We start from the raw sequence: 115,343 nt of genomic DNA, 5'->3' as shown, positions 1-115,343 counted from the left end.
ACTCTACTAAAATAAAAAGGGTCTGCGATTCCAATAGCTTGCGCAATTTGTTGTACAGGCACACCACTTGTACATAACATTTTTTGAGCCATCTTTATACGATAGTTCAATAAATATTCTGCTGGCCCCATACCTGCATGCTTTCTAAACACGTAAGAAAGACGATTTCGATTTACATTATTTTGTTCTGTAAGCATATTTATTGTAATATCTTTATAATAATATTTATGAACGTAACTAGATATCCGTTCGAATAAAGTATGCGACTCATAGTTGTTATCTCTATTGACAACACTTAATAAAGCTTCATTCAACGCTTCGCGAAACAGCATTTCGGTCTGAAACATTGAAATGCCTCCACGCTGATTATACACATCCCAAAGACGCATAAGTAATTCGACAAGACGGGGAGATTGTCCTGTAAATAATTCAAAATGCTGATGAGTAAAGCCAGAGTCTTCTCGTTCCAAATTGCTTATCCGATATAAAACAAGAATATATTCCCAGTTTATTTCACCAAGCATTCTATGGGCTAATGTCATTTTTGCACCCCCATGTATAACTTTTCCTGGGGAGAGGGTATACGGCGTACCATTAAATTGAAATTGCGTCTTCCCTGCAAGTGGAAATACAAATCCCGGGAAAGAATCTGTAGACTCAGCACAAGGCACACCTGGATTTTTAGCATAACGATATACTCCTTCTACTCGGAAAGGATTATTGGCAAGATACTCTGCTAACTCACTCACGTCCAACTTCACAATGCACGCCTCATTTCAATAATAGTTTTCTTGTAATTCGCGAGATTAATTGGTGTACATTCTGGGCAACGCTAAACTAAAAATAGTACATACGACTTAACAAGATTTGGTTACTAACCTATAAATATATTTTTTTCATTTATTGACAAAAGTATCCTCCCTATATTATTGATAATGATTTTCATTGTAGTTTGATAAAAAAACATTTGTCAAGTTAGATGACCTAGAAAAATGACGAAACAAGGGGTACAGAGGGACGGTTCTGTTGCAAATAATACCTGGTCTTTGTTAACTAATTCCCCTCAAAACTGGAATGATCATGTACACACCGGGTTTCATCAGCCGATTCGAATAATGGTACAGCAGATCAACGAAGCTAAGTCGAACTCTGATCTAATACAACTTAGTAATTCCCCCTATTGCAAATGAAACAAAGTATACAAGAGTTAGCTAATGAGATAGAAGCGTTTGGATATGAAGAACCAAAAGTTTTTTTGCACTACGTCAATCTATTAGTACATACTTAAAATCTCATGGCATAAAAGCATCACCTGATTCTATTCTTATCGTTTCAGGTGCTCTACAAGCTCTAGATCTTATATCTGTAGGTTTATTGAAACCTGAATCGACAGCTTTACTTGAAAGGCCATCTTACCTTTATTTCTTACATGTATTTCAATCTGCCGATATGGATTTTTCAGGATTACCCATAGATAATGAGGGCATAATAACAAAGTCAATTTTAAATCAAACGCAAAAATCTCAGCAAAATATTCTATACACTATTCCATCTTTTCATAATCCTACGGGATTTATTATGTTAGATTCTAGAAGGCCTGAGCTTTTAAAGGTTTGCAAAGAAGAAAGAATCCCCATTATAGAAGATGATATTTATAGAGAATTATGGATTGATAAGGAACCTCCTAACAAAAGACATGCATGGTCTGGTTCTTTATCTTGGAAGTCTTTCAAAAAACCTCACTCCAGGATCACGAATTGGATGGATTGTAGGTCCACAATCTGTTATTCATTGTCTAGCTGATATCAAGATGCAATCTGATTACGGATCGAGCACTTTATCCCAACGTGTTGCATTTAAATGGATGAGTAGTGGCTTATAACAATAACATTTATCATAATTTTCAATAGTATTTCATCAATAAATAGAGAATTTTTTTCTGTACAGCTGCGTAGAATGATTCTACCTAAAATAAAAAATAGAGTCTCAAGACTGGGATCTTGAGACTCTATTTTTTATTTTAGACAGGAAACCATAATTTTCTCTAACTCTTCTCTACTTAAATTATCTGCAAGAATTGTGACTTGATAAGTATTATTCTTTCCTTTTGCAGGAACAATCATTCTCATCACTTTAAATTTATCCTTTGTGCTTTCAGATAAAGTTATTTTTGTACCAACTAATTCATAATTAGTTATCTTTTCACTAGTCCCTACTATCCCCTTCAACGACTCTTCTCCTTGATCTCTAACTGCAGATTGATACACCATATATACGGAATCTTCATTTCGATATTCATAAACAATAGTGGGATCCATTTTTTTAATAGCCAATGGTGTTTGAATATCTTCTCCAGTGAATTTATACCCTTTTACTACATACGTTGGTCTCTTAATTTGAAAACCAAGATATTCCTGTGCTTGCTTTTTAGTCAATTTTAAAGACGAATAAATTTTCTGTCTAAATGGTCCAATTTCTTCAACATTTTTCTCATATTTTTTTTGCTCTTCTGGTTCTAATTTTTCAGGACTTCCTGCTAATTTTACTTTCTTATACAAAATCTGTGATTCTGTTTCTAAATTAATAAATCGCTCAAATTCTTCCTTCGTAAACAGATCCCTCGCCACTCCAAGCTCTGTAAGTAAAGTATTATATTCTCCTTCTGAAACAAAAAATTCTGATTCCGCCTGTTCTTTAGTACCAATCATTTTTTCTACAATTTGCTGTATAGAAATATCAGGTTGTGTTTTTAATTCTTTCATATTATCTTTTACTTCTATTTGTTGTTTCTCAGAATTTTTCGGTATATCAGCACGGGCATTTAATAAGGATACAGATGATACAGCAATAACTGCCACAGCTCCTAGCGCAGACCAGCGATATGATTTTTTTTGGAATTTTTTAATCATTAGAATTCTCCTTTTTAACATTCTTTTGTTTTTACTAAAATTCGCCACACCGGGTACTTGATAATAACCTGAGTAATGTTCCAAAAGACTAATAATAGTATGGCCATATGCAATTTGTTCCTCTGAATCTATACATGTAAGAGCTAATGCATCGCATGCTAGTTCTTGATCTTCCCGCATACATGAGTAGGCATACCAAAGAATAGGATTAAACCAATTTAAAATGAGTAAGCCATGCATTATCCAGTTCACACCAACATCTCTTCGCTTGATGTGAGCTAATTCATGATGAAAAATATACCGTAATTGTTGTTCCTCTAATATTTCCATATGTACTGTTGACAACAGCAACTTAGGCCGAATAAATCCGAACACTGTTGGGCTGGAAACCTTTCCAGATACAAGTAGAGCGATTTCTTGTCGAACAGACATAGATTGCTTACACTCTGCAAAAATCTGGACAATCTTTTCATCTGTAATAACAGGTTGTTTTTTTATGTAAAGTAATAAACGCCTGTTCATAATAAATGTAGCAAAGCTTAGAAGAATAACGCCAGTAAGCCAGATGTATATACAGATTGTATAGAATGAAACCGTCCCATCATCCTGCTTTTCATTATTGTGTGTTTGTGTCTTGTTTACCTGATTAGTTTGTGTTGAACTTGAGGTATAAGTATCTTCTTTTGTAAGAACCTTTGTATCGTCTATACCTTTCAATTCTTGCATACGTTCTTTTGGAGGAAAAATAGCTACAGGGGTTCGGCTAGAAATGAATGCATCATTATTCTTATAAGTAAGAACAGAATAGATACTATAGGAACTATCTGGCGACCAAGGTAATACAAGTCTTATTATTAATATAATCCATAGCATGTATTGCCAACGTGGAGTTAACTTATTTCTAAACAAAACCTTGATACATAAGATTAGACCCACTAATATGCTCGCCATAATAGTGGTTTCTATCAACCAATCGAAAAAATGAGGCAGATAGACATTAATAAACATTTCTATCATTATGATCTATCCTTCCTGTGATTTTCCTCAGTCTTCTCATCCAGGATACGTTTAAGTTCGTTAATGTCTTCTGAAGACAGCTTTTCTTCTTTCAGGAAATTTACTAGTAAGGGCTTAAATGCGGCACCATAGAAACGTTTAAGTAAAGATTTCGTTTCTACTTGTAAATAACTATCTTGTGAAACTAAGGGATAATAAGCGTACATACGCCCCTTATCTTGATGGTAAGCAACTGCTTCTTTTTGAACTAATCGATTAATCAGAGTTCGAATCGTTTTAGGTTTCCAATCCATTTTCTTCTCTAACTCTTCAATCACTTCATTTGCCGTTTGTGGAGATTTTAACCACAATACTTTCATTACTTCTAATTCAGCTTCCGAAATTTTAGGTAATTCTTTCATTCGTTTAAATTACACCTCCCGTGGATTACATTTGTAATCCACAACTGAATATTACACTTGTAATCTCTCTGTGTCAATCTTATTTTATATTTGTGAAATCCTTTCCTATGCCCATTAACATAAGAAAGAGGAAATTAACATCGCTCAGATTGCTCCATCTCTTCCTAGCTGATAGCTATCTCTCTCATTTATACAGTGTTACAAGATTTTTCTTCTAGTGGAATGTATTCCGCCTCTTTTAGCTGATGAAAAGGACGTAATTGTACACTGTATATCGTGTTTCCCGCTGCTCTCATTCCCGAGAAAAAATAAATTTCTCCTTCTATTTCGTAGGCAGGACGTATGATTAGCCCTTTTTGACTTTCATATTGGACATGGCCACTTTCAACGATCCCTTCATTTAACAAGGCATCTCGAGCATTTGTATAGTCATTTCGAAAATCGGTATGAATTGTTCTATAAGACATTGTATCCCTCCAGCGGTTTGATGAGTTGCGTTTAGCTGTGTGCAGCCAGGTGTTTGGCATCTATTTTGAATGACATGTACGTTTAAATTCGATGTAGGAAAACATAATTCCTAGTTGGTTCCTGTTCTTTTATGGAAAAGTAACATTTGTCATATTGTGTTTATAGAATCAAAAAAGAGTAACACCCTTTCTCAGGTACTACTCTATCTTTGTGTTATTGTATATACGGTTTAATATCCGAGTATGCCGACAATTTGAGTTGCTTTGTTGTTACGAATTGAATAATAAATTTCTAAGCCTTTACGTTCAGCTTTTAGTACTTTGCCCTTCATTTTCGATAAATGTTGTGAAACAGATGATTGGGGTATCTCTAAAATTTTTGTTAGTTGGGAAACATTAAAAGTATTATGTTTACTTAGTTCGTTTATAATACGTAAACGAATTGGATGCGCCATTATTTTCAAAATTTCAACATCTTCTTCTGTAATATTAGTTTTTTTTGATTCTAGAACCGTGATTGTCATCGTTATTCTCCTTTATTATTTTCTTATGAAAAGTTATTTACCCTAGTATCCTATGTTTGATTTTATATTTTATATATTTTAATAGATAAAAATTAAAGTAACATTAATAAACTCTATAGTTATTATATAACGCATTTTGTATTCGAGTGTGAAGTTCATCTGGAGTTTACGTGATTTTTATATATTCTAATGTGCGATTAAATAAATTCGCATCTGATATCTAATGTTTCAAAATTGTAAATAATAATAGATAGGCTCAGTCATAAATGAAGGAATTTTCTACAATTCTATTACATATACTTACGTTCATACACTATAAAATTAATTACTATTTTCACGTCTTTCTATAAATGTGAGTTGTAGCATACATCTGTCACAATTTGAGTCATAACTTTACCCTTTTGGCAAGATTTGTGATTTGAACCATAACTTTGCCGTTCTGGCAAGGTTATGGTTCTTTTTATTTGCGGCAAACTTATGCTTCCGGGATTTGAAGAATATTTTTAATGTAGCTTTTAAATAAAGGCTATTCATTATCTATAATGGGTTACTGTATCATGGTTTTTATTCTTTAATTCCCTCCATTTATAGTTTTAAATTTTGACCCATTGCAGAAATGTAAGATGATAATAAAGTTATTAAATTTTAAAAGCTCAAACAAGCATAACCCCGTTCTAAATGTAGGACGGGGTTAAAAATATAGTTGTTTCTGTAGTGTTTAAAGTAAGATATTTCATTACACTAAAAAATGTAATAATAAAGTCATTTAAAAATCTAAGTTTTATTCAACAATAGCTGCCGTTTGTTGAAAAGAAAAAATATTGCTTTTTGAAAAAAGTGATAACATATATTTCTTTCTTTTTGTTCAATTTAATCTTATTTTTCTAACAATAAGGCTATAGTTTGACTTCCTCCGTTGCCAGTTTCACCAGAAACATCATCGTAAATTTCTTTTACAGTAAAACCTACAGCAGTTACCTCTTTGATGAATAATTCTTTTGTGAAGAATTGATACCAAATGTTATAAGTTTCTATTTTATTATCGGTTACCACTGTTGTTTGTTCTAATGTTACTCTATCAGGATATTTAAGATTTCTACCGATAGCTACATAGCAATCCTTTGACCAGAAACCACCATTTTCATTAATACTCCAATATTGTTCTTCCTTGAACTGATCAAATTTATTTTGAGAGAAAACATCCAATAACAACTTTCCACCTTTCTTCAGACTGTTCCAAATGTTGAAAAGTAATTTACTACGATTTTCAGGCGCAAGAGCACCATAATCACAATATATCAATAGGGCCAAGTCATAGATATTTGAATCATTTAATTCCAAATAATTTTCATAGCGATATTTAATATTATAATCTAACTTTTTTGCTTGTTCTTTAGCATAACGAATTGAGTTTTCAGAGAAGTCTATCCCTGTTACCGTATAACCTTTTCTAGCTAATCGCTCACTATAAAGGCCTGGACCACAACCTAAGTCTAATACTTTTTGATAAGATTTTTTGGGAGCTATTTGTTGGATAAAATCAATAGATTTATCAATAAACGGAAAACTCCTACTAGCTCCTTCAGTATCAGGGCTTAAATGAGCTTCTAATAATTTTTTAGCAATATAAGGATCTTGCCAAAAAACATTATCAGTTTGTTCGAATTGTGATGGTACCTGCAATTGATTTAATAAATTATTCATAAAAACTTCCTCCTAAAAATTTTAAAACACAAAAAACCGCAGAGCTTTACTCTGCGGTTAAAAAAGAGAATAAGTCCGTAGAGTAAAAAATCAAATGGGCATACCGAATAAACACATAAAAATGCGTATTTCAGTTTGCTTCAAATTGATTTATTTACTCTTTTCCAGTCATAACAAAGTTCGCGAAAATCAAACTTCTGCTATGCCGAACTTCTTCACCTATCCTTTTAGTGTTTTTATAAACATAACAGACAATAAACTACGAGGTCAACTACTAGTTTAACCCATTATTCAATGGATATAGCCCGATTGTAGAATAGAATGACTTTCATTTTTTAATAAATTTGTTATTTTTCAAACAACTTTATTTTAATTTAAAAAACTTTTTTGTCACTTTTTACCCTACTTCTATTATTGAACTTGTCTTATAAAAGTTCTAATGAATAAAATGATAAGGTTAAATGCCTCATGCTGATAATAGATATTTTTTATTTGTCTCGTTATAACATTCACGGCAAGTTTTTGAGTTAATAATTAATCCACGGCAAAGATACGCTTCCTTTAGAGGCAACTTTATGGGAAAAGTCACAAGATTATGTTTCAAGTAACAAAGAACAAGAAAATGAATACTAAATGTTACAGGTAATATAAAAAGATTATAAGACCAATACTCTTCAAACAAATTAACCAGCTCCTCAAATTCAAGAACTGGTTAATTTGTGTTTAAGTATTTCATTAAACAATAAATATATATAAATTATAAAATTTACTATACACTTGAAACAATACATATAGAGTTACCTGCCAAATCGTATCTTCCAAAGCAATTAGGTATTATAAAGTGGTCTCCTTTCTTAAAGAAATAATGCTCACCTTCTTTAATTAGCTCACCTTCCCCCTTTACTACACTAACAAGAAGGAAAGTTTTTTGTTGTTCCAAACGAACTGATCCATCTAACTCCCATTTTTTAACTGAAAAATATGGACATTTGATAAAGTTAGTTATACTCAAATCATCTACTTTTTCATGTTTAACCGTTAACTGATTCGATTTAAAGGGAGCTTCTATTACATCAATACTCTTTTCAAGATGCAGATTACGTAAATTCCCATCAGAATCTCTTCTATCATAATCATACAATCTATAGGTTGTATCAGAGTTTTGTTGTGTTTCTAATACTAAAATCCCTTTACCAATTGCATGAACAGTTCCACTCGGCACATAGAAGAAATCTCCAGGTTTCACCTTCACACGATGTAACAGTTGGTTCCACTCTTTTTGTTCAATCATAGACATTAATTCTTCTTTTGTTTTCGCATGATGCCCATATATAATTTCTGCGTCTTTAGTGGAATCGATTACATACCAGCATTCTGTTTTTCCTAGTTCTCCATTCTCATGCACGCTAGCATATTCATTATTAGGATGAACTTGAACAGATAGATCTTGATTGGCATCCAAAATTTTTGTAAGAAGAGGGAAACGCTCCCCCTCCATATTTCCAAATAAATCTCGATGGTTATCCCACAGTTCACCCAAGGATAGCCCTTTATACTTTCCGTTCTTAACAATACTTTGTCCATGTTGATGCGCTGCAAAAGCCCAACACTCTCCAGTTTGATTTGATGGAATTTCATATCCAAAAGAAGTTAAATGTGTCCCACCCCAAATTCTTTCTTTAAAAACAGGTGCAAAAAATAATGGTTCAGTCATGATTTGAATCCTCCATTCTATGCAATTTCATCTAGTAGTTTGTATGCTTCTGCTTTTGTTTGAACAGATAATAACTGCTCTCTATAACTATCATCCATTAGTTTTCGAGAAAGCATTTGAAGGATTTTCAAATGTTGATTTCCCTCATTTTCTTTTGGTACTGCAATCATAAATATTAATTTTGCTTCCGTTCCATCAAGACTCTTCCAATCTATCCCTGATTGTTTAATTCCAAATACCACGCTCGGTTTCCTAACAGCATCTGATTTTCCATGCGGAATAGCAATGTTTACACCAATCCCTGTAGTACTTTCTTGTTCACGATTCATAATAGCTTGTTTAAATTCTGTCACTGAATGCAATGCACCTACATGCTTTAATTTTTGAATCATCTCATCAATGATGTCATCTCGTGTTTCTCCTTTTAAATCCGTTTCAATTAATTCTAAATTTGTAATATCTGTTAGCTTTTTAATTTTCATCTTCTCTACTTGTGAACTTTTGCTTTGTGCTTCTTGCTCCATTTGTTGCACTTCTATTGTTGCTGATACTTCTTTTATTTGTTCATTTTCTTGTTTTTCTAACTTTGAAACGTCTTTTTTCAATACATTTACTACAACAGCTGTCACAATAGAGCCTACAATTACAGCTACAAAAAACATAAACACATTATCTACTGCCCCTAACACTGCAACAATCGGACCACCATGTGCCACTCTGTCTCCTACATGACCGATCATCGCAATCACAGCACCTGTCATTGAACCCGCCATTATACTTGGAATAACACGAAGTGGATCTTGGGCTGCAAAAGGAATTGCACCTTCCGTAATACCGAAGAGCCCCATTGTAAATGATGCTTTACCCATTTCTCTCTCTGAATCTTGAAATTTCCCCTTACTTATAAAAGTAGCTAGTCCCATACCAATTGGTGGGATACATATTGCCGCAGCTATTGGACCCATAATTTCATAGTTTCCTTCTCCAATCATTGCTGAACCAAATAAGAATGCTACTTTATTGACTGGACCACCCATATCAAATGAAATCATTGCACCTAAAATTAATGCTAAGAGAATTGAACTTGACCCTTGCATACCTGCTAACCAAGCTGTTAATGATACGAAAACTTGTGCGACAGGGGCACCAATAATAAATACAAATGCTAAACCTACAATAAGGGAAGCAAATACCGGAATAATAATAATCGGCATAATTGGTTGAATCGCTTTTGGAACTTTTAATTTTTTAATTCCTAATGCTATGTAACCAGCTAAGAAACCAGCGATAATTCCACCGAGAAAACCAGCACCACTTTCACTTCCGTAAAAGCTTCCTGTTGCTGCAATATATCCACCAATCATCCCAGGAACAAGTCCAGGTTTATCCGCTATACTATATGCAATATATCCAGCCAGTATTGGAACCATGAACGTAAATGATGCACCACCAATTTGTTCAATGGTTTTCCAAAAAGAACCCTCTGGAATCACTAAACCCCCAGGAGTTTTTTCTCCCCCAAGTGTTAAGGCAATAGCAATTAATAATCCTCCAACTACGATGAATGGGACCATAAAAGATACACCATTCATTAAATGACGATATATCGGATTTTGCTTTTTTTCCTGTTGGTTACTTTCTACTTTTTTTGACTGTGAATGATAAATAGATACATCCCCGCTGATTACTTTCTCAATTAATTCTCCTGGTTTACGAATACCATCCTGTACTCCAACAACCAACAATTTTTTTCCTACAAATCTATCTTTATTTACGACTCTATCCGCAGCTATAATAATGCCGTCCGCCTCGCGAATATCTTGTTCAGTTAACTCATTTTCTACCCCTATTCCACCTTGGGTTTCAACTTTCATTTGGACTCCTAATTTATCCGCTGTTTTTTGTAAATTTTCAGCTGCCATATAGGTATGGGCAATCCCATTTGGACATGATGTAACCGCTAACAATTTCATTCTTAATCCTCCTCACACTTTTTACTAAGCGCCTACATTTACTATAAATTAATATTAAGACGTCAAAAGTTTCATTTTTTACCGTAACTTCCGGAAAATAAATCTTTTACCTAAGCAAATAACAGTTATTTGGGTCTCTACTTTTCGGTTAAGTATGTAAAAAGGACAAAAATTTCATTACGTTTGTTTCTTTCGTAAGTTTTTGAATAAAGGATGGTTGCTCACTTATAAAGGATAGTTCCTGAAACAATTGTTTCGTTACCTCTTGTCCATCACTTTTAACTGCTAGCATAAATACAAGTGATACCTTCTCTGCTCCCCAATCAACTGGTTCTTTTAATGTAGCGATTGCAATTACTGATTCTTGAATAAATTTCGGATTTCCATGAGGAATTGCAATTCCTCCCCCAATTGTTGTTGCTGACATTTTTTCTCTTATAATTGCATTTTCTGCATACTCTTTATCTACATAACCCTTACTATGCAAAGCATATGCTAATTTTTCAATTAACTCATATGGATGTTGTATATCCTGTTGTAAAAACACTAAAAATGGAGATGTATAATTGAGCATAACAAAGTCTTTTTGTTCTTTATAACTTGGCTCATCACAATTTTGTATAAATTCTCCTAGCTTCTTTTCTTCCGGTCCTTCTAATAATGGGGATACTACTATATAAGGAATGTTTAATCTTGAAAGAGTAGTAGTTGAAATAACAAGATCTACATCACGATGTTTCAAAATATAACCTTGTAAATCAGCTTTTGAAATACAGTCCATCACATGGATATGACGGAATTTACGCTCAATTTTTGTACGTAACAATTGCGACATGCCAATTCCCATATGACAAACAATAATTACATTTTTAGATTTCCCCTGGTAATCTAATCGTTCAACAGATGCTTCAAAGTGTAGCGTAAGATAAGCCGCTTCTTCTTCTGGAATATATATAGTTAGAGATTCATTTATTTCTTCTAATACTTGTATCAATACATTAAACGCATAGGGATACATTCTTTTTATATCGTGTAACATTGGATTCGAGACAGAAAGGTCATAGTTTAGACGATTCAATGCGGTATATAGATGAATAGTTAACCCTTCAATTAAAATATCGTCTTTACTGAAATCAATTCCATACAACTTCGACATACGTTTAACTAATTGTTGTATAACCATAGCAAGCATTGGATTACTTTCAGTAAGTGTGCTATCCTTCATTGGTTTATCTTGATAACGGATTTTTCCACCTAAAATATGAGCTGTTAAATATGTAACTTCCTCCTCTGTAAAATGAACAGAAAAAACACATTCCAGCTGTTTTAAAAACTCCAATGTCCATATATATTCTTTTGTTTCTTTCAGTATTTTAATTTCCTTTTCAGCATTTAAAATAGGTTGCTTAAGCTTCATTCTTCGTACCATAAGCAACGTATGCACTAATAAACTTTCAAATGTATCATCTGTAAAAAACAATGCATTTCGTTTTTGTAACGCTTTCAATTCGTTCGTAACAAATTCAACCTCATGATATTGAAATTGTTCTTTAATAAATTGATTTGTAAGATCAGAATTACCAATCAAATCTGATAATCTAGCCAATGCTCTTCTTTTTTTCTTTTCATTTCCATCAATAATAAGTCCAACTCGCTGCTTTGAAACAATGGTTAAATCAAAATGATGTAACCATACTTCAATTCTATCTAGATCTTTTTTTATAGTAGTTCGACTTACAAAATGTTGGGATGCCATTTTCTGTGCAGTAACTGCCTTTACATTCATTAATAAGTTGTATGCAATTTGTAGAATTCTTTCTTCATCTGATTCATACTTTGTGCGATTATTAATACAATAAAGTTTATTAAACAAGTCCACCTTTTCATATTCCTCAATCTCTAAGTACACACCTAGTCCCGGTTTCCTAACAAGAATCGCACTTGAATAACCCGCAAGGTGCTCCTCAATTATTTTAAAGTCATTACGAATTGTTTTTTCAGAGCAATTCACCTTATCCGCAAGGTCTTGTACTAATGAATAGTCGTTAGATTCAGATAATAGCAGAAATAAAATTTCTTTTTGTCTTGTATTCATAAATTTCACCTATCTCTTATATCTTTCTATGTTATATGCATTACTTTACAAGATACTTTTACCCTCTCTTATAACTAGCACTTTCGATTATCTATAACCACTTTCAAATTTTAACTACCTTACGTTAAAAAATCTTATTTAGAATTAATTACTTTTCTCGATACTCCAGCATCTAAGAAGATAATTAATTCCAATATACAGTATAGTAGCCCGATTAAAAGTTTAATTTATTACCGAGGCTCCGGAAAAGCTGCTTTATTTCTGTAACGAAATAAAATTAGTTAAAACTAGTAGTGGGAGCGATAATCTAAAATAGATTATCGCTTTTTTGTTAAAATTCTATAAATCAAAGGGCGGAATAATTCATTTATTATAATGATACAAATTTTGATAGCAAAGTACTTGCACTATGCATACCTCATCCTTTTTTGTTTAAATACATAAAACTCATATAACGCTAACTATTTTAATTTACGAAGACTGTAGTAATAACGAAAATCTTTAATAAAATAAAGTCGAAAAAACATTCAATTTTTAACTTTAATAATAAAATCCTATATTAGTAGTTTTTTTATCTACATAATTAATTTTAATCTCTCTTCTAGAACTTCCCTATCTGATTGTGATTTTGAAATTATAAGACATGTATCATTCCCACAAATACATCCTACTTTTTCTTTCCAGTCTAAAGAGTCTAATAACACACCTATAACATGTGCATTACCCGGTAAAGTTTTAATGATGGTTAATTGATTTATATAATCAATCTTTACGACAACTTCCCCTAATTTTTTCTTTAACATCATATCAGTTTGTATACTATCTCCTGTGAAGTTTTTATAGATAGTTAAACCATCTGAAGACACTGTCTTTATTATATTTAATTCACGAATATCTCGCGAAATAGTAGCTTGTGTTACAATTTCCCCCTTTTTTGCTAACAGCTCTACTAACTTTTCTTGTGTATCTATTTCATGCTCTCTCACCGCTTGTTTAATTAGCCTTTGTCTTTTCTCTTTTCTCATAAAAGACGCCCCTTATATCGTTATACTTTTATTATATCTTCCTATAAATTTTATCCGAAAGAGGCAAAGGGGAATGTTGCGGAAACGTTCATAGTTTTGAGCACTTTAAAGTAAACCTTTTTCTCTTGTATATGGGGTACCCCCCCCCATCGCTATCAAGTTAAGCTCATACAACGTCAATTATAGTTGGCGTTGTTTTACATGTGAGGGAAATTAAAGAGTTGCATACGAAATAAACCCTAAAGGGTTTCATTTTTTTAATTTAAGCCGCTTGATTATCAGACATGGTGCAATTGTAAACGACACCTAATATATCAAAGACTGTTTTCTTCTCATACCTATGGGATTTTCGTCCGTTTTTCTGTAAGAGATTGAACAGACGCAACAATATCTTTGTTAATTCTTCGGCGTCTTTTTGTAAAGATTGATAAATAAGTGAGAAATAATCTTTTATGATATAAGTTGCTTTATATTCGCTTAATTCTCGTTTCTTCTTGATGAGGAGTAATTGGCGCATTTGAAACATGGTGGAGGAACAAAGAAGGATACTTATTAATTGTCCGTATAAGTGACATTCTAGTCTTTCTAATTTTACAGAACTACATTGATGAATACGAAAAAATGATTTCCATGTTTTAAAAATAAGTTCAATTTGCCATCGTAAGGAGTAAAAATCGTATACTTGCTCTTTTGGCAAATATTCCATTGAAATATTTGTAACGTAAAAGTTAATTGCACTAAGCCGCTTACTGCGTTCTTTATAGGCAATTTGCTTTTTATGTTCTTTAGATGCTAAATCCTTTTGTCTACGCTTCATTTGCGTTTCAGTTAATTTATACAGAATAAGTCTTGCAGGAAGCTTTTGATACATTCCAATATAGATTTCAGGAATTTCATATGTTTCACCTGACTGTAATTGATTAATAAATTGCTCCATATCTAATTGGATGTACTCAGATTGCTTTTTTATGGTTCCATTTTGAAAGTATTCAGGTTCTTTATTCTTCTGATATATACGTGTATTAAACTTTAATCGTGAAATAAAATAAGCACCACACTCACTTATAGTATGTAAATCTTTTAAGTCGAAATATCCTAAATCACGTATACATAAATCGTTTGGTTGAAGGGATGTTAAACAAGTAGAAGCATACGTTTTATCATTGTGTTTTCCTGATCCTACATGAATATGAAAAAATTGACCACTTAGTAAATCATACTCTAGTTGAATTTTTACGCCAGCACTTTGACCGCTACCACCTGAACCTTGATATGTAGAAGTGAATTTATCTGGAACCTGAAAATGTGTAGAATCCAATATACGGATACGTCGAAAATAGTTTGTATAAAAAGTTGGAATCTTGCTAGAAGAACACAATTGTTGGTGAAGTAAATGCGCTAAGAGTTGTTGTAAAAACTGAACAGCCTGAGGGTTAAAAGGTTGATTGAGTCCCTCTGGACTCATAGAAATACAGGTGTTAGCTCCTAATTGACTACATAATTTTGTCAATGAAGTATGAGCTATGTTTTTGCTTAACCAAACACAAAGAGCCACTAAGTCTTGTGCACGATATTTACTCCTTCGTTGTACAAACCCTATCTTTCTAGCTAACTGATCCAAAGTATGTGGTGACATATGTCGCTGTAATTCTTCAGTAAACAATTCTAATTCATCAGAAATCCATAAATCCATACTAAAAACGCCATCCTTTCTGTATGTTTCTACAAAAAGAATAGCGTATCTTTGCATTTTGAGGAAGTTTAGTTTTGTTAGCTTGATAGCGATCTGGTGCTACCCCATTACTATCAAGCTAAGCTTATACAAAGTCAATTTTAGGCTAGATTGTTTCTTTTTTCTAAAGGATAAATTTAGTTGATTGAAAGATTTGCATACGAAATAAACCCTAACGGGTTTTACTTTTTTGAATTAAGCGGCTTGATTATCAGACATGGTACAATTGTAAATGACACCTAATATATCAAAGACCGTTTTCTTCTCATATCGATGAGATTTCCGCCCGTTTTGCTGTATGAGATTGAACAGGCGAAGTAACACCTTTGATAGCTCTTGGGTGTTTTTTTGTATAGTTTGGAATAGAAGAAGAAAATAGTCTTTAATCATATATATGGCTTTATACTCACTAAGCTCTCGTTTTTTCATGAGGAGCAATTGGCGCATTTGAAACATGATAGAAGAACAGAGTAGAATGGCAATCAATTGACCATATAAATGACACTCCAATCGTTTTCTTTTTATCTTTTTACAATGATGAATTTGAAAGAATGACTTCCACGTTTTAAATAAAATTTCAATTTGCCAACGCAAAGAATACCAGTCATGTACCTGTCCCATCGGGACAATATCTGTAGGGATGTTTGTCATATATACATTGATACCACTGAGTCGTTTACTACGAGGAGAATACTTCATTCCTTTCTTTTTTTCTCTTATAGCTTGATCTTGTAATCGTTTTTGTTGCTGTTGTTTTGTTAATCGATGAACAATTACACGAGTTGGCACTTTATCAATCATTCCTACATAAGCATCAGCTATTTCACATGTTTGTCCTGGTTGAAGGGAGTTCATTAACGTCTCCATACCTATCTGTATATACTCTGTACCTTTCTTAATTCTTCCATCTTGAAAATAATCAGGGTTAGGATTTTTTTGATATATACGTGTATTCGACTTGATACGAGAGATATAGTAGGCCTCTTTATCTTGTATATATTGAAGGTCTTTTAAATGAAAATAACCTAAATCTCGGATACATAAATCATTCGCTATCACAGTTGGTGCACACAGAGAGCCGTAAGTGCGATCATGTTGTTTACCTGGACCTGTATGAATATGTAGAAACTGTCCACTTAACAAATCATACTCAAGTTGAATTTTTATCCCAGCTGTATGGCTGCATCCTCCTGCACCTGGATAAACCGATGAAAATACATCAGGGAGTTGAAATGCAGTTGAATCTAAAATACGAATACGCTTGAAAACAGAAGTGTATGGATAAGAAATCGGCATAGATGCGGCCAATTTTTTGGTTAGTAGTTCGGCCAGTAGGTGTTGTAAAAGTTGGACGGCCGCCTTATTAAATCGTTGATTCAGTCCCTCAGGACTGATAAGTACTGCTGTTGATGCTTCTAAACAGCTAGATAACTGAGCTAAAGAAGTCATAGCTATATTTTGGCTCACCCATACACATAAAGCTACTAAATCTTTTGCTTGATACTTACTGCTTCGTTGTACAAAACCAACATCTCTAGCAAGATCTCGCAAGGTATTTGGAGATAACAAACTTTGAATCTCTTGAGCAAATAGTTGTAATTCGTCAGACACAGAAACAGACATAAAAAACGCCATCCTTTCCTATGATTCTACAGAAAGAATAGCGTATTTTTTCATTTTAGGGTGGCATTTCTTTTTATTAGTTTGATAGCGAGGTGACGATACCCCTTTATTATTTTTCAGACTTCGCTTGTTCTAAAATGTATGCTTCTTCTTGTTCCGGTGTCGCTAATTTGTATGCTTTACCAGTGCTGTTATTGTCCCATTCCCATAATAAATTATGCTCCTCAACCGATTGAGAGAAATCGCCTTCATACCAACGAACCAACATCTTAAGGTACTGTTCTTTATGTTGTAAGGTTCCACTATTACTTTCATCAATCGCTCGACGTACTTTTCCGATATTTTCTGGAGTCATTTTGATAAATCCTTGCTTTTCGTGAGATAATACTTTTTGATGAGTCATTTTGTGCATTGCATTGATTATATGACGATCAGAGTTGAGGTCAAGTATTACCTCTTCCCCTTTAATTCTCTCAGTCTGCTTTTCCTTAACGTCTGAACCTGCATACGTACCGACTTTGTAACCAGTAAAAATACCAACTGCTATAGCAATAACTAAGGTTGATGTGATTTTAATCCACTTTTTCAAACCTCTTACCCCCTTTTATTGAAGTGTACCATAAAAGAAGAACTGTATACCCATATCTATCTGTGAGGTCTACATAACGCATCATTATCAGTAGTCAATGATGCATGAAATTGTCGTTCCGGGGGTAATTAAAAATCTTAGCTTGATAGCGATGTGGTGCTACCCCAGATTTGAAATTTAATGTTCGTTCAATATAATCTACTTCTGTCTGTTAAAGATGGATTGATCATATCCGTTACTGCACGATATAGATTTTCCGGATATTCAGCTATTCGATGACATAAATACAAGTACCACTCTTTTCCGTAAGTTAAATATACTTTACAGTTGTACCCCTTACTTTTTAAATCCATTAACAAATCCGGACGGATTCCGTAGAGCATTTCCATTTCTACGTTGGATCGATTAAGGTATTGACGGTTTTCTATTTCTTGAATAAGCATTTCATCATGTGTGGCTATGGATACTGGGTGGTTAGATTCTATTATTTGTTCTACAAGTTTAAGATAACGATTATTTAATTCCTTTGATCTAGACATAGCAACATCAGCTGTTTCTTGATAAGCCCCTTTGACAACTCGTATTTTCCCAGGATAATGAACTAATTCCTGAACATCATTGTTGGACCTATATAAATGTGCCTGTATAGTGATCCCTACATTAGGATATTGCGTAGTTGTTTTTTTATAGATATCAAGAATATCGTCAGTTTTTGATGTTTCTTCCATACTTATCATAAGTGTAACGCCGTACAGATTTGCTTTCTTGGCTAACTCAAGTAAATGAATATAAGCTGTTTCTGGATCCACAGATAATCCAATATGTGATAAATCAAACGACACAGTCGACTTCATGGAGAACAAACCCATTTCTTCAATAAGATTCAAAAACTCGTTTTTGGCGTTTCGGCATTCTTCTAAATCTGTTGTATTTTCACCAATGTATTCCAATGAAATAGAATAACCTCTTGAAATCAGTTCTTTTGCTGTTGCAAGCCCATCTTGCCTATGCTCTCCGGTTACAAACCGTTTGGCGGCTTGCAATAATAAAGGATAGAGTTCATTGGACTGCTGAATATAAGATTTAATATGTTCATTTCGTGCAACCGATTTAAGTGCTTGGGTGAATTGAACCTTTGGATTAGTCATAACTTACATCTCCTTTTTCATATTTATATAAACTTTATCATGGTAAAATGGTTTATATTAGTACCATTTATAATGAATTTTCAAAGTACCAATTTTAGATAAGGAGTAAATTTCAATATGCTTTGGATACCCATTGACCGGTCATTAGATATACCATTAACTAGACAAGTTTATCAGCAAATACGAGAACAAATTTTAAACGGGGACTTACAATCAGGAGAAAAACTACCGTCGACACGTGAACTATCTTCTGAGTTGAATGTATCCAGGAATGTGATTTTGGAAGCGTATGATCAATTATTGGCTGAAGGATTTTTAGTTGCAAAAAGGGGTGCTGGAACATTTGTTGCCGAAGGAACTTTTTTAGAACAACAGAATATAACCCCTTCATTTCATTCTGTGAATTGGAGTGAAGATAAAAATAAAGATGATAACATCATCAACTTTCGTTCAGGTATACCAGCACTGGATTTATTTCCGCGTAAGACATGGGCAAAAATGTCTTATACCATATGGAATGACATTGCACCTTCTACTTTTGGATACGATATTCCCGAAGGACGTCCGGAATTACGACAGGTTTTATCACGCTATTTACTGAAAACAAGAGGTGTTGATTGTCATCCAGAACAAATTGTGATTACATCTGGTGCAACCCAAGCTATGACACTTGTTTCTAAATTACTTTTATCGCACGATGATACAGTGATAATGGAAGATCCAATTACAAATGATATTCAAACTATATTTAAAAATTCAGGTGCTCTTCTTTACCCTATACCTGTTGATGAATATGGAATGAAGACATCGTTGCTGCCATTAAATAATTATCCAAAGTTTATCTTTGTTACTCCGTCCCACCAGTTTCCGTTAGGAGGAACGTTACCAATTCAACGAAGGATTCAATTGATTAACTATTCTAGAAGAACAAATTGTTATCTTGTTGAGGATGATTATGACAGTGAATTTAGATATGAAGGACCGCCTGTAAGTTCATTACAGGGATTGGATTCAGATCGTGTATTATATATTGGTTCGTTTAGTAAAATCTTATCACCAGCCCTTAGAATGGGATATTTAATTCTTCCTTCACAACTTATTGAAAAATGTCGCAAGCTAAAATGGTTTTCGGATTTACATACCCCTTCTTTAGAACAGCTTATCCTTGCCCGTTTTATTGATGAAGGCTATTTGGAACGACATATTATGAAGATGAAGAAAATGTACAAAAAACGAAGAAACTTCCTTATTCATTGCTTAAAAACAACATTTTCGAATAGGGTTAATATTTTCGGTTATTCAACAGGCTTACACCTAATTGTTGAATTAAATGAATCCCATTTTTCAAAAGAATTACTCGAATGGATCGAACGGTTTGGAGTTAAAGTATATCCTGTAGAAGATCATACTATAGAAAAAGGAAAACATCATAATCGCATTATTTTAGGTTATGGGCATCTAAAAAATGAAGAAATTAAAGAAGGTGTGACCAGACTACATAAAGCAATATATAATTTTAAATCCAAAAATTAAAGCCGAGCCGTCCTTAGCTTAGCATGAGGACAACTCGGCTTAGTTTTCTGTCAGGATCCCATCACTATCCAGCTAAAATTTTATAGTACCTACAGAACGAAATTTTGTGTTAACTTGTAACAAAAAGTTCATTTTTTCGTTTTGGGAAAGAACGTATCTCTTAACTTGATGGTCATGGGGTGGTACCCCATATATGTTGAAGATCTTTTAAGTAAAAATACCCTAAATCACGGATACATAAATCATTTGGTTCCACAGTTGAGACACACAGAGAACCATAGGTTCGATCATGTTGTTTACCTGGACTTTGTATGGATATGTAGGAATTGTCCGCTTAATAGGTCATATTCAAGTTGAATTTTCATTCCAGCAGCATGGCTACATCCTCCCGCCCCAGGATAAACGGATGAAAGCTGAAATGCAGTTGAATCTAAAATACAAATCCGCTTGAAAACAGAGGTGTATGGAGAAGAAATTCGTATAGATGAAGTTAATTTTTTATTTAGAAGTTTAGTCAATATATGTTGTAAAAACTGAATGGCCGCTTTATTAAACCGTTTATTCAATCCTTCCGGGATGATGAGTACTTCTGTGGATGCTTCTAAACAGCTAGATAACTGAGCTAAAGAGGTTGTAGCGAGATTTTGTACAAAAATTTGGAGATAAAAAACTTTGAATTTCTTGAACAAATAATTGTAATTCATCAGATACAGAAATAAACATACAAAAACGCCATCCTTTCCCATAATTCTACAGAAAGAATAGCGTATTTTTACACTTTAAAGAAGAGTAAGAAAAACATCCAAAAGAAAAGCAGATATTTAAAAAGGATTTTGAATCTTGATTATATAAAAATCTAAAATTTTTTATTCTTTCTGAATATTACTTATCCCTTTTACTAATCCTGTCTCTGTTCCTTTTTCTAATTCTTTCTCGGTTTCTTTTTCTAATCCTTTTACCAATTCTTTCTCTGTTCCTTTTTCTGTCCCTTTCTCCGCTTCTTCATTCTTCTTACTATGCCCCTCTAACATTCCCACTAATATTTCTGTAATCATTGACATAGGTACACCTTTATCCAATAACATTTTAAGAAATTCAAATATACTGAGACCCTGTGAGTTAATTGCATTATATTTGTTATTGATATGTTGTTCTATATTTTTTTCGGAAAGTTGATTATCCCTAGTCTTACTTTCAGGAATATATTTTTGATTATTGCTCACTATACGTGAAGTTGTAGTACTTAGAGAATTATTATTTACAGCTGTAGTATTTAAAGGATAAAACCTGTTATTTATGTTTGAACTGATTTTCATCTCTCATTTTCCTCTTTCTTTTTTGATAAATTTAATATGAAATTTCATCCCACATTGTTATATCACATATCCATTTATTATAAGTATAATATAAATTTCGTTTAAACTAAATAGAGCGTTATATATATGTTCTATTTTGCAATTCTTAAAAATCACTATAAATAGGTAAAATTCCATTCTTCTTTGTAGGAAATCTATAAATCTGAAATACATTTGAATATTAAATATAAATTTAGGCATAAAAACTATAATCTATTCTTATGTTTTGATAGAAAGAATAGATCGTGTTTTTTCATTTTTAAAAAGTGTACTAAATAGACAATTTAAGTAATGAATTTGTTTCACTTTAAGATGAGGAACAAATTTGAGCTTATCTGATAACGAAACAGAAACGGTAATAATGGCACAACAAAAAAATGGAATTTCATAGAAAATTCATTTTTAGCTTGATTGGCATGTGGTGGTACCCCACATCCATCGACTTAAGTGATTTTAATACGCCTAAGTACCAAAAAAACGTTATTCTTCCTAAACAAGCTAGACTAAAAAGGATAACGTCTATTTGGCTTTATGAGTAGTGAAAAACCTTAGTTTTATAACGATGTATCGGTGCCTTATATTTCTGTCTAATCATTATTTCTGTTACCTTTATATATTTACATAATCTTCATTATCAGTAGTCAATACTGCATAGAATTTTTGTTATGGAGAGATTTTATTACTTGGAGATAAGCTAATATATGTTCACCTGTGTTTTTAAGAAATAGCCTATTCTTGGTCCATTGGAGAAGTAATATTATCTTTATATGTGTCAATATAAATGTTTCCATTTGCTGCAAGTACAGCATACGTAACATCTTTGTAGCTAAGGTTACGTTTTTTTAGCTCACATTGTAATTCTAACTCCGGGTGATTGTTTTGCCTTAGGTTTTCTGTCATAATTTCTCCATCCATAATTAGCTCGATGGGAAGTTTACACTCTTTTTTTGTTGGTATATTTAAATCTTGTTTTGTAACAGTACGATATTCAGGTTTTTTCAAAACAGATATTTTACCATTTGTTTCAACTACGACATAAAGAACTTCTTCAATATTAAAAATACCATTCTCTCTTAATTGTTGGTTTAAATAATCTAGAGAATAGCGCATTTTCCGCATATTATTTTCTAAAATTTTTCCGTTTTCCATAATGACTGTTGGATTTCCAGCAAATACCTTTCTGCCTATCCGACTTTTCATGGATATATAGCTAACCATTAAAATGACAAATACTAAAATAAGAAAAGCTATAACTGCATGATGAGTTTTTACATTTAAATTAAATGCTAAATTTGCAATAATACTTCCGATAGAGATAGCACCAATAAAATCAAAGGTATTCATTTCAGCGATAATCTGCTTTCCTAATATTTTAGCTCCGATAAATAAAATCGAGAAAGATAACAGTGTTCTCAAAATAATCTCTATATGTTCAGACATAAGTAGCTCCTCCTCTTAGGATTGCGTGTTCGTATTATAACGATTTATATAAGGATAGTATGTATCATTGTAAAAGAATTTATTATGTTCAATGACATTAAATAATTCTTGTAGATGAATTAATCTTGGTTCTGTTGTCAAGTTTCTCAAGAAATAAAAAGAGACATGAATGTAAGAGGAAATATAATGATGTTAAATGTTTTGATACAGAATATATCTTTTGAAATCGAATAAAATATGAATTATCAAAAAGAGATTGGATTCCCTTAAAGAGTAATAACTGGATAAATATGAACTGATTTGAATTACCGGAATATGTTTTCTAACTACAAAATCCTGTATCACTCTTACCTGTCCAGAAAATGATAAATTTTTCAACTGATGATTTCTTTGAGGAAAAGCAATCATGTGCCGACAAGTATTAATATTTTAAGAACATCATAAGAATATATTTTTGGTGTTTTTAAATTAAATGAGAAGTGAATATGATATGCATTGTTTTCTTATTATCTAAATAAGAATTTCTTAAATTACTTATATAAAAGCTAATGGACGAGTTTTAATACTTATGTAATAACTTTTATCTGATAAGAAAGGGGTATCAGATTTATGAACAACCTTAATTTTCTTTGTGAACAATTTGCTAAAATTCTTAATGGAAAAAGCAACATAAATCAGGGTGTTTGTTCTGTCTCCTTGCGCCGTAATATTAAAGTGCTGGTTCAAGGACGACCAAGCACCTCAGTGATACCGGTTGGGATATCTTTTGAATCGTTAGATCAAAATGGCAATGCGTTGAACTTTGGAGAAATCGCTATTTTACAAGAAGAAATTCCTTTATTTATGCAATCAATTGTTCAACAAGGGATTATTGTTAGCGCCTTACATAATCATTGGTTATATATGAAACCATTGATTATGTATATTCATATCCAATCTGTTGAACCACCATTGAGTTTTGCAAAAAAATTGGCAAATTCCTTTTCGGTTTTAAGTAGTTATCCAATTGCTGATAACGGGAGCTAATGTTCAGCAGATCCTATCTATTGATTTTCTATATCGAGAATTATGAGAATAAAAAAAGCCCTCCAGTTAAGCAATCTGGAAAGCATTTTTATAAATTTCTAGATACATTGAATTGCGACCTATTGTATTTTTCGCTTAGCGTGAGGGGTTCCGAAATGCTGGAGGTAGCCCCTCGCCACATAGTTATCAAGTTCAAATTTTTTAGTACCCCAAAAACGAATTTTTGTGCTAGCTTGTAACAAAACAGCTTATTTTTTGGTTTTGGGGCAATCTTGAATTCTTAAGTTGATAGGAATGTGGCGGTACCCCTTGTATAAGAGTTTGTTTTTAAACAAATCTGCCTCAATAGTATCCTGATATTACAAAAAAGAACTAAGATATTTCATCCTAGCTCTTTTTTTAGCATTATCAACTTATTATTTACATTCCTCAATCATTATTTTACTTCATTGGCAACAAAGAAATGTTCACATACACTTGAAATACGTTTTAAATCCACATTGCCACCTGAAATAACCGCTACTACTTTTTTACCCTGTACATATTTATCAACTTTGCCTGCCAGAAGTGCGGCTGTGGCTAATGCTCCCGCCCCTTCTACGACAGCTTTTCCGCGTTGCAGTAAGTCTTTCATCGCTACTTCTAATTCCTCTTCCGATACAGTTACAATGTCATCTACTAGTTTTTTTACAATTTCAAAGGTTAAATTTCCAGGTATTTTAACTGCACAACCATCTGCTATTGTTGGGGCATTATAATGTGATACAATTTCTCCAGCATCATAAGAAGCTTTCATACCGTGTACGTTTTCAGCTTGAACTCCAATAATATTAATGGAGGGATTAAATGATTTCAGTGCTACAGCAATTCCTGAAATAATACCTCCCCCACCAATAGGTACTATGACAGTATCAACATCCCACATATCATCTAGAATATCTAAGCCAATTGTCCCTTGGCCAGCCATTACTTCTACATCATCATATGGATGTAGATATGTTTCGCCTGTTTCTTTTATAATCTCTTCACATTTCGCTTTTGCATCATCAAACGTATCACCGTATAAAATAACTTCAGAACCATATCCTCTCGTCGCATCCACTTTAGCTTGCGGTGCAGAGGTTGGCATTACAATTTTGCTTTTAATTTTGAGTAAATGGGAAGATAATGCAACACCTTGTGCATGATTTCCAGCTGAACAAGCGATTACACCACGTTCTTTTTCTTCATTTGTTAGTTGGGAAATTTTATTAAATGCACCACGAAATTTGAATGACCCAGTTAACTGCATGTTTTCTAACTTTAAATAAATTTCTCCACCGGTTTTACTGGTTAAATAGAAAGATTTAACCAAAGGCGTTTTTCTAGCATTTCCATCTAAAATTTTTTGTGCTTTTTTTATATTCTCAATGTTCAGTGGTAAAATCTCATTACTCATACTAACACTTCTTTCAATGGCTTATAATCTAATTCTAGTGTTGTACCTAAATTCTCATAAGTTATTGTACCCTTATAAATATTTACCCCCGTCGCCAAAGCCGGTTTATTTTGGATTGCATTCTCTAATCCATTTTTAGCTATTTCTAGTAAATACTCAATATTTCCATTTGCTAAGGCCATGGTAGAAGTACGTGGAGTAGCACCAGGCATATTGGGTACTGCATAGTGGATCACATCATGTTTAACAAATACAGGATTATCATGAGTTGTATAATGATCAACTGTCTCTACCGTACCACCTTGATCTATTGCAATATCCACAATGACACTTCCTGGCTTCATAGATTGAACCATATACTCTTTAACAATTTTAGGAGGGCGAGATCCTGGTATTAAAATTGTTGAAATAAATAAATCTGCTTCTTTAATCGTTCGCTCTAAATTTTCAGTATTAGATTCAATTATATTTACTTCTTCTGTTGCGTATTGCTTTCTTAAATATGCAATTCTTTCTTGATTAACCTCTAGGATTGTAACACTACATCCAATTCCAATTGCCATATCACAGGCATTAGTTGCAGCATTTCCTCCACCTAAAATAACTACATTTCCGGCAGGGATTCCCTCAATACCTGATAATAAAATCCCTTCTCCTTGATGTTGTTTTTCTAAATAATATGCTCCCATAAATACAGCACGACGCCCAGCAATTGCACTCATTGGCTTTAATAATGTCAAAACACCATCTTCGCTAATTGTTTCTCCTGCAATTGCAGTAGTACCAGCATTTCTCATTGCTTCTACGCATTCTTTCGACGCAGCCAAGTGTAAAAAACCCCAAATTATAAGATCTTTTTTAAAGTAACGATATTCTTCAGGTAATGGTTCTTTTACTTTAACTACCATATCGACTTCCCAAGCTTCTCCTTGTGCTACTAAATTTGCACCTGCGCCTGTATATTCATCATTGGTATATCCTGATCCAATACCTGCATCTTTTTCTACTAAGATTTGATGCCCTTCTTCAACTAACTTCCGAACATTTTCAGGAGTCATTCCTACACGTGCTTCTCCCTTTTTTATCTCTTTAACTACTCCAATTCTCACTTCTAACACATCCTTTTGTAAGCAATATAATACCTGGGATTAAAAAAGTAATACATGATTTACCAAACTTATTATGTCCATTCATGTTATTTTTATCGCCTAACTAGCTTTTAAGGTAGAAAACATTCAATATCAATTATTGTTATAAGGATATGTAAACATTTTGAAATCCTAGGTCATATTTCTCCTTCCAAAAGTATCTGGAATTGATTCGGCGACTAAAGAGACGATGCACTGAAAGTAACTATGTCTCTTGAAGGTTCACAAACACTACTTAAGAACGCCTAATCAAGCGATTCTACAAAATAAAAGATAGAGATTGCTATCAATTATGATATGGTATTGATGAGATTCGAATCGGTAATAAATAGATTCCTAAAAATACTTCTATTACTACAAAAACCTTTTAACCATTTAGTGCTATAGAAATACCACTAAGGAATATATATACTGAAATTGTTGGGATAACAGCATTGCTATTTGTATTAATAACCGAAACTGTATTAGAATTCACATTGGCAAAATAATATACGAACTGATTCAGTCAATGACGACCTCATAAACGTAGATGTAAATTAAGAAACCACTTTAGAGAAAAAATCCCTGATTAGGGATTTTTACTGTGCTTTTACAGCAAGGCTATTTAAGAAATTACTAATTGAAGAAGCTTGAAAAATACGTAGGCTAAAAGAGCTGATATTATAATACTTTTCAGTAATAATAAGTATTGATGGAAAGAATTTAGATTCTTTTGGCTGCCAAGATTCGTTATGCCATTCCTGACTGTGGAAGTATAATTCATACCTATTTATTTTATCTTGCATAACTTTTTTGCTGTAAACTGACTTCTGGACTTCAATGAAGAATGGAGATTTACGCCAAATTGTAAATGCATCAGGTTCCATGAATTCTTTACCATACTTTGGCTCCACTTTAAACAGTTTAGGTTTTTCATAATAGATAAGCTGTTTATACACATCTACTATGCCTAGAAAGTGGGGAATCTTTTGGCTAGTTTTGCGAAGTGTGCTGGATTGAGGGAAGTAAATGTATGGCTGTTGCGAGATATTGGCATCCACATGACCATCTCTTCTTAATCGCTTCATCACTGTATTACAGCATGTCACCGCGTTCTTTAATCCTTGAAAATGCAAATCAATAATGTCATCACGAGACATGCATCTAAAACGTTTCAAATTGTTTAGTATGGCTTTGTCTCTATTCCTCATAATCTAACACCCCGAATAATTGATTTTCTTCTTGTGGTGGGTTTTGCAACTTTATATTCTCTTTCGGAACACGATAAGGTTCAACTATCTTCTTGGCTTTACTTAATTCTAAAAAAGGAGATTGTACTTTCTTTAATCCATTTAACTTTAATATCATTTGGCCAGATTGCTCCAAGCGTTCTGAACCAGGAGTACCCATAATATTACTGTTAATTGTACTATCACATTTAAAGCCCATTCTAACCGTCATATTGAGCTTTAACTTACCATCCATCACTTTTGCATCAGGGCGTTGCATACTTAGCATTAAAAAAACTCCAAGTGCCCTTCCGACTGCCGATATTTTTTCAACTATAGACATACATTCTTTTTCATCTTGCAACATGACCACTTCGTCGATAGCAAGTAAGATATATGGTTTCTGATTATCAGGATTTAATTTGTTGTATTTGTCAATATGATCTACTTCATACTCTTCCATCAATTTTCTACGTTCGCGTATTTCCTTCCACACTTTCTGCAGCATAATCTTCATTTCGATTTCTTCCATGCAAACCTCTTTTACGTGTTTCACCCTTCGCAAGAAATGAAATTCGGAATTCTTCAAATCGCCCAGGTACAAATGTAATTTATCAGGAGACATATATTGAATGAGTGTAGACAGTACAACGCGTACCATACTACTTTTTCCGCTCCCTGTCTCTCCTGCAATTAGAAGATGCGGCGTGTTTGAAGCAATCATGTCATACGTAATCATATTTCCAAATTGGTCACGCCCTACAATTACGGGAAGATGATGTTGTATAAGTAATGGATGCCACTTCTTATAACTGTAATTGTATGCTTGTAGCCCAGCATCCGAATGAAATACATTAAGTACAAACCTTTTAATATCACCTTCAATTGCTACATTACACCCTAATATTTGTTGAAAGCAAAACCACTTCTTTTCAATGTTTTTCGGATCTAATCCGTTTGGAATGGTAAATATGTATCGAACCTTTTCTTCCGAGGAAAAAATGTCATGTATCTTCGGGTAAATGGGTACTTTTCCACCTCTTGTTTGATGGTCTACATATAAACCTGCCTTTACAAATACCTCTATAAGTCGATTCTTCAAACTTTGTTTATGAAGCCAATTCTTTAAAATCCCCATGTAATTTCCTCCTTAAAACATCTCTACAATTTGAATGAATACATAACCAATGAAACAAACTCCACCTATCCTCATTCCATGATATATTCCATCACTTAATAGTTTCGCTGCTGCAACATGATCGTTTTTCACAAGATGCTTTTCTAACAGCGCCCCTCCAATTGTCATTACTCCTAAAGCTCCTAAAGAGATAAATGTAGTTAACATATAAATTTCCCCTTTATAAACAGAATTTTGAATGTTGATGATACATGGGCTTACAAACTTAGAAATTTGGTAGAGTTACCTTGATAGCTACTTTGGTAGCAACCTTGATACATCTTATTGTGAATAGCTTGTACAATATGCAAATTTTTCTTGGCAATTGCGTATAGTTTTTTGCATTTTGGACAAGGATGATTAAAAAAGATTATGGAGGAGATTAGCGTGTGGGGTAGAGGTATTGGGAGACATAGAACAAAGCTAGCTAAATTTTTAGCTAGCTACGATTACTCAATTCAGGATTTTTCTAAAGCTAGTAAAGTAAACAGAAATACATTAGGCCAACTGTGTAATGACAAGGATTATGTACCATCACCAAATACAATGCAAAAAATAATGAAGATTGTTAGAAAACATGATTCTCGAAAACAAGTAACTGACTTTTGGCATATATAAAGAGAATAAACTCTTTATATATCATTTCTTATGCAAGCTTGATATTAATTTTTATAGGGATACGGTAACGATTCCTTATAGGCATTTCCTTACTGCCCTCTCGTTCTCGCACAAAGCCTTAATTAATTTTTTAGTAGTGGAAGATTGTTTTCTTTTATTAAATCATAAATGAATTTTTCTAATACACTTTCAGCTGCTTCTCGCATTTGATCCGGTGTTGAATCATTAAACACCTTTTCTATCTCCCTAAGTAGTTGTTTTAAAGAATGGTTTTCCTTGCTATTTTCCAGGAATTCCTCACCTAACCCTTGAATAAGTGTACTAATAACAATTACCTTTTCCAATTTAGTTAGTTCCATCTCTATGTCTCCTAATCAGATTATCATTCTCATCAAACACGACCTCTCCCCTAATTAATAAAGAGTTACAAAAGTCTTGTTGTTATGACAAGATATGCATAGATATTGTCGATTCTCATGATTTAAGTATTATATATATATCCTGTGGTCTAATCTTAACGATATGCTCAGAAACTTCCCTAAATCGTATAATTTTCATAATAGACAAGTAAAAGTCTCTAAAGGTATTACTTTAAATTCAAATCACACGTTTGTTAGGATCTATAAATCCACACTAGAGATAAAAAGTGGATTTATAGATCCGTATTTTTGGACAAATTTACCGGCTGAATTAACAGAAACTTTGTGTTACTCTGAACTTGTTGAATATCCCAATACATTCAACAATGCTCAAAATTGCATATTTACTATGCAACCATCCACCCAGATACCTTAGTTAATACTTCTCCCTAATTGTCGTTATTGCTAAGGTATCTTTTTAGATGCCCTGTGTGTAGGGCTTTTTTCTCTCAGTGATAAAGCTATTTCCCCCTTGATATAATCCATTTTTTTAGTACACTTTCTTAACAAAATTCAGATTTGGTATTTTTACTACCATTTACTTTATATACAGATTTTAAGTTTTGAAGTTTTCCTCTTACGATTTTGAAATCTTCTGCTAAAATCTAAACATATTTTTGCGATCACTAAACTAATATATAAAAATTAAGTAAAAGACTTTTATATCACTTTAAATGGTTGCCATAAAGATAAGGCAAATATCCAAGTAGGATCTCCATTTCCTTGATAGCTTTGAACCGCTTCATAAAATTTCCCTTGATACTCTACTTTATCGCCCTTTGTATATGCCTTCTTTGGATCCCATTTTTCATAAGATACATTTTGATCTTTTGTTTTAATTAGAAGAATATCACTTTGAATCGATGTATTTCCAGCTGCATCTACAGCCCTCACTGCATATTTATATTCCTTATTAGCTGTTAAGTTTTGATCAGTAAACGTCGTTCCTTGTACCGTTTGAATCAATTGTCCATCACGTAACACTTGATATTCTTTTACACCCACATTGTCTGTAGAAGGATTCCATTTTAACTCTACACTGTTTGTTGTAACATCACTTGCATATAATCCTAATGGCTGTGTAGGAGCTTCTGTGTCCGGTTTAGGAATAACAATTTGATTGATTTTCTTCAGACCATCCTTTGTAACTTCATATATTACTTTTTTATCAAAGCTTTCGCGTTTATTATTATCTAAATTTGTTAATATTGCTCTCTCTGCACCTTCTAGGTGTGTAAGTTCAATAAAATTGCCCACTTTTACTGGGACTGTTTTTGATTCAGCATTTTGTTGGGTCTTCCCATAAACCTCTTTTTTATATACCACTTTACCTGATGTATCTTGTACTTTAATACTTGCATACGTACTATCAAAATAATTGTGTGGTGTACCTGCTATTAAACTAACTTGCAATTCTTCTGTTGATTTATTTAAATTAAGTTTTGCAAATTCAAAATCTCCTATACCCTTCATCGACCATGCAAACCGATCACCTTCTAAAATGTTTGGAGATTCATTTTTGATTTTTACCTTTTTTTCCACAGTTTGATCAAATATATCTGTTAATATAATTTTTGCATAAGTATTTGTTGGTAATGATATAGATTGACTGATTCCATTTTGATAAGATTTAATATCATTAATTACGTTAATCGGTTGGCCCGTCATATTTTCATTATTATAAATTTCAATTTTTCCCTTAAATTGAGGTGTACTACTATCTTTTAGTTGCCAAGATATATTTAATTTTTCATTTTCATAATACATAGACTTTACATCATAATCTAGTTTTCCTATTTCAGGTTGGCTAGGTTGATTTAACGTAAATGTTTTTCCTGTTCCAATAGTCGATCGAGAGTCTCCTCCAGCCTTAAACCAAAGATATTCTGAAGTAGCTCCCCCATCCCAATTATTATTCAATGGCTCTTGCCCCTCTATCGATTGAGTATTCCAAGATATCCATTTTTTATCTGAGATATTTCTTCCATATCCATTTTTTACACGTGCCTCTCTTACATCTTGTCCATTACCAGCCCAATCTTCTTGAAACAGCGTTTGTCCATAGTTAAATGTAACGTTAGGAACTGGAAAGTCCATAATCCCAATAAGCTTCCATTGGTTTTTTGAAACATCTTTTAACCACTGTCCAAATTTTGTATGTCCATTCTCTTGCCAAGAACGCATTGTCATACGATACCAATTAAAATTCTTCCAATCATATGTCGTCTGAATTTTAAGACCTGTTCCTTCTCCACCAAAATTACTTGCAACTGATGTAGGTGATACATATTCTGCTTTTATTGCTTCCTTAGAGGAAATAGGATCCCAAACTGCAAAGTGTAAAGTACGCTTTCCATTTTCATCAAAACCGCTTTGTTGTTGGAATCCAGCATAACCACCAGCTTCTCCCCCCTGGTTCCAGTTATGTACAGCCCAATATGTATAAGATGCTGTTTGAACAGGAGACCAGTCTATACTAATAATATCTGAAGAAACACTATTTTTAGGTGTAACATAAACTCCTGGAGCAGACGCCGCCTCTATGATAGAAATTGATGAGCCAAACATCGAAAACATCGTACTAGCTGCTGTAATTGCTAGGATTTTTTTGACGCCATTTCTTGTTCTTTGATTGAACATAATTTCCCCTCTCCTCCTTCGTTATTAATAACTATTTAAAATAATATCTCTCTATATACAATTGAACAAATTTCCCATGAATGTAGTACTATCTTAATGAAATGGATATATTTAAGTTTACTTTCACTGTTATTTAATAGGCAATTGTAGTATCTTATTATAAATTTAAATTACATATCACCAAATTCATCCTATTAACAATAGGAAAAATTCATAAAAATAAAAACATTTCATAACTTTTTAAGCACTTATTAATAAAAAAAACCCATTTTTCTAAAAATGAGGGCGTAATGAGTTAAAGATCTTATAGTTGAGTTTCTATATCTTACTTGTCTAATAAATATTGAATTCATTTTTAAGTATTTGATGATATTGTTTCTCTGTTATTTCTTTTTTAGTTTTCTTTCCATGCCGGGTTTCTGTAAAACTTTGCTTAGTAAGCGCAATGTGCCCATGTTCAATTAATTTGCATATAATATTCCCCTTATTTACTGGCGATTCTGGATGCTCTATAACCATGTTTTGTATAGCATTTACTTTCTTTTCATTAATTGCATTTAAATAAAAAGCATAACCGATAGACCAGGTATCACTAAGATCTGAATCAAAAAAATGTGAAGTTTCTCCATTTTTTCCTTTTTTCATTTCTAATACATGGGTTCCTTTCTCCGTATTTTGTTTACGAACACGATATTCGCCCGTTACAGAAGTCACGCTGGCACCATTAAAAGGTACAGGATATAAAGGAAGATAGGATGCGAAACCCGCATCTATTATATAGTTTTGATTTTGATGTTGTAAAACGATAAGTGCGTGGCCATCATCAGGGTTCCACTTTCTTGTTTTTGGATCATAAAGAGTTCCAGCTATTCGATACACATTAAATCCACAATCACACAAAAAATAATATAATAAAGAATTAATTTCATAGCATAATCCGCCACGTTTCTTTAAAAGTAACTTTTCTTCAATGTTTTCTCTAGAAAATTTTTTCGTATTTCCTTCCATAATGTCTATGTTTTCATAAGGTAATAAGTGCCCCATCTGTAAAAGAATTGTATGTAAATCTTCAAATTTCACATTTTCTCTTGGTGGAATATTTAATTTTGAGAAAAAATTTTTTTGTAATTCAGTTAACATTATATATCTCCTCCATTTACAGAAATCATATATATACCTATATATTACGACCATTAATTATTTGTGGCGTACAGCTTGAATAATACACTTTAGAAGAGTGTGTAGCACTAAATATTAGCAGACATTAAGGATCAAGTGCTCAAAAATCCCTTAATATTTATTCAAATGTATGTTTTTAATATTTTGGTATCTGTACTAATCCCCCAAAGCTGAGTTGATAAGAATTTTAAATGTAATGTCTAAAAGTGTACTTTATGATAAATCGAAAAATAGAGATTCTTAGATGCAGCTATTTTTCAGATAAACAACTATATAGCCTTTAACCCTTCTATTTATACATATAATACTCTTTATATCGTTCAAACCTCGATTTTTTTGTTTTTGCTGGTATTATGGGTGATCTTAATGTTTTAGAGGGTGCTGCTTGCTTTGGCATTTCTAATACTCCACGTTTCTTCAGCTCTCTATACAAACTACTCACTTTGCACCCTACTATTTTCGCAATATCTGGATATTCAGTCCCTTGATTAAATAATTGAACTGCTTGTTTACATCTTTCATCCCATTTTTCTTCTGTCGTTCGATTTTTAACTGATTTTTTGTCTAGCTTGATACACTTTCTTTCTAGATTCCCCTGCTCGGCATTATACTCTTCTGTATCTCCTTGACGATTACAATGCTCCTCCCTCTGTAATCTTATCATTTGTGCTTTTTTCGCAACTTCTTTCATGTTTCATTCACCTCATTTTGTTTGATAAATTTTCACACCCTACTGCGTTATCTGCAATTCCTACTAGTATTTCAGATAATTCTTTTAAGAAAGCCATTAATACTTCTATTCCATATCCCTTCTATCACAACTTTTAATTAATTATTTACAATCCAAATTAAATTAGCTGTTTACTCAAACTACTTACGTAACATCCAAATTGGTATACATTTTTTATATGTAAATATCCATTCCTTCTTGATGGCAAATAAAACAAAAATTTCTTTAAATCTTTATTAGTGATAAGTTTTAAAGAACAGTCCATCTTGGTTATAGTTTTACATAATTGTAAACTATAGTAAATTGATATTATTGATATTGAATATTCTTAATATTAATTCTATTTATAAACCTCAACAAACAAAACATTATTATTAATTTCTACCAGTTTTTGTAAACATACTAAATTATCGCCTTTTTATGGATTTACACACCTTAAATTTATATATTGTATTTTTATAGTATTAATACCTTTTTGTATTTAATATTTCTTTTACGAATACAGGTAATCTATCAAATATAGTGAATCTGAATAAGGGATATGCAGTTTATACATCTTCTTTAATTTCTATAATTACTAATTCAGAAAATATATAAGTAACCAACTATTTATCAATGTGTATAACAATTGCCCTCGACTCTTCAAGTAACCCATCAAAATTAATTTGTCTTTCAATAATTCCCTTTAGGCGTTCACCTACTTTTTCAAAAAGCATCTTTATCTTGAATAAATCCTTTTTACGTTCAAATAAATATTTTGTTCAAACTTGTGCGTGCACTAAAAAAATACAAGTGATTTTATCAGAGTCACCTTGAATTTCTTGCACACCTAGTGGAAAGAATCCGTTTTTTACTAACGGGTTCTTTTCATTATTCGTCATACTACAACTAGATTGTTACATTTTTTTACAGCTCACCCATACTTGAATAAATATTCCGTTCTTATAGATCCGTAAATCCTCTTTTCTTTAATGTTTTTTCGTTATTTGAGTCTATTCATGTAAATGTATTATTTATTTTCCCCGTATTCAATCGCCTTTGAACCTGTTGGTATAAGGTTTCTCTAGAAGTATAGTCTAGGATACATAGGATTTTTGTGTACGAAAGAAAGTATCGTAATTTCAACCAAAAACCATTTATTTACCTATGTTAAGTTTCTAAATTTGTATTGATAATTCTTGGCTTTAGAAGTATTCTATACATATTCAAACATTTGAAGATGTATAGAATACTTCTGAAATGTTAAATGTAAATAAATACTAGAGGTGTTTTAATGGGAACTGAAATGCAACAATTTAAAGCAGATTTCTTTAAAGCTTTATCGCATCCTTTACGAATAGGGATTTTGGAAGTTCTATCAGAAGGGGAAAAAAGTGTAAATGAAATTCAAAGCATTCTAAAAAAAGAAGGTTCTGCAGTTTCTCAACAATTAAGTGTATTACGAGCGAAAAATATTGTTGTTGGCACTAAAGATGGAAAACGAGTATTATACTCCCTTCGAGATCCTATGATTATGAATTTATTGGTGGTTGCGCGGAAAATTTTTAACAATCATTTAATTGATACAATTTCTATGTTAGAAGAGCTAGATGAAGCAAAAAGCGAAATGGTAAAGGAGGAATACATTGAGCAATGAGGCTAAAAGAGAAGATATCATCCAACATGGAATTGAGATATTTCACTCTATAGGAGCTCATCACGTTTGTAATGTTTGCATTAAAAGTGGATATTCTTGTTGCTTTTCATGTCAACATTTACAAGATGGTATTGGATGTCAAAAAAGGAATACAGCTTGTACAGCATGGTTATGCGGCATTCAGAACTTTTTGTTTGATCAAATAGGATTATTAGAAGAATGGAATCGTTTTTGGACTGAAATTCCAGGACAGATGTTTCGTAGAGATATTACTCCAGATAAAGTAAAAGTCACTACGTTTATTGATACGAAGAAGCTAGATAGTCGAGCTGGAGAACTTCTAGCGGAAAGATTACAATTCCATGTACAACAAGGTGGAGATATAGGAAAATTAGAACGTCATTTAAGCAAAACCTATAGTAAATATTAGGATGTCGTTCTCTTTTATGAAAATAAAAATCTCCTGTATAAGCAAATTGAAAACACATTTGTAATCCGGGTTTATTAAAAATAGAAAAGAAGGGTTTGTAATGAGAGGTTTATTTACGGGAAGGTTTAAAGGATATTCATTAGGGCATTTTCAAAAAGATCTTCTTTCAGGACTGATTGTTGGAGTTGTTGCGATTCCTCTTGCTATGTCTTTTGCTATAGCTTCTGGTGTAAAACCAGAGTATGGAATATATACAACATGTATTGCAGGAATACTTATTTCTCTATTTGGTGGTTCAAGGTATCAAATTGGAGGACCTACAGGTGCTTTTGTTCCCATACTTTTAGGAATTGTCATTACTTATGGGTATGAAGATTTACTACTTGCTGGTTTACTTGCTGGAATTATCTTATGCCTTATGGGAATTTTCAAATTAGGTTCGCTGATTAAGTTCATCCCACGTCCTGTAACAATTGGTTTTACGTCAGGTATTGCTGTTATTATATTCACTGGGCAAATTGCTAGTTTTTTAGGTTTAACAGGCATAAAAAAACATGAGGCTTTTATAGCAAACTTGAAAGAAATCAGTACTCATATCGGTACCACTAATTTTTATAGTGTAGTGACTGCTCTGATTTGCTTTTTTATTATACTCATAACACCCAAAATTTTGCCAAAACTACCCGGTTCATTAGTAGGTATTGTGATTTCAACTGTAATTGCAACTATATTTTTCTCAGGTCATGTGCCTACTATTGGTACAGCATATGGTACGATTCCAAATGCACTACCGCAATTCAATATACCTGAGATTACAGTAGAACGTATCCAACATTTAATTGGCCCTGCATTTGTTATTGCTATGTTGGGGGGCATTGAGTCTCTTTTATCTGCTGTTGTTGCAGATGGTATGACAAATAGTAAACATAACAGTAATAAAGAGCTTATTGGTCAAGGAATTGCTAATATTGTTACTCCGTTATTTGGAGGAATTCCGGCAACTGGAGCTATTGCGCGCACAGCAACTAATATTAAAAGTGGAGCTGTTTCACCCATGTCCGGTGTGATTCACGGATTTTTTGTGTTATTTACACTTCTACTGCTAGCTCCATACGCTTCGCACATCCCACTTGCTACCATGGCTCCTATTTTAATGGTTGTAGCTTGGAACATGAGTGAGCAAAAGCATTTTGCTCATATACTTAAAATGAAGACAGGGGATTCTCTTGTATTATTGGTAACTTTTTTCCTCACTGTATTTACCAGTTTGACAACAGCTGTGGAAATCGGTCTTATTTTAGCTATTATTTTATTTACAAAACGTATGAGTAATATGCTTGTCATGTCAAAAGTTCTTCCTGATCATACAACAAAGAATGAAAAATTATTACCGCATGTGGTAAATAAAGCTCATGATTGTCCGCAAATTAGTATTTATACAATAGAAGGCCCATTATTTTTTGGAGCTGCACAAACTTTTGAACAAAACATTTTAGCAACGATTCATTATAACCCTAAAATATTAATATTACGTATGGGCAAGGTTCCTTTTATTGATACAACAGGCGAATCCTACTTTAGAAATATTGTTCAACATTTTAAAAACCAAGGTGGCGTACTTCTTATTTCGGGGACACAATCAGAGTTGAAAACAACACTAACTAAAAATGGATTATACGCTGAGATTGGAAAAGAGAATTTTTTTGATCATACAGGAGACGCAATTAACTGTGCTTTAAGACATTTGAATACAGCAAAATGTGAAGGGTGTAAGCATTTTGCTTTTCATGAATGCGCTCAGCTCTCCCAGCAAGGCCAGGATATTAATACAATCAAAAACAAATCAAATGCATTAGAATTTTAAAAAATATATTTTATATACAAATTTACTTGTTTTGAATTACTCTTTTAAATATTTTATTACAAATAGAAAAGGATAATATTTAATTTAGTGAATGCGAAGAAAATTTTTATAAAGTTTGAACAAGAAGGATTTTCATACATTCAAAAAATGATCATTGCACAGCAAGAAGAGAATATATTCCTTACATTTCAATGCAAAAAAAATTGTACAACTAGTACCCTTTCAATAGATGATAAAAAGAATTACGAAAAAGCTATATTGTTTTTTTCTCATGTTTCTGGTGGTGTAATTATATGGGGAATAGATTCAATTAAAAATAATAATGGTGTTCACATAGCTAAAAAAATTCAACCTATCTCTAATGGAAAAGTATTTTTTAGTAATCTAAATGATTTAGTATTTAAAAATTCTAACACTACAAACCAGGATGTTAAGAATATATATATATTCCTTTTCCTAAAAAAATAAACCGTGGACTTGTAATCACCTATGTCCCCAGGAAAGACTATCTGTTAAAACTTAATGACTACTATACAAAGACCAGGGATAACTTTGCAATGATGATGGGACAGATTCTATTAAATGATATGTTAGAAAATAGAAAATTATTAAGGGAATCACTATAAATCATGCATATAAAGGAACCCTCTTGCTTTTACAAGAGGGTCTCACTTTACATTATTTTATTTCGGTATAAAGATAAATAAAAAACTGTCATTTGAATAAAGAAAACACTAAATACAATGTATAAGGGATATCCTGGAATATACATATTAAAAATAGGAGAAAGCACTAAAAATCCAATTGCGATGATTAACACATACCATACTGAAACAAATGCTGTACGACAAGCTCTTTCAGTAATTAACTTTTCACGTTCGTCTTCTAGGGGAAACAATAGTGGATACATCAGATATGAAAGGGCGTTATATTTCTTCCGCTGTATTTTATAAAAAATTGTTATTACAATACCTATAACTAATAAGAATAAGACTGGTGTAATATTTAATGATACTTCAAAGGCTACTTTCTTAGCTTCAATAATATTGGCAAGTTCTATAATGCTGTAATAAAGTTCTATGAATACCCAACATGCTAATGCCATAATAAGTACATTAATCACATAAGAAATCATCAATCTATTCATCCTCTTCTTCCTCCTTATTTAATACAAACACTTCTTCCATCTTCAAATCAAACACATCACAAATTGACAATGCTAGTAATAATGAAGGGACGTAATCCCCTTTTTCAATTGCTGCGATCGTTTGCCTCGTCACTCCAACTTTTTCAGCTAATACACTTTGTGTGAAATTAAAACGAGCTCTAATTTCCTTTACTTTGTTAAAAATAGTCAAGTTCACCACCTCTTACCCTCAATGTATACCATAATTAACAAAATGTAAAGTTAACTTAACATTCATTCCGCTAAAAATCCAATTTTATAAAAAGCGGTACTACCACATATTCATTAATTTAAAAATTGTATAGTGGTCCTAAAACAAAACGCTGATTCCGTGCTCTAAGACTAAATTATTTGATATAGCAGTAAACTTCAAATACTCCCCACCTTCCAATAGAATCAATTAATAACGTGGAAAAATCAAGTGAACTCTTGCAGTTCGAGTCGTTTAGGTACCTGAAGCTCACAAGAAAAAGAAGGAACCATATTTAAGTCTTAGGAAAGACTTAAACATTAGAAAAACTGTCATTAAAAATTCAAGTAAACTCTCTAAAAAGTTTTACAATTAAAGCACAGAGACTTTAAAATAGGAGGCACCAATTTATGAATCGAATTGAACGTGAAGAGAAAACAATTAGCATTATGATTGATATGTATTGTAAAAACGAACATAAACAAAATACTGTATGTGAAGAATGTCAAAAATTAAAAGATTATGCTTATTTTCGTTTATCAAAATGTCCATTTCAAGAAAAGAAACCAGCATGTCAAAATTGCAAAATTCATTGTTATAAACCAGATATGAAAGGTTTAGTTAAGGAAGTTATGAAAAAAAGCGGACCGAGAATGATCTTAAAACATCCATATCTCACGCTCATGCATGCTGTTGACACAATGAAGAATCCTCCTAGCTTACCAAATAGAAAAAAGTATAAAAAGAAAAAACGGTTTGTCTAACAAATTAGTTTTTTCTTTTTAGTCCTTTTCGACTAAAGAATTCTATATAAGTTTTAAACAATCTTCTTTTTCAAAATGCATTCATTTTATGTACCAGAGAACAAGGATTTGTAGACTATATTTAATCAAATCTTTTTTCAAAGCTACAAAGTCTAATAGAGCTTATCTATCACTATATCAAAGTAACATTTGCATTCTTTATTTTGACCATTTAATCTAATTAGATTAATATATTGATATAAATATTTTAAATTTTTATAGGAGGTCATATCTTGGCAAAAAAGAAACGTTCTTCAAAAACACAAAATGTTCAAAGCTGTAACCAAGGAAATTCAAACACTTCTTCTGTATCAACTGAAAATACTAACTCAAAAGAAAGCAATATGATTCTTACCACATTTAATCAAGCTGCTATTATAGTGCTAGTATTTACAGCTTTAGCCTACGCTTATGCTGCTTTATTTAAATATGGATACCATAGTTATTATGATTTAATCGATTATTCTTTATTAAAAATAGATACAAGTGATTTAACTCGATATTTTTTGGAAATATTTCCTTGGTTAGCAACTACTTTAGCTATTTATATTTTTGCAAGATATGTTTTCCTTATACCAGAATTACTGTTAAAGCGGAAAGGAGTTAAAAGTAAAATAATTCTATCATTGATGATTTTATTCTTTATCAGTCCTCTAATAGGGTGGGTCTTTATAATAGATATATATAGTAACTGGTACATATCAATCTGGTGTATTATTTATGTATTTACATTGGCATATTATTATCTTCCTCCCATTGTACAAAAATATATACAGGTGATTTTATCACCATTTAAACCATTTAAAACAATTGCAATTATAGTTTTTATTTTGGTGTTAGGGTTCATTTCTTTTAGATTAGGTGCAGAATCTGCTGAAAGACAAAGGAGATATTTAATCTTCAATCAAAACAATCAAGACCAAATTGTAATTAGCAGTAGTGGTAATTACTTAATAACCGCTCCTTTCAATAAGGATAAAGGAACAATAGAACCAACATTCTATGTTATGCCTATAAAAAATCAAATAATCTTAAAAACAAAAAAACTATCTAAAGCTCTAAAAGTTGCCTCAGTATATGAGAAATATTAATACGTCAAAAACACCTTAATGCAAATAAGGTGTTTTTCATATATTTCTTACTACAAATATGAACGATATTATGCTTTTTGCAGTTTTAAATTTAATCAAGTCTATTGTAATTACACAGATTAAAATATCTATTCGATTTCAAAAATAGTATAGGGAATGTATACAAAAAGATCACTTGTCTTGGAAACAAGTGATCTTTTTCATTAGATAAATTGCTACTTGCCAACAGCAGGTAGTTGTTATCCTATTCATATGTTCAATAGATATTATAACACATATTCTATTTATGTAGTCGGACTTGTTTCTAATGAAATGAAACAAAAAATATTTCAAAAGGTACCATTAATTATTTAGTAATTTAAAAATGCATTTTGTTACGTGAGAGGATTAGAAAAAAGACAACATGTATATTTGATTGTGGGCTATGCATTAAGTTAATCGTAGTTCTTTATGAATAAAAATAAATATTCTGGCAATGATGTAGACACATGGTTATCTTTCTCCGATTTCCTTATATGAGCAGTTAGCTTTTGCTAGCTGCTCTTTATTTGTACAAGATACTTAATTAACTGACTCACATATTAATATCCTGAGTTCCTGTCTTTATAAAATAGTCGTTATAAAATTTGTCCCGTCACGAGAGCGCTTTACTAAGTGCTTTTTTATGTTCCAACTTAATACAAAATGAATTTTTTGTGATGTTTCTCTACAATCCAATACACTTTTTCCTATCTACTATAGTTAGTGAAAAAATTTAAACCTCACTAACCATACTTGAAAGTGTTATAATTTAAATATTTTAAATATTTAAATTGCGGAGGGTTAGAAAATGAAAATTTCAATAGTTTGTTTCGATAATTTCACTGATATAGATGTTTTTTTACCATGGGATTTATTAAATCGTGTACGTCTAGTTGGTGGTGTTTCTGATTGGGAGGTCCAACTATTAGGAACAGAAAAAACTCATGTATCTATGTCTGGTTTACGTATACCCATGACAGGAAGCATATCCGATATCCCTTCTGCTGACGCTGTAATATTTGCAAGTGGTAAGGATGTACAAAATTTATATAAAAATCAACAATATCTTAATAACATTCATGTAGATCCTCAAAAACAATTAATAGGCTCTATGTGTTCTGGTTCACTACTACTAGGAGCTAAGAAATTATTAACTGGCAAAAAAGCAACTACATATCCATCCGTAGTAAAACAACTTAAAGAATTTGATGTAGACGTTATTGAACAAAGTTTCGTAAACGAAGGCAATATTTCGACTGCTGCAGGTTGCTTTGCTGCACAAAATCTCTCAGCTTGGATTATAAGAACCCTAATTAATGAAGAAATGGTTGATACTGTGCTTGAAACTGTTCAGCCCGTGGGCAAAGGTTTATATTTTTAATTTCAAATCATTTCATTACCCATTTGGACGAATTTACCAGGTTTTCTACCAAAAGATTCATGATATGGTTAATTAGTCGAGTACGTCATTACTTGACATTTACCCTTAGAAGCCCCGTTGATAAACGGGGCTTCTTTTATTCATGTAAAGATTTTAGTTTACTTTTGCTAGCTACCTTTCTCTTGTATAAACGCACCCTTTTTACATACAATATTAAAATCCAAATTAGTTCCTTTTAGGACGGTACCAATATGAACAAGATATTTAAATACATTTTAATCTTCTTTTGTGCAGTGTTTTATATTGCAATAACACCACATCACCATCGAGCAAAAAGAATGTATTCCTAAAAAGTAAAAAACGCCATCCTTTCTTATGATTTCTCAGAAAGAATAACGCTTTTTTTTAGGGGTTATTTTGTCTTGTCAAAAAGAGCTTATCTATCATTTTAGAAAGTTTTGGGACTTTGAGTATATTGCTTTATAGAAAAAAGGTTTGGGCTTTACAGGACTAGAAGAAGCAACTTTTAATTATAACATGCATAAATCTGATGAGAATTTAAAATTTCAAGAATGTTGGGTACATCGTGAATTTGTGGATGGAGAGGAATTAAGAACAGTTCAAATCACATATGAAGATAGTAAGATCAATAGAGCTGTTCGTTTATGGGGTTCTAAGAGAGAGAGATGGAAAAGTTCTTGCAATGACAATGGACTTTTTAAATATAAAAACCAAAGAACTTGAATGTGAAATTGATCTAATGAAAGATAAAAAATTTGAAGGTAGGAACCATAGAAATAGAGCCCTTTTTAATTAAGACTCTATTTCTATGGTTTCATTATAAACTTTTATATCCCACTACGTTTAAATAAACCAGATCGAAGCAAGCAAGAGTTAAAACGCTGGGTGTAGTTTATATCCCACACAGTTCAGATAAAACAATCTATCGATTTGCCAATATAGCATACGAACGCTACTTTATATCCCACTACGTTTAGATAAAACTTTGTAATTGCTAAATCTATTGAATGGGCAATTTTCTACTTTATATCCCATACAGTTCAGATAAAACCACAAGGGAAAAGATATTATGATCAATGATAATTTTATATCCCGTATAGTCCAGATAAAAAGCTACCTTGCTTACAAAGGTGGGTTAGCGCGTGGAGTCTTTATATCTCACATAGTTCAGATAAAACCTCTAAATCTGTTGATGTGAATGATAAAGCCTTTGCCTTTAAATCCCGCACCGTTCACATAAAACCACTTTATCCAGCTTGTGAGACATCAAAGAATAGCCTTTAAATCCCACATGGTTTAGATAAAAATGAATCGTCTTTTTTCTTTAAAGTTCTGTTATGATGTTTTATATCCCATACGGTTCAGATAAAACAGGACACTATGACCATGTACATGTAGGCTGGAAAGAGTTTACATCATACATAGTTCAGATAAAACGATATGAATGGAGCGTATGCGTTTTATATTTTTCACAATTTTAAATCCCACATGGTTCAGATAATACTTGGCATTTATATGGGTAATAACATAATGTTTAATGCCTTTAAATCCCACTAAGTTTTAATAAAACCTGTGCCGGTGCTGAAAATATACCAAAATCAGCAAACTTTAAATCTCGCATAGTTCAGATAAAACTCAACTTGAACAATGGCTTTACACCTTATATTGTATCCTTTATATCCCACATAGTGTAGATAAAACCTTCTCTATATACGGATGATACACATTATGTTAGCAATATTTTAACATATGTAGCAACTAACATTTTGCAGCGAATCATCGATCATGTTTTATAAAAACGAGGTTCACTGAAAATTACGGAAGTACAATTCCTATTCCCGTTATCTTTTCTTTATCAAAGTCATACTTACAATTTAAAGTGTGTATGTATTGAAGTCCGGGAATATCAATTTCCTTTATTTCAATTCCATATCGTTGAACCTGTTTTCTAGAAATAGAGGTTGTAAGCTTTTCGATTTGCATTCGTAATACTTTTCGCTGTTTTGAATCTTTTTCCTGTTTAAATGTAGTAAATAGCTCACGATTCTCTACATATATGGACCAGGGAATAACTTGATAATTATCAATATCACGCAGCAACCTTTGTGCTTCTGTATTTCCCATATCGTTTAGGGGAAGTGTATCCAGCACCTTTAAAGCTTGATAGAATTCATCTAAGTATTTTTTACTTAGATTTTCTGTTTTATATAATGTTTCGACGAGCTCCATTTTTGTTTTCTCACGTAGTTTTTGTCCGTTAAAAGACTCTAATAGTTTTAAACTGTTATGAACAATATCCTCATCGTAAACGAAACCGATCCCTTGTGCTTCTGTATAAACAAAGACATTTGGTTCTATACCTTCATAGGATCTTCCACGATAACAACGACCTAAACGCTGAAATAAGCTATCTAATGTAGAGATTTCAGTAAATAACAAATCAAAATCAATATCTAATGAAGCTTCTACAAGCTGTGTGGCAATCCAAATTCCACTTTGTTCTTCTCGGTTTTTATCATTTGGTGCGAAGTTCTTAATTTCCTCTTCTAATACGACGCGATCCTTTTGAATAAATTGTGTGTGTAACAGCCTTATATTTTCATTATTAAACAACGCATATATGCGTTTTGCCTCTTTTACGGTATTAGCAATAATCAATACACGTTTATTTCGTCCAGCTTCACGAATATGTTCTAAATCTTCGTCAATGATTGTTTTGCGTACAGATATGCGGTGACGAATTAAGTCATTATAGAATTCCTTTTTTACAAAATCACTTACCTTGATTTTGCCTCGTTTCTCCATTGTTTCCATAAAAACAGTAGGAAGTGTAGCGGTCATAATCATAAACTTCCCGCCTATCTGGTATATCATTTCCAATGCTTTGAGTAAAACAGCTAAGATTTTCGGAGAATAACCTTGTATTTCATCTAAAACTATCTTAGAGTACGCCATTGTGGCCAAGTATTTCTCATATCCTCGAAATAAAAATGGAAACTTCAAAATTTGATCAATTGTGCTAAATGTTAATTTTTTACTCAATAAACGAGACTGTTCATAGATAAGCTCATTGGTTTTGTGATCATTGTTTAATGTTTGTAGAAAATCCACACTACCACTGTGTAGCAACCCAGCAATTGCTTGCCCCTCTTCATCTACATATCTCATTCCATTTGTTACACGCTCATACAAGGCATTTAAACTTACACGGATAGGGAGTGTAATAAAACCTTTAGCTTCATCAATCCAAAATAAAGAAGCTTCTGTTTTTCCCATACCAGTTTGTGCGACAGCCACAATATTCTTGTTTCGATTCTCGTAAGAAAAGAGTTGTAGATTGAGTGGTTTATGGCCATTCTTTTTTAGGAATTTATCGACATAAGTCCCAATTCCATTGTCCGCATGATATTCCACAAGTTCTCCTGCAGAAGCCGCATGATCTACACGATTTAAAAGTCCCTTTACAAGCACAAGAAGAGGATATTCTTTATCTTTTTTCTTAATTGGCTTCCAACCTATAGTTGTAGTATCAAGATCTTTATTAATAGAACAGCACAATTCTTGCTCCAAACGGTCTATTTTCCCTTTTAAATCTGGTAAAACTGTATTTAGTATTTGAGCATCAAACATTACGTTTCGTACATGATGATGTGCAATTGCCTCTTTCACAACCCGTTCTGTACTTTTGGAATAATGTAATTCTAAAAATGGAACACAAAGCAAGGAAATAAAAGCATGAGGAACATTAGGATACTTTTTTTCTATTTCTTGCTTTGTTAAAGGAGATAATCCCATATTAAGTTTAATAATTTGTTGGAATCCCTCATAAATCTTTCCCGCATCATGGTATTGGGCAGCTACATGTGCAAGTTGCCAAATCTCTTCTGAAAACAGGGATTCATACGAGTGTTTTAGTAGAGATAAATTTTCTAATACCCGTCCTGTGTGTTCTTGTAGTGTTTCAAATTCTCCTGTTTGCTGGTCCCACTTTGCATAAATGTAATCCTCCATGTTTCCCTCCTTAAAAAAATCCATGCCTACTTATAAGGCATGGAAAAATACAAAATAACCATCTTCATCTTCCAAATACTTTGGTGAATTTAATCCTTCTCCTTTACGGAATAACTGCGTTTGAACCGTCTCCCAAGTACGAATTCCTTGTTTCACTTGATATACCGTATTTAAACGATAGGAAACCCCTTTATAATTCATATAATCAAGGCGATCAACAATGCAATGACGTGGTATATAAAAATCATTTTTGAGTTTGATAATTTCTTTTGTATGCCTTTCGTTCAACGTTACCAATTTCACGTTTTCAATGACTGCTAAATCTTCACGTCGGCCAAGGCTTGGTGCTTCATTGATATTTTCTAATGCTATTTGTAATTGTTCCATTACATCTTGTGCGGCACGTACATGGAAAATAAGGGAGATTTCTTTTAGCATATGAACATGCATGGGCATTGTTGTAACTTCTTTTGACTTGTAAAAATGGTGTGTTTGCAAATCAAACAGCTTTCCCTCATGAGTACCTTGGATGCTAATTTCCATTGGAATTAATTCATTTGCACCTAATACATAATGTAAGAACCCCTTTACCGTACTGTATGGTGGGAGAGGATAAGTTTCCTTTGCTTTTTGTGCCATTGGTTTCTTATAACAAGCGGTTTGTTGGTACAACTTTACTTGTAATGCTGCACTAGCCGACATAATAATTCTCCACTTGTTGCAATAGATAATCGAGCATACCTTGAATTGTATGGGTTGAGTCGCTTGAAACAAGGTTTCGTAGCTCCTCTTCATTCGCGAAAACACCAGATAACAGACCAACATGCGTTTGTTCTTGTACAGTATGACTTATACTGCGGCGCTCTAAAATTTCTTGTAGCATAATAGAGTCTAAACGGTATTCACGTTTTGCCGAAACTAATTGTGTACGACCTAAGAAATAGGGTTGATTAATAGCATATAGACCACCAATTACAAACAAAGGGGATAAATCCTCTTGTCGCCCTCGGATATTACGATTTAAGGAAAATACAATTTCTAAGAATTCTTTGATTCGTCTTGCCTTTTCTTCAGGTGGTAATTCAATTTCTCCATCTACACCAATTTTATCTAAATCAATAGTAATGGTATAAGAATACAAACTCGTATGCCTCTCAGATGTTGCAATATTTGGGTTTTCTTTGATACGTGAAGCATGTCCTAAATTTGTTAAAAATTCTAAGTCTCCTCGGTATGGTTCAAGAGAAACAGCATGAGACAAACGAACGCTAGCTGGACGTTTGTTCCCCATATCACCTTTTACAGTTTTCATGTAACCGAATAAATCCATTTCTTCTGATTCCTGAATAGTAGCACTAGGAGAATATTGAACTACGCTTTTGTTTTTTCCTTCCCCTTCCCCTTTGTCACGGCCAACTGTATCTAAGTTCCAAGCATAACGTTCAGCGCCTAAACGAACCATATCGTATCGAATAGCTTGTCGTGAAGCAAATGTATGAATATCTCCATTTCCACGATTAAACTTCTTTAATTCTGAGACGTTACCGATCCCTTCTCCATAATTTAATGAATCTCCTTGAAACACGATTGTTAATGTTAATCCAGTCATTAGTTTGTTTCCTCCCCTTCTTTTTTATAGGGTTTGTCATTTAATCCGGATAGTAAAGCACTTGCAATACCTTCAAATTCACTACTATGTTCCCTTGTAGCATCCACATACATAGAAGTGTTCTTTTCCACTAATAAAAAGGTGCGGAATAATGTTTCAAAGAATTGTTGACGGTTATTGGTAGTTAAGGCATTTAACAGACGGTAAGTAATGCCTGGAATCTTATTCTCCATTCTACGTTCAGTAAGCCTTCTACGTACTTCGCGTCCATCCATTAGCGCATAATGGATTCTCTTTTGCATAGATTCATATTGCGCTTCTCGTGTTTCGTTAGACATGCCATAACACTCCTTTATCCTATTTAAATGAAACATAGCCAAAGTGGCCGCATACGTATCATAACTGGAATAATTGTTATCTACGTTTTTCCTCAATTGAATAGTGATATCACGAAAAAAATGCTCTCCATTTAATAATTTACGTAGGATTACGTTCCGAAACTGTGGATATTTAATATGATCGATCTCTCTTCCTCCACGCTCTTGAAGGTATTGAATGGCATGTTCTGATAAAAAATTCTGTGTAAGGGTCGTCTTTTTTCCACTATTTTGGAATTCAACAATTAGCATATTTTTAGAGATCCACTTTGCTTTATCTTTAGCTTCTTTTAATGTGTCGTATAAAAACACTTCAAAAGGATTGTTTTGCTTTTTATTGGTAACAAATAAATCATTTACTTCTGCTAGCGCATCGAAATCTTCGTCTGTTTGAATGAATGAATAGGTTTCCCCATCTTTGTAAAGTCCAAAAACAGAACAAAACATAATCAACCGGTACAGATTGGATATAGGAAACGTTTTTTGATTATTCCACGTGTAATTCGTTGCATTTGCTAAACTGACTGCATTTGGGAGAAATACCGCTTCAGTGTAATCTGTAAGAGCAAATTGTCCCTCAATAACAGGACAATACAGTAATTCATCCTTCTTCAGTTTCGTGATTGTTTGTTTCCCTAACTTTTTAATATCTTCATCATTAGATTGTTGTATCATTTTGTTTAAGTCTTCTATTTCTTCGTTAGGGCTGTTAGAAGACTGAAGAACAGCAAGAACCTCTTGTTCTAGTAAAATAGGTTGAACAAAGTCTTTTGCAAGAAATTCTTCATGTTCTGAGCGATTCAGGGTACTGCGTGATCTTTGTAAAAAACTTGTTTGACCATGTAATTCTCCTAGACGAAACCGAATCATATTTAATGTTAGTACTTCATTTACTTGTTCTTGCTTTAACAACTTCAGATAACCTTTTGTGATTGTCTTTAATTCTTCAATGGTTGATACATCTTTTTTTCTGTTGAACAGTTCTTTTAGGGTTCCACCTTCAATTGGCAAACGTTTACTTAACTTATTTTCTGTACCTTTAATATCAGCAAAGATAAAGTCTTTAAAGCGTTTGAAATTGGATGTAGCGTATGTCAAATAAGTATTAATCTTATTTTCTTTTTCATTAGTAACAGAAAACATATCAAAAGCATAATTGAAAAACCATTCGGGAAAGTCTTGAAGTAATTTTGGATCAAAGTCTATATATGTCTCTTCGACTTCAAATAAATCTGTTTTAGCATGCTCTAAAATACGATAAAACCCCAAAATACCAGTGTTCGTAGCCCAATCTTCTAAATATAATCGAATCATTGGTACTCCACGGACAAGCAGCCGTACCCTTGTGATTTTTTGAAGGATGTACCAATTTGACGAAGGATTTCTAAGTCCTTTTGATCTCCTTTTAACAAGAATGTACCTTTATAAGCTTCAAAGTGCTGGTGATTAGGGGTATTATCAAATTTTTCTTTTACAACTTGTTTTGTTAAATTCATAGGTATAAATTGCAAAGGTCTTTTCAAGCCTTCTCCATGATAATTAAGTAAAGTCATATTACAAATATAATTGAAACTCTCTTCATAACCTTCTTCTGTTGGAGCAAGAGGTTTCCCAGCTCGGTCTTTAATAAAAATAGGAGAAAGGGTGCGGAATACTACCGTATCGCTTTTCACTTTAACTTCCGGTAGTATAGATATGTTCTTTTTCTGTAGTTTGTATCCTTTGTACTGAAATTCTTTAATTTCGTTTAAACCATCTACTAAGTAAGAAATGAATTCAGGATCAGGTGAACTAATAATCCAGTCCAATCCGTTCTGAAGGAGGAATTCATCATTTTCTAAAATATAGTCTTTAAGATAAACAGAAAACGTAAAATTCTTGCTTTTTTTATTCGGTTTATTCTCAAAGATATATAGGTTCTCTGCATATACTGCGTTTGATGTTTTTAGAGCTTCTTTGATAAAGCTCACAAACATAAAACGATACGAGAGAGGAATTACTTTGCAAGTAAAGTTTACTTTAAACCTCATCATTTCCCTCCTTAATCTTCCATATAGAATTATTATAATGTATATAAAAATCAGAATTCAATAAATGTATAGAAAAGATAAAAACTATGCAGTACTTCCGTAATTTTGCAGTGAACCTCGTTTTTATAAAATATGTAGAAAACCTTACTATGACAAGGTCTTTCAGCATGTTTGAAGGGAATTCAAAAACATGATCGATGATTCGCTGCAAAATATGGATTGATACCCATGGTAACATGTTGCTATCATAAGGTGTATCACCTGTATATAGATGGGGTTTTATTTGACTATATGGGATATAAAAGTGTCATTTAGAGGTTTACCGTCAACCCTATGAGGGTTTTATCTGAACAATGTGGGATATAAAGTATTGTTGCGGTGATATAACTTATGTTGACAAGGGATTTTATCAGAACTACATGGGATATAAAATTGACACTGACCGTAAATAGATTAGAAATTGTGATATGTTTTATCAGAACTATATGGGATATAAAAATGGATGTTATGTATTTTACACAAGGTGATGGCGGTATTTTATCTGAACAATGTGGGAGATAATGTGTTCAACAAATATTTCTAGCATTTTGTTTTCAGTGTTTTATATTGACTATGTGGGATATAAAAGGCGGAGATGCAAATTGTAAAGGTGAGATTGAATTTTTTTACCTGAACAATGTGGGATATAAAATACAATATTCTAGCTGCAATAGCACGAATTTTTGGTTTTATCTGAACAATGTGGGAGATACTGAAACAAGAGTAATACAAAAGGAACTTGTAGCAATCACTACAAGTTCCTTTTAAGATAATGTTAATAAGACAAATTAGTATTTTACTTTTTCTTCATACAGTTTAGCAAGTTTATAAAATCAAGAACGTTTGATGCTATACTTTTTCATGGCTTCTACTGCTGTAATCATTAATATCATCCGGTTTATTTAAACACAGTGGGATATAAACCGCGTTATACGTTTTTTATCAGATAGCTGTTCTTGTGTGTTTTATTTCAACAATGTGGGATATAAATGTTTCATGTGCTACAATGAAACCTATCCGCGGTCTTGTTTTATCTGCACTTTATGGGATATAAAGCAACTTATTATTAAATCGGTTATATGAGCATTTAGAGTTTTATCTGAACGATATGGGATATAAAGATTTGAGTTGTTGCACCGAACATACCTTGCGCTAAATTTTATCTAAACTAAGTGGGATGTAAAAATCGGAGCATATTTTGGACCGATTGTTTCAGGAGTAGCTTTATCTGAACAATGTGGGATGTAAAGTTCATGTCATAAACTTTAGCTTTCAACATAAAAAAGTTTTATCAGGACTATATGGGATGTAAAGTACCATAGCACAGTAAAGGTCTTTGTCGCGTGCATTGTTTTATCTAAACTATGCGGGATATAAAGGAGCAATATGAAAGTGATGGTTTAATCAATTTAATAGTTTTATTTAAACTATATGGGATATAAACAAATCAGCGAAGGCCAAAGTAATATCAAACGCATTGTTTTATCTGAACGATATGGGATATATAGTACGTATGGGCTGGAAGGGCACCACCAAATTTTGATGTTTTATCAAAACTAAGTGGGATATAAATTCGGGTAGCTTGTATATGTGACTATGGATTAACTTGTTTTTATCAAAACTATATGGGGTATAAAGCAATAAGAGCAAAAACTACAAAAAGAGTATAACAAAAGGAACTTGTAATGATTACTACAAGTTCCTTTTTTAGATAATGTTAAAAAAGGTGAAACAAACTATCTCATAATTTGAATCGGAGCAAACACTATAACCACGGGTAATTTTATTATACACCAAATATTAATATATACACTTTTAATGTTTGGAAATTATGTTAATTGAGAAGGTAAGATATTACAATGGGCTGTAAGTTCCTAAAAATACTAATTACTCATTTTATACAAAACACTTTAAATCAATATCTATAGCATAATAAATTAATAAAAATGTTTGCATAGGTAAATAGAGTAGAATGTAGGGTTCTTACAGAAAAACGTATAATAATATTCAAGATTAATTAACTATAAGAAAATGAATTTTACGTTATAACTAATTATAATTCCTGAATATATGTAAATGGGGTATTCTTATTTTTTTATTTATGTGATGAAGAATTTTGGCGTAGGAGAATTATACAAACGTTTGTTTTAAATATTTTAGTTATGAATCAATGTATGAGGCATGGATGAGTTACAGTATTCAATTGTCTGCTTAGTTAATTTCTCATTTATTATATAAATTTTATATAGCAAAGAAAAAAACATCCTCTATGGATGCTATTAAGTCTTTTCTATAATATAAACCAATGTCTTTTTTGATGGTGCTACCCCAAAATATAAATGTTATTATAGTTGGAGATCTAGTATTAATGATTAAAACTGAAATAATTATTTTGATGGAGTTGATGTATTGTTCTATAAAGTTTTAAACATGTTTAGTGTTATAGATTTTAAGAAAGAAGAATTTGAATTAATACAAAAAAATATAGAAAAATCTAGAGGATACGTATCTTATGTTGATGTTCAAAAAGGGACAAGAAAGAACAATCCTAGATATGAAAAATATTTAGCAATCAAACAAAATCTTTATAGTCACTATGCGCCGCGAAGACCTATAGAACAAAAGAGTGGCTTTAAACATATGTACATATCTCTAGATTCTAAGGATTCTGATAAAGAAAAGTTAGAAAAAATAAAAGATAAATATGGAATACTTAACGATTACATAATTGAATATGAAATACTCAACGGCGAAATTGAAGGAGAATATATTGCAAAGCATATATATAAGCCTCTTGAATATGTAGCACACGAAAAGTTAATTAGTATGGATGATAATTTGATGAGACTCGATAAGGCAAATTTAAGAGATGAATTTATAATGAACAACTATAAGCGTTTTTTACTGCTTCCTTTTTTAATAAAGGATGGGGATAATTATACGGAGGCCTATGTGATTGCAAACATATATAAAGAAGGAGTTATTACGCTACAAGTTACTTTATCTTTTGAACACGACAAAGTAATAGCAGTATCAGATAATTCACCTAGACAGCAAATAATATCGGAGGTACATTTTTACAAGTCAAAACAGAGTTACAATACCCATGATTATTGGGAAAAAGATATTCAAAAGAATATAACGATTGATCAAATTATGCGTCATTGCATCCGACAATTATGTGAATTATGTAAAACCGAATTTAAAGAAAATGATTATGAACGGAAAATCACCTGGATATTTGGTGATTATGAGATGAATAAAAGAGCAAATCATCAAGAATTTATAGAAAAGAATAAAAAGCTATATGTGAGTCATCTTGAAAATGGTGGTAAACAATTTATTGATATGATGCATTCAGATGATATTGATAAAGTATTACAAGAATCCAAAGTTTTTAATCGTAGAGAGTTAGTATATATGTGTAATTCTACATTTTCAATAATTAGTAATGGCTCTAGGATTTATCGTACACAAATAGAAAAATACCTTAAGCAAGAGGAAAATCATTTAAAAAAGATGAGAGTTTATGATGACCGAATATTACAAATTTACAAAGACCTTACTTTAAAACAAATGTTTGATTTTATAAGGTTTTACGAATTAAGCCTTATCAAGAAGCATTTTGTTAGCCAATTGCTTAGCAGTATGTCCGAGAAAAGTGTTAAGACTACCAGAGATTATAATTTATTAAGAAGAGATTTTAATTTCTTAAAATTAGATTATAACGAGGAAATTTTGTTTAAAGATGAAGGAACAGCAAAAGTTCTGTATAGCGATATATTAGATAAAACTAATACCTCTTCATTACTTACTAAAGCCGAAGAACTATTTAAAAACATACGAGAAGATGTTCTAAATCACAAAGAGATGGAAGTTAAGTCAAACGAGACAATAATTCTCATTATTTCATCCATAATAGCAGTAGTTTTGGGTTATAATGGGATAAAATTAATTGTAAATGACATATTAATGAATCTACCATTTATAGGGGCATTTGTCTCGCTTCATCCTTTACGTTATACATTAGGGATATGGGGCTTTTTAGTATTTATCATGATTTATTTAAATATAAAGCGATGGTTTAAGAATCAACAATGATATCTTCTTATTTATCAAACATCCTGTATTGATATACAGGATGTTTTCTTGTTCAGTAATAGGGACGCATTTTCTCAAGAGAATATATTAGAATATTAGGGGTACGAAAACTATTCTAGGTATAAGAGAGCCCTCTTGTTTCTTATTCCTCTAATCGTTTTAGTAACCAATTTTCAACAAATAAAAAAGAATCAAACTTAAATTAGATTCGGAATGTATCAAGTACATTATCTTTTTCTTCTTTATTAATTCCAATGTATCTTAGTGTAATTTGTGGTGTACTATGATTCAATATTTCTTGTAACATAGCAATATCTTTTGTTTGCTTGTAAAACCAATATCCAAATGTTTTACGCATGGTATGAGTACCTAAAGATTCTACCCCGGCAAAATCTCCGGCTTTTTGTAATTGTCGATAGGCTTGAATTTTACTAATGGGTTTATCCCCTTTTCTAGAAGGAAATAGCCAGGTACTTTTTAGATTTTCAGCATATGGAAGTACTTCCTCAAAAATGGATGTAATATTTATGATACGCTCCTTGTTTGTCTTTCCTTCTTTCACTTTAAATTCTTTCCGTTTTTTTCGCTTTAGTTTTAAAATTCCACTCGTTTCCATTTTAAGTAAATCACTTACGCGTAACCCCGTATTAATACCAATTAGAAATAAAATGTAATCACGATCTGAACAATGACGTTTAAGAGACCATTTCATGTCTTCGAGCTGTTCTTTGCTTCGAATTGGTTGTACATCAATTAAATGTTGCTTTTTATCCATCTGTTTTTCAATCCCTTTATTTTCAATGATTTGAATGTATACTTTTTTGTCTGTTTTTATAATATCAATGAAATAAGACGGAAGTCAATGTTTGAGGGGAAATGAAAGTAAACTTTTGGCTAAAAGTTTACATTGGAGTTTTGAATCATTTATAACTAATTTTGTAATAAATTTCTCAATATAGATATACTTGTTAAGTATGGTTCTAATATTCAAAATTAACAAAAAATAAATTATAATAAAAATATGATGGTTATCCTTTTGTTTACTCCTTGTGCTGAAGATAAGATCGTGTTCGCCGATCTTATCTTTTTTTATTTGTGATTTTTGATAGGCGTATCACCAACATTTTAACGAAAATATACGCTAAGCAAAATTCAACATGAAAAAACGTTGATTTTACTACTCTAAGAGAATCATCTGATCTCAAAAACGTATGTATTTGACAAGTGCGTTCCAATGTAAAAGGTGCTGAAAAGAGCCTAAATAGTGTCTCAAAACTCATCCTTAAATCAAAAACTCAATTCAAATCGTGTTATTGAGTTTTGAGAATCCCTTAGCGTATAAAAAAGTTAAAATGTGCGTGCTACCCCTTAATAAAAAGTTAGAGGTTGCGATTTCGCAGCCTCTTTCGTAATTTTTGGAGAATGCTGGTTTTTGGATAAGGAACAAAAAACCGACACCTAATATTTACTAACAACTAAGGGAGGAAATATAAATGATGAACCAAGGGGTAGCACTACAAACGAAAGAAGAAATCAGTGTGGAGGACAAGTTACATATCATCTTAGAAAAAGCGGAGAACGGTGATCCACAAGCGATTGAAACGTTAGCAGCAATCAATCGAACGTTATTAGAAGAGGAATTTATTTTTTAAGAGCTTCGGCTCTTTTTTTATTTTAAAAATAAAAAGGAGTAAATAAATTAATTATCTACTCACTTTAATAAATATTATAATCTTGTGAGTACATCATCACAGTTTTTATCAAGTAACTCATAAGGATCACGTGGGTATTCTTCAGCGTGCCATTGTCGACATTTATCTTCTGCACGAAACTTAAATATTTCTCTGAAACCTCTTTTAGCAACGTATGGTTCTCCTAATTTATAAGGTATTTCGGTGCCAATTGCACAACAATAATGTTTTTCAATACTAATGTGTGGCAGTTCTATTTTAGGCCAAAATGATGGATTTTCTTTTTGAGCCTTTCCATGTATATCAACAATCATATCACGCAGTTTATCAACATAATCTAAAATCTCATTCATTGTATTTTCAGGTACTATATAATTTCCATCATCATCAATTTTTACTCCATGCTCTAATTCTTTCAATGTACACCCTCCTTTTTGCACTCATCAATAATATGTGTGATTTTTTTAATAAATATTTAAATGATTAATTGTTAATTTTTAACACAAATAATTCTTGATACTTAAATTATGAAGTATGTAAGTCTTCGATTCCTGCGACTAGTTGTCGTTTTTCTAAGCACGCCACTGGTTATCTTATACATCTCCTAAATAACCATATTTATTTGAGAAATCATCATCTTCTAAAACGTTCTTTTTAATTCTTCATCTTCTTATGAGAAAAGACCAAAATCAGTCATATTAGGACCAGTATACTCATCACTTTCTAACCAGTTTTGAAAGCGTGTTTTTAATAAAAAAATATGAAGAACATATTATAAAAAGCATAAGCATATTAATTTTTTAAGATTTTTGTTATAATCTTTTTAGTACTACAGTAATATTTGTTTGTCCATAATAAAAAGAGAGATGTTGGCGCATCTCCCTTGGTAACTGATATCGTAAATCGATCGGTTGCTAAATATTATTTTCGTTTAGAAGACTTCCCACGCTTCGCAGGCTGACGGGAAGTTTTCTTTTTTTTATTTTTAGAAGTAAGTTTCTTAAATACGAAAATTACTACTTCTTTAGCAATAGTTTTTAAAACTTCTAAAGCAATCAATATAGCGATCTCCATGCAAACACCCCCTTCCCCTCTTTAAATAATCGAGAAAGGATAACAATCCGATCGCCTAACGTTATCAGTTGATTTCATCATAACATAAAAAAGAATTAATTTTATAATCCTTATTATCAAAATTAAACCTAATTACATTTTTATAGAAAATAAATTTATAATTAACCCTTGCTATTACGGTCTTAGTTATATTTTGGTGCCCATTATTGTTCTTGCTAGCTATCAAGTTACAAGGACGCGGTCCACGTGCGAAAAACATTTCTAACTTCTCATTTTTTGTTTTAGAATAAAATTTCACATGTCATAATGAAAGTACTTTTAAAAGCTTTTCAGTAAACTGTTTAAGAAATTTTATACCGCATATTTTATGCCATTTTTTCGTAATAAAATATAGTGAATTCTCGTGACTAAAAAGTGCTCAATTTTATGACGCATTTTTTTTACAACAAAATTTGTATTTTTTATCGATTTTGTTATACTTAAAGTATCACATTGACGAATTAACGTATGACTTTGGTAATACCGAAGAATAAGTTTGTTCATAATAAAAAAGAAGAGATGCGCTAACACCTCTTCTGGTAACAAATATCTTAGGATAATTGGTTGCTATATATTATTTTCCTTGAGAATCGTCTTTTTGCTGGCCGGCATTTGGGACGGTTCTTTTATTTGAATCATTGTCATTTTTATCTAATAATTTATATGCAAGTCCAATGAAATATACTCTTAAGCCTTCCTGCATTGGATCATGCAACAAACTCAATGAGTAATCAAACAAGTCATTTATCTCCATGTGTATCCCTCCTCTCCCTCTAAAAATATCAGAGAAAGGATAGCCACTCAATTGTCCTTCGATATTGGTTAATTTCATCATAACATGAAAAATGATAAATTTAATAATCCTAATTAATAAAATTTCTTACGCTAATTCTTACAAAGTTATTAACTTTCCAAATTTAAAAAGGTTTTCATTTTCTATTACCGAAAGTATAGTGCGGTAGAGCGAAATTTATTTTTTGTAGGTTAGAAGTATGTCTAAAATTAAAAAGCCTGTTATGACTTCTTTACAAACAACAGTTGAAAAAATGGTGAAGGATTTAAATTTTCCTGTTGCTTTAATATAAGGGGTACCGCCAGCATTTCGGAAAAAAAACACGCTAAGCAAATTTGAAGATGATAACATATTAGAATTACTCGCATATAACAAACGTAATATATTTATTGATATGTATAATCTTTTCTTAGATTTTAAGAAAATGGATCCACAGAAATTCTACCAATATTTAAAGGAATTAACCGAAGAATATCATGCCTATTTTAAAAATATAGCAAGCGAATAACAAATCCCTAAAGTTTCAGTACCTGAAGGCACATTTAACAATATTGTTTTCTATTCTTATGTTCATAAAATTAATGAACATAACGAAAAACTACAACAGATATACAATCAAATAGAAGATGTTTGTGATGAAGTGTTTTTATATCTAGCTATTCTTTAATCTTTCTTAAAAAACGTATTAGATGACACTGAGCATATTTATTGGTTCGACAAAATAATGCCAATGTTCAAATATGCACCGATCTTAAGTTTTGATCGCGGGCGTAACCAACAAGGTTTATTTATATATCAAACCTATTTAAACTATATAGCTGGAATTATTAAAACTCCTATGTTACCTCGACAAAGGATCTGGTCAGATAAAATCATTATCATTAACAATAAAGAAAAAATTCTTGAAGAGCTTGATTTTATGGGGATTAATGAAAAATTCATCTATGGAGATTATGATCATATTGCTTCTTACATAAGAAACAAACGTCGATAAAATATAGATTTTGTTCACTTCTACGATACATTTATGAAACATTCATATGTTACGTTATAAAAGTCCTTTTTTTGAATCATTTTCATTCTGTTAAGAAGTCCTAGCCCCTCTAGGACTTTTTACGTTTAAATAAAGAGGTATACCAAATTTCTCAATGACTAACATTACTTAACGTGGTAAAGTAATATTTGGATTGGCGTCCAATACATATTATTAAAATTAAGATGGTTCAAGTCGGAGGAAGGCACCTTAGGGTGTCTTTTCTTTATTTACAAAAGGACCTGCTCAATTCATCCTTAAAAACATAAGGTAAAGTAAACCCATTAAACGCATGGAATGAACCCTAGTTTTACCCTCTGATCTAAAGGAGGAACTATTGTTATGGGATATGGTGGTACTTGCGGTGAAGGCTGCGGTTTTGCTGGAGGATTTGCGTTATTAGTTGTATTATTTATTCTATTAATCATTATCGGATGCAGCTGTTTCTGCTAAAAACTATGGGAAAAGACACTCTTATTTGGGTGTCTTTTCTTTATAAAATTTACATTAAATTAATTAAACTTTATAAAGAGATGTAGTAAAATATAAATTGGGTGGAACCCAGATATATTTGTGCTGTAAGAAAAGTCTTATGTAGATTGAGTAGAGGAAGGCACCTTAGGGTGTCTTTTCTTTTGTCCATTATATCCATTACGTACGCATTGATTTTTTATGTGCATTTGATATAATTACTGTATTAGTATTACAGTAATACAGTATGTATATAATAAAAGAAGAGATGCGCTAACATCTCTTCAAGTAACTGCTACCGCAAGGTGAGTGGTTGCGACTAAATACTACTTTTTAGATTTAGAAGACTTCCCACGCTTGCGAGGCTGACGGGTGGTCTTCTTCTTTTTATTTTTAGAAGTAATTTTCTTAACCACGAAAACTATAAGTTCTCGTACGATCGTCTTAATTACCTCTAATACTATTTGAAGAAATAGATCCATTGGCTACACCTCCTTTCCTCATTAAATGAGAAAAGGACAGTCGTAACCGCCCACCCTACAATATACAGTTGTTCTTATTGGCGTATCACCAACATTTTAACGAAAATATACGCTAAGCAAAATTCAACATGAAAAAACGTTGATTTTACTACTCTAAGAGAATCATCTGATCTCAAAAACGTATGTATTTGAGACAAGTGCGTTCCAATGTAAAAGGTGCTGAAAAGAGCCTAAATAGTGTCTCAAAACTCATCCTTAAATCAAAAACTCAATTCAAATCGTGTTATTGAGTTTTGAGAATCCCTTAGCGTATAAAAAAGTTAAAATGTGCGTGCTACCCCTTAAATCACTTAATCTCTAAAATCATTGCTAGATCGATTGCATAATTCGTGCGAGTTCTTTTTCTAAAGCAGCGGGCTCGTTTGCATAATTGTAAATCCCTAAAAACTTCTCTATAGCCTCTGGATGGGAACTGATTAGCTTGTTGACAGCATCCTGTTGTTCAGATATGCGTTCATTCTTCGAAATTTGGCATCCCATGTGAAACCGAACCATAAACTCATCTTCTATTGCCTTTTGATATTCTTCAGACATTTGATTTGATTGATCGGATTGTCCCTTATATTTTGATAGAATATTGGATAATATACGTGCTCCACATATAGCATCATGGATACCCTGCGCCATGCCAGGATCTTTAAAACAAACTGCATCTCCAACCAACGCCCATCCTTTTCCCATTCCTTTATACCAGTAATTATCATATCCGAGAATGCCTTTGACCGGTTCTACTAGTTCTGCATTTTTCAAGCGCGCCCCAATTGTTGTATTCGGAAAGTTATCTGTAAAGAAATTGCGTAGACAGCTTTCCGGATTTAATTTCAACCGTTCTATCAATTCCTTATTTTCTAATGGGAAAATGCCGACAATTACATATAAATCATCATTCGTTGGAAAGAGAATGGCTGTGTTATCTTTTATCTTGTATACTTCAAATTTAGGGACATTATCGTGGCGAAATCCAGAGAAATACCCGAAATAGATGCCGACTGTTGCCGGAATACTTATTTTGAGTTCACTTTTTACCAGCTTGCGAATAATAGAGGATCGGCCGTCTGCCCCGACTACCAGGCGAGCTAAAAATTCTTGTTTCTCGTTGTCGCCGTCTAAACCTTTCACGCCTATCACTGTTTCGTCATCACGGATGACATCCGTCACACGAAATCCTTCTAAAACAGTTACATTCATTTGGGATTTGGCTTGTTCAAGTAGAATATGATCGAGATAAGTTCTTCTAATACAATAACAACTTTCCTCTCCGTAAACCTCAGGGATGAGACCTTCTATCACGGTATCCTCAAATTGAAATTTAATATCCCGTACCGGCGGTACTTTTGTTTCCAATAACTTGTCCAAAACACCGGTTTCTCGAAGAAGAGCGACAGTATTATTGAAAAAGGTATGGGTTGATAATGTGTCCCTTGGAAAATTCGCTCGGTCCACTAACAACACATGGAAACCTGCCTTAGCAAGATAAATTGCCAGGGTAGAGCCGGCACATCTAGCACCGGTAATGATGACATCATACGTCTTATTCATCGTATCACTCCATTTTCAAGTATAATTATTAACTTGCTTATCCATTAGCAGAGTTCTAAAGTTAATGCCCCTACGAGTTAAAGTAATGGGGAAAATTGATAAGAATGCACTACATACATAAAGTATGGAAGCTAAAACGAAATAAGTACAGAAAATTCTCACCTGCTATACAATTAAAAAGAATTTGTGGTAAAAATCGGAATGATAATTTAAGTATTAAATAAAGGTCCGTTTACTTGTCTCGTGAAGAGTTAATAGATGTATATTCACAAAAATGGTTGTCAAAACATCGACTCCAAACTCCTTGTATAAAGTTTTGGAAATCAAGTCCATTTGCTATGTTAAATGCGCTATAATTTTGGGGTAGTCGTCCTTATCATATGTTGAATGAATTATATCCAAATCGTTTTAAAGAGTGGGAATTAAAAAAACGCCTACAGGATTCTGGACAAAAGAGAAGGGACTCCATTTAGTAGATGAGTTCAACATAAGATTCAATGTAGACTATTGATTATGTATCTTGTTTTTTATTAAATATTACGGTACGTGAAATTTTAATATCTTTACTAAAAAAGCCCCTTGAAAGGAGCACTTATTTTACAAGATACTGTTCTATTTCTTTTATTAATAGTTCTGCACCTTCTGGGCTTAATGTGATCTTACCATTTGCTAATGCCATGTTACGATTTGACACTTCTCCTGTTAATGCACAAACATGACCAGGCTGATACTTCTGTAAAATGATGTCTTCCCCTTCTACAAAAATCTCTAATGGTGATTTTTCTTTAATCCCAAGCGTATTTCTAAGTTCCTTTGGAATCACTATACGCCCTAATTCATCCACTTTTCTAGTTACTCCGGTTGCTTTCATCCAGCATATTTCCCCATTTCATTATCAATTTGTACCCAATTTATTCTTTACTATTGTAACAGGCTTTCACCATACATGAGAAACATAATGAACCAAAAACAGACAATCATAATAAGAAACTCTTTAAACCCTTGCTGAAAGGAAATAAGACCTTCTTCCATCCTACACGCCCCCTTTTCTCTACAATTTTTTATATGTTAAAATATAGAGGAAAGAAACCAGCCAATTTCTTTCCTCGACGGTCACTCATGACTTTGCTCTTTGTTTGCTTCTTGCAAATGAAGAGCTTTTATTTTACGTACTTAAATTTGCTTAAAAAGGAGATAGAGATTTTGAAAAAGAATTTAATACTGATCTTTTGTCTATCTATTTTATTCATATTGTCTGCTTGTCAAAAAGAATACAAAGGAAAATATGTGAAATGGGGCGACACTGTAGAAACTGTTGACACAGAAAGGTTTGAAAGAAACAACATTCCATATAAAGTAGAGGGCAATAAGGTGTATGTTCCAGAAGATGCATTTGATGATGCTGTAGTGTGCTGTTCTTAGGTGAGCATAAAACCGTAGAAATGGTTAATTTCTATGGTTTTTATTGCATTAATTTAAAACTCTTTCGTAGTGGCCCATCATACCTCGAATCGTTTCGTACTCCAATATGTGATAAATAAATGGATAGAAGCGAATAGAGGATTTTTGGCACGATAACAAGATTAGTAACCGAAATGAAGCAATTCGTCAGATCGTAGACAAAGGGTTAAGTCGTAAATAATGGCTACCCTTTTTATTTTCCCTAAAAAACCTAAAAACGCATGTAAAGTCCGTTTCTCCCTTTACATGCATTTTTACACCAAATACAACTCATTGTATTGATGAGAGTATAAAAGTCTCATACAATCAAATCTGAAGAGTCATTTTTAGTTAAACTGACTTTTTTCATGTATCCTAGGGAAATCTCCAACAGTAATAAATTTAGAGACACTCTTTGAGAGTATCAATGAAGATGACGTTTTAACCAGGTTAATGACAGATCATTTAATTGAAGAAGAATCAGACAAAAAAATTGGTATATATTTTATCAATCGGCCTTTGCGAGAAATGGGCAAAAATACCCAGAAAAATATCAAATACTAGATATGCTTTATATCTAATAAAGAAAGAAATCGTATAATTATTAATCATTATATCTGCATTCATGATAATATTAAAAATAAGGTAACTAATACTGTGGAGGGCTACAGCATGAAGAAAATAAAAAAACTCTTAAATAATCCTTTCGTGAAATATCCATTTACTATAATTTCAGCCATCGCAATAATAAAAGTAGGATATGATTTAGGATCATTTTTAATAGAATTAAAATATATTTAAGTAAAAGAAAAAGAGCCGGATTTTCATCACAGCTCATGTATGAATTGGTTCTGTATGTGTACATGTGGGATATTGTGAACAGCCAAAAAACATATTTCCTGTTTTATTCGAATTTCGGATGACTAAATCATGTTTACATGTTGGGCATTTCCGTTCTGCAGGCTCTATCCCCTGATATACATCTTCAGCCGAATGCTCCGGGTTGATTTTATTTATTAATTTTTGAAGTTCTACACGATCTATAAGTTTTACATGGCATGCCTCCGCTAATTCTTTCGCCTGTCTTGTATATACACTGTTTGTTACAACCCAGCCCTCGTGTGCTTTGTAATAGGCTTGTGCTGCATATATCTCTTGTACGGCACTGATGCCGACTCTATTTTTCATCCCGTAGCGTTTTGCCTGGATGACAATACGATTTTTCCCCTTCAATACCAGATCCGCCCCGAAATCATTTGACTGTTTTGTGACTGTTGGAGAATAACCCAACTCTCGAAAGAGAGCTTTTAGGTATACTTCGAATTGATGTCCGTCCATTTTGTCTATATAACGAATACCAGACTTAGCCATTCGCTTTAATATTCTTCGCTCCTGGATCTTCCGGTACATGAATTTACAAATACGAAAAAGAACATAAAGGATAAAACCATACATCAAAATTTGTAATATGTTTGGCATTTCTGGTAGATTAGACACTTCGCTCCACCTCTTTAATTGGTTTCATTTTCTTTGGTTGGGCTGTTTCTTTTGCCTGTTGCTCATTCACTTGTTTCTTCCGGACATCGTTCCAATCTTTTTCATTCGTTGGAATATCCTCTTTAAGATCGACAAAGCATTTCATTGTCTGAATGAAGTCTTTCCCAGCCTTATCATTATCAACTGCCATGATAACCTCTTTAATATCGTGCCCTTCTTTTTTCGCATCCATTAAAGACTGAATCACTGTTTTGGACTTCAATCCATGCATAGAAACCAGGCGAGCGTTTTGGATATTATTTTGCTTGATACTCCAATGAGATAACATGTCGATTGGATCTTCATAAAAATAAATCTTATCCGGTTTACCCACATCAACTGTAAAACCAGCATTGATTCTTTCGTAATTCGGGACAATTTGCTTAAAGCTTCCTCTTTTATTCTCCATTTTGACTGTACCTTGACGGTTCATGCCAATAACTTGCCCTTTTCCTCCTTCTTCCCTCCATTTAAAAACCACATTATTTTTCTTATCCTGGGCGATGAGATCCTTTTTAATCAGCCAATTCACCAAGCGAGGATCTATTTTCCGTTCATGAATTAGATATTCTTTTACCTCTGTTTGTTTATTTACTTCCAGGTGTTTTGGATAACTAAATGGCTGCTGCTCTTTTTTGCGATCCTCTTCAGCTTTTGAACGATCAAACTCTTTGTAGTCCCCATTCTGAATGTCCATCACAGCTTGTGGAAATGTCATGTCATAGTACATCATGGCAAAGCTAATTGCTCCATATCCTTTTTCTCCTCGACTATTCCAGGCGTACTGATTTCCTTTAATGATGAGACTATCATGCTCCGTATGACGATAATAATTTCCTTCTTTCTTAAACATTTCTCCTTTTGCTTCCAGATATGAAATCAAGTCAACTTTTCTTGCTTTCATCGCATCCTCCGCACTGACATATGCCATTACGGAATCCCCCCTTTACTCTATAAGATGAAATAAAAAAGAGGACTATTCCGTTTCCTAGTCCTCTTTTACATGCATACAATTTTTATTTGCCGAATAAGAATTTTAATCGCTTCTCCTGTACGCTGTATGATAAACGAGCGTCAAATTTTTTCCCGTTTTTGTTCGAGATAAACCCTTTAATCTGATCCGTTACATTCTTTTCTAATAATTTTTTCACATGGTTACTACTTAAATTTTTACCAGAGAATGTACCAAAAATAATGAAATCACAGCCTTTTTTGTATTTCTCACATAAGTAATTACTTTTCCCTACAAGAACTCTACTCTTACATAATGGACACTTACCAATGGTACGATCTTCAGTTGTTGGAAAACGGAATTTCAAACTTCCGTCCGCTTCCATATAGATAGCTGCTGTAAATTCTCCCTTTTCTCCTTGAAATCCGTTGATAAAATCTGTTGTTTTATACTGAAGTAGCTTCTTCATTTGATTACCAGGGATTGCTTTCCCTTTCATTTTGGCTGGTAACATAAAATCACATCCGTTTTTATGCTCCGTGCATCCATAAAATGTTTTACGATGAAGCATATCCCCTTTTTTACATTTTGGACATTTGCCAAATGACAGCTCCTCTTGCGTTGGAAATTGGAATTTAACTTTCCCTTCATGTAACACTAAATAAGCTGAAAACTCCTTCTCATTGGACTTAAATCCTTTTAAAAAATCTGTTTTCTTATCCTCGAACAGCTTTTTCGCTTGCGCTTCCGGAATCGCTTTTTCTTTAATTTTTTTCGGTAAGGAGATTTCACATTCCGGATAATTACTGCACCCATAGAAACTACCTTTATGAAGGATTTTTCCTTTTCTACAAGGGCATTTACACACTTCAATTTGTTGATTCCAAGTATTAATAATGCTATCCGACACTTTATCATCCATTGCGCCTAATTGTTCCACTGTATCTTTTACAAACGTATTTGTTTTTTCCACAAATTCTTCATAATTCATTTCGTTTTTTTCGATCATGTAAATCATCCCTTCCATTTCAGCCGTATAAGCTGGATTTTTAATTGCATCTACCGGAAAAGCATCTATAAAAGCACGACCAATAGGTGTCGTTCGAATTTGATTATTGGTGACATCAATATAGCTACGATCTAACAGTTTCGGAATAAATGTTTCTTCCGTTGCGACTGTCCCAATCCGTTTTCCTTTCATAAGTTCTTTCAAATGTTCATCATCTAATTTACGCCCTGCCGTCTCCATAAAGGTTAAAATGGAACTTTCCGTATGAAAGGCTGGTTTCTTCGTTCGAGACTCAATCAAGTCATACTGAACGATTCTGAAAGAATCTCCTTCTTGTAAAATAGGTATCTGGAATGCTTCAACTGATCCCTCTTCTATATCCTCTTGAAACACACTTAGAAACCCTTTCTCTTGTAGGATCTTTTCTTTTGTACTGTATGTGTTGCCCTCTTGATCTATAAAATGCACTTCTCTTACCAAGTAGATTGCTGGTTTCATAAAATTTCCGATAAATCGTTTTACAATTAAGTCATATAACTGTTTTTCTAATGGTTCTCGGTTGGTCCCGACATATAATTTTGTTGTTGGGATGATGGCAAAGTGACTACTGACTAATTCATCATTAAAAGTAGAATGTTTTTTCGTAATAGAAGATGGAGATACTTGTTGTACAAGATTTGCATAGGCGCTTTTTTCTAATGCTGTCATTACTTCTTTCACTCGTTCCACTTGTTCTGTAGGTAAGTGCCTGGATGAAGAACGAGGATATGTGATAAAGCCTTCTTCATACAAACTCTGAATATGCTTTTTTGCTGTTTCCGCATTTATCTTCAGTTTGGCGTGAGCATCTTTGTAGATATCCGTTAAGTTATATAATAATTTTGGTTTCTTTTTTCTATTGCTTTCTTTAAATGCCGTTACAATTACATTCGTTTCTTTCAAGCTATCCCCAAGCTTTTGTAGTGGCGATGGATCTATCAGTTGATCTTCCGTTTTCATTACTGGTGATAAACCATTTTCTGTTAGTAGCTTTAAATTGTAATAGGTTTGTTCTTTATAGTTTTGGATAGCGACTTCTCTCTGACGGATTTCATTCAAGATACACATTTGAACACGACCAGAAGCCAATAAGAATTGGTTTCTTGCTAGTTTGGATGTACAGCCCCTTGTAACATTAATTCCTAGGATATAGTCCAGGTATTGCCTTGCTTTAGCGGATTGCGCAAGCCCGTCATAGTCTGTTCCTGGTTTTAATCGGTTTAAGGCTCCTTCTAATTCTGCGGCCTCATAGGAAGAGATAAAAAGACGGGATTCTCGTTTGTCCACACCTGCATGTTCAACTATCTCACGATAGATAAGCTCACCTTCCCTATCCGCATCACAGGAGTTGACCACATGATCTACATCCGGACGATTTAGAAGCTTCACTAATATTTGAATTTGTTCAAGACTATCCGATTTCGCTTTATATTCCGGCTCTAAAATAATTGGCAAGTGATCAAATTTGAATTCTTTGTATCGTTCATCCATTTCTTCCGGATGTTTTAGCTCTAATAAATGCCCACGGCACCAACTAATAATGTATTTTTCATTTTCATAGTAGCCATAATACGGCTTGCTCCCTGGATACCTTTGTGAGTTTCTAAATCTAGGTGATTTTAATAATTCAACAGCTACCTTTGGCTTTTCAGCAATAAATAACGTTTTTCCCATACGTAATCCCTCCTATTAATCTGCAATTTCAGTTTTACGCTTCCATTTCTTATTTCTTCGCTTTTTCATCATTCTGTGAACGAATAATAACAATGTGTTCAAAAAGACTGCTACAAGGAACATACAGCTCGCAAACAGCCATACATTCATGACATTCTCTCCTTTCGTTTTACAAATGAGAAAGAGGGCTTTTCCTTTTCCCCTCTTTCATTTCTAGATATAAAAAAATCACTTTCTGTTTTCTCAATTGAGTAACAAAAAATGATTTAATCTGGCGTTCCTGCTATACAATTTTTCATCGTTCCATTTCCATTGTTTCTCTTTTTCTACTTGATTTCTTTGTAACCCTTGACTGGTCTACATTACCTGGACCAATAGGTTCTCGCTCCTTTTCTTTTTCCTTGTTGTTCGTTAGTTTTCCGTTTAATGGTTGAAAACTTTTATCTACATCCATTTCATTTGAAGTTGTAGACTGATTCACCGTTATTCCTTCTTTCCCAAGTTTCTCATCCACCCGATTTTCTAATTTCACAACGTGTTCTTGACTTACCAACTCATTATCAATCGAAACATACTTTGTTGTATAATATCGCTCTTCAGCTTTTACACGAGTGACAATACTATCAATATTATCTGGTGTTTCTTCATATTGTGAACGTCTGTATGCTTCGAATTTTCGGCTTAAATCTTTATCTAATGTAGTTGGTCCCTTTTCTTTTAAAGGCTGAATTTGTTGATCTAGAGAAGCAATAGGTGCATATCCATCTGCCTTCATTTCTTTATATAATTCCACTTCTTTTTCATTAAATGAGTAATCTTTTTGTCCCTCCGCTTTATCAACTAAGAGTCCATATCGTTCATCTTTTACGATTTCATCTAGACTCATATTTGCATCTTTTTCATAAACAACAAATGACAAATTCCCTCTCCCATCAAAGATAGAACTCTGAACCTTTTCATATAGATCTAGTTTCAAAATGTTATCTAAATAGACATTTTCTCGTTTCCCGTTCTTTTCCATTAGGGAAACGTATAAATCGTCCCGATCTGTTTTATCTTGATTCCATACAGACAAATAATTGATATCTTTCGTAACTGCATCCATCATGTGGATTCTTGCCAGTTCTTCATCTTGTATACCATTTGCTAATACCTCAATTGTAACTAAGTGATTGGGTGTCTCTTTCGGTTTTTCTAATGGATTTTCCTGTGCTTTTTCCATCGGTATTTCTTTGTTATTTCTATAATTCATCACTTCATCTCGTAACGCTTGTTTTACTTCATCCGATAAATACCTTTTCTCGTTTAATACTTGTTCATATGGTGTCTTGTAGTCCCCATCTCCCATATCCAAACGATCCATACTCACAAGCTCCATTCTCCCAAAATCTCTATCTACTTCTTTTGGAATGGCAATATGATAACGAGTTTTATCATATGGTACGTATTCATCCCTTTCTCTTGCTTCCTCTTTTGCTTTTTCAATATTTTTAATGACTTCAGCCATTTTTTCATTGGCCTCTCCAAATGGAATCAACTGACTACCTTTAAAATTTTCGTTTTCGCTCCACTGAACTAACATAGTTGGACGATTTATTTCATTTTGATTTAGTGCTGCATACTTTTCTTGATTCGCTTCGTTAAATGCATCAATAAATTCTTTATCACTCAATTTTTCTGCGCCTTCTACGGGCTCAAACGCTCTGTTTCTATCCGCTTGTTCCCTTAACTCTGTAACGGAAACAAGCTCTTGTGTTGTGTTACTTAAACTCATAAATTCAACCAACAAAATATTTTTTTCGTCCTGCTTTTCATTTCTATTTGCCATACTTTCCACCTCTTTTTCATTTATTTGTTCTTTGTCCCTTTCTAGTGTGTTTTCAATTGTTTCAATAAATTCAATCGAAGTTTCATGTACTTCTTTTAATAATCTCGTTTTATCCTTCATTTCTTTTCCTTGTGTCCAGCTCGCTAAATATCCTAATGAATATTCGCTTGTATCAATTCCAAAATAAGAAGAAACGGCGTAAGCTGTCATTTCTGCTTGAAACTCTTTTTCTGGTGCTGTGTAATTCATATGTGTCTCTGCTGTATGAAGTTTGGCATGAGCCAATTCGTGAAGAAGTGTTTTTACATTTTGTAATTCACTGTTCCGTGGATTCAAAGCAACCTCTTTCGTTAAGGTGTAACTAACCCCCTTTGCGACCCCAAGTTCTTGCTTCGGTTTAATAATTTTCACACCGTTTTTTTCTGCAATGGCTTCCATTCCTTTATACAAACTCTTGTAATCTGTAACACTTCCTTCTAGCCAACGATTCGGAAAAATACGAGGTAGATCTTCCGCTTTTGCGTTTGTTTGGGACACGTCAAACACATGGCCGACAGCAAAATATAAGCGACCTGGTTTCACTTCTACACTTTTAGATTCAATTTGTTTTTTCTCATCTTTGTTTGCCTTTGTAACGGATTTCCATGTCCCTTTTTTGTCCTTAAATCTTGCTACAGTTCGGTTTGGAACAAGAATTTTGATTCCTTTATGTCCTACGCCTGTTACAACAGGGAAGCCTGCTTTTTCCCAAAAAGAAAAAGAGCCCACTGCTTGGGCTCCTGGAAATTGTGCTTGTATTAACGAAACATTTTGTGGTGAATATTTATAAAACTTTGCCATAAACGTTAAATATTCTTTCATATCTTCTGGTGTACGAAAATAGCCTTCTACGTTTTTTTCCATCTTTTTTGTTAAAGCTTGAACCTCTTCTCTTTTTTCTTCCGGTGATTTCTTTTGATACTTTTTCTTATAACTTTTACTCATATTCTTCTCCTACACTTTCACTCGCTTTTTGTAATTCCTTCATTTCTTCTTCATTCCATCTCTCAGCTGTATCAAAGAAAAGCTCATGAGTTTTTACATTGATCGGAACTAACATATTCTCTTGATTCATGACATGAACTGCAAGTTCTCTCACTTGTTCTCTTGTAATTTTAATTGTTAGTTCTTCCTCTTTTACAAGCAACACAATATCATCTTCTCCAATTTCTTTAATGACTCCTAATGCCATATCTTCATGAAATAATAACATCCTACTAACCTCCTATTTTTTATAAAAAGAAACAATGTAGCTTACGTTACATTGTTCTTTGATGCCTCATGATCTAAACGTTTTTGTCTTGCGTTACTAATCCGTTCCGCTACAACTTCTTTTGCTAACTTCACACTTCCCATCTCTTGTTTATCAGTCGTAATAAGACTATCTACACCCTCTAAAAAGAAATAGCCATTTAATAACTCAATTAAAATTTGCGTATTTCTATCCGCACTATTTGCACCAAGACGTATCTTTGTTAACTCATTTTTCAGCACATCGTGTAGATTTTTTGATACAATTTCGGAAATATAATTCAATGACCATTCTGTATTTTTTGATGCTTGATGCTCCATACAAATTTTCGATATAGCATCACCAGGATGAGTAATATTATTTTCATCCATGTAGTCTTGAATGTATTGATGGACATTTTCATTTAATGATAACTTCATTCGTATTTTTTTATTCTCCATGATCTAACCCCTTTCATTTTCATATGCATTTTCCCTTTGCATACGCTCATAATACTTTTGATTTTTCCAACTTTCATATTCACTTTTAAAGGCGCCTTCCACTTTTCTCATAGAATACTGAATAGATACATTCTGCTGAAATTTTCGAAATGACTTTGATTTTTTCATGTAATGGATTCTTTTTTGTTCTTTATCATATGCTTTCATTTCTTGTAAAAAAGCGTTACCCATCCTTTTATACAGATCACTGATTTTATTCGTCTTGTAATTTTCATATTGCTTCTTATCATACTTTCCTTCCCCATATGCTTCTTTGAAAACTTGCACTTCTTTATCTAACTTTTGGAGAAACTGATCGTAATCTTTTTTATGATGATATTGAATATACCGACTGCTCAATTCATCAATTTGCGGCTTTAATGGTTGAATCGTATTGTAGCTATATTTCCACTGTCTTTTATCACTTGGTAACTGTTTATAGATTTGTAAAAACAATGGTTTCAAATGTTGATTACGCCAATTAAAAACGGAATCTTCTTTTTTCCTTCCCACCATATTGTTTCGAATCAGATCATTAATTTGTTTTTGTTCCTGCTTACGATCTAACAAATTGTTTACGACTTTCCCCTTCATCGCATCTAATGTTTTTGGTTTTCTTTTACCACGTTCTCTCGTTGGAAATGGTTCAACAGTTGCTACATGAATATGGATATTATCCGTATTAAAGTGAATGGCTGCCGACCAGATAGAGCTTTTTTCCAACCCCTCTCTTTTTTGCATTTCCTTCATCGCAAGCCGTGTTACATCCATTAACTTTTTTTCATCCAATGTTTTTGTTTTCTCATCATAAATTCCTTGTTTCTCTAACCAGGGATTATGAAAAGAAATGACATCTTGCCACATGATACTTTCATTCTCATGAGCGGTTTTAAACATTTCCTTTAAGGATTTTTTTTCACTTTCTGTTAAACGATTTGCATGTTCCGTAAATAGTGCTGATGTCTTTTCTGAATTTCCCATATAGTCTTGATACGTTTCGAACATTTTCGGATTCAGCTTCACTTCGCTTTTCGCTTCCTCCCGATCTACATAATCAATATAGTTCTGAAACGCATCGGAACTTGGTAACACAAATTTCGTTTTTAAAACAACACCCGGTGTGACGGAAGACTGAACAGGAACCGCATTACTCATTTTCAACATCCTGCATCATTATTTGAATAAACTCATTCATTTTTTCCATTACGCTATAACAATTACTCATCATATGGATGTTCTTTTCAATGAGATTTTCCAATTCCATTTCCCTTTTATTTTGTTGCTGAAAAAATGCCAGCATTTCAATTTGAGCTTTCAAAAATTTTTGCCGAGATAATCCGTTCCTCTTTGCCATTTCATCTATTTTCTTTACGGCAATTGGATCTACTTCTCTTATCCTAATTTCCACTTTTCCCTCTCCCTTCTGCAAATCTGGGTAGAGATCAAAAAATAGCGAGAAGAGCATAAGGGGTTTTTGTTCCCACCTAAGGTGTGAAGCTAGGCGGAGCCTAGCAAAACGATGGGAACAAGGAAAGAAGTTGAATGTCCCCATTACGTCCCTATCTTTTTTATTAATGTCTCCATCATGTCCCGTTATTTTTTCTTAACGTCCCTTTCATGTCCCCTTATTTCACCTCAATGTCCCCATTGTGTCCCTATATCTTTTTTCACTTTTTATTAATTTCTTGTTCCTTTTGCTCTAACTTTTTGATTTTATCTCGTGCAATTTTTTGTTCCCCTTTAAACAATTCCACGTTCTTTTCTGATGATTTTATTTTTGATTCTAGTGATGCTATTTTTGATTGTGTTTCCGTTTTTTCTGCTTCCGTTTGATACTTCATTTCATCTTGTAATTCTTTTACTTTTTCATAAACTGTCTTCGCATTTTCTTCTTCCAGTTTGATTGCTTTCCCATAATTTTTTATCTTTGTTTCAATATCCTTTTTGTCTCTTTCTATAAAATCTCGCTCATATGTTTTTTTATCTTCAGCTATCAATTCGTCATTCGCTTTTGTTTTTCTTTGATCGGTAAAAATCGTCTGAACTAATTTATTCGGACTTTTTGTTGCTGTATTTTCTTCCTCGTATTCGTTAACATCTTGAGTGAATTTACGAATATCCATTTGTTCTTTCTCACCATTTTTATTGTAAATATCGAAAGCTAATGCTCCCCAATTCGGAGATAAATCTTTTACTTCTACTACGTATTTTCCGTTCTCCTCATACAATACTTTGACAGGTAATTGAACACCTGGATTTGTTTTTTGCTGTGCTTTAAATGTATATCCTGTTTCCTCATATCCTTCTAATCGAAAGTAAATTTGTATAAAGTTTTTGTGTGGATTGTATCCCCTTTTCTCTACAATCAATTTCCCCATACCCGACAACTTAATTACTTTATTTGTCTCTGTATGAAATAGTTTTTCATCGTTTGGCATGTAAATTTTAGATGTTAAGAAAGCGAAAAAACCTAAAAATAGAAAGCTGATAATTGTTAAGTAGATCCACGACTTATTTTTTCTTAGATTGATTCTTTCACTCTCCTTACCAATTGCACCTATCACACTCTCACCCCACCTTTTTCGTTATAAAACTTTCATATTTAACTCTTCCACACTTGTAACTCGCCATGTTTCCTTTTCTTTTTTCATGATGATTCGTAACACATTGTTTACTTTTTCTTCTCGATTTTGCGTTGAATCTGTCGTGACATTTATAAATTCAGCTAACACATTTACTTCCTCTTTATCCGGTTCATTTTCTTGTAAATAAAACTTCATTTCTATTGGTTTTGTTTTATACGTATCTCCTACTTCGTATTTATCAGTTGGATAAAATTGTTGTAAAAGTTCTTCACTCATAATGGATTTTGCTTTTTCTTTTCGCTCACTGTAGCCTTCTTTTTCTCGATGAAATGATAATTGAATAAACGTTTCGGCTGTCGATAAATACGCCCTTCTCTGTTGTTCTTGTGCGGAAGGAAGCACCTTATCCAGTCGTTTTTTTAAGTCTTCATTTTGCTTTGTTAGTAATTCATTTGAAAGTTTTAACTGCTTTTCTTTGCCATCACTCATTGATTTTTTTCTCAAATAGATATTAAAAGCTGTTACACCTACAACTAAAATGACAAACACAATAAACAAGGACTTCCGTTTATCTTTCATTCTTTTAGTCTCCTATTCTTTCGGTTTTTAGAACCTTCTTACATGACCAGAAAAGACCTTTTTCCAATACGGATTATTTAAATCTTCAATAGATACCCCTTTATTCGTTTGACAACCAATGAAGTGATCCTTATCTATAACCAAACCGACATGCCCATCTTTTTTATAAGTATCAAAAAATATTACATCACCAGCTTTCATGTCATTTGGTGATACCTTCTGACCAATTTTATTTAGTGATTCTGTATTAACATCTGTTACAGGTCCTAGATCTCTTCCTACTTGCTTAAATGCCCAATGCACAAAACTTGAGCAATCAAATATATTTCTATCAATCTCACTTTGCTTTCGTCCTCCACCGAAAACATAGGTACTTTTTCCTATCAATGGACGACCAACATCTACAACTTTTACACCGCTACTTCCTCCGCTTCCGGAATTGCTTCCACCACCAGATACAACAGAACCAGGCTGATAATATTTCAAAACCGCATCAACGTACAAGATATCCCCATAACACGCTTGAAACGGTACAGCTTCCGGCCTAAGGCAATGATACATACCAGTGTGAGCTACTTTTTTGTATTGTTCTTGCGAAAATTTTATAGCTATTTCTTTTGTATATTTACCACCATTTGAAGCAACAAAATCAAAAAATCCAGTACCAAAATTGTAGGCTTGTAGGGCTGTTTTTATATGATCCATGTCACCAGGACTCGTTACACCAGCTCTTTCTATCGCATGTTTAAATTCTTGTACACCAGCCCAAATACTGTAGTCTGGATCTGTAATACAATTAGGCTTTTTACAATACTTTGTATTAAATGCGCCTTCGGAACTCTGCATCGGATCACTACCACGTCCTCCGCTTTCTTGCATCATTTGAGCAAGCATTAAAGCAACAAATGGTTCCACACCAAAGGCTTTCGCATGCTTCCGAATCGTAGGTTCCCATTTTAGAACTTCAGGCGAAACATTCATGACTTGCCCTTCACCTGTATACGTAATATCACCTGTGTCTGTTCCACTATCGCTCCCCATTGCTGCTATGAAAATACTAACCACTCCAAGTAAAAGAAAAGAAAAAAGACCCATCACAAGTAGCGCTAAAGTGATGAGCCATTTCTTTGGTATAACCTTCAAAACTAGATGCATGGTATTAAGCACCTCCCCCGAATAACATCAATTCTTCGTCTGTTACTTCTACATGAAAATGAATATTTTTTACAGCCCCAATACTTAAGATGACATCCCCTGTTGGCAAATGTGGAATCGCTGCAATTTCACTTTCGCTTAACTGTCCTGCAAATACTTTTCGTAACATATCTAAACTGTTATTATCTTGCTGCATAATAAATTTGTACTGTGTAAGTTCAAATAACTTTTTAATTTCATCAATCATTTCTTGTGAAGATCCTTCCGGTACAAAATCTCGAATTGTATGACTTGCATATAAAAGACCAGCAAAATATTTTCGATCTTCTCGGCTAAATTTAGTTAAAAATTGTAGGGCATGAGCGCTTTCTTTTTTCGTGTTGATAATATGATGAGCCTCGTCAATAATAATGAAATAACGAATTACATCTTCAAAAGCAAGTTGTTGTTTAGTATATGCCTCTAATTGTGGCGCACCATTGGATATCATTTCATCCCATATTAAATTAAAAACATTAAAAATTTGCGCTTGGAATACTTCCGGTTTAAAATTTGAAATGTTTCGTAAGGAAAACGATACAACTTGTTCTTTTTTAAAGTTTTCAATAGTGGAATGACCATCAAATAATTGTGCATATGCTTCTACTAAATTCGTAAGATTTAATTCAATTAATTCTAAACGATGAATTCTACTATCTCCTAAATTATCATGATGTTTTTTAGCTTTTACATCTTGATATAATTCTTTGCGAACAAACATTAAAAAGTCAGAGAAAATCGGATATTCTTTTGGTTTTCTTGTTGTAATTTCATTTTTCGCTCCTTTTTCATCATTCCATAATCCCATACGAATATATAATTTACGAAGCAAGTTTTCATATTCTTTAATTTCATCATCTTTTGCTTCTGGCGCAATGAATCGATAAAAAATTGTGAGTTTAGATAAATGCTGAGTGAAACTAACTTCCTCAAGTTCTGCTGTCTTATATACTTGAAGTGGGTTAATTTGACCTTGTGAACCATCTAATGCAATTGTTTTCCCGTTCAGATCACGTACTGTTTCCTCAAATTCACCTACAATGTCAAAAATACGAATAAAATGACCTTTACTTGCATAGTCTACCGATTTCTTTTTTAGTAATGTTGATTTTCCAGCACCAGGCTTTCCAATCATTACACCGTTATAAAACTTTCTTTGTTCGTCTTTATGAAAAATATCAAAAATAACATTTCCTTTTGTTTTCGTTGTTCCATAATACGTGCCGTATGGATCGTGCAAATAGGAATAATGAAACGGACACCCACCAGCCAAACTGACTGCCGGAATTTCTTTCCCTTTTCTTCGGTTCACATAATTTTTTTGTGTATCAAAGCTCGTTACGAGTGCATCCCATTCATACTCTTGTTCATTTAAAAAGACAGCTCCTCGAAAGTTATAAGACTCTAATGTTTCCATGATTTCTTTTACTTGTTTTTCTAACTCATCTAACGTTCTAGCGGAAACATAGATACGGATATGAATACGTTTCATAACCTCACCTTGTTTCAAATCCGTATAGAGAGCTTCCAGCTCTAAAAATTCATTTTTTGCATCGATCCGATCTATATTATCCTTCGCTGTATCATGCCGAACACTTTGTTCACTCATGGATTTATTAATCGATTCAATAACTTCATTTCGATTATCACTCATGACATCTAATGTTGTGATCACATTCGGCATATTCATAATTTGCTCTAACCAAAAATCATTTACTTCTGTTGGATAATCATAGACATGAATGCAAGTACCTAATCCATCACCTGTTTGAAAATAACTTTCTTTAAAACTAATTCCCCCTTGTGGCTGAACTCTAGCCACTAAAAAGGGGTTATAACCTTTCTTCTTTTTTAGTTCCTCTTGTTTTTCTTTTTTAGATTTTTTACTCTTGAACGCAAACATATTGTTGCCCCCTTACTACCATATATTTTTCGTTCCTAATTTTGCATTTTGATTGAACAATTTAAACATAAGCTCTAACTTTTTCTCTTCATCCACCTCTAATAGTTCAGTAGAGCGCTTGATATATCGTTTTGCTGCATCTACACGTTCTTTTACGATTAATTCCGTTTCTCCATAAATAAATAAGAAGGCTTCCCGATTGGTTCTGCCCCATTCTAAAAACTGAAGTTCTTTTAACTTTTGATTTAAAATTCGTTCATACAAAGGACTGGTACATTCTTTAATTTTCTTCTCAATATATCTTTGTTGTTCGGTTGTTTGACATGGGAAGTTTAAAAAAACGAGTTTAATGGACTCTTTGTAGGCTTGATAAAAATACGCATGTGAGAAGATAACAAATGCTTGCTCGTCGCTATTCTTAGAGAACATATCATCACTTTCCACTTGAAGAATTTCTAGAAACTCCTCATTTTTCAGTTCAAATATGCCATCCTCTGTCATGTCTACAATTTGCATAATTTCCGCAATACTTTTCTTTACCTTTGGTGGTGCTTCTTTCTTTTTTCTAGATAAAAAACCTAACAGTTTTGGATTTTTCTTTTTCGAATCGTCTTTCTTTGGCTTTTCTTTCTTCTGTTTTTTTACTTTTGGTTCTACCTTTGGTTTTTCTTCTTTCTTTTTGTCGGGTAGCACCTTCACAATTTCTTTTGGTTCAAAAATTGATTCTTTTACATTTTTTTCGTTAAATCGAAAAGCATTTTTCTTCGGTCTTTCTAGTTGTTTTGGCTTTTCTTTCTCTATATCTTTTTCGCTGAATAACGCCATATGTGATCCCTCCCTTATTGATCGTTATCAATGGCGCAATATGCACCTTTCCTTCTTAGCAATGTAATAATCAATACTTCATACATTCGTTTTTGTGGATTCGTACTTGGTCGCCAAATCATGATAATTGCAACAGCTACCATGAAAAGAATAAATGGTAGCTGAAAGGACTCATGTACGAAGTTCCTAAGAATCATCGTTACAACTAATAAACCAATTAGTAAAAAGAAATCTATTAAATAAAGCACTTTATTAATCCGTAATTCTGTACTGATTTCCTTCGGAATCCGATAGCTTCTCATCGGGATTCCCTCCTTTTCGACAATAAAAAATAAGCGTACGATTACGCTTATTTTTTATCTGTATTCTTTTTATTTTTGTTTACAATATCTCTCCAACTTTTACCCGTATTTTGCCCCATCTGATAAAAACGCTTTGTATTCTGTACCGTTTCAGAATTATGAATGCGCTCTTGCACTCCTCTTACCTTTTGTTTCATGGATGATGTTGTATTTTTAACTTTATCGGTTGTATATTGTCCTAATGTCCGTGTTTCTTGACTTCTACTTGCTGCCACTTCTTTATCACTTTCATAAGGAATAATTGGGCTACTATGTGTCACCGTTACGATATCGGCTGGTACCGGGCTTCCTACACTTGATGCTGATCTTGGTGTTTCCATTGGTGCCGGGCTACTTCCACTTGGTACTAATCTTGGTGTTTCCATTGGTGCCGGACTACTTCCACTTGGTACTGATCTTGGTGTTTCCACTGGTGCCGAGCTACTTCCACTTGGTACTGATCTTGGTGTTTCCATTGGTGCCGGGCTACTTCCACTTGGTACTGATCTTGGTGTTTCCACTGGTGCCGGGCTTCCTCCACTTGATGCTGGTCTTGATGTTTGACTTCCTTCACTTGCTCCTTGTCTTACTGTTCCTGGTGTTTGAACTCCTTCACTTGTTCCTTGCCTTACTGTTCCTGGTGTTTGAACTCCTTCATTTGCTCCTTGTCTTACGCCTCCTGGTGTTTGACTTCCTTCACTTGCTCCTTGTCTTACTGTTCCTGGTGTTTGACTTCCTTCACTTGTTCCTTGTCTTACTGTTCCTGGTGTTTGACTTCCTTCACTTGTTCCTTGTCTTACTGTTCCTGGTGTTTGACTTCCTTCATTTGCCCCTTGTCTTACTGTTCCTGGTGTTTGAACTCCTTCATTTGCCCCTTGTCTTACGCCTCCTGGTGTTTGACTTCCTTCATTTGCTCCTTGTCTTACGCCTCCTGGTGTTTGAACTCCTTCATTTGCTCCTTGTCTTACGCCTCCTGGTGTTTGAACTCCTTCATTTGCTCCATTTGATTTTCCAGCCTCTTTCATTTCATCTTGAAGACTTGTTGTTCCCGATTCTTGCCCATTCGCTACCCCAGGGTTTTCGTTCCCTCCTTTTTTCATGTCTTCTTGAATAGATGGCGTACCACCATTCTTTTTATCTTTTTCCTTATTTAAGTTACCTTTTTCTTTTTCTTTTTTTGCTAAATCATTACCTTTTTCTTTTTTCTGATCCGCTTTTTTCATTTGATCTTGCAAGGACTCTTTATTTTCAGACTCATTCCCTTTTTTCAAACCGCTTATAAGCCCTGCCACGCCACCTGTTGCCATCGCTGCCGCACTTGCTGTTTTAGCTGCTGCAACACCAGTTCCTTCTGCTGCACCTTTCGCTCCTTTTCCAATCATATTTCCGAGACTCTTCATAGGTTTTGAATTTGCAAGACTGCCAATTCCTTTGCCAAGTGCGAAACCACCTACTAACATACCCCAACTGCTCTTTAATCCAATATCTATACCGAATAACCTTTCTACAGCTGCTGGACCATCTAGAACAGCCATACTAAATGCGGCTAATGCAATCAGATACGGTACACCATTTAATTTGTCATGGAGAAAAGCTGTTCCTATTAGGTATAGCTTCAAAGATAGGAATATCATAATCGTTGCTATAAATATATTGAGGATATTAGATAATACAGCTTTTAACTTTTGACCATTCGCAACATCGGCTGGTGCTAATATGTTCGCTAACAAGTAGTTAAATGCTAATTCATAAAATAACCTAGCTAGTTTAATACTCACCAATAACAAAGTTAATCCTGTTATCAGTAAAGTAAAGAATATATTCCAAAAGTTCCAGTGCCAGCGATAATACTTTTCTGGAAAGAAATCAAACCATCCATCCTTCAATTCAGCTAAAGATGCAACTCCTAACGCATCCATCACCCTTTTATTCTGTAGAATTTTTTGACCACCATCTGATAAATCCTTGTCTTTTGTAAATTTGAAATCGGAATCAATTTTTTCTGTAATATCTATTTGTCTAATATTTTTTTCTGGAATGTGATTCTTCGGATTCATATCTTCTTTCTTTTTCCATTTATTTTCATCTATTACTGCAATATCTGTTATGTTCTTCTTAATAATTTCATCACTTAAAGAACCCTTTTGTTCAGATTTCACAACTGCTATGGCATCATCGGTGAACTTATCAACCTTTGTCATACCCGTACTTAATAAACAAAGTACACTCAATGTTACGAAAATATTGATGATAATTTGAGAACGATTCATTTGTTTGTTCATAATAAACATATAGCCAATATATAAAAACGAAATGGCTAAAAGAACGACAAACAATGGATATAACATATCAACAAAATTTTGTATTTCCGGTGAATTAAAGAATCCTTTAATCCCCAGTATGGCATCTGTCACACCTTCTAAAGCATCTACAACTAAAGATAAACCTACAATTAGAAACCATCCTAGCCAACGTAATACATAATTCACGATGTCTCCTACTTGAAGATAATCCGAGAACGTTTCTAAAACCTTTAAAATCTCTTCATCTTTCACGATTTACCCTCCTCTCATACTTGCTATTGTCCCAATACTTCTTTTGCTGTCCAACTCACTCTTTCATTTAATCTGTCGATACGAATAATCAATTTCCCTTTTTGTTCCCGATCTACTGAAAGGAAAAGAACCGCATCTTCTAGACCAAGAATGACCTCATTTTCTTCTGTCACAAATGGCGAGTAGCTATCTAAAATCAATTGCATTTTATCCGTTATTGTCGGTACACACATTCCCTGTTCCTCCTTTATGTTTGGAATCAAAAAAGCACTCAATTATTTGAGTGCTTTCTAACTTGTTACTTTTTCTTCTAAATCCCGTAAGATTCGATTAATCTTGTTTTCGACTGCTTGATAAACACTTTTGTCGATGTGGTCATTGTGAGCTAACATTTGAAATTCACTGTAAAACTCGCCCATTTCTTGATTTTCAACTTCAACTATTGATTTACCTAATTGCTCTAAAAAGAACTTATCAACTAGTTTCAAAACTGCTAAATCAGATTCAAAAAATTCATTAACCGTTTTTTTCTTCCAATTTTCAATGGAGAGAGAATCAAACGGGCTATCTTCCTGCTGAAACGCCTCTTCGGGAATCTCTTCATCAATTCCCATCATGGTTGATTCTTCTATTGGCTGCATTGTCTCTACTGGTGGTAAATCTTCCTGTTTCGGCTCTGATGGTTTTTCCTTTCTTTCTCCTAAAAAATCTACAATGAGTGAATTTGGATTTACGTCATCATGTAGGGAATCAATATCTATATCTAAAATAGATTTATCTGTATCGAATTCTACGCCTAAGTACTCCCATCTGTATTTTAAGGCTGTTTCTCCTGTATTATAAATTGGGCGAGGTCTAATCCGTTTTCTGTTATTATCCTGACGTTTTATAACACGAATAACGGCACTTTCACCTTCTTTAAAATTCATAAGTTCATTTGCTGTTAGCAGTGGGCGTTGATCTAGACCTTCCGTTTTATTTTTATCAGTAGAAAGACCTTTTCCGCTTCGAGAAGGTAGGTTAATCGTCTGATTCCCTAGTTTTTTGGACACTTTTTCGGCGGTTTCTTGATCGTTAGTTAGAATGTAAATGGTATTCCCACAGTTTCCATCAATCGTATCTGCATCCTCACCATACTTATTTTTTAATTGTGAATATGCTTGAATGATAAGATTAAAGCGAACATTTCTACCGAGACAAACCGTGATAATATTCGCCATCCCTTCAATACTTGGCATATTACCAAACTCATCCAGGCAAAAAACCACCTCACGGTGACATTTCCCTCCACGAGCGAGGGATGCACCCTTTGCCAATATAAAATAAAGCTGCCTTACAAAAATAGAAGCAATCACATGGTTCGAAGAATCAAAGTCTGGTGTAATCATAAAAATAGCGACTGGCTTATCGAAATAATCCACTTTTGTTATTTTCATATCTTCATTTTCTTCTACCACTTTAAATTCTGTATAACCCGTTTTTTCATCTATTTTTGTAATAGTAATAGATGTTTTCTTTTGAGGGTTTTCTTTTTCGTTACATTGAATGGTATCTCCAACTTGTATTACTTGTTTGAAATCTAATGCAAAACGTCCTGTAATATCTGCCTTGATAGACTCCTTTGAGCCATCTGGAAATACAATGTCTACTCGTTTTCTAGGTGTCACTTTTCCTTTTATCGTTTTTCCAAAACCGACACGTTTTAAATCCACACTATTTTTTGCTGTCATTTTAGCGATCTCATCAAATGTAAAAATAGAAAGTCCGTTCATTGTTTGAGTGAAAATCCCACCTCGTGTCGTTCCTTTTGAAAAGTTTGAGGTTGCATATTGCATCTTCGCAACACTATCCGCTGGTAAACCTTCAAAGTATAAATCTAATGCATTTTGGGGATCAGATTCCGGATCTACAATTACTTCTTTTGAACCAAGTTCTGATAACATATTTGCAACTGCATACATTGTGATTTTTTCTTCTGTACCTTCCGCAATACATTTATCTGTAACGGCTAATATCATAGCGTTACACAAGCTCATAGCGCACTGTTGCCAAAAAGGATCTTTTACAGTTGGGTTGTAATACAAAGTGTGTGAGAGTGTCTTACATAATGCCTGTGCCGTTGAATAATCTCCATCTTTATAGGCATCTTTGACAAGCTGCAATAAGTTATAGCTCATAGAATCAAGTGGAGTTAACAGGTTCAAAACTTCAATGTGATAGCCTCGTTCTTCCAGCGTTTCTTTCGATGCGCTGAACAATTCCCCCTTTGGATCATTAAAAATTAGGGAGGGTTTATGTTCCGCTCTAGAATAGACATCAATTGTAGGAAATACATAAGTTTCCCCTTTACCAGAGCGTGTTGTACCAATAATTAAGTTGTTTACCGGGCTATCATCAATGAATACCTTATCACCTAGTCGGGAGATAACAACACCACCGCCACCTTTAAATGATTCCTCTCGATCTGGTACAGCTCGGTATTGCTTTTTCAACTCTTCAACTGTTGTAAAACGACTAGAACCTTTCTGATGATTATTTAAGTTTTTAAAGGAAGATTTCAGCTTATACACCGTTCTTGCAATAGTTCCAATCACTACAAGGAAAACAAGCAAGTAGTAAATTGGATGCTCTGCAATTGGCATCCGAAAAAGAAATCCTATCTCCATATGAAACGGTTTGGGATGTAATAAATCACTAAAAGTTGTTTCTATCAGTTCTAAAGATAAGTTGAGTAAAAAATTAGCGATCAAAAACATTCCAACAAACAAAAAAGCACTCAATGGAATGAGTACTTCTTTTTCAGCTAATTTATATTTGATTGATATCTTTTCACTATACATATCAAAGTATCACCTCTGTTCAATCCAGCTTCAAATTAAAAAGGTACTCTTTTTATGAGTACCTTTTTGGCAAAATTAGTTGTTTTCTCTTTATTTACTCGCTACCATCTTTTCATTTTGTTTCAGAACTGGCTTTTCTTGATTCGTTGTTTTCTCTGGGTTTGTTGGTTTTTCCGGTTCTGTTGGCTTCTCTGGTTCTGTTGGTTTTTCCGGTTCTGTTGGCTTTTCCGGTTCTGTTGGCTTTTCTGGATCTGTTGGTTTCTCTGGTTCTGTTGGTTTCTCTGGTTCTGTTGGTTTTTCCGGTTCTGTTGGTTTCTCTGGTTCTGTTGGTTTTTCCGGTTCTGTTGGTTTCTCTGGTTCTGTTGGTTTCTCTGGTTCTGTTGGTTTCTCTGGTTCTGTTGGTTTCTCTGGTTCTGTTGGTTTTTCCGGTTCTGTCGGTTTACCTGGATCTGTTGGCTTTTCCGGCTCTGTCGGTTTCTCTGGATTTGTTGGTTTTTCCGGTTCTGTCGGTTTACCTGGATCTGTTGGCTTTTCCGGCTCTGTCGGTTTCTCTGGATTTGTTGGTTTTTCCGGCTCTGTTGGCTTCTCTGGGTTTTTTGGTTTTTCCGGTTCTGTTGGCTTCTCTGGATTTGTTGGTTTTTCCGGCTCTATTGGTGGCTTTGGTTTTTCTGTCCCTGTATTTTCCGTATTACCATTCTCACCCTCCGTTATAATTGGTGGGTTTACAATTGTATCTGGTTTCTTCTCTGATGGAAGAATATCACCTATACTCGCTACTGAAGAATCAATATTTTGATCACCGAATGCAAAATGATCTCCATTCACGGTGACTTGTGGCTTATTATCCGTAATAGCTGCAATCACATTATCTTTTGTTGTATCTTGAAGTGTTTTATCTGTTGTTTCTTTATCAAAGAGTGCTAGAACACGAGAAGTGGTGTCATCCCCATTTTGAAGATTACTTACAATAGATTTTTCTTTAAAATTAATTTTTGATTTATCCAGTTCTTCGAGTACATAAGCAACTTCATTATCCTTACTTTGAATTGCATTCTCTGTAATTGCTTCAAAATCTTGTTTGTTCAGATCTTCTTTCTTTTCCTCCGGCTTATTCTTATCTACTTTTTTTGTAATAGCTGATTTACTTTTTGATGATTCCTTACTTCCAAACCAACTGCAACCTGTCGTACTTAATATTAATGAACCACCAAGAAAAACAATTCCCATTTTTTTGTACAGATTCTCATAATTTAAAGGCATGTTATTCTCTCCCCCTTAGATGTTCTGTAGATCTTTATCAATTTTTTCAATCTTAGCTTTCTTTTCCTCTTCACTTATCGTAGATTGTTGAATATCTCGTTTTTCTAATTCTTTGACCTCTTTCATTACATTTTTATTTCCTTGCGTTTTAGCAAAGGAATAACAATCTTCATATTTTTTTAGATTTACAAAAGCTTCAACAATGAGTTTTTCACGTCTACCGTCCATATTGACTTTATCCTTAAGCTTAATTACCTCCTCATATTTCTTATTAAGTGCTGCTTTTTCAAAATCGATTACATCATTTTTGACATCAATTTCATTGATTTTATTCATGTTGTCTATCCCAATAAAATAAGCAACCACACTTTCTGCAAATTTCGGTTCATATTGTAATGCCTTATTTGCCTTTCCATTTAATAAATAAGTAAATAGAACTGCCTTCTGACTATCTTTATCTAATTCTGTGTAATTGACCTTATCGAAGTATTTAACGGCTTCTCCATACTGCTGAATGGCTGCCTGTTGTAATCCTTTTACTACATATTGTTCAGAGCCAGCATTTGCACTTGAAACTGGTTCGGAGGAGAATAACTTAAAGGCAAATATGGCACCAGCTCCAATTAACACCACACTTCCTATGACACTCGCAATAATCTTGAATCCTTTTCTATTTTCCTTTCCAGGCTTTACTAGTGTTTTTACTTCATTCGCTGAACTATAAGAGGATTCTTCCTTCCTTTCTGATGATTCTTCTTGATATTCATATTCTTCATGAAAGGGAGAATCATTGATTTCCCTTTCTAACGTTTCTAACAGCTCCTTTTTTTGTTCCTCTTGTTCTGGATCTAATTGCATCACATTCATTTTTTTAGAAATGTGATCAAAAATGTGATCTGCATATCTCGAACCAAGTGATAACGTACCGTTATAAATTTCATTAGAATGACCATCTAGCAAATCGAAATCAATATGTTCTTGCCGCCCTGCCTCTCTATAAACTCGTTCTAATCGCCTCGTTAAGATATAAGCTTCATGAAACGAATATTGCTTACCCGACTCAATTTCTGTTCCATTGCTACTCTTAAAAATGACAAACATGGCTTCTCCTTTCTCACATCTACTTTAAATTCCAATGAAAAAAGGCAACAAAAAAAGCCATACCTTTTGCATAGCCTCCTCATTGCCTTATTTATATTTTTTCACTATTTCATCCAGAAAAACGGGAATAAGATTTGACCAAATTTTACATTGCTATTTACGCTCTCTGCTAAGTATTGGCATCCCATTACGATAACAAGTCCGGCTGCTCCACCAAGAAACCACCAAATACATTTATGTCTTCCTCGTTCACCGCCCCAAATTAATAGATAAGCGCCCCAGCAAAATACAATCGCTGTACTAACCATTGCCCCTCTTTGCATCCATGCAATAAAAGAATTACCTGTATTAATTAGACCATCCATCGCATCACCTAACACTAACATTTGAGATAATGTTTCCAACATTGACATATACATTCACTCCCTTTTCATTTTTAAATGCTTATACGTTACTAAGCTGACTTGATTCATTCGCCTTGCTATCTTCCTTTACTTCTGTTGATGTTGCTTTATAAGCTTGCAAAGCCTTCATTACTAGATCTTGATTTTCTTCAATGTATTTCTGATGATGTAAATGAAGCCAATGGTTATAATCCTGACCATTGGCTCTTAATAGGTTTGCTACCATATCTTTTTCTTTTTTTAATTCCCTTTGTGTAATCGCCACTGTATCACCACCTTTCAATGATTATGTGATTACTTCTGATATTGCTCTTTGCAATTTTGAACAAAATAGGTAACTTCTTTTTCAAGTTCTGGAAGTTTATCAATTGTAAATTTAATCTCTTTTTTCACCTTACCTTTTTCATAATATGCAAGAGTATCCCTTCTTTGCGATAATCCCCAATCATGAGGGTTACTTGTACTTGGAATATCGTCACGATTTTCATCTAAACCTTTTACTTCAATTTTTTCTTTTTTAGCTATTTTTTTTACAAGAAAGATCCACTCTTCACTATGCCTCATGTTAGACGTTAGCATAACAAAACCTGTGCCATCCTCACTCATGAACTTCTTCATTTCTAACGGACTAAGCTCCATTACTTCCCCTTTTCCCGAACTAAAGACAAATGTTGAACCAATACCAATTGCAATTAACAGTCCAACAACAGCGGAAATGATCCACCCTTTACGACTCATGTATGTTCCTCCCTATGTCATATTTTTATAAGCGATTTTGAAGTGTGATGAGACACTTTTAAACTCCAACATCTGTCTTTATTTTATAACATTTAAAGGAAAGTGGGATAGAAAATGGAAATACCATTTATGGCTGGAATGACGAACCCTGTATTGGTATGCGTATAGAGACTAATCCCGACCTAGCTTCTATATGCCCAATACCGCACTACGTATTTTGGCGTGAACGTAGAACCTTATGTATCTACTGTTGTGATGTTCCTCGCTTCTTCAGAATGTCAAAATGGGATATTCCTCACGAGTACTGACACAAACAGGTCTTTGATACACTGCATTTCCCAGTGGTCACAGATGAGTTTTACGATCTTACTCACCCAACGATAATCGTATACCTAACCCCTCTAGTGACCTTTCGAAGGGAGGCACGCATATATATTGTATATTTCACCTTTCTACATCATTACTGAAAGGAAGAGATACACAATATATATCTAAATTGTCAAAGAACAACTTACTTTGTGCTATGTTCTCAGCACACTTCAAAATCGCTTTTTTTATTTACATTTTTGTTTGACAGCTACTAATTCCGCATGTTTATTTTTTCGTTTAGCAATTAAGTTTTGATGTTCATCTCTAACCGAGCGCACTTGATAATAAATTTGAGCCACCTTTTCAATGCTTCCTGTGCTATTTTCAATTGCGATGGTGCCTTTCAGTTCGTATGTTTTTCCATCAAAAGTTTTAACACTATGAGCTTGTGATGCCGCAATATCATAAAATGTGAGTCTTTTTTCTTTTCCCATATGAACGCCTCCTATTTTTGATTAAGAAGGGAGAAAAACGATTCTCCCTTGTCTAGTTTTCTAGCCATCTAGATAGGATGAAATAGTGAACGAGTGCTTTAGATCATGCTAGGATTGTTGTGTTATACGTGGTTATGATGCGTTGCGCTGCTTCTTTTCCGTATATGTGTTGTAATGCGGATTGAGATTCAACTACGATTGAATGCTGAATGTGGTATGTTGCGCTTTCTTTCAAAAACTGCTCCATATGAGGGATCGGGTACAAATCATATTGATGAAATACCAGGTGAATTGGTCTTATGTTCTTGCATTCTGTTAGATACTGAAGAAAATTAGATAATGCTTCTCCTCTCTCTTGATACGTACTTGTTTCCGTTTCTACACTGATGTACACAACAGATTTTTGTTTTAGATCCATTTGTAGCGTTTCATAACCAGTTAGTAAATCATGTTTGATGATGTGATACCCTTGTTTTCGTTTTTCGTGATGGGTATCTTCATAAAAGATACCTTTTGGATCAAAAATGAAAATAAAATCGTTGGCGTTTTCTTTTACACCTTCTATGACCGTTTTATACGCCCCAAATCGGGCTTTTATCACACCTGCAACCTTTTCCCCTTCATTCAGTTCTTTCAACGCTCTAATCACCTTTGTATACTTCTTAGCTACGCCTAACATGTATTGCACTCCTTCCTATTTCATTTTCCTCTTCTGACTGCTACTGAAACCAAAAATACTCTTTTTGTTCCCCTTGCTTTTCACGTTGATGTTTTTCAAGAATGTATAGCAAAGTGACAGTTATCGCATCCCTTGTTTCTTTTGAATAAAGACCTAGCTCATGAAAAATATGATATGCTGGATGCTCATTTTCGAGCGAATTTATTACCTCTACCAAGTTCGCTTCACTCTCATACATTTTTTCCGTGAACTCAATAACTTTTTTCACATCTAGGTAGTATAGTTTTTTATGCCGTTGATCCAGATATAAAATACTTCCTGCCAATAATTTTGTAGCGGATTCTATCCAATAATCATGTTGCTTTAATGGTTTAATTACAGTTTGAGCGATTGAAATTGCTTGCATCAATTCTTCAGACAACCAAGCACTCTTGCGCTGCATAACGTCTTCCCCAAGTTTCCCTATTTTTTTCATTTTACCGACGTGGATTTCTGACATCTCATTTCATCTCCCTCTCGGTTTCTTATATCTTGCTCCCTATCCAAAAAACAACGATCCAAATGGGAATAACGAGTATACATGCATTCCGACATCCAATAGCAAAGCCTAACGGATTTTCATCTGATTCACTAAAATGAGCTTCATATTCTTTCATATCATGATTGAGCTTTCTTACGGTTTCTTACTGCAAATACAGCTCCAATTGAGCCAAGTACGACACATGCAAGACCGATCCATTTTATGTATGGATTTTCGGCTTTACCGCCTGTTGTTGGAAGATACGTTTCGATTTTCTTTGGTGTTTGTTCTAGTTGTGGTTTCATAACAATCTGCTGTGGTTTCTCTAGTTGTGGAATGACAGGTTTTTCGGTTACTTTTGGTTGTTCCGGTACCTGCGGTTGTCGTGCTTCTGGTTGCTCTGGTTTTTGTGGTATTTCTGGTTTTTGTGGTTGTTCTGGCTGTTCTGGTTTTGGTGTCTCTGGTGTAGGTGGTGTCGGTTTCTTCTGATCCTTTACCGTATGCTTAATAATTTGACCATCCTCTTTAATTTCAAAAGGGAATATCTCTTCATTCAGTAAATAGCCGTCTGGTGCGAATGTTTCTTTATACGTATACTTTCCATATGGAAGCTTGAATTTTGCAATGCCGTTTTCATCCGTTTTTCCTTTTGCAACTTCTTTTCCTTGTTCATTAAAGATAGTAAATTCAGCGTTCGGAAGCTTGTTGTTTCCATCCGCAATATCTACCTTACTAATCTCTAACTCTCCTGTGATTTTCTTATTTTTTGCTGTTAGCATGATTGTCTTTCCTTGTTCCGAGATACTAAAAGGAATAGATTCTTTCGTTAAAACATAGCCAGTTGGTGCTTGCTTCTCAACAAATGAGTATGCTCCAAATGGTAAGTCTTTTACTTCAATCAAACCGTTTTTATCACTTTTGTGTTCACTAATTTTCTTACCTTTACTATCTTGAAGAATGAACACCGCACCTTCTAATTTTTTATCTGGATTCTCTCCATCTACTTTTAGAAGTTGCACGTTTCCTTTTACTTCTTTATTTTCAACCGTAAATGTCAGTGTTTTTCCTTGCTCTTTAATCTCGAATGGATATTTAGTTTGATTAAGAAGGTATCCTTCTACCCCTTTTGTCTCAACAAAATAATACTTTCCATACGGAAGATCCTTCACTTGTGCAATCCCTTGCTCGTTTGTAATTGTTTTTGTGATTTCTTTTCCCTCTGCTGTATACACTGTGAACTCTACTTTTGGAAGTGTTTTTCCACTGTCACTTGATTTCTTAATCTCGATGTTTCCTTTTACCTTCGTATTTTGTACTGTAATTGTTGCAACCTCACCTGTTTTAACTTCAATTTGTTGTGGCTGCCCATTCAGTACATAGCCAGTAGGTGATTTTACCTCTTTAAGAGTATAAGTTCCGATTTCTAAACCAGAAAGGCTAGCAATTCCTTTTTCATTTGTAGTAATAGTACCAACCTTTTCATTCTTACTATTAAACACATCAAATACCGCATCTTGTAATACTTCTTTTTGTTCTCCTACTTTAATAACTTCTAATTGACCTACTGATTTCCAACTCACATTTAAATCCGTACTTACTTTTTCTTCACTACGCTCTAATAGTACGGTAGCATCTTGAATTTTATCAGTTCCTTTGTAAGCAACTGCATGTAAATTGACTAGGTTAGAAGTGATTTTTAAGGAAAGATTACCTGTATTGGAGGATTTCGGAACCAAAATACGGAATTTCTCTCCTAATTGGAATTGTTCTTTCATTTCTCCATTCTCAGCTACAATTTTTGTACCATTCGGTGCATTTTTAAGGTTTACAGTGAATACACCATTTTTAGCGTTACTTTCTACTTGGTACAAACTCGTTTCAAAGTACTCACCATTAAGTTTTGCTTCTTGTTTATCAGTTTGAATTACATTCATGTAAGTTTCTTGTGTTGCGTTACTATGATTCACCGCATAAATAATTTCCTTAGCTGCTTTTTCAACATTAGCATTACGATGCTCAAGCTCCCAAATAGATAATTGTCCTAATGCATTCCAAACCGCTAATTGCGTTGCATAATGAGCTTCCTTCCAATTCGAAACACCTAATTCTTGTGGAGATTTCTGTGGGTATCCATTCATTAAAATTCTATATACCACATTATCTGCTCGCCCTACTTCTGGAAGATCCTCACCATTCGGTGAACGTAGTCCATATGTAAGACAGTACGCAATTTGCCCATTAGAATTTTTGAGGAGTTCCGTTCGAACATCTTTCCCATATTGATGGCTATAACTCCAATCCATTTTATATTGCTCATGCTGAATTACTTCAGCACTTACCTTAGTAAACGGAAATAGGAAGTTTATTGCTACAAGAAGCGTACTCATTGTAATGAGTATCATTTGATACGAACGTTTCAACATGACTAACAGCTCCCTCATATGATATACAATTTTCAAAGATCATTAAAAACTAAATTTTCAGTTTTATTAACTTGAAAAATACTAATTAAGTTATCCTTTTTCTGTATTGTTCATTTACAATATAGATGTATAATTATTGTTTAACGAGTAAATGAAATTTGTTTCATTCTAATCTTGCTCGATAGTACGTAGCAAAAAAAAGTTTTTCAATTGGTTCATTGAAAATATCGGCAAGAAGTTTGGCCCTATTTTCAATAACTCCTTTTGTACCAGTTTCAATGTGATACAGAGTTTTCACGGGTATTTCAGAAGCCTCCGACAGCTCTTGAATTGTTAACCCTTTTGATTCTCTAATATTGCGTATAACAGTCAATTTCTCACCCCCTTAATCACATTCTATTCTCCTTAAAGTAGAATGTCAATCCTTTCGGGAAACTTTTTTATCCCAACGGTGAATTACTATCCCAAAGGTGAATAAATCGATTGGAGTGAAATAAATGATACAGAATTATTTCGGGGAAAATGTTAGAATTCTAAGAACACTTAAAGGATTAAATATGAAGGAACTTGGTGATGTTTTAGGAGTCGCTAGTAGTACTATTTCCAACTGGGAAAATAACAGGAAAGAGCCAAGTTTTGAAACGCTCCAAAAGATCTCCATTTATTTTAATGTAAGTACTGATCGACTCCTAAATCATAAAATTGGTGATAGTGAAGCTCTTACAACAGAAGATCGAAAAATAATTGTAGAACGTTTAGCCCAAGATTTGTACGAAAGTTATAAAAATGTTCCTGATAAAGATAAACCACTATTAGAAAATGAATTGATTGAGTATGCAAAATATTTAACGCATAGAATTGAGACTAAAAATAAACTAAAAGATAGCTGAAATCCATTATTCTTCTTGGAAATTTCCAATTAACAGTAATAATTCACGATAAGTTTCTAAAATTTGATTGTCCTGGTCAATCATTTCATTAAACCATTCTTGATTAAGATTCATTATGTAACCCTCCCGTATTTACGTGAATTTTTTATATTTTCATGTGTTAGTGGCACGAAATTTTTACGCTTTTAAATAATGAACCACCATTATAAAGTACGAAAGACGCTACCTTTTAGTAGCGTCTTTCTTGCTTAAACGGCTTAACCACCGCCGGGGTCGACCATTCTTTGCATAACATATTTATTTGTATCTTGCACTTTTGCATGTTGTGAATCTGGTGTTTCTAATTGAAAAAACGATGTCAATAGCATTACGGTATATAACGTAACCGCTAAAAATTTATTCACTTGACTTCACCTCTTCTTTTAATAGCTCTTTCTTGACGTATTGCGAATAAAAGATATTACCTGTCAATTCAAAAGATTCTAACGATTCTTTTAATCCTATTATATCATTATTTATTTTCGAAAACGAATACTGTTGAAAAGCCGTGAAATTTTTGCCATCTTTTCTCAGTTCTTCATATAGCTTAATTCCTGTTTCCCTATCACCATGCATACATTCAAAAAAAGCTTTCTCAGATAAATGAATAAGATCAAATCTTATCTCATCCAAATTAACACCATTTTCTATATATAAATGCGCTAGTGTAGTATGAAACGCTACATATTTTTGTGTTTTTTGTGGAACTTGAATACTTTCACAAAGAGAAATAGCTTTCTTAATATACTTCTCAGCTGTAGATGGGCATTCAAATGTGAAACTTTCTCCTAAACAACACCACGCTGTAGCTTTAATAATAGAAATATCTAATTCAGAATCCAGAATTTCATAGCATGTATTGCGACATCTTTCTAAGTCATTTCTCATTAAGTATATATAAGCCAAACGCTCTTTATATTTCATTTCCAAGCATTGCTTAACGTACTCTTGTTTTACTTCTTTTAAAATAACATCTGTGCGATCAGCATAAGGGATAACAGCATTATAATTTTGCTTATCATACATAGCTTCCATATATAAAATGTTTAAGGCTGCTTGGCACACTGTATCTGAAGAGAAATCTTTAACATACATCTCATCCAATAGTTGCTGACCTCTTGCTATGTTTTGATTCCTTTTGTTCTGTATTTTATAAACCGCTAAGTACTTCTTTAATCCTTTTGTATCTGAATGTTTTTCTATAATATCTGCTATTAATTTGTATTCTCCCATTGCTTGGCAATAGCATAATGCTTTTTGTACATTTAATGGTGTTTTACAAAGAAGAATATATTCATGAATGATTTTTCCTTGCTCTTCCGAACTATCACAAATGGCTTGAACTAACTTTAAGAAAATCTCAAATTTAAACTCTTCTGTTTTACATTGAAGTCCGTTATCAATTGTTGTTTTACTTGTTCCAATTTCCTTTGCTAGTTGTCTACTACTTATTTTCTTTTCAGTTTTAATTTTCGACAATTTCCCCATTAAATTCTTCAATGTAAAGCCCCCTTCCAAGCACAAGACGTATCACCCAATATAAATTATTTAAAAGACATTTTAATCTATAGTGTAGTATTTTGATATATTCTTGGAGGTTAATAATTAATTTTTATAATCGGGTAATCAAAACTTGTCATTATATAACTTAATATTTTTCTCATAAATTGTATAATTAGAAATATTTTAACACGAAGGTCTTATAGTTATGTGTAAAGTGCTCATTATAAAAATTTTATATTTATTTATCAGAAAATTAAAAAATAATAAGAAAATACAAACTTTTAAATTCAGATATGCTTTTAGCGTGAATAAATCCACATGTTTTTTACAGATAGGATAACAAAGGCTACTTGAGGGGATTGATATTATTTTAATAACAATATAAGATAAAAAGAAAGATTGTATTTTGAAGAAAAAATGTTTTTTTTAATATGTAGACAGAAAAAAAACCCCACTATACTCAGTTTTAAATTGGTCTCTAGTTTGGCGACATGAACCAATTTAAAACTCCTAGAATAGCAAGGGTCTTATTTAACATTTTTAATGTTCACTTATGACGATAATTATAACATAAGGTGAATTTAATGTGAATAAGAACCTCTATTTTTCCATGTTTTTTCTGTATGTGTTTAGTGGGAGAAATAGGAGGTTTTTTTGTGATTTCACGAAACTTTTTGTTAAGTCGAGCAAAAGCGGAACTAAGTCCCCACATTCATCACTTATCTAAAACTCCTGGAGCTATCAATCAAGAAATCAAGAAAATAATTTCTTATATTGATAGTATTGTCCTAGAGTGTGAAGGTGCTACCACAAAAGATTATCTTACCAAAAGGAAATACGAAGCTTTAGAGACTGTTTTATCTTATTTAGTACAAGAAGGCTATAGTCAAGTTAGACAAGAACACATCAGCAAAAAATCTGGAATTTCAAAACCTATTATTAATTACGTTTTTAATTGGCTGCAAGATTTAGGAGTATGCCAACAAATAAAGGTAAGACGACATGGAAAGATCGCCCCCTCTGTTTACATCTTAACAATACATAATAACTATTTAAAGATTGTTGAATATTTCAAGATAAAATGGGCTGTAGCAATTGATGTTTGTGCTACTTTTACTAGATTTTTAAAGAACAAAATTAGTAAAAACTCTGATGTAACAAATCTTGAATTTATGCAAAAAAACAATTTTAAACCTTCACCTTCCTTAGATTTTTTCAGCATTGAAGAGCAATCAAAACCTGCTGTCAATCATGAGAAACAAGGAAAAAATAATAGATTACAAGAATTAAATGATTATTTGAGTGAAGATCAGAAAAGAGCGTATTACTACATTTTGAGTCAAGAGCTAACATACCTATCTGAAAATGATGCGTATACAATTGTTTTAAGATTGCCACCGGATATTGATCGCTACACAAGATAGGATTTTGAAGAATGTGTGCAATGGTTCCAGTTTAATAAAGCTGAAAACAGTAATCCTGCACATTTCATAAAAATGTTTAATCAAAAATCTAAACAGAAGCAAGAACGTAGAAAACGTAATGCACAAAATACAAGGTCACTCTCAGATACAACTAATAGTCATACATTTGTTTTCTATAATTTTCTAGAAGAACACGATTAAAATCAAAAAAATCCAATTACAAATAGCCTTGCTGAAAAAAAACATATACAGCAAGGCTATTTGTAATGTCTTCCTATAGTTCTTTATGACCTTGTTGGTCTTCAATTAAACAACTCATAAATCATATATATTTTCTATGTACTATAGTTTTTTCTTTTTAATTCAACTATAAAATTTAAACCTTATGAATACAGTATATTCAATTATTATTTACTAAACTATTTACTTAGAAATTTACTAAGTAAAAATCTCCAATACCTTGATACAATAACCATTATGGCCCAAATATTAATTCTAATGTTTTTATTTATTTTAATTTCTAAAACAAGATTTATTAAATATAGTACTTTGCATCTATTTGTAACTTTTTAGGGAGGCTTAGCATATTTTCTAAAAGATTCCCTAACTTTTTATATAATTTGGCATAATTCATATTTTAAACAATCGATTAAAATATGATTCTATTGGTTATATAACTACACTGGTCTTTTGTTATTCATCAAAATTGTTCAATAATATTGAATTAACTTTTTCTAAATTACCTATGTTCTTTAAAATCTTCGTACTCATTGATTTCACTCTTTAAAAGGTATAATAACTTATTTTACGAATTGTCTTAACAACTGATTTCATTATACAAGCGTCTTCGTCCCCCTCTTCAACTATAGTACAATCTACATTTTGTTCTAGCATCTGTTCTATTACTTTTAACGACTCTTGAAATCCTTCACCCTAATTACTAGTAAGATTAATAAACGTCTAGATTTATTGCCCCCCTTTTCATCTTCCTATACACATCTACATTTCATATCAAATTTATAATGTATATTATTCAGAAATCTGGTCCATACTAATACAAATGAAACCTCAAATTAAGTTTTTTTAGCTATGATTATTTAATATTTAATTAATATATTTCATCTCCCAATATCCTCATTACTTTTCACTTATAAAAATAACCCTGTTTGAGATTCAAAACCCAACAAATAATATCAGCATCTTTTAAAAATTCAAACAATACCTATACATGCTTTCATACAACAATAAAACGCTACTTTAACGCATAGCGTTCACATATAAATAAAGCTTTTTAGGCATATGTACTATAAAAACCGTACTTAATTGCTAATTCTATTAATGAAAGCTTTGATTCTATTGCAAATATCTAGTAAAATTCTTATATCAGCAACAAACTTCTAATATTAATAGTTAGTTTTAAAATAGTTTCCTATGTACATTAATGTTGTATAAATACTTGTTCACTTCCAACAATGAACGCTATTAGAACGAATAGCGTTCATTGTTGGAAAAATATTAACGCTAGATGTATAGACTGACTTAATATATAAGTATGTATACAAACAAACTGATATGAGTACAAATGATTAGATGGCTGCCTATAAAAATTTCTACTCTTAAAGGAAAGATCTTTTCAAGAACGAATCAATATCTAACATACAAATAATGGAGGTGTGAAGTTTGGAATATGGATATTTTGCACAAGAAGTAGCAAAACAACTAGATATAAACACCAATACACTTCGCAGATGGTCAATTGAACTAGAAAAAATGGAATATATATTTGAAAGAAATGAGCGTAATCAACGAATTTACTATGAGAATGATATAGATATCTTAAAGCAAATGAAAGAATACTTAAATCAAAACTGGAAACTAGAAGAAGCTGCAACAAGAAGTATGGAAAGCATGGAAAATACTGAAGAGAACGCTCAGAAAACGGATAGCGTTCATGAGGAAAATGAAGTTCAAGTAACGCTCAGAAAACGTTCAGAAACTGATATTTTGATGATTCAAGAAAAATTTTCTCACATGCTTGAGCAACAAGATAAAATTGTACAACAAAACCAAGATATCATTAAATTGTTATTACAGGAACGCTCAGAAAAAGAAGACAAAGATCTACAGATTCAGTTATTACAAGAAAAACTGGATAAAGCAATTGAACTATTAAATGAAGATCGCCAAGAACAGCAAGATAACACCAAAAAAACGTTCATTCAACGTTTATTTAATTTAAATTAAATCAGATATACGTTTTTTATCAAATATATCTAATTGAGCAAAAAAAGCGGTAGCTACCGTTTTTTTTTTGCTCATCCTTACAACACGAATATGTAGTTTTGTAAAAAAAAATTCTATGATACGTTTTTTCTTGTTAAATTTCGAAGAGTGTAGTTTTTTACAACTTGTGTTACTAATCCTAACTAGAATAAATAGCCTGTGATACATGATGCTATTATAAGGGTTGATTAATTACATAAACTTTCTACTAAAATCATCAAAAAGCATCATGTCATTGGTAAAGAATACTTATAATTCAGTGGTATGCTCAAAAATAGAAAGCTTGTAAAAGCGATTAGTGACATGTCTTGGTCACAATTTCAAACAATGTTGAAATATAAAGTAAAGTGGTGTAGTGAACAATTAGTTGTAATATCTAAAACATTTGCTTCTAGTCAATTATGTTCCAATTGCAACTATAAAAACATAGATGCTAAAAATCTAAACATTCGTGAGTAGGATTATCCTTATTGTGGCACACGTCATGATAGAGATCGTAACACAGCGCTCAATCTTAGAAATGAAGCTAAACATAAGAACTATCGGGATAGCCTACTGAATTAGAAACCGTTTGGCTTCTGTACTTAGGTATCCATTACCTCAAGGATACTAGGTACTCAGTTGTCCAATATATTTTTCTTAACATATCTTATTGGACCTTTCTTATGGATTCAAAAAACTCTTTATATCGCTAAAAAAAACATGTTAATCCTATTTCCTAAAATTAGTTAAGTGTTTACTTTGTCAATTTTTAGGTAAGATTGACAAATCCTCTAATTTCTTAACCACATAATAAACCTGTATAGGAAACTCCATGTTTTTTCTAGTCTTCTTTAATTCATTTTGCCAGACTAAATTTTTTCATATAAATGTCATCAATCACAGCATTCATTATTATTAAATCCTATGCGTTATAAACGCTATTATTAAAGGCCATATCTTTTACTTCTAAAGTTACATTATGTCGTCCTTAAAGGAAAACTACTATATTTATGCACTGAATCTCTAATGAACGCATAGCGTTCATTATTTACAAAACGTTAAATTAACGTTTTGTAAGCGCTCATAGCGTTTTTTTATTGTATTAAAATACTTGCCATCTAATATCCTTACAGATCGTTTCAAGTTCAAAACACTAAACAAAGAAAATTTTCCATTCTTTAATTTGTTAGGCCGCTATCACATAGCTCCTAGGCCTTTTAGACGATTCTTATCGCTCTTATAATTTAAAACTTTGCTAATAAGATATGTGCCATAGGAAGAACACGCCAATTAATGTCTATATTTCCGTAATCATACTTCGAACATAGTCTACTAACATCAACTATTTTTAATTTAGCAACTACTTTATTTCATACCACTTGCTTAAAATACTTTATAACATATATAGCATAGTCAGGGTCGTTATTATAACGTTCATTAATTAGTACAACATAGAAACATCCAGCTTTATTATGGACTATTAATTGATACACCCTATCAGATTTTATATATTGCTTTAGCATATATTGTATCCTTTAAACAACTCAGGATATTGATATTAAAGAGATAAACGCCAAAAAAACGGGTAGTGTTCACATAAAAAACACTTAATAACACTTAAGTTAAAAAGATTTTAGCATAATCACAACTACTTATCCCTTTGTCCTGCCTTATGGATTCCAAAGATACTTCATATATCTCCAGCCTACTTTAATAAATTTATCAGATTGTATTTGTTATATTAAGCTTAACATTAACTTAGGATACATCTTAAGATTTGTAATGATAAAAAAGCACCATACCATCGCAGCGTTCATTATTACTAATTTATACGCGTTATCAACACTGTTAAATAAGACATATCTATCCTAAAGCCACATTATACGTTTAGATATAAATATATCTAAACGTATAATATTAATGTGCCGAATTCCTTGTGAACGCTATGCGTTCACGTTTTACGAATGGTTAAATTAACGTTTCGTAAGCGTTCATTTTTTTATTCCTACAGTATTAAACATCTTGCGCCTCAAACAGCCTGTAAGGATGTTTGGAGATGCAAGATTATTAAATAAAAAGACACTCCATTTCTTATTTGTTAGGTGGCTATTCTCGTAATTCATATACTTTATAAATAAAATACTTCCTTCTTATGATTTAAACTTGTGTTAATACCTTTATCATAATGTGTGTTATAAGAATGAAACTCTCATGAACATCTATAACACAGCTAAAATTAGTGGATTTCTTGAAATACGCCCTTGGAAGATTATACTTTGCTCCTTGCAAGTTGATCCCTGTTTAAAGAATTTAATACGATATATTTTTACTTCATTTAGTTGAAATTGTTTTTATAACATTTAGTACTAATTATAAAATATATTATATTATAATAATTAAGTAATATATAGAATACTAATTTATGTATAGATATATTTTATTTTTATCATTCAAATGGAACAAAACATCATATGAATCCTTATTTTATTTATTCATACATCTGTTAGGTGTAACACTCTTTAAATAACTCCTAACGTTGTAGTTAAGGGATTAGTCGGTAAAATAACGGATAGCGTTCACGTGAAAATAAACACTAAAATAACACTTTGATAACGTTTAGATTCTCCAAGAATCCCGATACCTTAAAATATTCACTTAACCTTTATAGATTATAGTTAGGATTAATAATTTAAATTTATAACATCTTCGATTTGGTAACATCATTTAAAAGCATAGTTGCTTAAAAGTAGCACTCTCAAAATTATTGCATAAATTTTATCAATCTCTGACAAAGAACCATTTCCTCAAAAATGTGAACGTGGTAGGTGTATGCCAATTGACGTAAGCCAAAATGCTTGGCTTGTTATCATATAATTGTAGATATTGCTTTTTATGAATTCTTAAGATAGGATGTTGGTTGCAGAAAACTCATTGCAATTGTAAACTATCGTCCCATGCTTGACGAAATTATGAAAAACAGGATAAAACAGTAATCTCATATATTAAATAGATCGCAATATTGTTAAGAGGTCACAGTTTCACATAAATAGTATTCTCATATTAAATACATCCTATACAAAAAATTGTTAGTAGTGTTAAAAATATTTTCTGAGGGTTTCATGACCGTTTTTATAACGTTCATGAAACCCTCAATGTGTGATAGTAACTTTCGTTACACTCATAAATCCCATTATAAAATTTTTCTATTTTTTTATAATTATATTGTAAAGCTAGAAATGAATTGATTTATTTTTTTAGTTAATCCTTGATTAATATATCTATTATAGAATATGCCATAATAATGAAAAATTCATTCGTAAAACCTCTAAAATAAATGCCTAAAGCATGCGATTAGATATAACTATAACTTTCTCCTCATTACATTTTGCCTTCGACTCCAACGTTATTGAAATTACATCTAAGATACATCAAAAAATTATTGCCTTCTTTAGACTACATATGCCAGTTCAAAGTATCATTCGTTCTTCTGAAAAGAATACGTTTTGTTTTTATTAGCTAGTTTCTACTGTTGGAACAAATTTAGCTTTTTTATAAATAAAAAGACTTCTTTTATTCCTAATCCCACATCATTCTCAACAGAAGTACCAATTTTCATTAATTCTTTTATGTATCATCTAACAGTCGTACTAATTCATAGGCTTTACAAACAGCGTTCCACTATAGATTATAGATATTTTTGTTTGATCATCTATTATAACCATATTTCCGTTCGTTTGTTTCTTTTGTAGAATTTTATTTTGTTTGGACTAGAGTAATTCATTTCAAAAAACATATGCTTATATCCATCGTACTTCTCTCCGGACTAAGATTTCTATCTTGAATCTCCTTATATAAAAAAGAAGATTCTTTTAAATTACACTCATATTATCTCTTTACCGAAGCTTCTGCTCTATCCATCAAAAACATCGAATTAATTAATATGTAAATATGCAACTAAAAATTGATTCAAGTAGGCCCCATTACAAAATAACAACGCCTAAATAACACTTCTAAAACGTTCATATAATAAAACTATTGTATTTAATGTAACTTAAGAAACTTAAATATATAATTTTGGTTAAAAAATTTGATGTCTTACCACAAAAATTTAGAGTTAATTTCAAAAATAAAACAAGAGCACTGAAGGTTATTCATTATCTATTTAAATATCTTACTTTTAAACTTTAAGCCAGCATTCCTGTGATCCTCTGTGAACGCTATGCGTTCACGGAGGATCACTTACTACATTCCTACTATAAACAGTAAAAGTATGTAAATCGATTAACACCCTAGATATATATCCAATCCCAAATCATATTATATTAGTTGCTTCAGAAAGTAGTTTTATTTTTCAAAGTATGTTACCAATGAACCTCCTAAAAAACACCTTTTCAACATAGCTTTATATTGCCACTATGATTTAAGTATGTATGTAGAGACTACTTTAATATCTATGTGATTTTTTATATAGAAATACTTCAATTGAAATTCTTTACAGCCTATATAAACTACTTTTTTATTATTGAGCTCGAAAAATAAATTTATAGGTTTTATCATTACGTAAACCATTTTCTCTTTAAAACCACCTTTAAATGTTGCTATTACAATGTTTAACGCTTTAAAAACGCCTAGTGTTCATCTGCTAAGTTCGCCAGATAAACACCATAATAACGTTTGTTTAGCAAATATATATGAATCTGTAATTAATCCTGTTCAATTTTTATATTCAAATCAAATTTCATAGATTCTCTATTCTTTTAAAGGAGTGCTGCAGATACAAATAGAACATATACAACAAAATACATATTGTAACTTGATATGTAGAGGGTTAATTTGCATACTACTTTTTTAGTCTTTTAGTTATAGTTATCATCAAAATAGCCAAAAACAAACTTATATAGTAAAGATCTCAGTTTAAAACCGTCTTTCAATGCGTTACTACACCAAAAAACATCTAATCTTCCAATCTCATTTCTTTTATCAGCTATTTGTTTATAAAAAACATTGAAATCGTTGATATAAAGGGGTTTAACGCATTAATAACGCCTAGCGTTCACATAATATCAAACACCGAAATAACACCTTTATAACGTTTATTCGGCTAACCATTTTAACTATTCAAGTATGTATAAGTCATATTCGTAATTAATCTTATTTGCTTTCTAATTTTCTTCCTCCTGATTAAAATGTATACCTCATTCCACTAGATATCCCTTGGATTCCCAAAATATATCATCAATAGTCTATTCGTAAACCATAGAAACAACATGATATTTTAAAAGGCATCTTCGACAAACGTATTCCTCCCACCAATAACGCCTTTTATATTTTATAGATATCCAAAAGATATCTAATACATATCTAAAAAATACAAAAGATCAGAAATCTCCCGAAACAACCCAACACATCTCGATTTATTATCTATTTTTATATTTATTTTATATTTATTTTATATTTATTTTATATCTATTTTATATTTTAAGTATATTTTTTATTCATAAACCTTATAAAACCCTTGTTGTTAAAGGTTTTATAGGTTATAATATATTTATTAGATATAAATTAGAAATAAATTTCATAGAGGTGATGTATAATGGCAAGTTTAAAAGGCAAAACTCTTCATATAGACATAGAAGGTGATATTGGGAACGATTCATTTAAAGGTTACATCAATGGTGAATACATAAAAATGAAAAATGTATATCAAAGTGTTTACTCAATGCCTAATGTTACAGAGACAAACATCCAAAAAAACGTAGTTAATTTAGTAGATAATATGTTCGTGAATATTGCTAGTAAATCAATTCGAAGATCCGGAATGTATTTCATTGGTAATCGAGCGATGTTAACAGGGAAAAATCCTAAAAACATGAACATTAAAGTCGGTCAAAAATACAATGATGATTTGCCTCTAATTAATATGCTAGGATTAATTGCAAACAAATCAGTTCAACTTGAATGGGAACGCACAGAAGAACTACCACAATCAATCAATGTGACTGTCGACCTTATTTCAGCTATCCCAGCAAGCCAATGGACACCCGTAAACGCTAAACATTTAGAACAGCGTTTTACTAATTCAAATCATGTTGTAGTGGTTTATGTAGGAGAAGAGCAGGTAACGGTTAGCTTAACATTTAATAGTGCAAACATTACACAAGAGGGTGTTCCTCCGTTATTTGCAATTCTTGAAGGGGAAGAGGAGATGTTTACTGATTTCACTAAACTATATGCAAAAAAACTTGAAATCAAAAAAATTGACGGCTCTTTCTTTAAAAACAAAAAGATTCTACATGCTGATATTGGGGATGGAACAACTGAGTATATCTATACAGTTGGCGTGAACCCCGTAATTGATGCTTGTAGCGGTGAAAGACGTGGTGTCGGTCATGCTACAGAAGAAGCTGTAAAATTATTAAATCAAGAACGTGGCACAAACATTAAACGCCAACAATTCTCTCAAATTCTTCAAGATATAGATCATAAATACCATGAAGAGGCAACAACCCACTTTAATATTACAAAAGTGGAACAAGCTGAACTAATCCTAGAAGATACAGATGAAAAATATGTAAACAATACAGCCAGTGAAGCTGAAGTTTTATGTGTGTATGGTGGGGGAAGTATTACTTTTAAAGATGAATTATATAATCAATTATTAGAGTATTGTGAGCGAGTTGGAATGTACTTATTGTGGATTCCAGAGAAATACGCTGTAGATATGAATGCTAAGGGGATGCAAATTATCAAGAAAATTCTTTCTCGAAAAAAGGTGAAATAGTATGTCCGACAAAAAAAGAGAATCCTTCTTCTGGAACCTCAAGAAGATTGAGAATGAAGAATTCTTTAAATGGTTCGAGTCACAAAGCAATATAGCCGATTCTTTGTATAAACTTGTTTGCTATTTTATTGATAAACACGGTTTACAAGACGTGGCTGATTATAAGATACAGCAACAAATGCAAAAAGAAATTTTACTTCAAGATAAAGACTTTTTAAATGATGTTAAGCGTATACTTTTAAATAATTCAAACCTTACTATTCAAAAAGAAAGCCAAGCAATTGAAGAAGAGGTAGCTGATTCAAATAGAATAATCTCATCTAATGAAAAGAATTCTACTTCTAAAGATACACATATAGAAAATGAATCAACAACTGAAAAAGCAGTACTAAAAGATGAATATGAAGATCTGGATACGGCCAATTTATTTGGTAGCTAGCGTTATTACTCCATGATAAAAAAGAGTCCCTATTTTAGGGACTCTTTTTTATCATGGAGTTAAGCTTTTTCTACATCTTATCGATAATAATTTGTCTTTTATACCACTGATTTAATTTATCTTTAGCCGTGCCTGAAAGGCGTTTTGTTTTCTTATTATAAAACCTAGAAAGGGTAGGTTGTGATATACCTATTTCTTTTGAAAGTTCTCGCATTGTAATATTTTTATTCACATGGAAGAATGATATTTTTTCTCTAATTGAATTTTCATAATCATCAACATCTAAAGTGTTATTTTCTATTTTCACTGGAGACTCTTCTTGTATGATCTCTACTGTTTTTTTCTTCGCTATTTTTTCTATTGAATTCATTAATTCTTTCGGCGGTAAAATGATTATACCTAACTGAGCATAATAGTTCTTAAACCAATTCTTCTTTGTTAACATTTCCTCTTTTAAATCTTCACTGTACTCCCAATGTGATATTACCTTTTCCTTCTCTAAATCAATAAGAACATTTTCTAACTGTTCACGGATACGATTTGGCTTTTGATTTTGATTTATACCCATGACAGCCAGTAATCCCTTATCTCCTCCTATAGAGTAAGGCCTTTTTAAACTAGAAAACATTTGACGAATTCTCCATTGCCAAGTTAAATAACGAATCAATCTCTTATGATATTTATGTCTATAACTATTATATTCTAACGCTTTTTTTGATAATAGTGCCGTTGTACTACTAGAACCATATAAATAACTTGATAAGAAGCTCCCTGGCTTAATCCTGCAAGATTCTATCCCCATATATTCGTTAGTGTTAGTATCTCTCCAGAGTACCACAGAATCTAATACAAAAAGCCTCTTAATAACTTCTCGCTTTACTTCATAATGTTTACCTGCTTCAGCTCGATCATTTAATACAACTACCTCATTATCATCATTTAAATAGATAAAAATACTTGCTAAGGCAGCAATACGTTTGGCAACCTTTATTTTATCTTCTGCTCGATAATATTCTGTGTTATTAGCCTTTGCTTTAGGTATGCTACACATTTCTAATACCTGATTATATGAAAAATCTATGAATTCATCAGGAGACTTTGCCTCTTTTAACCACTGAATAGTAATTGCATCTAAACAGTCAGCAGTTAAATCATCCATATTACTCATTACACCATCAACCAATGTATTCCAACGAGCAGCTTCTTCAATATTTATTAATCTTAAATCTTCATCTTTATGTGAAGAAAGTTGTGCAACTCCACTACTATCTTTCGTTTCAATTGGATAAGATTTCAACTTTGTATTTTCATCTTCTTCAAATTGATTCTTTGCTATGCCATCTCTTAATTTATAATAAACCGCAGAATTATTCACTTCATAGTAATTCTCGTGCTCTAAACTTGTATTAGATTCCTTTGGTTCCTGCACGGTTTCATTGTTTGCTCTTGAAAACTCTTGCTCCACAAATAATCCTATCGCCACATCAATTTCAATTTGGTAAGCTTCTATGTTGGTGAATATTTCCAAAGAGGAGATTCCCTTTTTTTGTTGCTGTTCAAGCCACTGTACAAGCATTGAAAATGATGGGGAAAAATAGTCCGAAGTTACGATCCTACTAGTATCTTCTTTAACTTCTAAGTAATAAGCATTCCATTTATACCACAATTGTTCATTATGTTTATAGATAGGTGCTGATATTACTAATGCATCTTTAAACAATTGTAGAACATTATCCATATATATCCTTCTCCTTATTTAATTTACAATTGAGAATGATTTAAACTTAAATCTATATAGCCTTATGATGTTCCTATTCATGAAAATAAAAAAGAATACAGTAAGTTCTAGCCAACCATCCCTTAGTGATAATCTAGCACGTATGCTTATAACCACTTCTTTTACTGATTATACAAGACTGTATCCATTTGGAAAAGGCAAGACGTTATAAGAAACCTAATATTTTTCAAGGAATTAGCTGAAACATGAAATTTTTTTGCGATATCATGTCCCTTTTGATTAAACATGAAAAAGCTAGGTTATTCATGTTTTAAAATTGCCCTTGTATATATGGTAATACTCATTAAAGTTTACATACAAAGTGAAAATTTATAGCGGTATCATGTCCCTTTTGACTAAAACATGAAAAAATCCAGTCTTACATGTTTCATGAAATTAAACTATATATTTTTTTTCATAATCTTTTCTACCCTTGATACAAAAGGGTTTCTTCTATATTCAAGGTATGAAACAAGAAAATTTATAGCGGTATCATGTCCCTTTCGTGTTTAATAAATCTTCTTAAATCCCTTATATACCATGCATTTATACAACATCTCCTCAAATTTCAGGGAATTATAGAACATGAAAATTTATAGCGGTATCATGTCCCTTTCTATCTGAAAAGATGAATCAATCCTAGCGGTATCGCGTCCCTTTTATAGATAACAAATTTCATATAAATCCCTTTAACATCAATGTTTATTAACGATTTTCACGTGAATTGTAATAAATAGAAATATGAAAATCCACAGCCCTATCATGTCCCTTATGTTTTTATGAAAATAAGCTTCCAATCCCATTAGGACAACGTTTATTAGCAGTTTATAACTCATTTCCTTGTTTATTTAGAACATGAAAATCCATAGTGATATCATGTCCATAAAAAAAATAGAACAAAACCCGAAACCCCTTGATATGAAAGGGATTAACGTACATTTCATTTTTTCATGTTTGCTCTTAAAGGGACCCATTTCATCGAATTTTGATTTGCTATAATTAAAATCGGTATATTTTATATTGTACGGATATGTATATTTTAATTTGTATAGGAGGTGAAAAAGATGAGCAAATCATTTGTTATTCGTAATCAACGTAGTCTGAATGGACAATCTACTAATGCGGTTATCGTTACATTAAAATCTTGGCAAGCACTTGTTGATGCATTGGAAGGAAAATACTATAGCTATAAAGATACATACCTTGAAGATATTATTAATCAAATGTCGTATGAAGAACGTATTGCGGATATCGATGGATTTGTTGCACAGGCAAAGCCATCTTTTTCACGTCATACTATTTCAAAGACAATGGGAAGAAAACATAAATTGTACGGTATTACAAATGCAGATCTTGAAGTATTCCTTTATCTACATAAAAAATGCTATACGAATGGTATTATTCCAAACGTAACAGTACATATGCTTTGGGAAGACTATAAACAATACAAAGAAGAATTGGCATGTATACAGCATTCTCAATTCTATATTGCATTAAGAAAATTAAGCCTACATAACATTATTACGATTGAAAATGAATTAGATAGTCGATACACAATTAAAATAACTCATTTTATGAATGAAGAAACAGAAAAAGCAAATCCTTATGTTTACATTAGTCCTGTAGTCTTTACAAAGGCTTTCTTTGAACTTTCAATAGCATCTAAGAAGCTATTCTTAGATATTGCTATGCAACAGCATAGAGAAACTACATTAAAACGTTCTTTAGACAAACAGGATGAAAGAGGTAATAAGACTCACTTTGGTGGAATGTACCGCTTTCTACATAAGAAGTATCCACATCAAATTCGTGCAGTTATGAAAGAACTAACGACTGTATTGCCTTGTACAGGAACTCCACTATTCAAAATCTGTAAACTACAAAAAGGGGTTCAAAACAAGAAAAAATACACGACTTTATTTTTATCTATTCATCCAGACTTCTTATGTGGAAAAGAATCAGGCGAACTACAGTATCGTGATCCTTTTACTCCAAAGGTTACATATGCCCGTAAAGCCCGATTTATTGAATCTACACTACAAGAAATGCATATTGGGGAATTTACACGAGACATGAATAAATTTATTCATGTACTTAAAAATACCTGTCATCGACAAATCCGTAGTGTAATACATAGTTTGCGTGACATGATTGATCGCACTGAAAAATATCCAAGTAAGTTAGTATATACACTGAAAAAATTACTGAATCAAACATCACAGTATCATATTCTTGATACCGCAGCTAAAGAAGGGATTTATCCTCTTATTACACAACACGTACCAGCAAAACAAAAAGAACAAGCTATATTTGATTTCGGATTGCATTTCTCTATGTACTCTCGCCGAAGCATCAAGAAGCTGTTCCGTAAAACATTTGAGTTATTAAAGAACAAATTTGCCGTACCTGTTACAGAGGAATCTTACCATCGTAATTATCTAAGATATCAAGAAGAAACATTATTTAGAAAATACGCTTATGAACAAGGTGCAAATCTAAATGCTTATATGGCTTTAGAAATAGAAATGCGTGAACTTCTAAAAATAAAAGGACATAAGGAACGCTTTATTCCTAGCGATGTACGTGAATTGTTCATTGAAAAGATAGATAAATTACCAAAAGAAAAGCTAAGGGTAATTGAAGTACCTGGTAGCATAAATTTAATTACCTTTATACGTGCCTTGGAACAGCTGATACGTACTGGAATTCAAGTAACATCAACTGAACAGGTATTAAAAGTAATGGAAGAAATGTAATCATTTTCAGCTCTCTATATTTGAAAAAAAATCAAAGTAGAGGGCTATTCGTGTTGGCTCTATCATTCAAAGTCTTTCTATTAGATACATTTATATACTTTTCTAAAAGATTCTATTGAAAATAGAGTCTTTTTTTATGCACTTTTATACAATAAAAGTTATTCATCATTCTTAATTTCCACAATAGTAACTTGAAAAGGTATCCAATACCTATATAAATAGAGATTTTACTCTACATAAAATCATAAGAAAAATTAAATTTTTAGTGGATATGTTTATAAAAAGTATCATTTGTGAATAAAAATATCATACCATTGTTGTTATATAAGGGTTCCATAAGTAAATCTACTAAAATTCATCAAGTTTTATGTGATTAAATATGAATAACTGAATTAAGTGGACTAAATTATGATTATTGTGTATAGATTGTGTACAAATAACTACAAATTGGGGACAACTATCGAGAATATCTTCTTATTTATGGGTGAATAAATATACTTATCAGTGAATTATTTTTCTTCATTTTTTATGTAGGAATAGTGGTATTATTTTATGATTTTATGTAGAAAGGATGGTACAACAAAGTCTATTTTTACACTCCCATTACATACCATTTATGATTTTTTACAGTAGGGCATGTTAAAAACATTGTCATAGCAAGCTTTATTCTATATTTCATGAACCTATATAAGTTTTATCTTTATATTTTTAATATATATATAAGATATATATTTATATAAGATTTTAAGAAAAGGGGGAATATTTCAGATAGGATGGGGACAAACAATATATTTTTAAATAAAAAACTATTTATATTATATATACTAATGTTTTTAAAATTTATTAATAAAAATTTTTAACTACTAAACACATTAAATAATAATAACTAAATTACATATAAGTGTTAAATATCATTTTAGGTATAGTTACCACCACAAAGAGATTTACGTACTATAACAAATTAATAGTTCTTTACACGGAGATGAATTACTGTTGCTTTAGGAAATTAATAGTTATAAACTTATAGGCAAAGTCAAGATCCTAGCTATAAGTTTGTAAAAATAGAGTATAAATTTATTATACTTTATTAAATTTTTTATACATGAATAGGAGTGATATTTATGCAACTAAAAAATGTAACACCTATGGGATTAAATGATGATGTATTCAAAACAATTATTAATAAAACTGAAAATACATTTCCATCATTTTTTTTCATTAATCCGTCAGGTAATGTTGTCATACCAAAATATTTGAACAAGGATATATGCATGTATGCAGTTTTCGGTGAAACAATGGTTATAATTGATAATGAAATTGAGATATTAAGGCATCAACAAATATTGTATTTTAATGCTGAGGTGTACATTGAATTGAGAAATAATACAACTGAGAATGTAATTGTATATATTGATGGTGTAAATAAGTAATTATTGATTAGAATTATTATAAATATTTGTGAAATACTTCACAAAAAGTACACAATAAAAAATAGTCATTTCATGTATAGTAGGAGTAGTTGAAAATTTCATATTATTATTTGTGAAATACTTCACATGATTTGAGCTTTTACTTAATAGGCAAGATGAAAACAATAAGTTCCAACATTTTAAATCTATTTTTATAGTGATCTGGAGGCTTTAATATGACAAACAAGACAGATGAAAAAGAAGTACAAGCAATGGTCAACGTAGTAATTAAAGATGAAAATGATGTACAAGAAGTTGTTAATACTTTAGTTGAAAATGGAAAAGAAGCACTAAAAGCACTAGAATCTTATACGCAAGAGCAAGTAGATCATATTGTTCATGAAATGGCACTATCTGGATTAGACCAACATATGCCATTAGCAAAAATGGCGGTAGAGGAAACTGGTCGAGGTGTGTATGAGGATAAATGTACAAAAAATATATTTGCAACTGAATATATTTGGCATAGCATAAAAAAAGATAAGACTGTAGGAATTATTCATGAAGATCCACATGAAGAAGTCATTGAAATTGCCGAACCAGTAGGTGTAGTTGCTGGTGTGACACCAGTAACAAATCCCACTTCAACTACTATGTTTAAAGCAATTATTGCAATGAAAACAAGAAATCCAATTATTTTCGCTTTTCATCCATCTGCTCAGCGTTGCTCTGTTGCAGCGGCTAAAATTTTAAGAGATGCTGCAATTAAGGCAGGGGCACCAGAGAATTGCATTCAATGGATCGAAAAACCTTCTGTTGAGGCAACAAAAAGATTAATGAACCATGAGGGGGTTGCACTTGTTCTTGCAACCGGGGGTGCTGGAATGGTGAAATCAGCATATTCTACAGGGAAACCGGCCTTAGGAGTAGGACCTGGGAATGTACCTTGTTATTTAGAGAAATCAGCACATGTAAAACGAGCTGTAAATGATTTAATTTTATCAAAAACATTTGATAATGGTATGATTTGTGCTTCTGAACAAGCAATCATTGTAGATAAAGAAATCTATAATAGTGTAAAAAAAGAAATGCAAGACAACAATTGTTATTTTGTTACCGAAGAAGAGAGAATAAAATTAGAGAAGCTTGTTATTAATGAAAATACATGTGCAGTAAATAGTGATATCGTTGGGAAATCAGCACATTATATTGCATCATTAGTAGGCATTAAGGTACCAGAAGATACAAAAATACTTGTAGCTGAAATTAAGGGAGTGGGTGCAGAATATCCACTATCACGTGAAAAATTGAGCCCAGTATTAGCTTGTATCAAAGCAAATTCACAAGAAGAAGGATTTAAATACTGTGAAGAAATGTTAAATTTAGGTGGCTTAGGGCATTCAGCGGTTATTCATTCTACAAATAAAGAAGTACAAAAACAATTTGGTTTAAGAATGAAAGCTTGTCGCCTTATTGTAAATTCACCATCAGCACAAGGTGGGATTGGTGATATATATAACGCATTTATTCCATCTTTAACATTAGGTTGTGGATCATACGGTAAAAATTCTGTTTCTCAAAACGTAACAGCTACACATTTAATAAATGTAAAGCGTTTGGCGAATAGAAAAAATAATATGCAATGGTTCAAATTACCACCTAAGGTTTTTTTTGAAAAACATGCGACACAATATTTAGCTAAGATGCCAAACATTTCACGAGCATTCATTGTAACGGATCCAGGAATGGTAGAACTGGGATATGTGGACACAGTTACACATTACTTACAACAGCATTTAAATGATGTAAAAGTAGGTGTTTTCTCAGAGGTAGAACCAGATCCATCAGATGAAACAGTATTCAAGGGTGCTGAGATGATGAGAAGCTTCAAACCTGATGTAATTATTGCATTGGGCGGAGGTTCAGCAATGGATGCAGCAAAAGGAATGTGGCTATTTTATGAATATCCAGAAACAAAATTCTTTGGAATCAAACAAAAGTTTTTAGATATTAGAAAACGTACATGTAAATTTCCAACACTAGGGCAAAAAGCACAATTTGTTGCGATTCCAACAACATCAGGAACAGGGTCAGAAGTGACACCATTCGCGGTTATTACAGATAAAAAAAATAATATAAAATATCCACTTGCTGATTATGAATTAACACCAGATGTAGCAATTATTGATCCACAGTTTGTAATGACAGTGCCACCTCATGTAACAGCAGACACTGGAATGGATGTGTTAACACATGCA

90 protein-coding genes and 8 pseudogenes (2 of these 98 cut by a window edge) are annotated in these 115,343 nt (G+C 32.7%); 28 read left to right on the top strand and 70 right to left on the bottom strand.

Going from position 1 to position 115,343, the window contains the following annotated elements; genetic code table 11:
* On the bottom strand, positions 1 to 761 hold the 5' portion of the coding sequence (locus tag ACTFRY_RS25030; protein WP_098617335.1) for a helix-turn-helix transcriptional regulator. 67 nt of this gene lie to the left of the window's left edge; only the first 761 of its 828 coding nucleotides appear in the window; it begins with the start codon at positions 759 to 761; its stop codon lies beyond the left edge, outside the window.
* Positions 762 to 1,025: 264 nt separating this feature from the next.
* On the opposite strand from ACTFRY_RS25030, the pseudogene ACTFRY_RS25025 reads away from it, so the two are divergent.
* Positions 1,026 to 1,876: pseudogene (locus tag ACTFRY_RS25025) on the top strand (PLP-dependent aminotransferase family protein); the annotation flags it as partial.
* A gap of 139 nt (positions 1,877 to 2,015) precedes the next feature.
* Here ACTFRY_RS25025 and ACTFRY_RS25020 read toward each other — a convergent pair.
* The 13 genes from ACTFRY_RS25020 to ACTFRY_RS24960 form a co-directional block, all read right to left on the bottom strand.
* Positions 2,016 to 3,926 (bottom strand): M56 family metallopeptidase, encoded by a 1,911-nt coding sequence (locus tag ACTFRY_RS25020; protein WP_240854502.1) that lies wholly within the window; start codon positions 3,924 to 3,926, stop codon positions 2,016 to 2,018.
* Positions 3,926 to 4,327, bottom strand: coding sequence for a BlaI/MecI/CopY family transcriptional regulator (locus tag ACTFRY_RS25015; RefSeq protein WP_153600710.1), 402 nt, complete (start codon positions 4,325 to 4,327; stop codon positions 3,926 to 3,928). The genes ACTFRY_RS25020 and ACTFRY_RS25015 overlap by 1 nt, the downstream gene beginning before the upstream one ends.
* Before the next feature lie 188 nt (positions 4,328 to 4,515).
* Positions 4,516 to 4,794, bottom strand: coding sequence for a hypothetical protein (locus ACTFRY_RS25010; RefSeq protein ID WP_071714049.1), 279 nt, complete (start codon positions 4,792 to 4,794; stop codon positions 4,516 to 4,518).
* 230 nt (positions 4,795 to 5,024) lie between these two features.
* Positions 5,025 to 5,318 (bottom strand): ArsR/SmtB family transcription factor, encoded by a 294-nt coding sequence (locus tag ACTFRY_RS25005; protein ID WP_086392981.1) that lies wholly within the window; start codon positions 5,316 to 5,318, stop codon positions 5,025 to 5,027.
* 876 nt (positions 5,319 to 6,194) lie between these two features.
* On the bottom strand, positions 6,195 to 7,022 hold the full coding sequence (locus ACTFRY_RS25000) for a class I SAM-dependent methyltransferase (RefSeq protein WP_137074754.1): 828 nt from the start codon (positions 7,020 to 7,022) through the stop codon (positions 6,195 to 6,197).
* Between the two features lie 769 nt (positions 7,023 to 7,791).
* Complete coding sequence (gene manA / locus ACTFRY_RS24995) at positions 7,792 to 8,736, bottom strand: mannose-6-phosphate isomerase, class I (protein ID WP_240854504.1); 945 nt, start codon at positions 8,734 to 8,736, stop codon at positions 7,792 to 7,794.
* Between the two features lie 17 nt (positions 8,737 to 8,753).
* On the bottom strand, positions 8,754 to 10,709 hold the full coding sequence (locus ACTFRY_RS24990) for a PTS fructose transporter subunit IIABC (protein ID WP_240854505.1): 1,956 nt from the start codon (positions 10,707 to 10,709) through the stop codon (positions 8,754 to 8,756).
* Between the two features lie 148 nt (positions 10,710 to 10,857).
* A complete protein-coding gene (locus ACTFRY_RS24985; RefSeq protein ID WP_350370970.1) occupies positions 10,858 to 12,804 on the bottom strand; it encodes a BglG family transcription antiterminator in 1,947 nt (648 codons plus the stop codon).
* A gap of 575 nt (positions 12,805 to 13,379) precedes the next feature.
* A complete protein-coding gene (locus ACTFRY_RS24980; protein WP_350370972.1) occupies positions 13,380 to 13,829 on the bottom strand; it encodes an arginine repressor in 450 nt (149 codons plus the stop codon).
* Positions 13,830 to 14,091: 262 nt separating this feature from the next.
* A complete protein-coding gene (locus tag ACTFRY_RS24975; RefSeq protein ID WP_350370974.1) occupies positions 14,092 to 15,522 on the bottom strand; it encodes an IS4 family transposase in 1,431 nt (476 codons plus the stop codon).
* A gap of 234 nt (positions 15,523 to 15,756) precedes the next feature.
* Positions 15,757 to 17,184: an IS4 family transposase gene (locus ACTFRY_RS24970; protein WP_350370976.1), complete on the bottom strand. Its 1,428-nt coding sequence runs from the start codon at positions 17,182 to 17,184 to the stop codon at positions 15,757 to 15,759.
* 109 nt (positions 17,185 to 17,293) lie between these two features.
* Positions 17,294 to 17,773 carry a PRK06770 family protein gene (locus ACTFRY_RS24965; RefSeq protein ID WP_048565371.1) on the bottom strand — a complete coding sequence of 160 codons (480 nt, stop codon included), beginning with the start codon at positions 17,771 to 17,773 and terminating at the stop codon, positions 17,294 to 17,296.
* 188 nt (positions 17,774 to 17,961) lie between these two features.
* Positions 17,962 to 18,921 (bottom strand): proline dehydrogenase family protein, encoded by a 960-nt coding sequence (locus tag ACTFRY_RS24960; protein WP_350370978.1) that lies wholly within the window; start codon positions 18,919 to 18,921, stop codon positions 17,962 to 17,964.
* Between the two features lie 117 nt (positions 18,922 to 19,038).
* Here ACTFRY_RS24960 and pdxR point away from each other — a divergent pair, with 117 nt between their 5' ends.
* On the top strand, positions 19,039 to 20,454 hold the full coding sequence (gene pdxR, locus ACTFRY_RS24955; RefSeq protein ID WP_350370980.1) for a MocR-like pyridoxine biosynthesis transcription factor PdxR: 1,416 nt from the start codon (positions 19,039 to 19,041) through the stop codon (positions 20,452 to 20,454).
* 190 nt (positions 20,455 to 20,644) lie between these two features.
* Here the strand turns inward: pdxR and ACTFRY_RS24950 are convergent.
* From ACTFRY_RS24950 to ACTFRY_RS24940, 3 genes and pseudogenes are all read right to left on the bottom strand, one after another.
* Positions 20,645 to 21,177 (bottom strand): annotated as a pseudogene (locus ACTFRY_RS24950) (IS4 family transposase); the annotation flags it as partial.
* A gap of 143 nt (positions 21,178 to 21,320) precedes the next feature.
* Positions 21,321 to 21,770: a hypothetical protein gene (locus ACTFRY_RS24945; RefSeq protein ID WP_050822735.1), complete on the bottom strand. Its 450-nt coding sequence runs from the start codon at positions 21,768 to 21,770 to the stop codon at positions 21,321 to 21,323.
* 768 nt (positions 21,771 to 22,538) lie between these two features.
* Positions 22,539 to 23,249: a DUF421 domain-containing protein gene (locus ACTFRY_RS24940; protein WP_050822733.1), complete on the bottom strand. Its 711-nt coding sequence runs from the start codon at positions 23,247 to 23,249 to the stop codon at positions 22,539 to 22,541.
* Positions 23,250 to 23,858: 609 nt separating this feature from the next.
* Between ACTFRY_RS24940 and ACTFRY_RS24935 the strand changes: the two genes are divergently transcribed.
* A complete protein-coding gene (locus ACTFRY_RS24935; protein WP_050822732.1) occupies positions 23,859 to 24,275 on the top strand; it encodes a DUF1259 domain-containing protein in 417 nt (138 codons plus the stop codon).
* Between the two features lie 436 nt (positions 24,276 to 24,711).
* On the opposite strand, the gene tdcB is transcribed toward ACTFRY_RS24935, so the two are convergent.
* From tdcB to ACTFRY_RS24910, 5 genes are all read right to left on the bottom strand, one after another.
* Complete coding sequence (tdcB, locus tag ACTFRY_RS24930; RefSeq protein WP_065229878.1) at positions 24,712 to 25,713, bottom strand: bifunctional threonine ammonia-lyase/L-serine ammonia-lyase TdcB; 1,002 nt, start codon at positions 25,711 to 25,713, stop codon at positions 24,712 to 24,714.
* On the bottom strand, positions 25,710 to 26,822 hold the full coding sequence (gene ald, locus ACTFRY_RS24925; RefSeq protein ID WP_050822728.1) for an alanine dehydrogenase: 1,113 nt from the start codon (positions 26,820 to 26,822) through the stop codon (positions 25,710 to 25,712). The genes tdcB and ald overlap by 4 nt, the downstream gene beginning before the upstream one ends.
* Positions 26,823 to 27,439: 617 nt before the next feature.
* Positions 27,440 to 28,051, bottom strand: coding sequence for a replication-relaxation family protein (locus ACTFRY_RS24920; protein WP_440032431.1), 612 nt, complete (start codon positions 28,049 to 28,051; stop codon positions 27,440 to 27,442).
* A complete protein-coding gene (locus ACTFRY_RS24915; RefSeq protein ID WP_440032430.1) occupies positions 28,041 to 29,207 on the bottom strand; it encodes an FtsK/SpoIIIE domain-containing protein in 1,167 nt (388 codons plus the stop codon). The genes ACTFRY_RS24920 and ACTFRY_RS24915 overlap by 11 nt, the downstream gene beginning before the upstream one ends.
* 12 nt (positions 29,208 to 29,219) lie before the next feature.
* Complete coding sequence (locus tag ACTFRY_RS24910) at positions 29,220 to 29,414, bottom strand: hypothetical protein (protein ID WP_440032429.1); 195 nt, start codon at positions 29,412 to 29,414, stop codon at positions 29,220 to 29,222.
* A gap of 219 nt (positions 29,415 to 29,633) precedes the next feature.
* On the opposite strand from ACTFRY_RS24910, the gene ACTFRY_RS24905 reads away from it, so the two are divergent.
* Complete coding sequence (locus ACTFRY_RS24905; RefSeq protein ID WP_000264559.1) at positions 29,634 to 29,864, top strand: helix-turn-helix domain-containing protein; 231 nt, start codon at positions 29,634 to 29,636, stop codon at positions 29,862 to 29,864.
* Between the two features lie 122 nt (positions 29,865 to 29,986).
* Here ACTFRY_RS24905 and ACTFRY_RS24900 read toward each other — a convergent pair whose 3' ends face one another.
* The 4 genes from ACTFRY_RS24900 to ACTFRY_RS24885 form a co-directional block, all read right to left on the bottom strand.
* Positions 29,987 to 30,223 (bottom strand): hypothetical protein, encoded by a 237-nt coding sequence (locus tag ACTFRY_RS24900; RefSeq protein WP_000424050.1) that lies wholly within the window; start codon positions 30,221 to 30,223, stop codon positions 29,987 to 29,989.
* Between the two features lie 720 nt (positions 30,224 to 30,943).
* Positions 30,944 to 32,923, bottom strand: coding sequence for a DUF3472 domain-containing protein (locus ACTFRY_RS24895; protein WP_440032428.1), 1,980 nt, complete (start codon positions 32,921 to 32,923; stop codon positions 30,944 to 30,946).
* Positions 32,924 to 33,256: 333 nt separating this feature from the next.
* Entirely contained in the window at positions 33,257 to 34,063 is an 807-nt protein-coding gene (locus ACTFRY_RS24890) for an arylamine N-acetyltransferase family protein (RefSeq protein WP_097796882.1), read from the bottom strand.
* A gap of 328 nt (positions 34,064 to 34,391) precedes the next feature.
* Positions 34,392 to 34,793 (bottom strand): hypothetical protein, encoded by a 402-nt coding sequence (locus ACTFRY_RS24885; RefSeq protein WP_050822715.1) that lies wholly within the window; start codon positions 34,791 to 34,793, stop codon positions 34,392 to 34,394.
* Between the two features lie 1,312 nt (positions 34,794 to 36,105).
* On the opposite strand from ACTFRY_RS24885, the gene ACTFRY_RS24880 reads away from it, so the two are divergent.
* From ACTFRY_RS24880 to ACTFRY_RS24865, 4 genes and pseudogenes are all read left to right on the top strand, one after another.
* Positions 36,106 to 36,468: an ArsR/SmtB family transcription factor gene (locus tag ACTFRY_RS24880; protein ID WP_025966368.1), complete on the top strand. Its 363-nt coding sequence runs from the start codon at positions 36,106 to 36,108 to the stop codon at positions 36,466 to 36,468.
* Positions 36,458 to 36,898: a hypothetical protein gene (locus ACTFRY_RS24875; RefSeq protein ID WP_000064031.1), complete on the top strand. Its 441-nt coding sequence runs from the start codon at positions 36,458 to 36,460 to the stop codon at positions 36,896 to 36,898. Before ACTFRY_RS24880 ends, ACTFRY_RS24875 begins: the two co-directional genes overlap by 11 nt.
* A gap of 100 nt (positions 36,899 to 36,998) precedes the next feature.
* Positions 36,999 to 38,762: a SulP family inorganic anion transporter gene (locus ACTFRY_RS24870; RefSeq protein WP_137074455.1), complete on the top strand. Its 1,764-nt coding sequence runs from the start codon at positions 36,999 to 37,001 to the stop codon at positions 38,760 to 38,762.
* A gap of 147 nt (positions 38,763 to 38,909) precedes the next feature.
* Positions 38,910 to 39,388 (top strand): annotated as a pseudogene (locus tag ACTFRY_RS24865) (hypothetical protein).
* A gap of 47 nt (positions 39,389 to 39,435) precedes the next feature.
* On the opposite strand, the gene ACTFRY_RS24860 reads toward ACTFRY_RS24865, so the two are convergent.
* Together ACTFRY_RS24860 and ACTFRY_RS24855 are read right to left on the bottom strand one after the other, a co-directional pair.
* Positions 39,436 to 39,909, bottom strand: coding sequence for a DUF2178 domain-containing protein (locus tag ACTFRY_RS24860; protein ID WP_065229953.1), 474 nt, complete (start codon positions 39,907 to 39,909; stop codon positions 39,436 to 39,438).
* Positions 39,902 to 40,120, bottom strand: coding sequence for a helix-turn-helix transcriptional regulator (locus ACTFRY_RS24855; RefSeq protein ID WP_000151822.1), 219 nt, complete (start codon positions 40,118 to 40,120; stop codon positions 39,902 to 39,904). The genes ACTFRY_RS24860 and ACTFRY_RS24855 overlap by 8 nt, the downstream gene beginning before the upstream one ends.
* 428 nt (positions 40,121 to 40,548) lie before the next feature.
* Here ACTFRY_RS24855 and ACTFRY_RS24850 point away from each other — a divergent pair, with 428 nt between their 5' ends.
* The 4 genes and pseudogenes from ACTFRY_RS24850 to ACTFRY_RS24835 all read left to right on the top strand — a co-directional run bounded on the left by ACTFRY_RS24850 (position 40,549) and on the right by ACTFRY_RS24835 (position 44,251).
* Positions 40,549 to 40,902 carry a nitrous oxide-stimulated promoter family protein gene (locus ACTFRY_RS24850; protein WP_025966372.1) on the top strand — a complete coding sequence of 118 codons (354 nt, stop codon included), beginning with the start codon at positions 40,549 to 40,551 and terminating at the stop codon, positions 40,900 to 40,902.
* A gap of 272 nt (positions 40,903 to 41,174) precedes the next feature.
* Positions 41,175 to 42,032: a hypothetical protein gene (locus ACTFRY_RS24845; protein WP_086423972.1), complete on the top strand. Its 858-nt coding sequence runs from the start codon at positions 41,175 to 41,177 to the stop codon at positions 42,030 to 42,032.
* Positions 42,033 to 42,861: 829 nt separating this feature from the next.
* Positions 42,862 to 43,434 carry a DJ-1/PfpI family protein gene (locus ACTFRY_RS24840; RefSeq protein WP_086423973.1) on the top strand — a complete coding sequence of 191 codons (573 nt, stop codon included), beginning with the start codon at positions 42,862 to 42,864 and terminating at the stop codon, positions 43,432 to 43,434.
* 417 nt (positions 43,435 to 43,851) lie between these two features.
* A pseudogene (locus tag ACTFRY_RS24835) lies at positions 43,852 to 44,251 on the top strand (hypothetical protein).
* Between the two features lie 1,019 nt (positions 44,252 to 45,270).
* Here ACTFRY_RS24835 and ACTFRY_RS24830 read toward each other — a convergent pair.
* From ACTFRY_RS24830 to cas6, 5 genes are read right to left on the bottom strand one after another with little or no spacing between them, the layout of a single operon-like run.
* The gene (locus ACTFRY_RS24830) at positions 45,271 to 47,466 is read right to left on the bottom strand and encodes a CRISPR-associated helicase/endonuclease Cas3 (RefSeq protein WP_098617346.1); all 2,196 of its coding nucleotides are present in this window, start codon (positions 47,464 to 47,466) and stop codon (positions 45,271 to 45,273) included.
* 30 nt (positions 47,467 to 47,496) lie between these two features.
* Positions 47,497 to 48,168, bottom strand: coding sequence for a type I-B CRISPR-associated protein Cas5b (gene cas5b / locus ACTFRY_RS24825; RefSeq protein WP_098617347.1), 672 nt, complete (start codon positions 48,166 to 48,168; stop codon positions 47,497 to 47,499).
* Positions 48,158 to 49,075: a type I-B CRISPR-associated protein Cas7/Cst2/DevR gene (gene cas7i, locus ACTFRY_RS24820; RefSeq protein WP_098617348.1), complete on the bottom strand. Its 918-nt coding sequence runs from the start codon at positions 49,073 to 49,075 to the stop codon at positions 48,158 to 48,160. Before cas7i ends, cas5b begins: the two co-directional genes overlap by 11 nt.
* Positions 49,075 to 50,766, bottom strand: coding sequence for a type I-B CRISPR-associated protein Cas8b1/Cst1 (cas8a1, locus tag ACTFRY_RS24815; RefSeq protein WP_098617349.1), 1,692 nt, complete (start codon positions 50,764 to 50,766; stop codon positions 49,075 to 49,077). Before cas8a1 ends, cas7i begins: the two co-directional genes overlap by 1 nt.
* Positions 50,763 to 51,482: a CRISPR-associated endoribonuclease Cas6 gene (gene cas6, locus ACTFRY_RS24810; protein ID WP_098617350.1), complete on the bottom strand. Its 720-nt coding sequence runs from the start codon at positions 51,480 to 51,482 to the stop codon at positions 50,763 to 50,765. Before cas6 ends, cas8a1 begins: the two co-directional genes overlap by 4 nt.
* Positions 51,483 to 53,930: 2,448 nt before the next feature.
* On the opposite strand from cas6, the gene ACTFRY_RS24805 reads away from it, so the two are divergent.
* Entirely contained in the window at positions 53,931 to 55,622 is a 1,692-nt protein-coding gene (locus ACTFRY_RS24805; protein ID WP_137075133.1) for a hypothetical protein, read from the top strand.
* A gap of 202 nt (positions 55,623 to 55,824) precedes the next feature.
* On the opposite strand, the gene ACTFRY_RS24800 is transcribed toward ACTFRY_RS24805, so the two are convergent.
* Positions 55,825 to 56,397 carry a tyrosine-type recombinase/integrase gene (locus ACTFRY_RS24800; protein ID WP_098617352.1) on the bottom strand — a complete coding sequence of 191 codons (573 nt, stop codon included), beginning with the start codon at positions 56,395 to 56,397 and terminating at the stop codon, positions 55,825 to 55,827.
* 718 nt (positions 56,398 to 57,115) lie between these two features.
* Here ACTFRY_RS24800 and ACTFRY_RS24795 point away from each other — a divergent pair.
* A complete protein-coding gene (locus ACTFRY_RS24795; protein ID WP_170964328.1) occupies positions 57,116 to 57,274 on the top strand; it encodes a hypothetical protein in 159 nt (52 codons plus the stop codon).
* Positions 57,275 to 57,348: 74 nt separating this feature from the next.
* Here the strand turns inward: ACTFRY_RS24795 and ACTFRY_RS24790 are convergent, their stop codons facing one another.
* The 4 genes and pseudogenes from ACTFRY_RS24790 to ACTFRY_RS24775 form a co-directional block, all read right to left on the bottom strand.
* Positions 57,349 to 57,732, bottom strand: a complete 384-nt coding sequence (locus ACTFRY_RS24790) for a hypothetical protein (RefSeq protein ID WP_098617359.1) — start codon at positions 57,730 to 57,732, stop codon at positions 57,349 to 57,351.
* Positions 57,733 to 57,909: 177 nt separating this feature from the next.
* Positions 57,910 to 58,052 (bottom strand): annotated as a pseudogene (locus ACTFRY_RS24785) (thymidylate synthase); the annotation flags it as partial.
* Positions 58,053 to 58,234: 182 nt separating this feature from the next.
* Positions 58,235 to 58,387 carry a hypothetical protein gene (locus ACTFRY_RS24780; protein ID WP_098617360.1) on the bottom strand — a complete coding sequence of 51 codons (153 nt, stop codon included), beginning with the start codon at positions 58,385 to 58,387 and terminating at the stop codon, positions 58,235 to 58,237.
* 613 nt (positions 58,388 to 59,000) lie between these two features.
* Positions 59,001 to 59,180: a hypothetical protein gene (locus ACTFRY_RS24775; RefSeq protein ID WP_098284747.1), complete on the bottom strand. Its 180-nt coding sequence runs from the start codon at positions 59,178 to 59,180 to the stop codon at positions 59,001 to 59,003.
* A gap of 763 nt (positions 59,181 to 59,943) precedes the next feature.
* On the opposite strand from ACTFRY_RS24775, the gene ACTFRY_RS24770 reads away from it, so the two are divergent.
* Positions 59,944 to 60,213, top strand: coding sequence for a hypothetical protein (locus ACTFRY_RS24770; RefSeq protein WP_241675154.1), 270 nt, complete (start codon positions 59,944 to 59,946; stop codon positions 60,211 to 60,213).
* A 381-nt stretch (positions 60,214 to 60,594) separates the two neighbouring features.
* A complete protein-coding gene (locus tag ACTFRY_RS24765; RefSeq protein WP_002109682.1) occupies positions 60,595 to 60,705 on the top strand; it encodes a YjcZ family sporulation protein in 111 nt (36 codons plus the stop codon).
* Between the two features lie 869 nt (positions 60,706 to 61,574).
* Here ACTFRY_RS24765 and ACTFRY_RS24760 read toward each other — a convergent pair.
* Positions 61,575 to 62,804 (bottom strand): NAD(P)/FAD-dependent oxidoreductase, encoded by a 1,230-nt coding sequence (locus ACTFRY_RS24760; RefSeq protein WP_086389219.1) that lies wholly within the window; start codon positions 62,802 to 62,804, stop codon positions 61,575 to 61,577.
* A gap of 236 nt (positions 62,805 to 63,040) precedes the next feature.
* Between ACTFRY_RS24760 and ACTFRY_RS24755 the strand changes: the two are divergent.
* Positions 63,041 to 63,270 (top strand): annotated as a pseudogene (locus ACTFRY_RS24755) (hypothetical protein); the annotation flags it as partial.
* A gap of 126 nt (positions 63,271 to 63,396) precedes the next feature.
* Here the strand turns inward: ACTFRY_RS24755 and ACTFRY_RS24750 are convergent.
* The gene (locus ACTFRY_RS24750; protein ID WP_000648347.1) at positions 63,397 to 63,675 is read right to left on the bottom strand and encodes an AbrB/MazE/SpoVT family DNA-binding domain-containing protein; all 279 of its coding nucleotides are present in this window, start codon (positions 63,673 to 63,675) and stop codon (positions 63,397 to 63,399) included.
* Between the two features lie 332 nt (positions 63,676 to 64,007).
* Here ACTFRY_RS24750 and ACTFRY_RS24745 point away from each other — a divergent pair, with 332 nt between their 5' ends.
* Positions 64,008 to 64,226, top strand: a complete 219-nt coding sequence (locus ACTFRY_RS24745; protein ID WP_000739869.1) for a hypothetical protein — start codon at positions 64,008 to 64,010, stop codon at positions 64,224 to 64,226.
* Between the two features lie 690 nt (positions 64,227 to 64,916).
* The gene (locus ACTFRY_RS24740; protein WP_000721373.1) at positions 64,917 to 65,045 is read left to right on the top strand and encodes a hypothetical protein; all 129 of its coding nucleotides are present in this window, start codon (positions 64,917 to 64,919) and stop codon (positions 65,043 to 65,045) included.
* Between the two features lie 33 nt (positions 65,046 to 65,078).
* On the opposite strand, the gene ACTFRY_RS24735 is transcribed toward ACTFRY_RS24740, so the two are convergent.
* From ACTFRY_RS24735 to ACTFRY_RS24600, 28 genes are all read right to left on the bottom strand, one after another.
* A complete protein-coding gene (locus ACTFRY_RS24735; RefSeq protein ID WP_088911273.1) occupies positions 65,079 to 65,741 on the bottom strand; it encodes a restriction endonuclease in 663 nt (220 codons plus the stop codon).
* Positions 65,734 to 66,711: a DUF3991 and TOPRIM domain-containing protein gene (locus ACTFRY_RS24730; RefSeq protein ID WP_098617313.1), complete on the bottom strand. Its 978-nt coding sequence runs from the start codon at positions 66,709 to 66,711 to the stop codon at positions 65,734 to 65,736. The genes ACTFRY_RS24735 and ACTFRY_RS24730 overlap by 8 nt, the downstream gene beginning before the upstream one ends.
* A gap of 85 nt (positions 66,712 to 66,796) precedes the next feature.
* Positions 66,797 to 69,454, bottom strand: a complete 2,658-nt coding sequence (locus tag ACTFRY_RS24725; protein WP_098617314.1) for a type IA DNA topoisomerase — start codon at positions 69,452 to 69,454, stop codon at positions 66,797 to 66,799.
* Positions 69,455 to 69,469: 15 nt separating this feature from the next.
* Positions 69,470 to 69,604 carry a hypothetical protein gene (locus ACTFRY_RS24720; protein WP_255255171.1) on the bottom strand — a complete coding sequence of 45 codons (135 nt, stop codon included), beginning with the start codon at positions 69,602 to 69,604 and terminating at the stop codon, positions 69,470 to 69,472.
* Between the two features lie 145 nt (positions 69,605 to 69,749).
* Positions 69,750 to 72,266, bottom strand: coding sequence for an LPD25 domain-containing protein (locus ACTFRY_RS24715; RefSeq protein WP_098617315.1), 2,517 nt, complete (start codon positions 72,264 to 72,266; stop codon positions 69,750 to 69,752).
* Entirely contained in the window at positions 72,259 to 72,534 is a 276-nt protein-coding gene (locus tag ACTFRY_RS24710; protein WP_088911276.1) for a hypothetical protein, read from the bottom strand. Before ACTFRY_RS24710 ends, ACTFRY_RS24715 begins: the two co-directional genes overlap by 8 nt.
* Positions 72,535 to 72,575: 41 nt before the next feature.
* The gene (locus ACTFRY_RS24705) at positions 72,576 to 73,013 is read right to left on the bottom strand and encodes a hypothetical protein (protein ID WP_098617316.1); all 438 of its coding nucleotides are present in this window, start codon (positions 73,011 to 73,013) and stop codon (positions 72,576 to 72,578) included.
* 3 nt (positions 73,014 to 73,016) lie between these two features.
* On the bottom strand, positions 73,017 to 74,207 hold the full coding sequence (gene mobP2 / locus ACTFRY_RS24700) for a MobP2 family relaxase (protein ID WP_098617317.1): 1,191 nt from the start codon (positions 74,205 to 74,207) through the stop codon (positions 73,017 to 73,019).
* Positions 74,200 to 74,460 carry a hypothetical protein gene (locus ACTFRY_RS24695; protein WP_025966430.1) on the bottom strand — a complete coding sequence of 87 codons (261 nt, stop codon included), beginning with the start codon at positions 74,458 to 74,460 and terminating at the stop codon, positions 74,200 to 74,202. The genes mobP2 and ACTFRY_RS24695 overlap by 8 nt, the downstream gene beginning before the upstream one ends.
* 259 nt (positions 74,461 to 74,719) lie before the next feature.
* A complete protein-coding gene (locus ACTFRY_RS24690) occupies positions 74,720 to 75,616 on the bottom strand; it encodes a hypothetical protein (protein WP_025966429.1) in 897 nt (298 codons plus the stop codon).
* 21 nt (positions 75,617 to 75,637) lie between these two features.
* Positions 75,638 to 76,216 carry a MerR family transcriptional regulator gene (locus ACTFRY_RS24685; protein WP_098617318.1) on the bottom strand — a complete coding sequence of 193 codons (579 nt, stop codon included), beginning with the start codon at positions 76,214 to 76,216 and terminating at the stop codon, positions 75,638 to 75,640.
* Positions 76,217 to 76,243: 27 nt separating this feature from the next.
* The gene (locus tag ACTFRY_RS24680) at positions 76,244 to 77,371 is read right to left on the bottom strand and encodes a bifunctional lytic transglycosylase/C40 family peptidase (RefSeq protein WP_012263719.1); all 1,128 of its coding nucleotides are present in this window, start codon (positions 77,369 to 77,371) and stop codon (positions 76,244 to 76,246) included.
* Positions 77,372 to 77,375: 4 nt separating this feature from the next.
* On the bottom strand, positions 77,376 to 79,313 hold the full coding sequence (locus ACTFRY_RS24675; protein WP_025966426.1) for a VirB4 family type IV secretion system protein: 1,938 nt from the start codon (positions 79,311 to 79,313) through the stop codon (positions 77,376 to 77,378).
* A gap of 15 nt (positions 79,314 to 79,328) precedes the next feature.
* Positions 79,329 to 80,138 carry a hypothetical protein gene (locus ACTFRY_RS24670; RefSeq protein ID WP_098617319.1) on the bottom strand — a complete coding sequence of 270 codons (810 nt, stop codon included), beginning with the start codon at positions 80,136 to 80,138 and terminating at the stop codon, positions 79,329 to 79,331.
* Between the two features lie 14 nt (positions 80,139 to 80,152).
* Positions 80,153 to 80,440, bottom strand: coding sequence for a DUF5592 family protein (locus ACTFRY_RS24665; protein ID WP_025966424.1), 288 nt, complete (start codon positions 80,438 to 80,440; stop codon positions 80,153 to 80,155).
* A gap of 47 nt (positions 80,441 to 80,487) precedes the next feature.
* Entirely contained in the window at positions 80,488 to 83,034 is a 2,547-nt protein-coding gene (locus tag ACTFRY_RS24660; protein ID WP_440032427.1) for a pLS20_p028 family conjugation system transmembrane protein, read from the bottom strand.
* Positions 83,035 to 83,057: 23 nt separating this feature from the next.
* The gene (locus ACTFRY_RS24655; RefSeq protein WP_016128119.1) at positions 83,058 to 83,267 is read right to left on the bottom strand and encodes a hypothetical protein; all 210 of its coding nucleotides are present in this window, start codon (positions 83,265 to 83,267) and stop codon (positions 83,058 to 83,060) included.
* A 57-nt stretch (positions 83,268 to 83,324) separates the two neighbouring features.
* Positions 83,325 to 85,874 (bottom strand): VirD4-like conjugal transfer protein, CD1115 family, encoded by a 2,550-nt coding sequence (locus ACTFRY_RS24650; protein WP_098617361.1) that lies wholly within the window; start codon positions 85,872 to 85,874, stop codon positions 83,325 to 83,327.
* A gap of 90 nt (positions 85,875 to 85,964) precedes the next feature.
* Positions 85,965 to 87,134, bottom strand: a complete 1,170-nt coding sequence (locus ACTFRY_RS24645) for a hypothetical protein (RefSeq protein WP_332278777.1) — start codon at positions 87,132 to 87,134, stop codon at positions 85,965 to 85,967.
* A gap of 15 nt (positions 87,135 to 87,149) precedes the next feature.
* A complete protein-coding gene (locus ACTFRY_RS24640; RefSeq protein WP_098617067.1) occupies positions 87,150 to 88,235 on the bottom strand; it encodes a hypothetical protein in 1,086 nt (361 codons plus the stop codon).
* 104 nt (positions 88,236 to 88,339) lie between these two features.
* Positions 88,340 to 88,648 (bottom strand): hypothetical protein, encoded by a 309-nt coding sequence (locus ACTFRY_RS24635; RefSeq protein WP_000062187.1) that lies wholly within the window; start codon positions 88,646 to 88,648, stop codon positions 88,340 to 88,342.
* A gap of 31 nt (positions 88,649 to 88,679) precedes the next feature.
* Positions 88,680 to 88,904: a hypothetical protein gene (locus ACTFRY_RS24630; RefSeq protein WP_001018798.1), complete on the bottom strand. Its 225-nt coding sequence runs from the start codon at positions 88,902 to 88,904 to the stop codon at positions 88,680 to 88,682.
* A 29-nt stretch (positions 88,905 to 88,933) separates the two neighbouring features.
* Complete coding sequence (locus ACTFRY_RS24625) at positions 88,934 to 89,377, bottom strand: hypothetical protein (protein WP_025966419.1); 444 nt, start codon at positions 89,375 to 89,377, stop codon at positions 88,934 to 88,936.
* Between the two features lie 554 nt (positions 89,378 to 89,931).
* On the bottom strand, positions 89,932 to 90,180 hold the full coding sequence (locus tag ACTFRY_RS24620; RefSeq protein WP_000514061.1) for a hypothetical protein: 249 nt from the start codon (positions 90,178 to 90,180) through the stop codon (positions 89,932 to 89,934).
* 103 nt (positions 90,181 to 90,283) lie between these two features.
* Positions 90,284 to 90,859 (bottom strand): hypothetical protein, encoded by a 576-nt coding sequence (locus ACTFRY_RS24615; protein WP_098617068.1) that lies wholly within the window; start codon positions 90,857 to 90,859, stop codon positions 90,284 to 90,286.
* 40 nt (positions 90,860 to 90,899) lie between these two features.
* The gene (locus tag ACTFRY_RS24610; protein WP_098617069.1) at positions 90,900 to 91,358 is read right to left on the bottom strand and encodes a TRAG family protein; all 459 of its coding nucleotides are present in this window, start codon (positions 91,356 to 91,358) and stop codon (positions 90,900 to 90,902) included.
* Between the two features lie 158 nt (positions 91,359 to 91,516).
* Complete coding sequence (locus ACTFRY_RS24605; protein ID WP_098617070.1) at positions 91,517 to 93,802, bottom strand: SpaA isopeptide-forming pilin-related protein; 2,286 nt, start codon at positions 93,800 to 93,802, stop codon at positions 91,517 to 91,519.
* Positions 93,803 to 93,965: 163 nt separating this feature from the next.
* Complete coding sequence (locus tag ACTFRY_RS24600) at positions 93,966 to 94,175, bottom strand: helix-turn-helix transcriptional regulator (protein ID WP_000216138.1); 210 nt, start codon at positions 94,173 to 94,175, stop codon at positions 93,966 to 93,968.
* A 124-nt stretch (positions 94,176 to 94,299) separates the two neighbouring features.
* Between ACTFRY_RS24600 and ACTFRY_RS24595 the strand changes: the two genes are divergently transcribed.
* A complete protein-coding gene (locus tag ACTFRY_RS24595) occupies positions 94,300 to 94,692 on the top strand; it encodes a helix-turn-helix domain-containing protein (RefSeq protein WP_000615757.1) in 393 nt (130 codons plus the stop codon).
* A 396-nt stretch (positions 94,693 to 95,088) separates the two neighbouring features.
* Here ACTFRY_RS24595 and ACTFRY_RS24590 read toward each other — a convergent pair whose 3' ends face one another.
* A complete protein-coding gene (locus tag ACTFRY_RS24590) occupies positions 95,089 to 96,219 on the bottom strand; it encodes an AimR family lysis-lysogeny pheromone receptor (protein WP_086424307.1) in 1,131 nt (376 codons plus the stop codon).
* 671 nt (positions 96,220 to 96,890) lie between these two features.
* Between ACTFRY_RS24590 and ACTFRY_RS24585 the strand changes: the two are divergent.
* The 5 genes and pseudogenes from ACTFRY_RS24585 to ACTFRY_RS24565 all read left to right on the top strand — a co-directional run bounded on the left by ACTFRY_RS24585 (position 96,891) and on the right by ACTFRY_RS24565 (position 107,143).
* Positions 96,891 to 97,859 (top strand): annotated as a pseudogene (locus ACTFRY_RS24585) (Replicase RepFR55).
* A 1,479-nt stretch (positions 97,860 to 99,338) separates the two neighbouring features.
* Positions 99,339 to 99,902, top strand: a complete 564-nt coding sequence (locus ACTFRY_RS24580; RefSeq protein ID WP_000455692.1) for a MerR family transcriptional regulator — start codon at positions 99,339 to 99,341, stop codon at positions 99,900 to 99,902.
* Between the two features lie 231 nt (positions 99,903 to 100,133).
* Positions 100,134 to 100,505: pseudogene (locus ACTFRY_RS24575) on the top strand (RNA-guided endonuclease TnpB family protein); the annotation flags it as partial.
* 5,011 nt (positions 100,506 to 105,516) lie between these two features.
* Positions 105,517 to 106,704 (top strand): ParM/StbA family protein, encoded by a 1,188-nt coding sequence (locus ACTFRY_RS24570; protein ID WP_000157614.1) that lies wholly within the window; start codon positions 105,517 to 105,519, stop codon positions 106,702 to 106,704.
* Between the two features lies 1 nt (position 106,705).
* Positions 106,706 to 107,143 (top strand): hypothetical protein, encoded by a 438-nt coding sequence (locus ACTFRY_RS24565; protein ID WP_001280892.1) that lies wholly within the window; start codon positions 106,706 to 106,708, stop codon positions 107,141 to 107,143.
* A gap of 70 nt (positions 107,144 to 107,213) precedes the next feature.
* Here the strand turns inward: ACTFRY_RS24565 and ACTFRY_RS24560 are convergent, their stop codons facing one another.
* Positions 107,214 to 108,881, bottom strand: coding sequence for a helix-turn-helix domain-containing protein (locus tag ACTFRY_RS24560; protein ID WP_000370964.1), 1,668 nt, complete (start codon positions 108,879 to 108,881; stop codon positions 107,214 to 107,216).
* A 1,103-nt stretch (positions 108,882 to 109,984) separates the two neighbouring features.
* Here ACTFRY_RS24560 and ACTFRY_RS24555 point away from each other — a divergent pair.
* The 3 genes from ACTFRY_RS24555 to adhE form a co-directional block, all read left to right on the top strand.
* Positions 109,985 to 111,676 carry a hypothetical protein gene (locus ACTFRY_RS24555; RefSeq protein WP_000045390.1) on the top strand — a complete coding sequence of 564 codons (1,692 nt, stop codon included), beginning with the start codon at positions 109,985 to 109,987 and terminating at the stop codon, positions 111,674 to 111,676.
* Between the two features lie 1,121 nt (positions 111,677 to 112,797).
* A complete protein-coding gene (locus tag ACTFRY_RS24550) occupies positions 112,798 to 113,106 on the top strand; it encodes a hypothetical protein (RefSeq protein ID WP_001176239.1) in 309 nt (102 codons plus the stop codon).
* Between the two features lie 251 nt (positions 113,107 to 113,357).
* Positions 113,358 to 115,343, top strand: the 5' portion of a protein-coding gene (adhE, locus tag ACTFRY_RS24545) for a bifunctional acetaldehyde-CoA/alcohol dehydrogenase (RefSeq protein WP_074596623.1). It continues 612 nt past the right edge of the window; the window shows 1,986 of its 2,598 coding nt (coding positions 1–1,986); its start codon is at positions 113,358 to 113,360; the stop codon falls past the right edge of the window.

Origin of the sequence: Bacillus cereus group sp. MYBK195-1, assembly GCF_051916605.1 — a bacterium.
Lineage (GTDB): Bacteria > Bacillota > Bacilli > Bacillales > Bacillaceae_G > Bacillus_A > Bacillus_A cereus.
This window is presented reverse-complemented; position numbering and strand designations above follow the sequence as displayed.

Coding starts and splice junctions, on each gene's coding strand:
- ACTFRY_RS24935 (WP_050822732.1), top strand. CDS start 23,859: ATGAACAACCTTAATTTTCTTTGTGAACAATTTGCTAAAATTCTTAAT.
- ACTFRY_RS24940 (WP_050822733.1), bottom strand. CDS start 23,249: ATGTCTGAACATATAGAGATTATTTTGAGAACACTGTTATCTTTCTCG.
- ACTFRY_RS24715 (WP_098617315.1), bottom strand. CDS start 72,266: ATGAGTAAAAGTTATAAGAAAAAGTATCAAAAGAAATCACCGGAAGAA.
- ACTFRY_RS24560 (WP_000370964.1), bottom strand. CDS start 108,881: ATGGATAATGTTCTACAATTGTTTAAAGATGCATTAGTAATATCAGCA.
- ACTFRY_RS24670 (WP_098617319.1), bottom strand. CDS start 80,138: ATGGCGTTATTCAGCGAAAAAGATATAGAGAAAGAAAAGCCAAAACAA.
- ACTFRY_RS24990 (WP_240854505.1), bottom strand. CDS start 10,709: ATGAAATTGTTAGCGGTTACATCATGTCCAAATGGGATTGCCCATACC.
- ACTFRY_RS24800 (WP_098617352.1), bottom strand. CDS start 56,397: ATGGATAAAAAGCAACATTTAATTGATGTACAACCAATTCGAAGCAAA.
- ACTFRY_RS24675 (WP_025966426.1), bottom strand. CDS start 79,313: ATGTTTGCGTTCAAGAGTAAAAAATCTAAAAAAGAAAAACAAGAGGAA.
- ACTFRY_RS24860 (WP_065229953.1), bottom strand. CDS start 39,909: ATGAATAGATTGATGATTTCTTATGTGATTAATGTACTTATTATGGCA.
- ACTFRY_RS24840 (WP_086423973.1), top strand. CDS start 42,862: ATGAAAATTTCAATAGTTTGTTTCGATAATTTCACTGATATAGATGTT.
- cas6 (WP_098617350.1), bottom strand. CDS start 51,482: ATGAGGTTTAAAGTAAACTTTACTTGCAAAGTAATTCCTCTCTCGTAT.
- ACTFRY_RS24555 (WP_000045390.1), top strand. CDS start 109,985: ATGAGCAAATCATTTGTTATTCGTAATCAACGTAGTCTGAATGGACAA.
- tdcB (WP_065229878.1), bottom strand. CDS start 25,713: ATGAGTAATGAGATTTTACCACTGAACATTGAGAATATAAAAAAAGCA.
- ACTFRY_RS24685 (WP_098617318.1), bottom strand. CDS start 76,216: ATGAAAGATAAACGGAAGTCCTTGTTTATTGTGTTTGTCATTTTAGTT.
- ACTFRY_RS24780 (WP_098617360.1), bottom strand. CDS start 58,387: ATGGAGATCGCTATATTGATTGCTTTAGAAGTTTTAAAAACTATTGCT.
- ACTFRY_RS25000 (WP_137074754.1), bottom strand. CDS start 7,022: ATGAATAATTTATTAAATCAATTGCAGGTACCATCACAATTCGAACAA.
- ACTFRY_RS24830 (WP_098617346.1), bottom strand. CDS start 47,466: ATGGAGGATTACATTTATGCAAAGTGGGACCAGCAAACAGGAGAATTT.
- ACTFRY_RS24725 (WP_098617314.1), bottom strand. CDS start 69,454: ATGGGAAAAACGTTATTTATTGCTGAAAAGCCAAAGGTAGCTGTTGAA.
- ACTFRY_RS24975 (WP_350370974.1), bottom strand. CDS start 15,522: ATGGATTTATGGATTTCTGATGAATTAGAATTGTTTACTGAAGAATTA.
- pdxR (WP_350370980.1), top strand. CDS start 19,039: ATGCTTTGGATACCCATTGACCGGTCATTAGATATACCATTAACTAGA.
- ACTFRY_RS24730 (WP_098617313.1), bottom strand. CDS start 66,711: ATGGCATATGTCAGTGCGGAGGATGCGATGAAAGCAAGAAAAGTTGAC.
- ACTFRY_RS24880 (WP_025966368.1), top strand. CDS start 36,106: ATGGGAACTGAAATGCAACAATTTAAAGCAGATTTCTTTAAAGCTTTA.
- ACTFRY_RS25005 (WP_086392981.1), bottom strand. CDS start 5,318: ATGACAATCACGGTTCTAGAATCAAAAAAAACTAATATTACAGAAGAA.
- manA (WP_240854504.1), bottom strand. CDS start 8,736: ATGACTGAACCATTATTTTTTGCACCTGTTTTTAAAGAAAGAATTTGG.
- mobP2 (WP_098617317.1), bottom strand. CDS start 74,207: ATGAGTAATGCGGTTCCTGTTCAGTCTTCCGTCACACCGGGTGTTGTT.
- cas8a1 (WP_098617349.1), bottom strand. CDS start 50,766: ATGATTCGATTATATTTAGAAGATTGGGCTACGAACACTGGTATTTTG.
- ACTFRY_RS24625 (WP_025966419.1), bottom strand. CDS start 89,377: ATGAGTCGTAAAGGGTGGATCATTTCCGCTGTTGTTGGACTGTTAATT.
- ACTFRY_RS24595 (WP_000615757.1), top strand. CDS start 94,300: ATGATACAGAATTATTTCGGGGAAAATGTTAGAATTCTAAGAACACTT.
- ACTFRY_RS24870 (WP_137074455.1), top strand. CDS start 36,999: ATGAGAGGTTTATTTACGGGAAGGTTTAAAGGATATTCATTAGGGCAT.
- ACTFRY_RS24960 (WP_350370978.1), bottom strand. CDS start 18,921: ATGACTAATCCAAAGGTTCAATTCACCCAAGCACTTAAATCGGTTGCA.
- ACTFRY_RS24945 (WP_050822735.1), bottom strand. CDS start 21,770: ATGAAAATCAGTTCAAACATAAATAACAGGTTTTATCCTTTAAATACT.
- ACTFRY_RS24895 (WP_440032428.1), bottom strand. CDS start 32,923: ATGTTCAATCAAAGAACAAGAAATGGCGTCAAAAAAATCCTAGCAATT.
- ACTFRY_RS24890 (WP_097796882.1), bottom strand. CDS start 34,063: ATGTTAACTGAATTACAAAAAAATTTTTTCTCAAAATTAAATATTCCA.
- ACTFRY_RS25010 (WP_071714049.1), bottom strand. CDS start 4,794: ATGTCTTATAGAACAATTCATACCGATTTTCGAAATGACTATACAAAT.
- ACTFRY_RS24760 (WP_086389219.1), bottom strand. CDS start 62,804: ATGAATAAGACGTATGATGTCATCATTACCGGTGCTAGATGTGCCGGC.
- ACTFRY_RS24550 (WP_001176239.1), top strand. CDS start 112,798: ATGCAACTAAAAAATGTAACACCTATGGGATTAAATGATGATGTATTC.
- ACTFRY_RS24900 (WP_000424050.1), bottom strand. CDS start 30,223: ATGGAACTAACTAAATTGGAAAAGGTAATTGTTATTAGTACACTTATT.
- ACTFRY_RS24750 (WP_000648347.1), bottom strand. CDS start 63,675: ATGAAAGCAACCGGAGTAACTAGAAAAGTGGATGAATTAGGGCGTATA.
- cas7i (WP_098617348.1), bottom strand. CDS start 49,075: ATGACTGGATTAACATTAACAATCGTGTTTCAAGGAGATTCATTAAAT.
- ACTFRY_RS24620 (WP_000514061.1), bottom strand. CDS start 90,180: ATGGGAAAAGAAAAAAGACTCACATTTTATGATATTGCGGCATCACAA.
- ACTFRY_RS25015 (WP_153600710.1), bottom strand. CDS start 4,327: ATGAAAGAATTACCTAAAATTTCGGAAGCTGAATTAGAAGTAATGAAA.
- ACTFRY_RS24645 (WP_332278777.1), bottom strand. CDS start 87,134: ATGCCTTTAAATTATGAGAATCTGTACAAAAAAATGGGAATTGTTTTT.
- ACTFRY_RS24710 (WP_088911276.1), bottom strand. CDS start 72,534: ATGTTATTATTTCATGAAGATATGGCATTAGGAGTCATTAAAGAAATT.
- ACTFRY_RS24910 (WP_440032429.1), bottom strand. CDS start 29,414: ATGTTAACTACATTTATCTCTTTAGGAGCTTTAGGAGTAATGACAATT.
- ACTFRY_RS24765 (WP_002109682.1), top strand. CDS start 60,595: ATGGGATATGGTGGTACTTGCGGTGAAGGCTGCGGTTTTGCTGGAGGA.
- ACTFRY_RS24885 (WP_050822715.1), bottom strand. CDS start 34,793: ATGAAAGAAGTTGCGAAAAAAGCACAAATGATAAGATTACAGAGGGAG.
- ACTFRY_RS24850 (WP_025966372.1), top strand. CDS start 40,549: ATGAATCGAATTGAACGTGAAGAGAAAACAATTAGCATTATGATTGAT.
- ACTFRY_RS24610 (WP_098617069.1), bottom strand. CDS start 91,358: ATGTCAGAAATCCACGTCGGTAAAATGAAAAAAATAGGGAAACTTGGG.
- ACTFRY_RS24740 (WP_000721373.1), top strand. CDS start 64,917: ATGAAGAAAATAAAAAAACTCTTAAATAATCCTTTCGTGAAATATCCA.
- ACTFRY_RS24640 (WP_098617067.1), bottom strand. CDS start 88,235: ATGTTTGTCATTTTTAAGAGTAGCAATGGAACAGAAATTGAGTCGGGT.
- ACTFRY_RS24980 (WP_350370972.1), bottom strand. CDS start 13,829: ATGAGAAAAGAGAAAAGACAAAGGCTAATTAAACAAGCGGTGAGAGAG.
- ACTFRY_RS25020 (WP_240854502.1), bottom strand. CDS start 3,926: ATGATAGAAATGTTTATTAATGTCTATCTGCCTCATTTTTTCGATTGG.
- ACTFRY_RS24920 (WP_440032431.1), bottom strand. CDS start 28,051: ATGAGGAATAGAGACAAAGCCATACTAAACAATTTGAAACGTTTTAGA.
- ACTFRY_RS24720 (WP_255255171.1), bottom strand. CDS start 69,604: ATGAATGTATGGCTGTTTGCGAGCTGTATGTTCCTTGTAGCAGTCTTT.
- ACTFRY_RS24565 (WP_001280892.1), top strand. CDS start 106,706: ATGTCCGACAAAAAAAGAGAATCCTTCTTCTGGAACCTCAAGAAGATT.
- ACTFRY_RS24775 (WP_098284747.1), bottom strand. CDS start 59,180: ATGGAGATAAATGACTTGTTTGATTACTCATTGAGTTTGTTGCATGAT.
- ACTFRY_RS24970 (WP_350370976.1), bottom strand. CDS start 17,184: ATGTCTGTTTCTGTGTCTGACGAATTACAACTATTTGCTCAAGAGATT.
- ACTFRY_RS24770 (WP_241675154.1), top strand. CDS start 59,944: ATGCCAATGTTCAAATATGCACCGATCTTAAGTTTTGATCGCGGGCGT.
- ACTFRY_RS24635 (WP_000062187.1), bottom strand. CDS start 88,648: ATGTCAATGTTGGAAACATTATCTCAAATGTTAGTGTTAGGTGATGCG.
- ACTFRY_RS24915 (WP_440032430.1), bottom strand. CDS start 29,207: ATGGGGATTTTAAAGAATTGGCTTCATAAACAAAGTTTGAAGAATCGA.
- ACTFRY_RS24655 (WP_016128119.1), bottom strand. CDS start 83,267: ATGTGTGTACCGACAATAACGGATAAAATGCAATTGATTTTAGATAGC.
- ACTFRY_RS24795 (WP_170964328.1), top strand. CDS start 57,116: ATGATGAACCAAGGGGTAGCACTACAAACGAAAGAAGAAATCAGTGTG.
- cas5b (WP_098617347.1), bottom strand. CDS start 48,168: ATGTCGGCTAGTGCAGCATTACAAGTAAAGTTGTACCAACAAACCGCT.
- ACTFRY_RS24650 (WP_098617361.1), bottom strand. CDS start 85,874: ATGTATAGTGAAAAGATATCAATCAAATATAAATTAGCTGAAAAAGAA.
- ACTFRY_RS24590 (WP_086424307.1), bottom strand. CDS start 96,219: ATGGGGAAATTGTCGAAAATTAAAACTGAAAAGAAAATAAGTAGTAGA.
- ACTFRY_RS24615 (WP_098617068.1), bottom strand. CDS start 90,859: ATGTTAGGCGTAGCTAAGAAGTATACAAAGGTGATTAGAGCGTTGAAA.
- ACTFRY_RS24985 (WP_350370970.1), bottom strand. CDS start 12,804: ATGAATACAAGACAAAAAGAAATTTTATTTCTGCTATTATCTGAATCT.
- ACTFRY_RS24570 (WP_000157614.1), top strand. CDS start 105,517: ATGGCAAGTTTAAAAGGCAAAACTCTTCATATAGACATAGAAGGTGAT.
- ACTFRY_RS24680 (WP_012263719.1), bottom strand. CDS start 77,371: ATGCATCTAGTTTTGAAGGTTATACCAAAGAAATGGCTCATCACTTTA.
- ACTFRY_RS24705 (WP_098617316.1), bottom strand. CDS start 73,013: ATGGAGAATAAAAAAATACGAATGAAGTTATCATTAAATGAAAATGTC.
- ACTFRY_RS24665 (WP_025966424.1), bottom strand. CDS start 80,440: ATGAGAAGCTATCGGATTCCGAAGGAAATCAGTACAGAATTACGGATT.
- ACTFRY_RS24605 (WP_098617070.1), bottom strand. CDS start 93,802: ATGTTGAAACGTTCGTATCAAATGATACTCATTACAATGAGTACGCTT.